The 113,650-nt window shown below is 72.2% G+C and carries 104 protein-coding genes and 5 tRNA genes (2 of these 109 running past the window's edge); 44 read left to right on the plus strand and 65 right to left on the minus strand.

Annotated elements, in window-relative coordinates:
- A protein-coding gene (locus OG410_RS09110) for a hypothetical protein (protein ID WP_329298648.1) crosses the window boundary here: on the minus strand, positions 1-241 show its 5' portion. It extends 206 nt beyond the left edge of the window; the window shows 241 of its 447 coding nt (coding positions 1-241); its start codon is at positions 239-241; the stop codon falls past the left edge of the window.
- Positions 242-412: 171 nt separating this feature from the next.
- On the opposite strand from OG410_RS09110, the gene OG410_RS09115 reads away from it, so the two are divergent.
- Entirely contained in the window at positions 413-946 is a 534-nt protein-coding gene (locus OG410_RS09115; protein WP_329298649.1) for a DsbA family protein, read from the plus strand.
- 81 nt (positions 947-1,027) lie between these two features.
- Here OG410_RS09115 and OG410_RS09120 read toward each other — a convergent pair whose 3' ends face one another.
- The 3 genes from OG410_RS09120 to OG410_RS09130 form a co-directional block, all read right to left on the minus strand.
- Positions 1,028-1,852 carry a GNAT family N-acetyltransferase gene (locus tag OG410_RS09120; RefSeq protein ID WP_329298650.1) on the minus strand — a complete coding sequence of 275 codons (825 nt, stop codon included), beginning with the start codon at positions 1,850-1,852 and terminating at the stop codon, positions 1,028-1,030.
- A gap of 104 nt (positions 1,853-1,956) precedes the next feature.
- Positions 1,957-2,778 carry an aminotransferase class IV gene (locus OG410_RS09125; protein ID WP_329298651.1) on the minus strand — a complete coding sequence of 274 codons (822 nt, stop codon included), beginning with the start codon at positions 2,776-2,778 and terminating at the stop codon, positions 1,957-1,959.
- A gap of 88 nt (positions 2,779-2,866) precedes the next feature.
- Positions 2,867-3,913 carry a chorismate-binding protein gene (locus tag OG410_RS09130; RefSeq protein ID WP_329298652.1) on the minus strand — a complete coding sequence of 349 codons (1,047 nt, stop codon included), beginning with the start codon at positions 3,911-3,913 and terminating at the stop codon, positions 2,867-2,869.
- Positions 3,914-4,069: 156 nt separating this feature from the next.
- On the opposite strand from OG410_RS09130, the gene OG410_RS09135 reads away from it, so the two are divergent.
- The 5 genes from OG410_RS09135 to OG410_RS09155 all read left to right on the plus strand — a co-directional run bounded on the left by OG410_RS09135 (position 4,070) and on the right by OG410_RS09155 (position 4,529).
- Positions 4,070-4,142 (plus strand) — tRNA-Gly (locus OG410_RS09135).
- A gap of 37 nt (positions 4,143-4,179) precedes the next feature.
- Positions 4,180-4,253: transfer RNA gene (locus OG410_RS09140), tRNA-Cys, on the plus strand.
- A gap of 1 nt (position 4,254) precedes the next feature.
- A tRNA-Val gene (locus OG410_RS09145) sits at positions 4,255-4,326 on the plus strand.
- A gap of 19 nt (positions 4,327-4,345) precedes the next feature.
- Positions 4,346-4,417 (plus strand) — tRNA-Val (locus OG410_RS09150).
- Positions 4,418-4,457: 40 nt separating this feature from the next.
- Positions 4,458-4,529, plus strand: a tRNA-Val gene (locus tag OG410_RS09155).
- A 137-nt stretch (positions 4,530-4,666) separates the two neighbouring features.
- On the opposite strand, the gene OG410_RS09160 is transcribed toward OG410_RS09155, so the two are convergent.
- From OG410_RS09160 to OG410_RS09175, 4 genes are all read right to left on the minus strand, one after another.
- Positions 4,667-4,969, minus strand: coding sequence for a TFIIB-type zinc ribbon-containing protein (locus tag OG410_RS09160; protein ID WP_329298653.1), 303 nt, complete (start codon positions 4,967-4,969; stop codon positions 4,667-4,669).
- A 74-nt stretch (positions 4,970-5,043) separates the two neighbouring features.
- Positions 5,044-6,000, minus strand: coding sequence for a phosphotransferase family protein (locus OG410_RS09165; protein ID WP_329298654.1), 957 nt, complete (start codon positions 5,998-6,000; stop codon positions 5,044-5,046).
- Between the two features lie 493 nt (positions 6,001-6,493).
- Positions 6,494-6,700: a hypothetical protein gene (locus OG410_RS09170; protein WP_328454440.1), complete on the minus strand. Its 207-nt coding sequence runs from the start codon at positions 6,698-6,700 to the stop codon at positions 6,494-6,496.
- Between the two features lie 240 nt (positions 6,701-6,940).
- A complete protein-coding gene (locus OG410_RS09175) occupies positions 6,941-7,174 on the minus strand; it encodes a hypothetical protein (RefSeq protein ID WP_326788867.1) in 234 nt (77 codons plus the stop codon).
- Positions 7,175-7,370: 196 nt separating this feature from the next.
- Here OG410_RS09175 and OG410_RS09180 point away from each other — a divergent pair, with 196 nt between their 5' ends.
- Complete coding sequence (locus OG410_RS09180; protein WP_329304064.1) at positions 7,371-8,684, plus strand: serine/threonine-protein kinase; 1,314 nt, start codon at positions 7,371-7,373, stop codon at positions 8,682-8,684.
- Positions 8,685-8,764: 80 nt separating this feature from the next.
- Here the strand turns inward: OG410_RS09180 and OG410_RS09185 are convergent, their stop codons facing one another.
- From OG410_RS09185 to OG410_RS09225, 9 genes are all read right to left on the minus strand, one after another.
- Complete coding sequence (locus OG410_RS09185; protein WP_329298655.1) at positions 8,765-9,583, minus strand: TrmH family RNA methyltransferase; 819 nt, start codon at positions 9,581-9,583, stop codon at positions 8,765-8,767.
- Positions 9,584-9,647: 64 nt separating this feature from the next.
- On the minus strand, positions 9,648-10,880 hold the full coding sequence (cobA, locus tag OG410_RS09190; protein WP_329298656.1) for a uroporphyrinogen-III C-methyltransferase: 1,233 nt from the start codon (positions 10,878-10,880) through the stop codon (positions 9,648-9,650).
- Positions 10,881-11,030: 150 nt separating this feature from the next.
- On the minus strand, positions 11,031-14,786 hold the full coding sequence (gene cobT, locus OG410_RS09195) for a nicotinate-nucleotide--dimethylbenzimidazole phosphoribosyltransferase (RefSeq protein WP_329298657.1): 3,756 nt from the start codon (positions 14,784-14,786) through the stop codon (positions 11,031-11,033).
- 344 nt (positions 14,787-15,130) lie between these two features.
- On the minus strand, positions 15,131-16,342 hold the full coding sequence (cbiE, locus tag OG410_RS09200; protein WP_328667788.1) for a precorrin-6y C5,15-methyltransferase (decarboxylating) subunit CbiE: 1,212 nt from the start codon (positions 16,340-16,342) through the stop codon (positions 15,131-15,133).
- A gap of 301 nt (positions 16,343-16,643) precedes the next feature.
- Positions 16,644-17,285 carry a GNAT family N-acetyltransferase gene (locus tag OG410_RS09205; protein ID WP_329298658.1) on the minus strand — a complete coding sequence of 214 codons (642 nt, stop codon included), beginning with the start codon at positions 17,283-17,285 and terminating at the stop codon, positions 16,644-16,646.
- Between the two features lie 176 nt (positions 17,286-17,461).
- Positions 17,462-18,295, minus strand: coding sequence for a MetQ/NlpA family ABC transporter substrate-binding protein (locus OG410_RS09210; protein ID WP_329298659.1), 834 nt, complete (start codon positions 18,293-18,295; stop codon positions 17,462-17,464).
- A gap of 97 nt (positions 18,296-18,392) precedes the next feature.
- Entirely contained in the window at positions 18,393-19,130 is a 738-nt protein-coding gene (locus tag OG410_RS09215; protein ID WP_329298660.1) for a methionine ABC transporter permease, read from the minus strand.
- Complete coding sequence (locus OG410_RS09220) at positions 19,127-20,161, minus strand: methionine ABC transporter ATP-binding protein (RefSeq protein ID WP_329298661.1); 1,035 nt, start codon at positions 20,159-20,161, stop codon at positions 19,127-19,129. Before OG410_RS09220 ends, OG410_RS09215 begins: the two co-directional genes overlap by 4 nt.
- Positions 20,162-20,539: 378 nt before the next feature.
- Positions 20,540-21,187, minus strand: a complete 648-nt coding sequence (locus tag OG410_RS09225) for an HAD family hydrolase (protein WP_329298662.1) — start codon at positions 21,185-21,187, stop codon at positions 20,540-20,542.
- Positions 21,188-21,256: 69 nt separating this feature from the next.
- Here OG410_RS09225 and OG410_RS09230 point away from each other — a divergent pair, with 69 nt between their 5' ends.
- On the plus strand, positions 21,257-21,616 hold the full coding sequence (locus OG410_RS09230; protein WP_326788857.1) for a hypothetical protein: 360 nt from the start codon (positions 21,257-21,259) through the stop codon (positions 21,614-21,616).
- A gap of 1 nt (position 21,617) precedes the next feature.
- Positions 21,618-22,133 carry a hypothetical protein gene (locus tag OG410_RS09235; protein WP_329298663.1) on the plus strand — a complete coding sequence of 172 codons (516 nt, stop codon included), beginning with the start codon at positions 21,618-21,620 and terminating at the stop codon, positions 22,131-22,133.
- Between the two features lie 24 nt (positions 22,134-22,157).
- Here OG410_RS09235 and OG410_RS09240 read toward each other — a convergent pair whose 3' ends face one another.
- The 3 genes from OG410_RS09240 to OG410_RS09250 form a co-directional block, all read right to left on the minus strand.
- Positions 22,158-22,661: a GNAT family N-acetyltransferase gene (locus OG410_RS09240; protein ID WP_329298664.1), complete on the minus strand. Its 504-nt coding sequence runs from the start codon at positions 22,659-22,661 to the stop codon at positions 22,158-22,160.
- 55 nt (positions 22,662-22,716) lie between these two features.
- On the minus strand, positions 22,717-23,211 hold the full coding sequence (locus OG410_RS09245; protein WP_329298665.1) for an RNA polymerase sigma factor: 495 nt from the start codon (positions 23,209-23,211) through the stop codon (positions 22,717-22,719).
- Positions 23,212-23,357: 146 nt separating this feature from the next.
- Positions 23,358-24,521: a glycerophosphodiester phosphodiesterase gene (locus tag OG410_RS09250; RefSeq protein ID WP_329298666.1), complete on the minus strand. Its 1,164-nt coding sequence runs from the start codon at positions 24,519-24,521 to the stop codon at positions 23,358-23,360.
- A gap of 390 nt (positions 24,522-24,911) precedes the next feature.
- Here OG410_RS09250 and OG410_RS09255 point away from each other — a divergent pair, with 390 nt between their 5' ends.
- A complete protein-coding gene (locus OG410_RS09255; RefSeq protein ID WP_326788852.1) occupies positions 24,912-25,601 on the plus strand; it encodes a lysophospholipid acyltransferase family protein in 690 nt (229 codons plus the stop codon).
- 185 nt (positions 25,602-25,786) lie between these two features.
- Here OG410_RS09255 and OG410_RS09260 read toward each other — a convergent pair whose 3' ends face one another.
- The 5 genes from OG410_RS09260 to OG410_RS09280 form a co-directional block, all read right to left on the minus strand.
- A complete protein-coding gene (locus OG410_RS09260) occupies positions 25,787-27,304 on the minus strand; it encodes an MFS transporter (RefSeq protein WP_329298667.1) in 1,518 nt (505 codons plus the stop codon).
- Complete coding sequence (locus tag OG410_RS09265) at positions 27,301-27,852, minus strand: TetR/AcrR family transcriptional regulator (RefSeq protein WP_326788850.1); 552 nt, start codon at positions 27,850-27,852, stop codon at positions 27,301-27,303. The genes OG410_RS09260 and OG410_RS09265 overlap by 4 nt, the downstream gene beginning before the upstream one ends.
- A 154-nt stretch (positions 27,853-28,006) precedes the next feature.
- Complete coding sequence (locus OG410_RS09270; RefSeq protein ID WP_329298668.1) at positions 28,007-28,978, minus strand: aldo/keto reductase; 972 nt, start codon at positions 28,976-28,978, stop codon at positions 28,007-28,009.
- A 127-nt stretch (positions 28,979-29,105) separates the two neighbouring features.
- Positions 29,106-30,539, minus strand: a complete 1,434-nt coding sequence (argH, locus tag OG410_RS09275; protein WP_329298669.1) for an argininosuccinate lyase — start codon at positions 30,537-30,539, stop codon at positions 29,106-29,108.
- Positions 30,540-30,672: 133 nt separating this feature from the next.
- Positions 30,673-31,866, minus strand: a complete 1,194-nt coding sequence (locus OG410_RS09280) for an argininosuccinate synthase (RefSeq protein ID WP_329298670.1) — start codon at positions 31,864-31,866, stop codon at positions 30,673-30,675.
- 381 nt (positions 31,867-32,247) lie between these two features.
- Between OG410_RS09280 and OG410_RS09285 the strand changes: the two genes are divergently transcribed.
- The 3 genes from OG410_RS09285 to OG410_RS09295 all read left to right on the plus strand — a co-directional run bounded on the left by OG410_RS09285 (position 32,248) and on the right by OG410_RS09295 (position 34,512).
- Complete coding sequence (locus OG410_RS09285; RefSeq protein WP_329298671.1) at positions 32,248-33,087, plus strand: hypothetical protein; 840 nt, start codon at positions 32,248-32,250, stop codon at positions 33,085-33,087.
- A 135-nt stretch (positions 33,088-33,222) separates the two neighbouring features.
- Positions 33,223-33,810 (plus strand): pyridoxamine 5'-phosphate oxidase family protein, encoded by a 588-nt coding sequence (locus OG410_RS09290; RefSeq protein WP_329298673.1) that lies wholly within the window; start codon positions 33,223-33,225, stop codon positions 33,808-33,810.
- A 3-nt stretch (positions 33,811-33,813) separates the two neighbouring features.
- Complete coding sequence (locus OG410_RS09295) at positions 33,814-34,512, plus strand: L,D-transpeptidase family protein (RefSeq protein WP_329298674.1); 699 nt, start codon at positions 33,814-33,816, stop codon at positions 34,510-34,512.
- Between the two features lie 61 nt (positions 34,513-34,573).
- Here the strand turns inward: OG410_RS09295 and OG410_RS09300 are convergent, their stop codons facing one another.
- Positions 34,574-36,013: a sensor histidine kinase gene (locus OG410_RS09300; protein WP_329304065.1), complete on the minus strand. Its 1,440-nt coding sequence runs from the start codon at positions 36,011-36,013 to the stop codon at positions 34,574-34,576.
- An 89-nt stretch (positions 36,014-36,102) separates the two neighbouring features.
- Entirely contained in the window at positions 36,103-36,846 is a 744-nt protein-coding gene (locus OG410_RS09305) for a response regulator transcription factor (RefSeq protein ID WP_329304066.1), read from the minus strand.
- 355 nt (positions 36,847-37,201) lie between these two features.
- On the opposite strand from OG410_RS09305, the gene OG410_RS09310 reads away from it, so the two are divergent.
- The 5 genes from OG410_RS09310 to OG410_RS09330 all read left to right on the plus strand — a co-directional run bounded on the left by OG410_RS09310 (position 37,202) and on the right by OG410_RS09330 (position 42,153).
- The gene (locus OG410_RS09310; RefSeq protein WP_329298675.1) at positions 37,202-38,563 is read left to right on the plus strand and encodes a ferredoxin reductase family protein; all 1,362 of its coding nucleotides are present in this window, start codon (positions 37,202-37,204) and stop codon (positions 38,561-38,563) included.
- 7 nt (positions 38,564-38,570) lie between these two features.
- Positions 38,571-39,083, plus strand: coding sequence for an FMN-binding protein (locus tag OG410_RS09315; protein WP_329298676.1), 513 nt, complete (start codon positions 38,571-38,573; stop codon positions 39,081-39,083).
- Positions 39,084-39,208: 125 nt separating this feature from the next.
- Positions 39,209-40,546, plus strand: a complete 1,338-nt coding sequence (locus tag OG410_RS09320) for a ferredoxin reductase family protein (protein WP_329304067.1) — start codon at positions 39,209-39,211, stop codon at positions 40,544-40,546.
- Positions 40,547-40,565: 19 nt separating this feature from the next.
- The gene (locus OG410_RS09325) at positions 40,566-41,369 is read left to right on the plus strand and encodes an FMN-binding protein (RefSeq protein WP_329298677.1); all 804 of its coding nucleotides are present in this window, start codon (positions 40,566-40,568) and stop codon (positions 41,367-41,369) included.
- Positions 41,362-42,153 (plus strand): FAD:protein FMN transferase, encoded by a 792-nt coding sequence (locus tag OG410_RS09330; RefSeq protein WP_329298678.1) that lies wholly within the window; start codon positions 41,362-41,364, stop codon positions 42,151-42,153. The genes OG410_RS09325 and OG410_RS09330 overlap by 8 nt, the downstream gene beginning before the upstream one ends.
- Positions 42,154-42,255: 102 nt before the next feature.
- On the opposite strand, the gene OG410_RS09335 is transcribed toward OG410_RS09330, so the two are convergent.
- From OG410_RS09335 to argC, 5 genes are read right to left on the minus strand one after another with little or no spacing between them, the layout of a single operon-like run.
- On the minus strand, positions 42,256-42,792 hold the full coding sequence (locus tag OG410_RS09335; RefSeq protein ID WP_329298679.1) for an arginine repressor: 537 nt from the start codon (positions 42,790-42,792) through the stop codon (positions 42,256-42,258).
- Positions 42,793-42,814: 22 nt separating this feature from the next.
- Positions 42,815-44,023 carry an acetylornithine transaminase gene (locus OG410_RS09340; protein ID WP_329298680.1) on the minus strand — a complete coding sequence of 403 codons (1,209 nt, stop codon included), beginning with the start codon at positions 44,021-44,023 and terminating at the stop codon, positions 42,815-42,817.
- On the minus strand, positions 44,020-44,934 hold the full coding sequence (argB, locus tag OG410_RS09345) for an acetylglutamate kinase (protein WP_329298681.1): 915 nt from the start codon (positions 44,932-44,934) through the stop codon (positions 44,020-44,022). Before argB ends, OG410_RS09340 begins: the two co-directional genes overlap by 4 nt.
- Entirely contained in the window at positions 44,931-46,085 is a 1,155-nt protein-coding gene (argJ, locus tag OG410_RS09350) for a bifunctional glutamate N-acetyltransferase/amino-acid acetyltransferase ArgJ (RefSeq protein WP_329298682.1), read from the minus strand. Before argJ ends, argB begins: the two co-directional genes overlap by 4 nt.
- Complete coding sequence (argC, locus tag OG410_RS09355; RefSeq protein ID WP_329298683.1) at positions 46,082-47,110, minus strand: N-acetyl-gamma-glutamyl-phosphate reductase; 1,029 nt, start codon at positions 47,108-47,110, stop codon at positions 46,082-46,084. The genes argJ and argC overlap by 4 nt, the downstream gene beginning before the upstream one ends.
- A 507-nt stretch (positions 47,111-47,617) precedes the next feature.
- On the opposite strand from argC, the gene OG410_RS09360 reads away from it, so the two are divergent.
- Positions 47,618-47,803, plus strand: coding sequence for a SecDF P1 head subdomain-containing protein (locus OG410_RS09360; protein ID WP_329298684.1), 186 nt, complete (start codon positions 47,618-47,620; stop codon positions 47,801-47,803).
- A 59-nt stretch (positions 47,804-47,862) separates the two neighbouring features.
- Positions 47,863-48,090, plus strand: a complete 228-nt coding sequence (locus OG410_RS09365; protein ID WP_329298685.1) for a hypothetical protein — start codon at positions 47,863-47,865, stop codon at positions 48,088-48,090.
- A gap of 176 nt (positions 48,091-48,266) precedes the next feature.
- Here OG410_RS09365 and OG410_RS09370 read toward each other — a convergent pair whose 3' ends face one another.
- The gene (locus OG410_RS09370) at positions 48,267-48,659 is read right to left on the minus strand and encodes a DUF5997 family protein (protein ID WP_329298686.1); all 393 of its coding nucleotides are present in this window, start codon (positions 48,657-48,659) and stop codon (positions 48,267-48,269) included.
- A gap of 80 nt (positions 48,660-48,739) precedes the next feature.
- On the opposite strand from OG410_RS09370, the gene OG410_RS09375 reads away from it, so the two are divergent.
- Positions 48,740-49,567 (plus strand): LysR family transcriptional regulator substrate-binding protein, encoded by an 828-nt coding sequence (locus tag OG410_RS09375; RefSeq protein ID WP_329298688.1) that lies wholly within the window; start codon positions 48,740-48,742, stop codon positions 49,565-49,567.
- Positions 49,568-49,679: 112 nt separating this feature from the next.
- A complete protein-coding gene (locus tag OG410_RS09380) occupies positions 49,680-50,123 on the plus strand; it encodes a DUF6314 family protein (protein ID WP_329298689.1) in 444 nt (147 codons plus the stop codon).
- Here the strand turns inward: OG410_RS09380 and OG410_RS09385 are convergent.
- The gene (locus OG410_RS09385; RefSeq protein WP_329298690.1) at positions 50,105-50,698 is read right to left on the minus strand and encodes a histidine phosphatase family protein; all 594 of its coding nucleotides are present in this window, start codon (positions 50,696-50,698) and stop codon (positions 50,105-50,107) included. The genes OG410_RS09380 and OG410_RS09385 overlap by 19 nt on opposite strands.
- Positions 50,699-50,869: 171 nt before the next feature.
- Complete coding sequence (locus OG410_RS09390; protein WP_329298691.1) at positions 50,870-52,306, minus strand: aminotransferase-like domain-containing protein; 1,437 nt, start codon at positions 52,304-52,306, stop codon at positions 50,870-50,872.
- On the opposite strand from OG410_RS09390, the gene OG410_RS09395 reads away from it, so the two are divergent.
- Positions 52,305-53,261, plus strand: coding sequence for a DMT family transporter (locus OG410_RS09395; RefSeq protein WP_329298692.1), 957 nt, complete (start codon positions 52,305-52,307; stop codon positions 53,259-53,261). The two genes, OG410_RS09390 and OG410_RS09395, sit on opposite strands and share 2 nt — an antisense overlap.
- 92 nt (positions 53,262-53,353) lie before the next feature.
- Positions 53,354-53,551, plus strand: a complete 198-nt coding sequence (locus OG410_RS09400) for a DUF1918 domain-containing protein (protein ID WP_328454365.1) — start codon at positions 53,354-53,356, stop codon at positions 53,549-53,551.
- Between the two features lie 36 nt (positions 53,552-53,587).
- On the opposite strand, the gene OG410_RS09405 is transcribed toward OG410_RS09400, so the two are convergent.
- Positions 53,588-54,835, minus strand: a complete 1,248-nt coding sequence (locus tag OG410_RS09405) for a glycoside hydrolase family 10 protein (protein ID WP_329298693.1) — start codon at positions 54,833-54,835, stop codon at positions 53,588-53,590.
- A gap of 168 nt (positions 54,836-55,003) precedes the next feature.
- On the opposite strand from OG410_RS09405, the gene OG410_RS09410 reads away from it, so the two are divergent.
- Together OG410_RS09410 and OG410_RS09415 are read left to right on the plus strand one after the other, a co-directional pair.
- Positions 55,004-55,864 carry a 3-hydroxybutyryl-CoA dehydrogenase gene (locus OG410_RS09410; protein ID WP_326788824.1) on the plus strand — a complete coding sequence of 287 codons (861 nt, stop codon included), beginning with the start codon at positions 55,004-55,006 and terminating at the stop codon, positions 55,862-55,864.
- Between the two features lie 210 nt (positions 55,865-56,074).
- Entirely contained in the window at positions 56,075-56,332 is a 258-nt protein-coding gene (locus OG410_RS09415; protein ID WP_329298694.1) for a hypothetical protein, read from the plus strand.
- A 28-nt stretch (positions 56,333-56,360) separates the two neighbouring features.
- On the opposite strand, the gene OG410_RS09420 is transcribed toward OG410_RS09415, so the two are convergent.
- The 10 genes from OG410_RS09420 to infC form a co-directional block, all read right to left on the minus strand.
- Entirely contained in the window at positions 56,361-56,906 is a 546-nt protein-coding gene (locus OG410_RS09420; protein ID WP_326788823.1) for an NUDIX hydrolase, read from the minus strand.
- A 189-nt stretch (positions 56,907-57,095) separates the two neighbouring features.
- The gene (locus tag OG410_RS09425) at positions 57,096-58,436 is read right to left on the minus strand and encodes a transcriptional regulator (protein WP_329298695.1); all 1,341 of its coding nucleotides are present in this window, start codon (positions 58,434-58,436) and stop codon (positions 57,096-57,098) included.
- 561 nt (positions 58,437-58,997) lie between these two features.
- Complete coding sequence (locus OG410_RS09430; protein ID WP_329304068.1) at positions 58,998-59,951, minus strand: PP2C family protein-serine/threonine phosphatase; 954 nt, start codon at positions 59,949-59,951, stop codon at positions 58,998-59,000.
- Positions 59,952-60,542: 591 nt separating this feature from the next.
- Positions 60,543-63,047 (minus strand): phenylalanine--tRNA ligase subunit beta, encoded by a 2,505-nt coding sequence (gene pheT, locus OG410_RS09435; protein WP_329298696.1) that lies wholly within the window; start codon positions 63,045-63,047, stop codon positions 60,543-60,545.
- On the minus strand, positions 63,047-64,174 hold the full coding sequence (pheS, locus tag OG410_RS09440) for a phenylalanine--tRNA ligase subunit alpha (RefSeq protein WP_329298697.1): 1,128 nt from the start codon (positions 64,172-64,174) through the stop codon (positions 63,047-63,049). Before pheS ends, pheT begins: the two co-directional genes overlap by 1 nt.
- 182 nt (positions 64,175-64,356) lie before the next feature.
- Positions 64,357-65,532, minus strand: coding sequence for a sensor histidine kinase (locus OG410_RS09445; RefSeq protein ID WP_329298698.1), 1,176 nt, complete (start codon positions 65,530-65,532; stop codon positions 64,357-64,359).
- A 53-nt stretch (positions 65,533-65,585) separates the two neighbouring features.
- Positions 65,586-66,446, minus strand: coding sequence for a TrmH family RNA methyltransferase (locus OG410_RS09450; protein ID WP_329298700.1), 861 nt, complete (start codon positions 66,444-66,446; stop codon positions 65,586-65,588).
- Between the two features lie 243 nt (positions 66,447-66,689).
- Positions 66,690-67,073: a 50S ribosomal protein L20 gene (gene rplT, locus OG410_RS09455; RefSeq protein WP_007457565.1), complete on the minus strand. Its 384-nt coding sequence runs from the start codon at positions 67,071-67,073 to the stop codon at positions 66,690-66,692.
- 94 nt (positions 67,074-67,167) lie between these two features.
- Positions 67,168-67,362, minus strand: a complete 195-nt coding sequence (gene rpmI, locus OG410_RS09460) for a 50S ribosomal protein L35 (RefSeq protein ID WP_006374321.1) — start codon at positions 67,360-67,362, stop codon at positions 67,168-67,170.
- Between the two features lie 106 nt (positions 67,363-67,468).
- Entirely contained in the window at positions 67,469-68,230 is a 762-nt protein-coding gene (gene infC, locus OG410_RS09465) for a translation initiation factor IF-3 (protein WP_329304069.1), read from the minus strand.
- Between the two features lie 402 nt (positions 68,231-68,632).
- Between infC and OG410_RS09470 the strand changes: the two genes are divergently transcribed.
- Positions 68,633-68,989, plus strand: a complete 357-nt coding sequence (locus OG410_RS09470; RefSeq protein WP_266756722.1) for a DUF1844 domain-containing protein — start codon at positions 68,633-68,635, stop codon at positions 68,987-68,989.
- Positions 68,990-69,040: 51 nt separating this feature from the next.
- On the opposite strand, the gene OG410_RS09475 is transcribed toward OG410_RS09470, so the two are convergent.
- Complete coding sequence (locus OG410_RS09475) at positions 69,041-69,772, minus strand: SseB family protein (RefSeq protein WP_329298702.1); 732 nt, start codon at positions 69,770-69,772, stop codon at positions 69,041-69,043.
- Positions 69,773-69,921: 149 nt separating this feature from the next.
- Here OG410_RS09475 and OG410_RS09480 point away from each other — a divergent pair, with 149 nt between their 5' ends.
- Entirely contained in the window at positions 69,922-70,884 is a 963-nt protein-coding gene (locus OG410_RS09480; protein WP_329298704.1) for a serine hydrolase, read from the plus strand.
- Between the two features lie 73 nt (positions 70,885-70,957).
- On the opposite strand, the gene mycP is transcribed toward OG410_RS09480, so the two are convergent.
- Both mycP and OG410_RS09490 read right to left on the minus strand, forming a co-directional pair.
- Entirely contained in the window at positions 70,958-72,271 is a 1,314-nt protein-coding gene (mycP, locus tag OG410_RS09485) for a type VII secretion-associated serine protease mycosin (RefSeq protein ID WP_329298706.1), read from the minus strand.
- Positions 72,268-73,086, minus strand: coding sequence for a hypothetical protein (locus OG410_RS09490; RefSeq protein WP_329298708.1), 819 nt, complete (start codon positions 73,084-73,086; stop codon positions 72,268-72,270). Before OG410_RS09490 ends, mycP begins: the two co-directional genes overlap by 4 nt.
- Before the next feature lie 1,276 nt (positions 73,087-74,362).
- Here OG410_RS09490 and OG410_RS09495 point away from each other — a divergent pair.
- Positions 74,363-74,746, plus strand: coding sequence for a hypothetical protein (locus tag OG410_RS09495; RefSeq protein WP_329298709.1), 384 nt, complete (start codon positions 74,363-74,365; stop codon positions 74,744-74,746).
- 493 nt (positions 74,747-75,239) lie between these two features.
- A complete protein-coding gene (locus OG410_RS09500; protein WP_329298710.1) occupies positions 75,240-76,442 on the plus strand; it encodes an amino acid deaminase/aldolase in 1,203 nt (400 codons plus the stop codon).
- A gap of 58 nt (positions 76,443-76,500) precedes the next feature.
- Here the strand turns inward: OG410_RS09500 and OG410_RS09505 are convergent, their stop codons facing one another.
- The 4 genes from OG410_RS09505 to OG410_RS09520 all read right to left on the minus strand — a co-directional run bounded on the left by OG410_RS09505 (position 76,501) and on the right by OG410_RS09520 (position 81,144).
- Complete coding sequence (locus OG410_RS09505) at positions 76,501-77,415, minus strand: DUF2510 domain-containing protein (protein ID WP_329298711.1); 915 nt, start codon at positions 77,413-77,415, stop codon at positions 76,501-76,503.
- 107 nt (positions 77,416-77,522) lie between these two features.
- Complete coding sequence (locus tag OG410_RS09510) at positions 77,523-78,314, minus strand: 3-oxoacyl-ACP reductase (protein ID WP_329298712.1); 792 nt, start codon at positions 78,312-78,314, stop codon at positions 77,523-77,525.
- Entirely contained in the window at positions 78,311-79,666 is a 1,356-nt protein-coding gene (locus OG410_RS09515) for an aldehyde dehydrogenase family protein (protein WP_329304070.1), read from the minus strand. Before OG410_RS09515 ends, OG410_RS09510 begins: the two co-directional genes overlap by 4 nt.
- 107 nt (positions 79,667-79,773) lie before the next feature.
- On the minus strand, positions 79,774-81,144 hold the full coding sequence (locus tag OG410_RS09520) for a glutamine synthetase family protein (protein WP_329298713.1): 1,371 nt from the start codon (positions 81,142-81,144) through the stop codon (positions 79,774-79,776).
- A 77-nt stretch (positions 81,145-81,221) separates the two neighbouring features.
- On the opposite strand from OG410_RS09520, the gene OG410_RS09525 reads away from it, so the two are divergent.
- A complete protein-coding gene (locus tag OG410_RS09525; RefSeq protein WP_329298714.1) occupies positions 81,222-81,959 on the plus strand; it encodes a FadR/GntR family transcriptional regulator in 738 nt (245 codons plus the stop codon).
- 191 nt (positions 81,960-82,150) lie between these two features.
- Positions 82,151-82,852 (plus strand): gamma-glutamyl-gamma-aminobutyrate hydrolase family protein, encoded by a 702-nt coding sequence (locus OG410_RS09530; RefSeq protein ID WP_329298715.1) that lies wholly within the window; start codon positions 82,151-82,153, stop codon positions 82,850-82,852.
- A gap of 174 nt (positions 82,853-83,026) precedes the next feature.
- On the opposite strand, the gene OG410_RS09535 is transcribed toward OG410_RS09530, so the two are convergent.
- Positions 83,027-83,950: a LysR family transcriptional regulator gene (locus OG410_RS09535; RefSeq protein WP_326788806.1), complete on the minus strand. Its 924-nt coding sequence runs from the start codon at positions 83,948-83,950 to the stop codon at positions 83,027-83,029.
- A 95-nt stretch (positions 83,951-84,045) separates the two neighbouring features.
- On the opposite strand from OG410_RS09535, the gene OG410_RS09540 reads away from it, so the two are divergent.
- From OG410_RS09540 to OG410_RS09555, 4 genes are all read left to right on the plus strand, one after another.
- Positions 84,046-85,200: a TDT family transporter gene (locus OG410_RS09540; protein ID WP_329298716.1), complete on the plus strand. Its 1,155-nt coding sequence runs from the start codon at positions 84,046-84,048 to the stop codon at positions 85,198-85,200.
- A 304-nt stretch (positions 85,201-85,504) separates the two neighbouring features.
- Positions 85,505-86,374, plus strand: coding sequence for a HalD/BesD family halogenase (locus OG410_RS09545; protein WP_329298718.1), 870 nt, complete (start codon positions 85,505-85,507; stop codon positions 86,372-86,374).
- Between the two features lie 117 nt (positions 86,375-86,491).
- Entirely contained in the window at positions 86,492-87,352 is an 861-nt protein-coding gene (locus OG410_RS09550) for a class I SAM-dependent methyltransferase (protein ID WP_329298719.1), read from the plus strand.
- 59 nt (positions 87,353-87,411) lie between these two features.
- Entirely contained in the window at positions 87,412-89,172 is a 1,761-nt protein-coding gene (locus OG410_RS09555; RefSeq protein ID WP_329298720.1) for a choline/carnitine O-acyltransferase, read from the plus strand.
- Positions 89,173-89,290: 118 nt separating this feature from the next.
- On the opposite strand, the gene OG410_RS09560 is transcribed toward OG410_RS09555, so the two are convergent.
- Both OG410_RS09560 and OG410_RS09565 read right to left on the minus strand, forming a co-directional pair.
- The gene (locus OG410_RS09560; RefSeq protein ID WP_329298721.1) at positions 89,291-90,010 is read right to left on the minus strand and encodes a helical backbone metal receptor; all 720 of its coding nucleotides are present in this window, start codon (positions 90,008-90,010) and stop codon (positions 89,291-89,293) included.
- A 102-nt stretch (positions 90,011-90,112) separates the two neighbouring features.
- Positions 90,113-90,694, minus strand: coding sequence for a helix-turn-helix domain-containing protein (locus OG410_RS09565; protein ID WP_329298723.1), 582 nt, complete (start codon positions 90,692-90,694; stop codon positions 90,113-90,115).
- Positions 90,695-91,546: 852 nt separating this feature from the next.
- On the opposite strand from OG410_RS09565, the gene OG410_RS09570 reads away from it, so the two are divergent.
- The 4 genes from OG410_RS09570 (at position 91,547) to OG410_RS09585 (ending at position 96,497) form a co-directional block, all read left to right on the plus strand.
- Positions 91,547-92,485 (plus strand): 5'-3' exonuclease, encoded by a 939-nt coding sequence (locus OG410_RS09570; RefSeq protein WP_329304071.1) that lies wholly within the window; start codon positions 91,547-91,549, stop codon positions 92,483-92,485.
- A 125-nt stretch (positions 92,486-92,610) separates the two neighbouring features.
- Complete coding sequence (locus tag OG410_RS09575; RefSeq protein WP_329298724.1) at positions 92,611-93,447, plus strand: siderophore-interacting protein; 837 nt, start codon at positions 92,611-92,613, stop codon at positions 93,445-93,447.
- A gap of 499 nt (positions 93,448-93,946) precedes the next feature.
- Entirely contained in the window at positions 93,947-95,491 is a 1,545-nt protein-coding gene (locus OG410_RS09580) for an amino acid permease (RefSeq protein ID WP_329298725.1), read from the plus strand.
- A 10-nt stretch (positions 95,492-95,501) separates the two neighbouring features.
- A complete protein-coding gene (locus OG410_RS09585; protein WP_329298726.1) occupies positions 95,502-96,497 on the plus strand; it encodes an RluA family pseudouridine synthase in 996 nt (331 codons plus the stop codon).
- Here the strand turns inward: OG410_RS09585 and OG410_RS09590 are convergent.
- From OG410_RS09590 to OG410_RS09615, 6 genes are all read right to left on the minus strand, one after another.
- Positions 96,491-97,972: a cytochrome P450 gene (locus OG410_RS09590; RefSeq protein ID WP_329298727.1), complete on the minus strand. Its 1,482-nt coding sequence runs from the start codon at positions 97,970-97,972 to the stop codon at positions 96,491-96,493. The two genes, OG410_RS09585 and OG410_RS09590, sit on opposite strands and share 7 nt — an antisense overlap.
- A 76-nt stretch (positions 97,973-98,048) precedes the next feature.
- Positions 98,049-98,669 (minus strand): GTP-binding protein, encoded by a 621-nt coding sequence (locus OG410_RS09595; RefSeq protein ID WP_329298728.1) that lies wholly within the window; start codon positions 98,667-98,669, stop codon positions 98,049-98,051.
- A complete protein-coding gene (locus tag OG410_RS09600) occupies positions 98,650-99,099 on the minus strand; it encodes a DUF742 domain-containing protein (protein ID WP_329298729.1) in 450 nt (149 codons plus the stop codon). The genes OG410_RS09595 and OG410_RS09600 overlap by 20 nt, the downstream gene beginning before the upstream one ends.
- Complete coding sequence (locus tag OG410_RS09605; protein WP_328454286.1) at positions 99,096-99,503, minus strand: roadblock/LC7 domain-containing protein; 408 nt, start codon at positions 99,501-99,503, stop codon at positions 99,096-99,098. Before OG410_RS09605 ends, OG410_RS09600 begins: the two co-directional genes overlap by 4 nt.
- Positions 99,500-101,077 (minus strand): sensor histidine kinase, encoded by a 1,578-nt coding sequence (locus tag OG410_RS09610; RefSeq protein ID WP_329298730.1) that lies wholly within the window; start codon positions 101,075-101,077, stop codon positions 99,500-99,502. Before OG410_RS09610 ends, OG410_RS09605 begins: the two co-directional genes overlap by 4 nt.
- A gap of 304 nt (positions 101,078-101,381) precedes the next feature.
- The gene (locus tag OG410_RS09615) at positions 101,382-102,008 is read right to left on the minus strand and encodes a TetR/AcrR family transcriptional regulator (protein ID WP_326788789.1); all 627 of its coding nucleotides are present in this window, start codon (positions 102,006-102,008) and stop codon (positions 101,382-101,384) included.
- Positions 102,009-102,220: 212 nt separating this feature from the next.
- Between OG410_RS09615 and OG410_RS09620 the strand changes: the two genes are divergently transcribed.
- The 4 genes from OG410_RS09620 to atzF all read left to right on the plus strand — a co-directional run bounded on the left by OG410_RS09620 (position 102,221) and on the right by atzF (position 109,139).
- Positions 102,221-103,045 carry an urea amidolyase associated protein UAAP1 gene (locus OG410_RS09620; RefSeq protein ID WP_329298731.1) on the plus strand — a complete coding sequence of 275 codons (825 nt, stop codon included), beginning with the start codon at positions 102,221-102,223 and terminating at the stop codon, positions 103,043-103,045.
- Entirely contained in the window at positions 103,042-103,641 is a 600-nt protein-coding gene (locus OG410_RS09625) for an urea amidolyase associated protein UAAP2 (protein ID WP_329298732.1), read from the plus strand. Before OG410_RS09620 ends, OG410_RS09625 begins: the two co-directional genes overlap by 4 nt.
- On the plus strand, positions 103,638-107,165 hold the full coding sequence (locus OG410_RS09630) for a 5-oxoprolinase/urea amidolyase family protein (RefSeq protein ID WP_329298733.1): 3,528 nt from the start codon (positions 103,638-103,640) through the stop codon (positions 107,163-107,165). Before OG410_RS09625 ends, OG410_RS09630 begins: the two co-directional genes overlap by 4 nt.
- A 309-nt stretch (positions 107,166-107,474) precedes the next feature.
- Entirely contained in the window at positions 107,475-109,139 is a 1,665-nt protein-coding gene (atzF, locus tag OG410_RS09635) for an allophanate hydrolase (RefSeq protein ID WP_329298734.1), read from the plus strand.
- A 230-nt stretch (positions 109,140-109,369) separates the two neighbouring features.
- Here the strand turns inward: atzF and OG410_RS09640 are convergent, their stop codons facing one another.
- The 3 genes in view from OG410_RS09640 to tatC are tightly spaced (at most 40 nt apart) and all read right to left on the minus strand, a layout consistent with a single transcriptional unit that may run on beyond the window.
- Positions 109,370-112,231: a DEAD/DEAH box helicase gene (locus tag OG410_RS09640; RefSeq protein WP_329298736.1), complete on the minus strand. Its 2,862-nt coding sequence runs from the start codon at positions 112,229-112,231 to the stop codon at positions 109,370-109,372.
- Between the two features lie 40 nt (positions 112,232-112,271).
- The gene (locus OG410_RS09645; protein WP_329298737.1) at positions 112,272-113,162 is read right to left on the minus strand and encodes a diacylglycerol kinase; all 891 of its coding nucleotides are present in this window, start codon (positions 113,160-113,162) and stop codon (positions 112,272-112,274) included.
- Between the two features lie 29 nt (positions 113,163-113,191).
- Positions 113,192-113,650, minus strand: partial view of a twin-arginine translocase subunit TatC gene (gene tatC / locus OG410_RS09650; RefSeq protein WP_329298738.1) — the 3' portion only. 489 nt of this gene lie beyond the right edge of the window; the window shows 459 of its 948 coding nt (coding positions 490-948); the start codon falls outside the window, past its right edge; the stop codon is at positions 113,192-113,194.

Raw genomic sequence — 113,650 nt, forward strand, 5'->3', positions numbered from 1 at the left:
CGGCACGGGTGATCATGAACAGCGCCCAGGCGCCGCCGAGCACCACGAAGCCGGCCCAGGCGGTCGGGCTGAACGCGGTGTCGGCCAGCCAGCCGACCACTCCGGTCATGACCAGGCCGATCGGCACCAGGGAGTAGGCGGCGATCCGGGCGGCCGCCAGGAAACGCTTGCGGTAGGCCGTCACCGCGGCGATGCCCAGGCCGGCGACGGAGACTGCGGAGCAGACGGTCTCTGCGATCATTCCGGTCCTCCAGGCAGGGTTCGGTGCGACATGTTCCCCATCCCTTCCATCCTGCACCGCCCCATGCCCGGTATGCCACGGTCCGGGCAGACCTCAGGGACATCTCGGGGTCACCGTCCCCCTCAGGTCCCGGTGCGGCCTCCCCCTCATGGGACTGGGAGACTGGATCCCATGAACGACTTCTCCGGCTCCTCCGCCACGCACCCGGCCCCCGTCGTCCTGGACGTCTGGTGCGAGCTGCAGTGCCCCGACTGCCGTGACGCTCTCGCCGACCTGCGCGCGCTGCGCGCCCGCTACGGCGACCGCCTGGAGCTGCGGCTGCGGCACTTCCCCCTGGAGAAGCACAAGCACGCCTTCGCCGCGGCGCAGGCCGCCGAGGAGGCCGCCGAGCAGGGGGACGCCTGGCCGTACATCGAGGCCGTGCTCGGTCGCGTCGAGGAGCTGGACCGCAAGGACGGCGAAGCCTTCCTGGTCGAGGTCGCACGGGAACTCGGCCTGGACGCCGAGGAGTTCGACACGGCCCTGATCGACGGCCGGCACATCCTGATCGTCGACGCGGACCAGGCCGAGGGCAAGGCGATCGGCGTCACCGGCACCCCGACGTACGTCATCGGCGGTGAGCGCCTGGACGGCGGCAAGAGCCAGGAGGGACTGCGCGAGCGGATCGAGGAGATCGCCGACCGGCTGCTCGCCGAACAGGCCTGACACCCGGGGAAGAGTCCTGCCCCGCTCGGCCCGGCCGGCAACGCGCCGCGCCGCGGCACCACCTGATCCGAACGACGGACCCTAGAGCAGCGTCTTGTACAGGTGGTACTCCGTCGTCTCGTAGCCGAGCGACTCGTAGAGCCGCTCGGCCGGGGTGTTTCCCGCGAAGACGTTGAGGACGATGCGGTTCAGTCCGGCGCCGGTCGCGCGGGCCTCGGCGAGCCGCATGAGCGTACGGCCGTGTCCGCGGCCGCGCTGGTCGGCGCGTACCAGGACGTCGTAGACGAAGGCGTGTCCGCTCCGGCGCCCCAGCCACAGATCGCCCACCGGGACGCCCTCGTGCTCCAGGACGCTCAGCCACATGTTCGCGGTGTCCGGGCCCTGCGGCAGCGCGCCGCCGAAGTCGCGGTCCGCCTTGGCGAGCGCCTCGGCCTCCGGCACACCGCGCCGGATCCAGTCCTCGGCGTAGTCCCGCCTGCCCGCCCGGTCCCAGATCTCGTACTCGTCCCGCGTCATGGGACGGTCGGCGCTGCCCGGGGGGAGTACGACCGCGGGGCCGTCGAGCGCCTTCGCCATGATGCGGTTGCGCAGGACGTAACCGAGCGCTCTGGTGAGCTCCAGGGCCGCGGCGGCTTCTCCGGGCACGGTCACCGCGATCTGCCGGCAGCCCCACCCCCGGGCGACCTCCTCCGCCGCCAGCGCGGCCACGGTGCCCCGGCCCCGGCCCCGGTCCGGCTCGTCGATGCGAAGCTCGTGGATCCTGGCCGCGGGCGGTCCCGAGCCGGGTTCCGTGGCCAGGTGTACCCGGCCGACGGGACGGCTGTTCACGCACACCCGGTAGCGGCGTGAGAGGGTCCCGTCGGCGGCGCGGTGGAGCGGCTCGGTCGGCCGCAGGGTCGTGGTCATCAGGGGTGTTGTACCCGCTGACGCACGCGTCGTCAGCCGAATTACCGGGCGGTCGTCAGCCGAATTGCCGGGCGGCCTGAGGCCGGTGGCCCCGAAACGGCCGGTCAGGGATCGAGGTCGTCCCCGGCCCGCTCGTCGAAGACGCGCATCGCCTTGGCGGTCACCGGGCCCGGTGCGCCCGGCAGTTCACGGGTGTCGACGCGGTGCACGGCCTGCACATCGCGCAGCGTCGACGTCAGGAAGATCTCGTCGGCGCGCTCCAGGACGTCCAGCGGCAGGTCGGTCTCCTTGGCGCCGGTCCATTCGACCGTGAGGGCACGGGTGATGCCGGCGAGGCAGCCGGAGGCGACCGGCGGGGTGTGGATCTCGCCGTCGAGGACGACGAAGACGTTCGACCCGGTGCCTTCGCAGAGTTGGCCCACCGTGTTGGCGAACAGCGCCTCGGACGCGCCGTGTTCACGCGCGCGGGCCAGGGCGACGACGTTCTCGGCGTACGAGGTGGTCTTGAGGCCGGTCAGGGCACCGCGCTCGTTGCGGGTCCAGGGAACGGTGACGACGGCCGTGGAGTCGGGGCGCGGGGCCGAGCCGCCGAGCGCGACGACGAGGGTCGGACCGTGCTCTCCGCGGTCGGAGCCGAGCGGGCCGTGACCGCCGGTGTAGGTGATGCGGAGCCGGCCGAGCGGCATCGGATTGGCGTCGAGGACCGCGGCGCAGGCGCGGCGCACCTCGTCGGCGTCGGGCTCGGGCAGACCGAGGCCGCGCGCCGAGCGGGCCAGCCGGTCGAGGTGGCGGGTCAGCGCGAAGGGCCGGCCGTCGACGGCCTTCACGGTCTCGAAGATGCCGTCACCCACGGTCAGTCCGTGGTCGAAGACGGAGACGCGGGCGGCCTCGATGTCCTGGAGCCCGCCGTCGAGCCAAAGCTTCACTGGTCTACCTCGCATGTGAATGTGCCGGACGTCTCGTCCGGCACGGCGTTTCCGGCCCCGGTCCCCCGCGCCGCCCCCGAGAACCGGGTCAGTCGGTGAGGGTCCCGTCACCCGCGTCGTACGTTCCCGACGCTACCGCGAGCAGCCGGGACGCCTTCAGCTCGGTCTCCCGCCACTCCCCCTCGGGGTCGGACCCCCAGGTGATGCCGGCCCCCGTGCCGAAGCGCAGGACGCCGTCGGCACGGTCGATCCAGAACGTACGGATGCCCACGGCCAGCTCGCCGGTGCCGCGGTCGGCGTCGACCCAGCCGATACCTCCGCAGTACGGGCCGCGCGGCGCGGTCTCCAGGGCGTCGATGATCCGCAGGGCGCTGGACTTGGGCGCGCCGGTGACGGAACCGGGCGGGAAGGCGGCGGACAGGAGTCCGGGCCAGCCGACGCCCTCGCGCAGTTCGCCGCCGACGGTGGAGACGAGGTGCACGAGCCCCGGGTGCTTCTCGACGACGCACAGGTCGGGCACGGTCACGGTGCCGGTGGCGCAGACCTGGCCGATGTCGTTGCGGACGAGGTCCACGATCATCACGTTCTCGGCGTAGTCCTTGTCCAGGAGATCCGCCTCGGTACGTCCGGTGCCTTTGATGGGGCCCGACTCGACGGAGCGGCCCGCGCGGCGCACGAAGAGTTCCGGGGAGGCGGTGGCTATCTCGACACCGTGGTCCGGCAGCCGAATCGTTCCCGCGTACGGTGCCGGGTTGCCGCGGGCCAGCAGAGCGGTCAGCGCGTCGACGTCGGCGTCGGCCGGGACGGGCGCGGAGAGCACGCGGCAGAGGTTCGCCTGATAGACCTCGCCGGCCGCGATGTGCTCCCGGATCCGCCGGACACCGGCGGTGTACGCGGCGCGGTCGAGGGACGACGTCCAGTCACCGGCCGCCGGGCCGTGCCAACGTCCGGGCACCGGCGCGGGCACCGGCTCCTCTCGTACGTCGCGGAAGCGGGCGCAGGTCAGCCGCCCTTCGAAGTCGGCCGAGACGGCCCAGAAGCCGGACGAGTCCAGGGCCGCGGGATCGCTGGTGACATCGAGGAGACCGGTTGCTACGAGGCCGCCGAAGCGGGCGAGAGGAGGCAGATCGAGCACGCAGACGAGTCTAGGGCGGGTGTCCCGCGGGTGCCCTGACCGTGTCCTCGGGCGGACAGACCGCAGCACGCTGCACAAACGCGTTTTTGTGCTGGCCCGGGAATCCGCTAGAGTTCAACTCGTCGCCGGGACGCGCAAGCGAAACGGAAACGACAAGCGGACGTAGCTCAGTTGGTAGAGCGCAACCTTGCCAAGGTTGAGGTCGCCAGTTCGAACCTGGTCGTCCGCTCGCAGGAAGTGGGGGATCTTCCCGAACCCGCACTCCTGGTGGAGTGGCCGAGAGGCGAGGCAACGGCCTGCAAAGCCGTCTACACGGGTTCAAATCCCGTCTCCACCTCCAAGGACGATTAGCTCAGCGGGAGAGCGCTTCCCTGACACGGAAGAGGTCACTGGTTCAATCCCAGTATCGTCCACTGGTCCGCAAGGATCCCCGCGCGATTAGCTCAGCGGGAGAGCGCTTCCCTGACACGGAAGAGGTCACTGGTTCAATCCCAGTATCGCGCACGCAGCATCAGCAGCAAACGTGGCTCAGGTCGCGTGACCTGCGCGATTAGCTCAGCGGGAGAGCGCTTCCCTGACACGGAAGAGGTCACTGGTTCAATCCCAGTATCGCGCACAAGCAAGCCCCCGGTCGTCTCGACGACCGGGGGCTTCGTCGTTCCCCGGCCTGCCTGCCGGACCTGTGACCCGACCCACGGGGGCCTGGACACGCCGAAGGGGCCCCTCCGTTCGGAAGAGGCCCCTTCGGGTGGCTCAGGACGAGAAGAGCATGTGGCCGAAGCTCTTGTGGCGCTGGTGGCCGCCGTGACCGCCGTAGTGGCCTCCGTGACCGCCGCCGTGCTGCGGGGCGCCCCACGCGGGAGCCGGAGCGGACGGGTACGCCTGCGGGGCGCCCTGGGGCGGCGCCGCGGGCTGGGACCACTGCGACTCCACGCGGGTCAGGGCCTCCAGCTCGCCGTAGTCGAGGAATATCCCTCGGCAGCCGCTGCACTGCTCGATCTGGACGCCATTGCGGTTGTACGTGTGCATCTGCGCATGGCATTTCGGACACTGCATGCTCGGCTCAACTCCTCGCCGGTCGGTACTGCTTCCGCCAGGACAGACACCGCCCGGCTTCGGTCGGTTGCAGCCTACGTCGCGAAACCTCGGGTCAACTCGGGCGGGATGGCACTCATCCGGTCACAGGCGTCGACCACGGCCCGCTGCACCTCGTCCAACGGCCGTTCCGCGGCTGCGGATTTGGCGACCGCGAGGGCCGCGGTCTGCACGGTGAGGGCGCGGGCCGCGACGTCCAGGGCGGGCCACGGATCGCCGTCGGCGGGCACGGCGGGGCCGCCGGCGTCCCGGTAGGCGGCCAGGAAGCGGAACCACTCGTCGGGCGGCAGCAGCCCGCAGGCGTACCAGGCTGCGGGGCGGGCCAGGTCCCAGGCCGGCGTGCCGACGCCCAGGTCGTCGACGTCGATGAGAAGCCAGGGACCGTCCGGCGCGGGGTGGCGTACGAGCTGGCCGAGGTGCAGGTCGCCGTGGCACAGGGTCGTGGCGTCCGGCATCGGGGCCTCGGCCCGCGCCCAGCCGGGCAGGGCGGCCCAGGCCCGCAGGACCGGGGCTGCGGCCGGGTGCGGGCCGGCCGCGCGCATCCGGGCCATCGCGCGGACGGCCTTGACGGGCCCCCGCATGGGCGGCAGCCCGTCCGGGGCGGGAGCCCGGTGCAGCCGGGCCAGCAGGGTCGCCGCCGCCTCCCAGGGGGCCGCCTCCGGGGTGTCGGGATCGACGGGAGCGCCGTACGGCCAGAGGGTCACCCGGCGGCCGAGGAGGCCGGCGGGGACCGGGTCCGACGGCGGCAGGAGGATGCCGGGGAGGCGCGTGGCCGCGGCGACACGGCGGGCGAGCGCGCGGGGTTCCGTGTCCGGGGCGTGGGCCTTGGCGACGATGCCGCCGTGACGGACCACGGTGCCGTCGTCACGGTCCGCGAGGAGTGTGTCCTCGGCGCCGCAGGAGCAGGCTCCGCGGGGGCCGGGCACAGCCGCCGGGTGGGCCGCGCCGCGCGCCGCGGCGGCGAGCGCGGACACCAGGCTGGGTACGGTCACGGATCCCCCTGTGCTGGACGACGTGCCGGTACGACCCTGACGCCGAGGGCGCCCGCCGGTCAGGACGCCTGCCGGCGAGAGTACGCACCCAAGGCCGACGCCCGGCACCCGGCACCCGGCACCCGCGACAGCACGGCCCCCGGTCACCCATCACCGCACCTGTCCCGGATCCCGGGGCGGGGACGGGTGCCGAACCACCCCTGCGCCCAGCCCGCCAGCCGGACACCCCCTCGCCGCACGGCCCGGCACGAAGCGAGTCCAGGAGCGGAGGGTCCGCCGTGAGGCTCCCGGCCTCACGGCGGACCTTTGCCCAGGCCCCGCTGCCCAGCGCCGGGCAGCGGGCACCGGGCAGCAGGCAGCGGGCACAAAGAGATGCCCGCGCAGCTCCCCAGCTGCGCGGGCATCTTCCTGCCGTCCGCCGCACCCCCGTCCCCACGGGGTTTCATGGCCGGATGTCCCCGCCCGGACCGCTCTTCCGGGCCTGGGGCGCCGCTCAGCGCCCCAGCATCACGCCCACGGACGACGCCTGTGTGACCACCGCGTCCCAGCCGCCGAAGACGACCACGAGCAGGGCCGCCAGGGGAAGGACCATCGCTGTCGCCACCAAGGGGTGGCGCTGACCCTGGCGGGTGCCGAACGCGGCGGTGAACGCCTTGCGTCCCTGCGTGCGGAGCTCTGTCCGCGGTGCCATGTGGGCCATGGTCCCTCTCCTGACCGAGATTCTGTTGTGCCTGGCAGCGGCGGGTGTCTGACCTCGGGGGACGAGTGCTGCACCCGCCGCTTGACCTCAAATCTAGGCGCGCGACGACGTCGGGTCGTCATGCCCTCGTACCGATTGCCGGGCCTCCCGGAGGATGAGCCATGACCTGCCGAGTACTACCGTGGGTGGAGACGCGGACCCAGGTCTCAGGGTCTTCCCGGAGGGGACGTCCGATGTGCCCTACTGTTCCGAACTGTCCTCCCGGGGAACCGGCTGCTCCACGAGCGCCAGCACCCGAGTCGCCATGAAGCGGGCGGTCCGTACCACTGTTCCGTTTCGAGTGACTTCGCTCACTTCTACGACACCTCGGCGCACCGCCGTCTCCACCCGGCGACCCGCCCTGCTCGCCACCACCTCGTACGTACGCGTCGTGTCCCCTGCGTCCACGACTATCTCCACGCGGTCACCCCTCACGGGCTCAATCCCCCTTCAGCGATGGATGGTTGGGATCAAGAGCAGGCCAAAGAGGCGCTGTTCGCACGCTCCCTGACCACCTCTCAAGTTTCCCACCCGGCACTGACAATCGATCGGAACGAGAGGGCGCGGCCTCTGCGCGCACCCGGCCGCGAAAACGTAAGCTGTGGCTCGTCAAACGGACCGGGCAGCGGGGATGGACATGGCGATGATGCGCCTGAGGCGCGAGGACCCGCGTGTCGTCGGCTCGTTCAGGCTTCACCGACGGCTCGGCGCGGGGGGTATGGGGGTCGTCTACCTGGGCTCCGACCGGCGCGGCCAGCGGGTCGCACTGAAGGTGATCCGGCCTGATCTGGCGGAGGATCAGGAGTTCCGTTCCCGGTTCGCGCGCGAGGTCTCGGCGGCCCGGCGGATCAGGGGCGGCTGCACGGCACGGCTCGTCGCCGCCGACCTGGAGGCGGACCGGCCGTGGTTCGCCACCCAGTACGTGCCCGGTCCCTCCCTGCACGACAAGGTCGCCGAGGAGGGTCCGCTGTCGGCCGCCGACGTGGCCGCCGTGGGTGCCGCCCTCTCCGAGGGGCTGGTCGCGGTGCACGAGGCCGGGGTCGTCCACCGTGACCTCAAGCCGTCCAACATCCTGCTGTCCCCGAAGGGGCCGCGGATCATCGACTTCGGTATCGCGTGGGCGACCGGGGCGAGCACCCTCACCCACGTCGGCACGGCGGTCGGCTCCCCGGGCTTCCTGGCGCCGGAGCAGGTACGCGGCGTCGCCGTCACCCCGGCCACGGACGTGTTCGCGCTCGGGGCCACGCTCGCGTACGCGGCGACCCAGGACTCACCCTTCGGTCAGGGCAGTTCCGAGGTGATGCTCTACCGGGTGGTGCACGAGGAGCCGCATCTGCACGGGGTCCCGGACGCGCTCGCCCCGCTCGTCCGGGCCTGTCTGGCGAAGGACCCCGAGGAACGGCCCAGCACCCTCCAACTGTCCCTGCGGCTCAAGGAGATCGCCGCCCGCGAGGCCCAGGGCATGGTGGACGCACGGCCGCCCGCGCCACGCTCGGATCCGGACCGGCCGACGGGACGCCTGGCCGAGCAGTACGCCGAGCAGCGCACCCAGCGGCGGCCGGGGACCACTCCCCCACCGCGCGCCGGCGGGACGAACGGCGGATCGCGGTCGGGTTCGCGTCCGGCGCCCGCCCGCAACACCGGCCGCACCGGGAACAGGCCCGCGCCCCGCAGCGGCGCCGGACGGCCCGGTCCGCGCACCACCGGCACCGGCAGGCGGCCCGCCAATCCGCGGCTGCTGCGCCAGCGGCTCTTCGTGTTCGTGGTGGTGACACTGCTGGTCGCGCTCGGTATCGCGGCGGCGCAGGGGTGCCAGGGGCCGTCCCGCGGACTCGACGACGGGCCGCGGGGCGGCGTACACCAGGAACAGTCGGCGTCCGGGCGACTGCCCGCAGGCGACGCGATCACCGATCCGTACGGAAGCGCGCACCGAGCGGAAAGCTAGTGCCGCGGCAGGCAACGTTTGCCCGACGGGGCGAACGTTGCCTGCCGGGGCACTAGCGGCCTGGTACTGCCGCGCGGCCCTCAGCTCGCGGGACGGCCCGTCGCCACCGCGTAGAAGGCGACCGCGGCCGCCGCGCCGACGTTCAGGGAGTCGACGCCGTGCGCCATCGGGATGCGCACCCATTCGTCGGCCGCCATCAGGGCCCGGGTGGACAGCCCGTCGCCCTCCGCGCCCAGCATCAGCGCGACCCGGTCCATCGTGTGCGGGGCGGCCTCGTCGAGGGACCTCGCCTTCTCGTCCGGGGTGAGGGCGAGCAGGTCGAACCCGGCGTCGCGCACCGACTCCAGGCCCTTGGGCCAGGTGTCGAGACGGGCGTACGGGACCGAGAACACCGCGCCCATCGACACCTTCACCGAGCGGCGGTAGAGGGGGTCCGCGCAGTCCGGGGAGAGCAGCACCGCGTCCATGCCGAGGGCGGCGGCGGACCGGAAGATGGCGCCGATGTTGGTGTGGTCGTTGACCGACTCCATGACGACGACCCGGCGCGCGGACCGCAGCAGTTCGTCCGCCGTCGGCAGCGGCTTGCGCTGCATCGAGGCGAGCGCTCCCCGGTGCACGTGATAGCCGGTGACCTGCTCGGCGAGCTCGGGGCTGACCGCGTAGACGGGTGCCGGGAGTTCGTCGATGACGTCGCGCATGACGTCGACCCACTTCGCGGACAGCAGCATCGAGCGCATCTCGTAGCCGGCGTCCTTGGCCCGTCTGATGACCTTCTCGCCCTCGGCGATGAACAGACCCTCGGCGGGTTCGCGCTTGCGGCGCAGTTCCACGTCGGTCAGGCCCGTGTAGTCGCGCAGACGAGGGTCGTCGGGGTTCTCGACGGTGATGAGATCGGCCACAGGGTGATACTGCCTTGTCCTGGGTGCGGTGCCAACGGCTGGGAACGGGTTGGGTTACCCGTGGTTACTCGGGAAGCCCGGAGCCGACGCCCACGACCTCGCCGATGACGATGACCGCGGGCGGCCGCACGTCCTCGGCGCGGACGGTGTCGGCGACGGTGGCCAGGGTGGCGTCGACGCGGCGCTGTGCGGCGGTCGTGCCCTCCTGGACGAGGGCGACGGGGGTGTCGGCCGGCTTGCCGTGCGCCATGAGCGTCTCGGCGATCCTGCCGATCTTGTCGACGCCCATGAGGACGACGAGGGTGCCGCGCAGCTTGGCGAGAGCGGGCCAGTCGACGAGGGAGCGCTCGTCGTCGGGGGCCACATGACCGCTGACCACGGTGAATTCGTGCGCGACGCCCCGGTGGGTGACCGGGATGCCCGCGGCGCCCGGCACCGAGATGGAGCTGGAGATGCCGGGGACGATCGTGCAGGCGATGCCCGCCTCGGCGAGCGCCTGGGCCTCCTCCATGCCACGGCCGAAGACGAACGGGTCGCCGCCCTTCAGCCGGACGACGGCCTTGCCCTGCCTGGCGTGCTCGATGAGCGCGTTGTTGATGGCCTCCTGGGCCATGAACCTGCCGTACGGGATCTTCGCCGCGTCGATCACCTCGACGTGCGGCGGGAGTTCGGCGAGCAGGTCGCGGGGGCCGAGGCGGTCGGCGATGACCACGTCGGCCTCGGCGAGCAGCCGGCGTCCGCGGACCGTGATCAGGTCGGGGTCGCCGGGACCTCCGCCGACCAGGGCCACTCCGGCGGTACGGGTGCGGTGGTGCGGTGCGACGAGTGTGCCGTCCCGCAGCCCCTCGACGACGGCGTCGCGGATCGCGGCGGTGTGGCGGGGGTCGCGGCCCTTGGCGTCGGTGGTGAGGACGGCGACGGTCACGCCCTCGCTGTGACCGGTGGCCGGGGTCCACGCGGTCGCCGCGTCGGCGTCGTCGGAGCGGACGCACCAGACACGGTGGCGCTCCGCCTCGGCCGACGCCTCGGCGGCGGCCCGCGGGTCGCTGGTGGCGATCAGCGCGTACCAGGCGTCGGCGAGGTCGCCCTCCTCGTACGGGCGCCTGGTCCAGGTGATCTCGCCCGCGTCGGCCATGGCCTCGACGGACGGGGTCGCCTGCGGTGACACGAGGTGGATGTCCGCGCCCGCCGCGATGAGCGCGGGAAGCCGGCGCTGGGCCACCTGGCCACCGCCGAGGACGACGACACGACGGCCGGCGAGACGGAGGCCCACGGGGTAGGCGGGGTGTTCGGCCATGGAGGTGCGGCTCCTCGTACGAGCAGGCGGTACGGGCGGGCGCTGCGGCTTTGGAGCGGCCCTGACGTGGGGTTCTTCGGTAGAGGTCCAGAGTACGGCGGGGCCGGGTGGGCAGCTCGGGACGCCTGCCCACCCCACCGGTGCCGGGGGCTACTTCTCGGTCACCCCGGCCGAGTCGAACGTCGCGACCTCGTGCATCGCACGCGCCGCGCTCTGCACGATCGGCAGGGCCAGCAGGGCGCCGGTGCCCTCGCCCAGGCGCAGGTCGAGGTCGATCAGGGGGCGCAGGCCCAGCTTGTTCAGAGCGGCCACGTGACCGGGCTCGGCGCTGCGGTGGCCCGCGATGCAGGCGGCCAGGACCTCGGGGGCGATGGCTCGGGCCACCAGTGCGGCGGCGCCCGCGCTGACGCCGTCCAGGATCACCGGCGTACGCAGGGACGCGCCGCCGAGGAGGAGGCCGACCATGGCGGCGTGTTCCAGGCCGCCGATCGCCGCGAGAACGCCGATCGGGTCCGCCGGGTCCGGCTGATGGAAGTCGATGGCCCGGCGCACGACCTCGGTCTTGCGGGCCAGGGTCTCGTCGTTGATGCCCGTGCCGCGGCCCGTCACCTCGGCGGGGTCGGCCCCCGTGAAGACCGAGATCAGGGCCGCCGACGCGGTCGTGTTGGCGATGCCCATCTCGCCGGTCAGCAGCGCCTTGTTGCCCGCGGCCACCAGGTCGCGGGCCGTCTCGATGCCCACCTCCAGCGCGGCGACGACCTCGTCCCTGGTCATGGCGGGACCCGTGGTCATGTCGGCGGTGCCCGCGCGGACCTTGCGCGGCAGCAGACCCGGCGTGGCCGGCAGGTCGGAGGCGACGCCCACGTCGACGACACAGACCTCGGCGCCCACCTGGTTGGCGAAGGCGTTGCAGACCGCGCCGCCGCCGAGGAAGTTGGCCACCATCTGGCCGGTGACCTCCTGCGGCCAGGGGGTGACGCCCTGCGCGTGGACACCGTGGTCGCCGGCGAAGATCGCGACGGCGGCCGGCTCCGGGATCGGCGGCGGGCACATCCGGGACAGGCCCGACAGCTGCGCGGAGATGATCTCCAGCATGCCGAGGGCGCCCGCGGGCTTGGTCATCCGCTTCTGGCGCTCCCAGGCCTCGCCCAGCGCCTTCGCGTCCAGGGGACGGATGTTGGAGACCGTCTCGGCGAGCAGGTCGTGCGGCTCCTCGCCGGGCAGGGCACGGCGGCCGTACGTCTCCTCGTGCACGACCCACGACAGGGGGCGGCGCTTGGACCAGCCGGCCTGCATCAGCTCGGGCTCGTCGGGGAACTCGTCCACGTATCCGACACAGAGGTAGGCCACCGCTTCGAGGTGCTCGGGAAGGCCCAGCGCGCGGACCATCTCGCGCTCGTCGAAGAAGCTGACCCAGCCGACGCCGAGACCCTCGGCGCGGGCCGCGAGCCACAGGTTTTCGACCGCGAGGGCGGAGGAGTACGGCGCCATCTGCGGCTGGGTGTGCCGGCCCAGGGTGTGGCGGCCGCCCCGGGTCGGGTCGGCGGTGACGAGGATGTTGACCGGGGTGTCGAGGATGGCCTCGATCTTCAGTTCCTTGAACTGCTTGGCACGGCCCTTGGGAAGCGATTTGGCGTAGGCCTCACGCTGGCGCTGGGCGAGTTCGTGCATGCTGCGCCGGGTTTCGGCGGAGCGGATGACGACGAAGTCCCAGGGCTGGGAGTGGCCGACGGACGGAGCGGTGTGCGCGGCCTCCAGGACGCGCAGCAGCACGTCGTGCGGGATCGGGTCGCTGCGGAAGCCGTTGCGGATGTCACGGCGCTCGCGGATCACGCGCAGGACGGCCTCGCGTTCGGCGTCGTTGTAGCCGGGGGCCGCCGGGCCGGTGGACTCGCGTACGTCTTCCACCACGGCCGTGCTCTCTTCCTGGTCGGCGACCTGGGTGTGCAGGTCCTCCGCTTGCTGTGCGGCCACGGGTTCCGGCTCCGCGGGGAGCGGCTGCGGAACGGGGGTGGTGGCCTCGGACTCGGCCTCCGCTTCCCGGGGGGCGGGCACCGACGCCTGCGCGACCGGCTCGGCCTGCGCCACGGCGGTGTCCTCAGCCGGGAGGGGCGCCGGCGCCGGGGCGGCCTGCGCGGGCTCCTGGGCCGGCGGCTGCTCCTCGGCCTCCGGAGCCATGGTCATGCCGTGCGGCGGGGTCGGGGCGAGGTGCGCGGTCGTGGGCACCGTGCCGTCCACGGGCACGAACCCGCCGAGGCTCCGGTCGGCCTGGGGTACGACGGGGGCGCCGGGGAATCCGGGGGCGCCCGTCGCGTCCGGCGCGCTCTCGGAGTACTGGTCGCCGAGGGCCGGGAGGTGCGGGTCGCCGACGGTCTCGTGGGCGGCCTCGGCCTGCGCGGCCACGCCGACCGGTACGGCGTGCGGGGCCTCGGTGGTGCCGGGCGCGGACAGGGCGATGCCTTCGTGGTCGAGGGCGTCGTCGGCGAGGGCGTCGTGGTCGAGGGCGTCGTCCTCGGACAGGACGGTGCCGTTCTCGGCGAAGGCGGGCGGGCCGGTCAGCCGCTGACCCTGGACCTGGACCTGGACCTCGTCGAGAGTGAGGTCCTGTCCGCCCAGCGAGGCTTCCGCCGAGCGCGCGGAGAGCGCCGACAGGGCGGACTCCGGGGTCTCGTAGACGTGCGGGGCCGGTACGTCGGCGGGCTGCTCGGCACCGGACAGGGAGGCTTCGTCCACGAAGAGGACAGCGGGTTCCTGCAGGTGGGCGGCGGGCTCCGCGAACCCGGCCTCCTGGACACCGGGTACGGCCAGGCCGGCTCCGTGGGTGTCCTGGACGGCGAGCTGCGGCGGGACCTGCGCGGCGGCGGGGTCCTCGGCGGGCACGAGACCCTCGGCCGGGGCGAACGGCTGCGCGGGCACGGCAGGTCCGAGGTCCTCGGTGATCTGCGCCGGTACGGCCTCGTGCGCGGAGGTCTCCCCCTCGCTCGGGGCCGGTCCGCCGACGTCGGCAGTGTCCGGCACGCCCAGGGCGTCCGGGACGTCCTGGAACTGCGGGGTTCCGGGGATCTGCGGGGCGGCCGAGCCGTCCGCCGCGGGCACCGCTTCGGAAACCGGGCCGTTCACCGGGTCCTGGAGGTCGAGCGACGTCCCGTCGGCTCCCGGTACCGGCGCCTGGGCGGCGTCGAACGCCGGGGCCGGGTCGTGGACGAAGTGCGCCGCCACGACGCCGGGCGCCTGCTCGGCGTCCGCGGCCTGCGGTGCCTCGGGACCCGGTGCGGGTTCCGTCATCACCGCGGACCCGGGCAGCTGTGCCGCCTCGGGGACGACCGTGTCCGCGGCCGCGGCCTCGCCGCCCGCCGGCACGGTCCCCCACACCGCCGCGCTCTGCGGCAGGGCGTCGCCGGCCCCCGGCACGTCCAGGTACTCGGGGCCGGCGCTCGCCAGGCCCGCCAGGCGCAGCGGAGTGACCGGGGTGGGCATGGAGCTCGGGCGGGCGCCCGCGGGTCCGCGGTCCGCCAGCGAGCGCACCGGGCTGGAGGAACCGTCCGGCGTGGGCGGGCCCAGGTGCAGCGGACGGCGCGGCGTCACGGGCTGCGGAACCGGCTGGGGCACGGGCGCCGGGCTCGGCGCGCGCACGGCGCCGAGGTCGATCGCGCCGGTGTCGCGTCCGTCCGTCTCGTGCGGGCCGGGTTCGTCCGTGAAGGGCATCGGGGCCGGCGGTGGCACCTCGTTGCCCCAGGCACCCTGGGCACCGGGCGCGCCCGGCAGGAGAAGGAGGTCGTCCTCCTCGACAGAGCTCTCGGAGGAGTCGAGGTAGGTGTACGCGCCCGGCGCGGAGACGCCCGGCTGCTCCACCATGCCTGCGTTCTCCGGCAATCCCTCGCCCGGGACCTGGCCGGTGTCGGTCATGCGTACCCCTCGCCCATCGGTTAGTGCTCCAAAGTCCAGCTCGCCGGGAACGGCGCACCGACCGCCCCACAGTGAAGAACGAGCGTGCATGCCCAGCGGCACGTACGACCGGCCAACAAAGGCGACAAAGCCATTAACAGGCATTGTCCCGGTCATCCCGCCCTCGCGACAGCGTGATCCGCGAGTGGCCGCTGTGGACTGCGCCACGTTGCGCGTCCTCCGGTTCTGCCGTACCACACACGCCTCAAAACGGGCGGGTTTTCCGGACATTGACCTACGAAAGGCCGACCCCCGGGAGCGGTACAACGATCGGCCAGCCTACCGCGCGCAGTACGACAACAGGATCACGGGGCGCGATCCGGCAGACGGCCGCTGAGCAGGAACGCGACGCTCCGCTCCTTCTCCGTCCAGGCCCGTGTATCGAGTTCGACGGACTGAATGAGAGCGCACTCGACGTCATAGCCGTGTTCGGTCAGATCGCGGCCGATGAGTTCGGCGGCGTCACGGGTCGCGGCGTCCGCGACGATGCGCTGGGGACGGCGGTCCGCGACCGCGGAGACGACCGCCGCTCCCCCACCTCCGACCCGCACGACATCGGGTTCGGGCAGGTCCTCGAGGACGTGCGGGGCGCTGCCGTGCACGATCTGCATCTGCACGCCGTAGCGGCGGGCCGAGTGCTCGGTGCGGGCACAGGAGCCCGGACTGCGGTCGACCGCGATGACGGCGGCACCGGTGCGGGCCGCCTCGGTGGCGAAGGCGCCGCTGCCGCAGCCGATGTCCCAGACGAGGTCGCCGACACGCGGTCCCAGCCTGGCGAGCTGGGCGGCGCGCAGCAGATCCGTCTCGCCCTCGCCGAGCGCGCCGCCGTACGCGCGCGCGGGCAGCGCCCAGCCGCGCGGCCCGGCGCCGGGTTCCCGTCCGGCGATCCAGCCGCCGCCCTCGGCCGCGGCCACGAAGCCGCCGATGACGATCACGACGTTCGGGTCGCGCCAGGTGTGGTCGGCCGCCTTGTCGGAGGTGAGGATCGTGACCTGTTCCCGGGCGGTGCCGAGTTCCTCGCAGATGACGAAGGAGCGGTGAACTCCTTCGAGCAACAGCCCGAGTTCGGCGGGGCCGGCGCCGGGCGAGGTGAGGACGGCGACCTTGGTATGGGCGCGGCATACATTCACCGCGCGTCGCAGCGTACGACTGTGTGCCACGACCACTTGCGCGTCGTCCCAGGGCATTCCGGCGCGGGCGAAGGCGGCTGCCACCGCGGAGACGGCGGGCACGACTTCGACCTCCAGGCCGAACTCGGGTGCGCGCAGGGTGCGTACGACGCCGAAGAATCCAGGGTCCCCGTCGGCGAGGACGACGGCGGTGCCCCGGTGGCCCGCGATACGGCGGGCGGCGAGGGCGACGCTGCCCAGCCGGACGCGTTCGGCGTTCTCGGGCACTTCGGGGAGTTCGAGATGGTGGGCCGCGCCGGCCACCAGCGTGGCGGCACCGAGGGCGGAGCGCGCCGCGTCGGCCAGCGGCGAGCCGTCCCAGCCGATCACCGTGACCCGGTCGGCCATCGTCGTCAGTCTCCAGAAGGTCTTCGCAGGTCTCGGGTGCAGCCCGGGCGGGCTTCGTGAGGGTACCCCGGTGCGGCCCGGCGGGGGTGTGGCGGCCGGTGTGGCGCGGGGAGCGGTCCCGCCGTGCCGGGTCGACGGGTCCGGGGTCCCCGGGGCCGGAATCCGCTGAGGTGACTCCCGTACACCCATGTGACTCGACCCGACCGTATACGACCCGTCGTGACCGGACGCGACCTGCCGTGACGGTTTCCGCTTGTCGGGGCGGGCCCGCGCACGGGCTGCCGTGCGTCGGCCGGGACCCTCAGTTCCAGTCGTTGAAAGAGGAGTAGCGGCCCGTGTCGGTGAGGTGCTGCCCGTCCATTCCGTCGAGGTCCTCGGGCAGCAGGCTCCACACGATGAAGTCGGTGCGCAGGTCGACCCAGGTGCCCTCCTCGGTCCGGGTGCGCGCTATGCAGGCGTTGCGCAGCACGCCCTCGCTGATGCAGCCGATCTTCTGGGCCACCTGCTGCGAGGCGGTGTTGCCGGCGGCCGTGCGCAGTTCCACGCGCTCGAACTTCTGCTCGCGGAAGAGCCAGCGGGCGGTGGCGAGTGCGGCCTCGGACGCGTATCCCTCGCCGCGCGCCCAGGGGGCGATGATGTACGACAGCTCGGTGGACCTGACCCGCCAGTTGGTCTTGCCGAGCTGGATGACGCCGACCAGGCGCTGGGTGAGGAACTCGGTGACGGCGAGGTCGAGTCCACGCCCGCGGGCGCGTTCGGTGGGCGCGTAGTCGGCGATCCAGTCGCGGGCACCGTCCTCGGTGAACGGCTGCGGAATCGACGTCCAGGCCGCCACCATCTCGTCGTTCATCATCTCGGTCAGCGCGGGCACGTCGTCCTCGTCGAGCGCACGCAGGACCAACCGCTCCGTGCTGATGGAGATGTCGGGGAAGGTGCTCGTCATGCGACGCTCCGTAACCGTCGGGGACTTCGGACCTGATGTACCGTCGGGTCCGCTGAACTGCCCAGCATGCAGCATGAAACCACTGAACGGCACAACGGGGTCCACTCCCGGTAATGGAGCGGACCCCGTGCGGTGACGAGTCGGGCCGGGGACGGCAGATCGGCCCGGGCGGGGGCCTACTTGAACGACGGGATGACGGAGCCGGCGTACTTGTCCTCGATGAACTTCTTGACCTCGGGCGAGGTGAGGAGCTTCGCCAGCTTCTTCACACGCGGGTCGTTCTCGTTGCCCTTCTTGACGGCGAGGAAGTTGCCGTACGGGTTGTTCGTCGCCGACTCCAGGACGAGGGCGTCCTTGGCGGGCTTGAGGCCGGAGGATATGGCGTAGTTGCCGTTGATCACCGCGGCGTCCACGTCGTCCAGGGAGCGCGGGGTCTGAGCCGCCTCGACCTCCTTGAACTTGAGGTTCTTCGGGTTCTTGGAGATGTCCTGCGGGGTCGCCTCGCTGCCGGCGCCGTCCTTGAGGGTGATGAGCCCCTTGGACGCGAGCAGCTTCAGGGCACGCGCCTCGTTCACGGCGTCGTTCGGCACCGCGACGGTCGCGCCGCTCTTCAGGGCGTCGACGCTCTTCACCTTGTGCGAGTAGAGGCCGAGCGGCTCCAGGTGCACCGTGACGACGGGCACGATGTGCGTGCCGCGCTTCTTGTTGAAGTCGTCCAGGTACGGCTGGTTCTGGAAGTAGTTGGCGTCCACCGAGCCGTCCTCGGTCGCCGTGTTCGGCACGATGTAGTCCTGGAACTCCTTGACCTCCAGGTCGAGTCCCGCCTTCTTCGCCAGGTTCTTCTCGATGAAGTTCAGGATCTCGGCGTGGGGGACCGGGCTGGCCGCGACGATGAGCGGGCCGCTGGTGTCGGAGGCGGTGGAGTCCTTGTCCGAGCCGCAGGCGGAAAGCCCGAGGGTGAGGGCTCCGGCGGCGAGGACGGCAGTGGTGATCTTGGCAGTGTTACGCACGAAAAGTGCCTTTCCTGAGGGGTGAAGCGGCCCCGTCATGGGGTGGACGGGGAAATCTGCGGGTGGGGCCGGGGACCACGGGTGGGTCCGCGGTTGTTCAGGCTGCCTCGCCGACGTCCGTGGTCACGGGCCGGCCGGACTTCAGCAGGCGCAGCCTCGGGGCGGGGCCCGAGTGACCGCTCCGGCGGTCCAGGGTGCGGGCCGCGTAGTCGCCGGCGAACTGGATGGCCGAGATGACCACGGCGAGGAGGGCGACGATGATCCACATCAGCTCGGTCTCGAAGCGCTGGTAGCCGTAGCGGATGGCGAGATCGCCCAGTCCGCCCGCGCCGACGGTGCCGGCCATCGCGGAGTAGCCGATGAGGGCCACGACCGTGGTGGTCCCCGAGGAGATCAGCGACGGCAGCGACTCGGGGACGAGAACCTTGCGGACGACGGTCCAGGTGTTGCCGCCCATCGACTGCACGGCCTCGACGAGCCCGCCGTCCACCTCACGGACGGCCGTCTCGACCAGACGCGCGAAGAACGGGATCGCACCGATGGCGAGCGGCACGATGGCGGCCTCGCGGCCGATGGTCGTGCCGGTGATCCACCGGGTGAAGGTCATCAGCGCGACCATCAGGATGATGAACGGCATCGAGCGGGCGATGTTCACGACCTGCCCGACGACCTTGTTGGCGACGACGTTCTGCAACAGGCCCCCGCGGTCCGTCAGCACCAGCAGGACACCGAGCGGCAGGCCGCCGGCGATCGCGATGAGGGTGGACCAGCCGACCATGTAGAGCGTGTTCCAACACTCCTCGGACAGCAGCGGCTGCATCTCGGACCAGCTCACTTGGCACCTTCCTTGACCAGCGTGGGCTGCTGCCCCTGGATGTCGATCTGCAGGCCCTGCTCGCGGAGGAACCCGATCGGCACGACGTTCTCCTCGTAGCGGCCGGGCAGCTCGATGCGCATCCGGCCGACCTGCCTGCCCGCGACGGTGTCCATCGCGGCCCCGAGGATCGAGATGTCGATGTTGTACGTGCGCGAGAGCTGCGAGATGACGGGCTGGGTCGCCGACTCGCCGTGGAAGGTGACGTCGATGACCGTGCGGTCGTCGCCGGAGGCCTCGCCGCTGACGGGGAAGAGCGAGGCGGCCAGCTCGGAGCCCGGGGTCGCGAGCAGTTCGCCGACCGTTCCGGACTCGACGATGCGGCCGTTGTCCATCAGCGCGGCCGAGTCGCAGACGGTCTTGACGACGTCCATCTCGTGGGTGATGAGCAGGACGGTCAGACCCAGCTGCCGGTTCAGGTCGCGCAGGAGCTGGAGGATGGAGCGGGTGGTCTCGGGGTCGAGGGCGCTGGTCGCCTCGTCGGAGAGCAGCACCTTCGGGTCGCCGGCCAGCGCGCGGGCGATGCCGACTCGCTGCTTCTGGCCGCCGGAGAGCTGGGCCGGGTAGGACCCCGCCTTGTCGGACAGGCCGACCAGGTCCAGGAGTTGGCGGGCCTTGTGGCTGCGCTCCCTCCTGGAGAGGCCGAGAATCTCGAGCGGCAGCTCGACGTTGTCCTGGACGGTCCGCGAGGACAGCAGGTTGAAGTGCTGGAAGACCATGCCGATCCGGCTGCGGGCCTGGCGCAGCTCCCGGCCGGCGCGCGGACCGCGCCCGACGAGAGCGGTGAGGTCCCGGCCGTCGACGGTGACCGTGCCGGAGGTCGGACGCTCCAGGAGGTTGACGCAGCGGATGAGCGAGGACTTGCCGGCACCGGACTGGCCGATGACGCCGAACACCTCGCCTTCGCGGACGTGCAGATCGACGCCGTCGAGGGCGGTCACTTCACGGCCGCGCGAGCGGTAGACCTTGGTGAGGCCCGTTGTCGTGATCACAGGGGATTCCGTCACTGTCGAGTGCGGGGCGTGGGTGTGCGCCGGGCACGGGTGCATTCGGTCGCAACGCGGCACGGTTCTCGCGATGGCGATGGAACCGGAAGGAGAACGTGTGCGCGGGGCAGCCCGGTCACGTACGCGGTACGGACACGGGGCGCGGCGGTCCCGCTTCGGGGCGCGGGATCAGGCGGTGGTGCGGGGGGCCCTCTAGCAGGCACACATTCGACACATACAACGAGCACCGGGCGTCATGGTCGCCTCGGTCGCAAGGATGCGGTCGCTCGTCGTGGTCATGGGAGGAAGTAAAGCAGACCGGGGGCCGGGGGCCGCCACCGCTGTCCGAATAGCGGACAGCGGTGGACACCGGCGGACGCCTTCTCAGGCCCGGACGGAGATCTCCATCCCCTTGTCCGTCACCAGTACGGACAAGGCGGAGAGGTCCTCGACCACGAGGTCCGCGTCGAGTTCGCCGGCCTGGTGCGTTGTGGCCAACGCCACGGTGGTCATGCCCGCGGCGCGGCCCGCCCGGAGCCCGGCGGGGGCGTCCTCGAAGACGACGCAGCGGGCCGGGTCGACGCCCAGTTCGCGGGCGGCCAGCAGATAGGGCTCGGGGTCGGGCTTTCCCCGGGTGACGTCGTCGGCGCAGACCATCGTCTTGGGGCGGATCCCCACCTCGTCGAGCCGGGCTTCGGCGAGCCTGCGGGTGGCGGAGGTCACGACGGCCCAGCGCTCGGCGGGCAGTCCGGCGAGCAGCGCGAGGGTGCCGGGCAGCGCCTCGACCCCGCCCGGCACGTCGTCGACCTCCAGCTGCTCGATGCGGGCGAGCGCCTCGGGGACGAGGGCGGCGGGCAGCAGGTCGGCGGCTATCTCGACGGCGGGGCGGCCGTGCAGGCCGATCGCGGCGAAGTCCTCGGCGGTGATCCCGTACTCCTCGGCCCACAGGGTCCAGCAGCGGTTCACCGACTCGAGGGACGAGACGAGGGTGCCGTCGTTGTCGAACAGGAGGGCTTCAGCGTGGATCGTCATGGCTTCGACCCTACGGGGGAGCCCGGGGGCGAGCGCATCAGGTCTTTTGGCCCGTAATAGGGTCACGGCATGTTTGATGCCCTGACGGTCGCGACGGCCGTCGCCGCGCTCGCGCTCGCCGCCTGGTGCGGCTGGGCCGCCCATCGCGATCAGCCCACCAAGGACTGGCACTTCATCGGCATGGCCGTGGTGAGCGTGCTGGTCCTGGTCCAGCTGGTGATCGGCGTCGTCCAGCTGGCGCGCGGCGAGAAGCCGGAACAGGGCACGACGATCTTCGTGGCGTATCTGATCGGCGCCTTCGCCTGCATCCCCGCCGCGGGATTCATGTCGCTGGCGGAGCGCACCCGCTGGGGTTCGGTCACGGTGGCGGCCGGCGGCATCGTACTGGCCGTGCTCGAAGTCCGGCTCTACGACATCTGGGGAGGCTGAGATGACGGCCACGGAGGAGAACACGACCGTGCCTCGGGACGAGCGGAACGCGCAGGGCGTGCAGGGCGTGCAGGGCGTGCAGGACGGAACGACGCCGGAGCCGGCCGCCGGCACGAAGCGCGCGCGGCTGATCGGCGGCCCCGGGATCCTGCTGGTGTGGCTGTACGGAGTGATGGTGGTCGGCGCCGTGTCGCGGTCGGCCGTGCAGATCTCCACGCAGTTCGACAAGGCACCGCTCGCCTACTCGCTGTCCGCGGTCGCCGGTCTCGTGTACGGATTCATCACGTACTCGCTCGTGCGCGGCGGCGAGAGGGCGCGCAGGGCGGCGCTGGTGTGCTGCGCCGCCGAGCTCGCGGGTGTACTGATCGTCGGGACCTGGACGCTGGCCGAGCCCTCCGCCTTCCCCGACGCCACGGTGTGGTCGGACTACGGCATGGGCTATCTCTTCATCCCGGTCCTGCTGCCGCTGTCGGCGATGTACTGGCTGCGCAAGGCGCGTAGGACCGCCGCTGTCTGACGAACCGGCCGAAGCCGGCCGCGCTCAGGCGCTGGTCGCGTACACGCCGGTGTCGGCGCCCTTGGCCAGGGTCACCAGCGTCATGCGCTCGCCCACCCGTTCCTGCGAGACGGGCGCGTAGCCGTGCTTGAGGTACAGGCGCAGGTTGCGCTCGCTGCGGTGGCCCGTGAACAGCTGGAAGGACTTGGCCGTTCCTTCGGCGCCGAGGCGGGTCTCGATCGCGTCGAGCAGACGTCCGCCCAGGCCGTGCCGCTGCATGCGCGGGTGCACGATGAGCTTGTTGATGCGGGCCGTGCCGTCGGTGTCGACGGCGCCGCGCACCGAGGCCACCACCTCGTCGCCGAGCCGGGCCACCAGCACGGTGCCGCCCGCCAGTTCCGCCCTGAGCGAGTCGAGCGGCTGGGTGAGCGGCTCGATGCCGTAGTCGCCGTACAGCTCGGCCTCGCTCTGATAGCAGAGGTACTGCAGCTTCAGGATCGATTCCGCATCCTGCTCGGTCGCCGCCGAGATGGTCACGCTCATGCCCATGTGTGCATGCCTCCCGCTCACCTGTTCCGGTCGTCCCCCACTCCTATCCCCGTCGTCAGCGGGCCGCAACCTCCGCCGTCAGCAATCGACGAAGACATCCAAGACATCTGGAGCGTTCCGGACCAAGACTGCCCTGTGAGATACCCAACTCGCCTGCGATCTCCTGGTAGGTGAGGTCCCTGGGGGAGAGCAGGGCGGCCATCAGGCCCGGACAGCGGCCGGGCAGTCGGCGTACCGCCTCGTGCAGCTCGCGACCGCGGACGGCGGCCATCGCCCGCTGCTCCGGGCCAGAACCGCTGTCGTCCGCGGGCTCGGTGGCGTAGGGCTGCTCGACGCGGGCCGTGCGGCGGCTGCGGCGGGCCTCCGAGCGCACGGCCCGGCGCACCCAGCGCCGCGGGTCGGCGGGCGGTCCCGTCGTGTCCAGGCGTTCCAGCAGCCGCAGCCAGACGGCCTGTTCCAGGTCGCCCGGCTCGGCACCCGAGGCGTGGGCCTCCGCCGACGCCTCGGCGGACAGCAGCGGGCGCAGGGCGGTAACCAGCTCGTGGGTCATGTGCGGCACGACGCGGCCGCCCCGGCACGAGGTTGCCGGGGCGGCCGTTTCTCACCCCATCCGGGGTGAGGGGGTCGTCCGTTGACGGAGGGCGGGCATCCGTCCCGTTCCGTGCCCCGGTCCGTCGGCGGACCGGGGCCGTGGCCTCATCGCCCGAGGAAGTCCGCGCGGGCCAGCACCGCGGTGTCCGCGTTGTCGGAGAACACGCCGTCGATGCCCGTCTCGAAGTAGACCTTGAACGCGCCGAAGGGGTCCCCGTAGGCGTCCGCTGCGGTGCCCTGGCGGAAGTTCGCGGGCAGGAAGGGGTTCTCGTTGCGCATGGTGTACGGGTGCAGGATGAGGCCCGCGCGGTGCGCGTCGGCGACGAGCGTGGTCGGCGTGGTCAGGTTGCCGGCCGCGTCCTTCGGGATGACCAGGTCGAGGGTGGGGCCGATGCCCTGCGCGTACGAGGCGATCCACTGCAGGCCCGCGGGCGTGACGAGGTCGGCGACCGTGCGGGGGTCACCCGCCGCGACGAAGTCCCAGGGGCGGGTGCTCGCGGCCGAGAGCAGGACGACGAGCGGGTTGCCGACGAGCTTGTCCAGCCGCTGGATGCTGCTCGGCTCGAAGGACTGGAGGATGACCGGCGAGTCCTTCTTGTCCTTGCCGTACTTGCGCAGCAGTTTCGCGACCCGCTCCTCCAGGCCGAGGCCGAGGGCCCGGAAGTAGGTGGGGTGCTTGGTCTCGGGGTAGATCCAGACCTGCTTGCCGCGCCTGCGGGTCTGCTCGTCCTGCCAGCGGAGCACCTCTTCGAAGGTGGGGATCTCCCAGCGGCCGTTGTAGAGGGTGTTGTGCGGGCGGTTCGCGGGGATGCGCTCGACGGCGCGCAGGGTCTTCAGCTCGGCGAGGGTGAAGTCCTCGGTGAACCAGCCGGTGGTGGGTACCCCGTCGAGCGTCTTGGTCGTCTTGCGGCCGGCGAACTCGGGGTGCGCCGAGACATCCGTCGTCCCGCCGATTTCCGGCTCGTGACGGCATACGAGATGGCCGTCCCTGGTGGGCACCAGGTCGCCGGCCTCGACGACGTCGGCGCCCAGGTCGAGGGCGAGCTGGTACGAGCCGAAGGTGTGCTCCGGCCGGTAGCCGCTGGCTCCGCGGTGACCGATGACGGTCGGTCTGGGCAGACTCCGGTAGCCGCCGCCTCCGTGGCGTTCGTCCGCGCTCGCGGTGCCGGGCAGGCCGAGGGCCGCTCCGCCCGCCCCGAGCACCGCGGCTCCCAGCAGTGTCCGTCGCGCCGTGCCCCGCTCCTGACCGTTCGACTCCTGCGCCCGCATGAGCGCTCCTCCCGCCGTAGGTGCCTGCCTGTCGAAGCGGGACGATCGTAGGTGTCCTGGCGTGACGGGAGGGAGGCCCGCGGCGGAACAGTGGGTGACCTCGGATCCCCCGCAGGATGCGGAACATGACGGTCCGTCGGCATCGGTCGGGCGGTCGGGGGTAGGCGTGAGGCGGAGGGGGGCGTACGGCCCTCCGCCGGGCGCTCACCCGTTCGCCGGTACCCGCGCGCGATGTCCGTCACACCGGACCGGACCCGTGTCCACCGCCCACAGGCACACAACCGCAGGTAAACATAGGTCAACAGTGCGTATCCGGTCGATGAACCCGATGTGCAATCGACCGGGAACCGCGAGTATCGTCCTCACCTGCACAGACTCCATACCGATCCCTTGACACCGGAGGGCCCGTTGTCCCGCTTCGCGCTCATCAAGGCAGTGCTCGGAACGATCATCCGCCTGATGTTCCGCCTCAGGGTGGAAGGCGTGGAGCACATCCCCGGCAAGGGTCCCGTGATCCTGGCCGGCAACCACCTCACGTTCATCGACTCGATGATCCTTCCGCTGGTCTGCGACCGCCAGGTGTTCTTCATCGGCAAGGACGAGTACGTCACGGGCAAGGGCCTCAAGGGCCGGCTCATGGCGTGGTTCTTCACCGGCACCGGCATGATCCCGGTGGACCGGGACGGCGCCAACGGCGGCGTGGCCGCGCTGATGACCGGCCGCCGCGTCCTGGAGGAGGGCAAGATCTTCGGCATCTACCCCGAGGGCACCCGCTCCCCCGACGGCCGCCTGTACCGCGGCCGCACCGGCATCGCCCGGCTCACCATGATGACCGGCGCCCCTGTCGTCCCGTTCGCGATGGTCGGCACGGACAAGCTCCAGCCGGGCGGCGCGGGCATGCCGCGACCGGGCAAGGTCACCGTCCGCTTCGGGCCGGCCATGGAGTTCTCCCGCTACGAGGGCATGGACCGCGACCGGTACGTGCTGCGCGCCGTCACCGACTCCGTGATGACCGAGGTCATGCGGCTCTCCGGCCAGGAGTACGTCGACATGTACGCCACCAAGGCGAAGGCCGCCTGACACACCGGCCGCGCGAAGGCTCCCTTCTCTTCGCCCCGCGCCACGACATCGCAAAGGACGGGCCCCGGCCGGAAGCTTCCGGCCGGGGCCCGTCCTTTGCGTTCGGGTCGCGGCGTGTGCCCGGACCGTTCAGGACGGGACCGGGCTCCGCCGAGCCGCCCGCGCCCGGAACGTGGACCGTGCTCCTACGCGTCCAGCCTCTGGCCGCGCAGCAGGAACCAGGCCGCCACCGCGGTGGCCAGCAGGACCACCGCTCCCGCGGCCGAGGCCAGCGCCAGGCCGTCCACGAAGGACTCCCTGGCCGCGGTCAGCAGCGCGTCGGCGGTGTGCCCGGGGAGGTTTCCGGCGGCCTCCACCGCTCCGCCGAGCGATTCGTGCGCCGCGGCCGGTGTGCCCGCGGGGCCTGTGAAGCCCGCGTAGACGCCGGTCACGACGGAGCCGAGCAGCGCGATGCCCAGGGCCGCGCCGAGTTCGTACGCCGTCTCGGAGACCGCGGACGCGGCGCCCGCCTGCTCCTTGGGCACGGCGGAGAGGATGACGTCGGCGGTGACGGTGAACGAGAAGCCCGCGCCGACGCCGACGACCAGCAGGGCCGCGCCGAGCAGCGGATAGCCGGTGGACCGGTCCAGCACGGTGAGCGCGCCGAGCGCGAGACCCACGGCGGCGAGTCCGCCGGACACGACGGTGCGCACGGAGAAGCGCCGGGCGAACCGTCCCGCGACCAGACCCGCCGCCACCGCGCCCACCGCGGCGGGGACTTCGGCGAGCCCCGCCTCGAACGGCCCGCGTCCCTGCACGAGTTGCAGGTACTGGGAGAGGAAGAACACGAGCCCGGACATGCCGAGCACCGTGAACAGGTCGGCGAGCACCGCGCCGGAGAATCCCCGGTTGCGGAACAGACGGACGTCCAACAGCGGTGCGGGAAGTGTCAGTTGGCGACGCACGAACCAGACGAGGGCGCCCCCGCCCAGCAGGCCCACGACGAGCGCCCGGCCGCCTGGTCCGTGCGCGGCGAGCTCCTTCACCGCGTACACCACACCGATGACTCCGACGAGCGAGAGCGTCACACTGATCAGGTCCCAGGGCCCGGGGTTCGGGCTCTTCGACTCGGGGAGCAGCCTGCGCCCGACGAGGACGAGGACCACCATCACCGGAAGGTTGATGAGGAAGACCGAACCCCACCAGAAGTGTTCGAGCAGAAGGCCGCCGACGACGGGACCGACCGCCGTGCCCGCGGAGGCCGTCGCGCCCCAGATGCCGATGGCGAGGCTGCGTTCGCGCGAGTCGTGGAAGATGTTGCGGATCAGGGCGAGGGTGGCGGGCATCAGGGTCGCGCCCGCGACGCCGAGCAGCGCCCGCGCCAGGATCATCGTCTCGGGTGTCGTGGCATAGGCGTTGAGCACAGATATCAGGCCGAACGCCGTGGCGCCGGCCAGCAGCAGCCTCTTGCGGCCGATGCGGTCGCCGAGACTGCCCATGGAGACGAGCAGACCGGCGATGACGAAGGAGTAGACGTCACCGATCCACAGAAGCTGGGTGCCCGAGGGTTCGAGGTCCTCGCTGATGTACGGGGTCGCGAGGCCGAGGACGGTCGCGTCGACGGCCACCAGCAGCACGGCGAGGACGAGGACGCAGAGCGCGAGCCAGCGGCCCGGGCGCTTCGGCGTCTCCGTCACAACGGCCGGCCGCAGGGTGCTGGTCATGGTTCCTCTCTCCTGAGCGCGCCGCCGAGCAGCAGCTCGACGATCATGTGGTGGAAGTCGTTGGCGGCGACCCGGCCCTCGGTCACGGCCCAGGCCGCCGAGGCCATCAGCCCGTAGAGCGCCTCGGTGAGCCAGGCCGGGCTGAGGTCGATGCGGAACTCGCCGCTCTGCTGGCCGCGCCGGAACAGCGCGGCCATCCGCGCGTCGAGCCGGGCCCAGCCCTCGTGCTGCCCGTCGCCCTCGAAGAGCTGGTTCTCCGTGTAGAGGAAGGCGAGCAGTCCGGCCACCTTCTCCAGCTCCCGCACCAGACGGCGCACGGCTTCCTGGGCGGTGCCGTCGTCGAGGCGGGCCGCGTCCAGGGCGGCCTCGCACTCCTCGATGCCGAGCGCCTCCAGCGCGCGTACGAGCGCGTCCCGGCCGGCGAACTGGCGGTGCAGCGTGGCCCGGCTGATCCCGGCGGCCTTGGCGACCTCGTCCATGGTCGCGGTGGATTTCCGGGTGAGCAGGGCGGCTGCGCTGCGCAGCACGTGATCACGGTCGACAGCCATGAGACAACGGTACCGCACCTGAGACATCAATGTCTCATGCGGCGCATGTGTGTCTCACACTTGTCTGGTCCAGACGTTGCTCGAAGCCCTTCCGATGCGCCTGCTCCGCGACTCCTCGCACCCAGGCGCTCAGGACACCAGGGACTCAGGGCGCTCAGTGCCAGGGGAGTTGTCCGCGTCGCTCCCAGTACGCCCGCGGTTCCTCCACGAGGGCGGCGAGCCGGGAGAGCTGGCCGTCGTCGAGGTCGACGACCGCGGCGTGCAGGTTGGAGACGAGCTGGTTGGCGGTGGCCGCCCCCGAGAGCACGACACCGGCCCAGGGCTGCCGCAGGATCACCGCGAGGGCGACCGCGTCGCAGCCGAGGGAGGTCTCTGCGGCGACGGCGCGCAGCGCCTCCGGCGCGTGAGGACCGGCGAGCCGGCCATTGCCCATGCCCTCCTTGACGATCACCGTGAGCCCGGCGTCGTGGGCCTCGGCGAGCGCCGGGGCGGCGGAGGTCTCCAGGACGTTGTACGTGGACTGGACGGTACGGAAGAGCGGCTCGCCGTCCACCGTGACGGCGAGCGCGGCACGGATCGCCTCCGCCTGGGCGGGCCCGCTGGTGGAGAAGCCGATCGACAGGCCCTGGGCGGCCGCTTCGGCGAGGGCCGCATGCAGTTCCTTGTCAGTGAGGGCCGGGCTGTCCGGGGTCACCGAGTGGATCTGGTAGAGGTCGAGCCGGTCGCCGAGCAGTTCCGCGGTCTCGGCGCGCTGGCGCTCGTACATGGCGAGGCCGTGGTCCTTGACCTCGTGCGCCTCGGCGTCGGTGCGCCAGTCGGCCGTGTAGGCGTAGCCCCACTTGCTGCCGATGACGACGTCGTCGACGTCCGGGCGGCTGTTCAGCCAGCCGGCGAGGAACTCCTCCGAACGGCCGTAGGAGCGGGCCACGTCGAAATAGCGCACGCCCTGGGCGTAGGCGGCTTCGAGGAGTTCACGGGTGCGCTCGCGCAGGGCGTCGACACTGCGGTCGGCCGGGAGGTCCTCCTCGCGCCCGAGGTTGATGTAGCCGGGGCGGCCCACGGCGGCGAGCCCCAGGCCGAGGTGGGCGGTGGGAGTCGTGGCTGAGGCGAGACGTGCGAAGGGCATCGCGGCTCCGTTCGGTCGGCTCCTTTACGGCTCCCGGCCAACGTAACCCGCGACACCCTCCGTCGTACGCACCCGCCCCGGTCCGCGGACCGTGTCCGCTCCGCGGGTGGGACAGAGTGCCGTCGGTCTACTTCTTCCGCTTGGCCGCCGCCCAGGTCTGCTGCGCGGCGACGTCCGTCTTGATCTCGGCGAGCTGGACGGCGACGGCGCTCGGTGCCGTACCGCCGCGGCCGTCGCGGGAGGCGAGGGCTCCGGAGACGTCGAGGACCGTCCGCACCTCGGGCGTCAGGTGCGCCGAGATCTTCGCGAACTGCTCGTCGGTCAGCTCGTCCAGTTCCTTGCCGTCCGCCTCCGCGACCTTCACGCACTCACCGGCGACCTCGTGCGCGACGCGGAAGGGCACGCCCTGCTTGACCAGCCACTCGGCGATGTCGGTGGCGAGCGAGAAACCGGCCGGGGCCAGCTCCTCCATGCGCTCGCGGTGGACGGTCAGCGTGGCCATCATGCCGGTGAAGGCGGGGAGCAGGACCTCCAGCTGGTCGCAGGAGTCGAAGACCGGTTCCTTGTCCTCCTGGAGGTCGCGGTTGTACGCGAGGGGCAGGGCCTTGAGCGTGGCCATCAGCCCGGTCAGGTTGCCGATCAGCCGGCCCGACTTGCCGCGCGCGAGTTCGGCGATGTCCGGGTTCTTCTTCTGCGGCATGATCGAGGAGCCGGTGGAGAACGCGTCGTGGAGGGTGACGAAGGAGAACTCCTTCGTGTTCCAGATGATGACCTCCTCGGCGATCCGGGAGAGGTTCACGCCGATCATCGCGGTGACGAAGGCGAACTCCGCCACGAAGTCGCGGGAGGCCGTGCCGTCGATGGAGTTGGCGACACTGCCGTGCTCGAATCCGAGGTCCTTCGCCACCGCCTCGGGGTCCAGGCCGAGGGAGGAACCGGCCAGGGCGCCGGAGCCGTACGGCGAGACGGCCGTCCGCTCGTCCCACTGGCGCAGCCGTTCCGCGTCCCGGGACAGGGACTGGACGTGGGCCAGGACGTGATGCGCGAACAGCACCGGCTGGGCGTGCTGGAGGTGGGTGCGCCCCGGCATCGCCACATCCGGGTGGGCCTCCGCCAGACCGATCAGCGCCTCCTGGAGGTCGGCGATCAGACCGCCGATGATCCGGGCGTGGTCGCGCAGGTACATCCGGAAGAGCGTGGCCACCTGGTCGTTGCGGGAGCGGCCGGCGCGGAGCTTGCCGCCGAGGTCGGGGCCGAGGCGTTCGAGGAGGCCGCGCTCGAGAGCCGTGTGCACGTCCTCGTCGGCGATCGTGCCCACGAAGGAGCCGTCGGCGACGTCCGACTCCAGCCGGTCCAGGCCCCCGATCATGCGCGTGAGCTCGTCCTCGGTGAGCAGGCCCGCCTTGTGCAGCACGCGCGCGTGGGCACGCGAACCGGCGATGTCGTACGGCGCGAGGCGCCAGTCGAAGTGGACCGACGCGGACAGCTTGGCCAGGGCCTCGGCGGGACCGTCGGCGAACCGTCCGCCCCAGAGCCGGACGTCACCGCTGTTGCTGCTCACTTGCGTTACTCCTCGAAAGGTGTGGATGTGCCGCCGCCTCCCCACGCGTGCGTGAGGAGGCGGCTGCCAGGCTAGTGCTCGGGAGGCTCAGGGGCGGCGGACACGACACGGTCCGCGCCGAGTCCCTTACGGCTCAGGCCAGGTCCCGCTTCGCAGCGATCTTCGACGACAGGCTGTAGATGTCGATGAAGCCCTTGGCCGCGGCCTGGTCGAAGGTGTCGCCGGTGTCGTACGTGGCGAGGTCGAAGTCGTAGAGCGAGGTGTCGGAGCGCCGGCCCGTGACGACCGCGCGGCCGCCGTGCAGGGTCATCCGGATGTCGCCGTTGACGTGCTGGCTGGCCTCGTCGATGAAGCCGTCCAGGGCGCGCTTGAGCGGGGAGAACCACTGGCCGTCGTAGACCAGTTCGCCCCAGCGCTGCTCGACCTGCCGCTTGTAGCGGGCGAGTTCACGCTCGACCGTGACGTTCTCCAGCTCCTGGTGCGCGGTGATCAGCGCGATCGCGCCCGGAGCCTCGTACACCTCACGGGACTTGATGCCCACGAGCCGGTCCTCGACCATGTCGATCCGGCCGATGCCCTGGGCGCCGGCGCGCTCGTTGAGCTGCTGGATCGCCTGGAGCACGCTGACGGGCTTGCCGTCGATCGCGACCGGGACGCCCTGCTTGAAGGTGATGATCACCTCGTCGGCCTCGCGGTGCTCGGCCGGGTTCGAGGTGTACTCGTAGATGTCCTCGATCGGCGCGTTCCAGATGTCCTCCAGGAAGCCCGTCTCGACCGCGCGCCCGAAGACGTTCTGGTCGATGGAGTACGGGGACTTCTTGGTGGTGGCGATCGGGAGCTGCTTCTCCTCGCAGAAGGCGATCGCCTTGTCCCGGGTCATCGCGTAGTCGCGGACCGGGGCGATGCACTTGAGGTCGGGGGCGAGGGCGACGATGCCGGCCTCGAACCGCACCTGGTCGTTGCCCTTGCCGGTGCAGCCGTGGGCGACCGTGGTGGCACCGTGCTTCTGGGCGGCGGCGACGAGGTGCTTGACGATCGTCGGCCGGGAGAGGGCGGAGACCAGCGGGTAGCGGTCCATGTAGAGGGCGTTGGCCTTGATCGCCGGGAGGCAGTACTCATCGGCGAACTCGTCCTTGGCGTCCGCGACCTCGGCCTCGACGGCACCGCAGGCGAGTGCTCGCTTGCGGATGACGTCCAGGTCCTCGCCGCCCTGGCCGACGTCGACCGCAACGGCGATGACCTCGGCGCCCGTCTCCTCGGCGATCCAGCCGATGGCGACGGAGGTGTCCAGACCGCCCGAGTAGGCGAGTACGACGCGCTCGGTCACGGGATTCTCCTCACAGTGCATTCGCTGACATGCATGAGTATGCAACACTCTGCATGGTTCGTCAATCTCGGCCCGCGGGACTGCGACTTCCTCCGGCGTCCGGGCGCTGGTCCCCATCCGGCGTCCGGGCGCTGGTCCCCATCCGGCGTCCGGACGGTGACCTCCTCCGGTGTCCGGCGGCGGAATCCTCCTGCACCATGGCGGCGCCTTCCCGGCACGCGCAGCCGAGGAATCTTCACGGAGGGTTGAACACCCGAAACCGCTTTCGCGTATCTCCCGCTGAACGCAGGCGCCGCGTTCGCGCACGGCAGGCACACGAACGATGACCGACCGGACGAACACCGGGCGGTCGTCAGCCCCCGACCCGAGTGAGGATTCCGCATGTCCAGGGCTCTTCCGAAGTACAACAAGCGGCGCGTCGTGATGATCGGCGGAGCCTCCGCCGTGGTGCTGTCCGCGGCGGTGATCGCCGGCAGCGCCCTGGCGGGCGAGTCGCACGACACCGCGCAGAACGCCACGACGAAGGCCGCGGCGAACACGGTGAACTGCCCGGCGGTCGCCCCGAGCCTGCCCTCGGTCCCCGCCTCCGCGAAGGCCGAGGTCGACCGCAACCTGGCCCTGCTGAACACCCAGATCGCCGAGGCGAACAAGCGGCTGGTCGACACCGTCGGACAGGGCGGCCCGAACTTCGTCCAGAACGCGATCCTCGGCCCCCTCAAGGACAAGCGGGCCTCCACCATCGACCGCATCGCGATCTCCATCGGCCGCACCGCCGCCAAGCCCACCGGCCTGGACACCCTCGCCGCCTGCACGCTCAACACCGCGGGCGCGGCCGCCGGCGGTGCGGGCGCCGCCTCCACCGCGCCGAGCGCGCCGGCCACGGCGCAGGCGGGCGGTGACGCCTCCGGAGCGGGTGCCGCCACCGCCGCCGGCACCATCACCTGCCCGGACGTCGCCTCGCAGCTGCCCGCCGTGCCGGCCTCCGCCAAGGCCGAGGTCGACCGCAACCTGGCCCTGCTGAACACCCAGATCGCCGAGGCGAACAAGCGGCTGGTCGACACCGTCGGACAGGGCGGCCCGAACTTCGTCCAGAACGCGATCCTCGGCCCCCTCAAGGACAAGCGGGTCTCCACCATCGACCGCATCGCGATCTCCATCGGCCGCACCGCCGCCAAGCCCACCGGCCTGGACACCCTCGCCGCCTGCACGCTCAACAAGTGACCTGACCCGCCATGCGTACCGCCCCGCCGGCAAGGGCCGGGGCGGTACGCGGGTTCCGGCGGTGCCCCTGAACGACGCCGCCGGAACCCGCAACCCCTTAGACAGGCGAAAGGTTTTCCCCGATAATCGTTAGACATGGGAAAGACCTATGAGCGCATCGACGGCCGCCTCCGCACCTTCATCGAGGCACAGCCCCTCTTCTTCACCGCGACCGCGCCCCTGTCCGGGGACGGCACGGTCAACCTCTCCCCCAAAGGGCTCAGCGGCTCGTTCGCCGTTCTCGACGAACTGACCGTGGCCTATCTGGACTTCGCCGGGAGCACCGCGGAGACGATCGCGCATCTGCGCGAGAACGGCCGGATCACCCTGATGTGGTGCGCCTTCCAGGGTCCGCCCAACATCGTCCGGGTGCACGGCCGCGGCGAGCCGGTCTTCCGCGACGACCCGCGCTTCGCGGAACTCCTCACCCACTTCGGCGGTGTCGACCCGACCGCTCACGGGCTGCGCGCGATCATCGTCGTGACGGCCGAGCTCGTCCGCGACTCCTGCGGCTACGCGGTGCCCTACATGTCCTACGACGAGGACCGCGACCTGCACGGCAGGCGCTTCGCGCGCGAGGACGACGCGTCGCTGAACGCGTACTTCACCAAGAAGGAGCACATCGCGACGAGCCTGGACGGACTTCCCGGGCTGCCGCTGCCGTTGCCCCCCAGTACGGTCTGAGCCATGCGCCTCGGAGCCGCCGCCCTCGCGTCCGTGTCCCTGCTCGCCCTGGCCCCGAGCGGACCGCCGCCCGTCGCCGTACTGCCCTCGCGGCTGGCCGGCACCGGCGGCGGGAGCCAGATCCTCACCGCCGAGGCACCACGCGCGAACGCGACCTCGGGGACCCTCACCTGGTGGGACCTGCGGGGCGGGCGCTGGGTGCGGGCCGGCTCCGCGCCCGCGCGGTTCGGGGCGCGAGGACTCGTCGAGGGCGGAGCCCGGCGCCAGGGCACCGACACGACACCCACGGGACTGTACGAGCTGCCGTACGCGTTCGGGACCCGGGCGGCACCGGACGGGACCTCGATGGCGTACCGCCGGGTGAACCAGGACTCCTGGTGGTGCCAGGACAACGCCTCCCGGTCGTACAACCGGTGGACGGAGCCGCGCCCCGCGGACTGCCGGGCCGGGGAGTCCGAGCATCTGATCGCCTACGAGAAGCAGTACGCGTACGCCCTCGTCATCGGGTTCAACTACGCGCGGCCGGTGCGGGGGCGTGGCGCGGGGATCTTCCTGCACGTCGACGGGAGCGGGCCCACGGCCGGTTGCGTGTCCGTGCCGGCGGACGCGATGCGGCGGATCCTCGTGTGGGCCGATCCCGCGCGCAGGCCGCACATCGCCATCGGCACGACGGGCGGGGCGACGGCGATCACCCGGTACTGACGGCTCCGAGGGAGCGGCGGCGACCCGGTACGGGGGTACGGGCCGCGTTTCAGGCCGTGGTTCAGGCCGCCGGGAGTCTGACCGTGAACGTGGTCGCTCCCGGGCCGCTCTCCAGGGTGACCGTGCCGTCGTGTGCCTCGACCACGGCCGCGACGATCGACAGGCCGAGCCCGGCTCCGCCGCCGGAGCCGTCGGCGCGGCGGCGGTCCGCGCGGGTGAAGCGCTCGAAGACGCCGGGCCGGACCTCCTCGGGAACCCCGGGGCCGTCGTCGTGGACCTTCAGCACGGCCTCCTTGCCGGCACGCTCCAGGGACACCGTCACCCGGGTGCCCTCGGGCGTGTGGACCCGCGCGTTGGCCAGCAGATTGGCCGACACCTGCTGGAGCCGGTGCGCGTCGCCCGTCACGATCACCGGCTCCTCCGGCAGTTCCAGGACCCAGCGGTGGCCGGGGCCCGCCGCGCGGGCGTCGGTGACCGCGTCGAGGACGAGGTGGGTGAGGTCGACGGGAAGACGTTCCAGGGGGCGGCCCGCGTCGAGGCGGGCCAGCAGCAGCAGGTCGTCGACCATCTCGCCCATGCGCGCCGACTCCGCGGCGATCCGTTCGAGGGCGCGCGTCACCTTCGGGGGGACCGGGCCGGGGTGCAGCAGCGCCAGCTCGGCGTGGCCGCGGACCGAGGCGACCGGGGTGCGCAGCTCGTGGCTGGCGTCGGCGGCGAAGGTGCGCAGCCGTTCCTCGCTCGCGTGCCGCTTGGTGAGCGCGTCCTCGACATGGCCGAGCATGCGGTCGAAGGCGCCGGCGACGCGGCCCACCTCGCTGCGCGGGTCCGACCCTGGCGCCCGTGGAGGCAGTGCCACCTCGCCACTGGCGAGCGGCAGTTCGCTCACCCGGGTGGCGGTCTCGGCGACCCGGTTCAGCGGTCGGAGCGACCAGCGCACCCACAGGGCTCCGGCGACCCCGGCGACCACGAGGGCCACGCCGAAGACCAGGGCGGCGACGAGTTCCAGACGGTGGACGGCCGCGTCGACCGGCTCCGTGGGCAGCCCGGTGACCAGCACGTCACCGTCCTTGCCGGGTACCGCGAGGACGCGGTAGCCGCCCAGGGCCGAAAGACGGACGGTGTGGGCCCGGCCGTCCACCGGCACCGCGGCCAGGACCGCCTCGTCGTGAGCGGTCGGATCCACGTTCCGCACGGCTGTGCCGGAGCCCGGCGGCACAACGGCGGCGTTGGTGACGTCGTCGCCGAGCAGGCGTGCTCCGAACGTGCCGGTTGCCTGACGCCGGGTGTCGCCGCGTTCGTCTCCGTCGTGGTCGGACGGCTTGCCGGACGGCATCGCCGAACCGTGCTCCAGGCTCGCCGGGAACCGCGGCCCGGCTTCCTGGAGCTGCTGGTCGAGGCGGCCGGTCAGGAAGCCGTCCAGTTCGTAGACCGCGGCCACGCCGACGGCCGCGCAGCTCACGGCCAGGAGCACCACGAGGCCGGCGGTGAGGCGGGCGCGCATCGTGCGGGGCCGCGGCAGCGCGCGCAGGGCCGCCCCCGGCCGGGCACACCAGCGGCGGCCGGCCCCGGCCCGGTCCCGCGTGTCCGGGTTCACCGGCCCACCACGGGCTTGATGACGTACCCGGCGCCCCGGACCGTGTGGATCATCGGGTCCCGGCCCGCGTCGACCTTCTTGCGCAGGTAGGAGATGTACAGCTCGACGACATGGGCCTGGCCCCCGAAGTCGTACGACCAGACGCGGTCGAGGATCTGTGCCTTGCTGAGCACGCGGCGCGGGTTGCGCATGAGGAAGCGCAGCAGCTCGAACTCGGTCGGCGACAGCTCGATCAGGTCGCCGCCCCGGGTCACCTCCCGGGCCTCCTCGTCCATCGCCAGGTCCCCGACGACGAGCCGCGGGCCCTCGTCGGCGCGGCGGGCCATACCGGCACGGCGCAGCAGTCCGCGCAGCCGGGCGACGACCTCTTCCAGACTGAACGGCTTGGTGACGTAGTCGTCGCCGCCCGCCGTGATGCCGGCGATGCGGTCCTCCACCGCGTCCCGGGCGGTGAGGAAGAGGACGCAGACGTCCGGCAGCACGGTGTGCAGGTCGCGCAGCACGGCGAAGCCGTCGGTGTCCGGGAGCATCACGTCGAGGACGACGGCGTCGGGCAGCAGCTCGCGCGCCCTCGCGGCGGCCGAGGTGCCGTCGCAGGCGGTGCGGACCTCCCAGCCCTCGTAGCGCAGCGCGCCGGACAGGACCTCGGCCAGGTCCGGATCGTCGTCGACGACCAGGACACGCACGGAGGTGCCGTCGGGCCGGGTGAGCGAGGGCGGCCTGCCGGTCCCGCGGGACAGGACAGCACCGGCGCCAGGGTCACCGACGGCACCGGACACCGGGTGCCGGGGAGTGCCGGGTGCCGGGTCACGGAGAGCGCCGGAGTCCGGGTCCCGAGGAGTGCCGGAGTCCGGGTCCCGGGGAGTACCAGGGGCCGGGTCCCGGGAGAGGCCGGGGTCCGGGGCGCGGGAGAGGCCGGGGTCCGGGGCGGGAGTCTTCATGTCGCCTTCCAGCATCGCCCCTCCCGGCGGCCGCTCCACGCCGCGCGACCTCTGAGTTCCCTGTGAGTCGGCGCGGAAGGGGCCGGTTCAGAGCCTGCTCAGAGGTTCACCACGCACAGTTCTCTTCCGGATGGCGCGAAAGAAGGGCGGACAGATGACCACGGTGTACCAGCGGGCGGCTCACCCGCGCACGACGCGGGGAGGCGGGCGGCCCCGTCCCTCGCCCGCCGGGCCGCTGCTGGCCCTGCTGTGGGCGGGAGCGGCTGCGGTCCTCGCCCTGTGGTGGACCGACACACGGTCGGTGGTGGGCCTGGCCGGCTGGCTGACGGACGCCGGGCGGATCGCCGGGCTGCTGTGCGGCTACGGCTGCGCCGTTCTGGTGGCGCTCATGGCGCGGGTCCCGCTCCTGGAGCGGCGCGTCGGCTCCGACCGCGTGGCCCGCTGGCACGCCATGGCCGGCCGGTACACGATCTGCCTGCTGGTCGCGCACGTGACACTGATCCTCTTCGGCTACGCGGCCCAGGACGGGACCGGCATCGTCCACGAGACGCTCAGCGTGGTGTTCGACTACCCGGACATGCTCAAGGCGACGACCGGCACGGTCATCCTGTTCGCCGTCGGGATCACCTCGGCACGCCTGGCCCGCCGCCGGATCAGTCACGAGTTCTGGTACTACGTGCACCTGCTGACGTACGCGGCGGTCTTCCTGGCCTTCTTCCACCAGCTCGCGCTCGGCTCCGACTTCGTCGGCGACGCGGCGGCGCGGGCCGCCTGGTACGCCCTCTACCTCGGTACGGCCGGGCTCGTCGTGTGGTTCCGGCTGCTCGCCCCCGTACGGCTCAACCGGCGCCACCGGCTGCGCGTGGAGTCCGTGCACCGGGAGTCCCCCGGGGTCTTCTCCATCGTGATCCGCGGGGAGCACCTGGACGAACTGGACGCGCGGGCCGGCCAGTTCTTCCGCTGGCGCTTCCTCGCCGACGGGATGCGGTGGACCTCGACGCCGTACTCCCTGTCGGCACCGCCCCGTCCCGACCGGATGCGGATCACGGTGAAGGCACTCGGGGACCACAGCGCGGCCGTGGGCATGCTGCGCCCCGGCACCCGGGTGTGGGCGGAGGGGCCCTACGGCTCGCTGACGGCGGACCGGAGCACGGCGTCGAAGGCGCTGCTGATAGCGGGCGGCGTCGGCATCACACCGCTGCGCGCCCTGTTCGAGACCCTGCCCGGCCGGGTCACGCTGCTCTACCGGGCGCGCACGGCCGAGGACTTGGCGCTGGGCGGCGAGCTGGAGGACATCGCACGCTGGCGCGGGGCCCGTGTCCTGTACGCCCTCAACGCCGCCGACGGCACCCGACCGCGGCTCACCGCCGAGTCGCTGCGCGCGACCGTGCCCGACATCGCCGAGCACGACGTCTATCTCTGCGGACCTCCCGCGATGGCGCGGGATCTGTACGGGGAGCTGCGCGCCGCGGGAGTCCCCGACCGCCGTATCCACCACGAGTCGTTCGAGCTGTGAGGCCGCCGTGCACGCCCTGAAGAAGAACCGTCCGCTGCGCCGGGTGACGCTGGCGGCCGCCGCCACGGTCACCGGTTTCGTCCTGCTGCTGTCGCTGAAGCCGCACACAGCGCCGACAGCGGCCGACGCCGCGTCGTCCGCGGGCCGTTCCCCGTCCTCGTCCTCGTCCTCGTCGTCCTCGTCCTCGTCGGGAAGCTCGTCCGGGGACTCCTCGGGAGCGTCCGGGGGCTCCAAGAGCACGGGGACGGGGACCGTCACCGGCGACTCGGTGCAGACCCGTTGGGGGCCGGTCCAGGTGCGGATCACGCTGAAGGACGGCAAGATCACCGAATCCACGGCAGTCGTCTATCCTTCGGACAATCCCAGGGACCAGGAGATCAACGGTTACGCGCTTCCCGAGCTCAGGCGCGAGACGCTGGCCGCACAGAGCGCCCAGATCGACTCGGTGTCCGGAGCCACGTACACCAGTGACGGATACAGGCAGTCGCTGCAGTCCGCACTGGACTCGGCGGGCTTCTGAACGCACGGGCGTCGCGGACCGTATCTCTGGGCCAGGGGGCCACTCCCCTCACCCCGTCTCTCCAGGACGAACACGGAGGAACCGTGTCCACGATCGCCGGTGGTCGCGCCGCGCGGCGCCAGACCATGCGCCGAATCCGCCCTCGCCGCTCGCCCGCCGTCCCGCTGTTGATCGCCGTCTGGGCCGGCGCCGCCGCGGTCCTGTGGCTGTGGTGGCACAACACCCCGTCCATCGCGGACAACAACAGCAGGATCCTCAACGCCGGCCGCATCACCGGGCTGCTCGCCGGATATCTGATGGCCCTCGTGGTGCTGCAGATGGCCCGCGTCCCCGCCCTCGAACGCCGGGTGGGATCCGACCGGGTGGCGCGCTGGCACGCGATGACCGGCCGTTACACCATCTGTCTGGTCCTCGCCCATCTCTTCCTGACGATGTGGGGCTATGCCCTGCAGTCCGGCAAAGGGCTCGGCGGGATCGTGCAGCAGACCGTCGACTCGGTCAACCAGCTGCCCGACATGGGCAAGGCCGCGATCGGCACGGGTCTGCTCGTGCTCATCGGGTTCATATCCGTCGGCTGGCTCCGCAAGCTGATCCCGTACGACACCTGGTACCACGTCCACCTGCTGACGTACGCCGCGGTGTTCCTGACGTTCTGGCACCAGCTCTCCACCGGCAACGACTTCGCGGTGGAACCGGTCGCCAAGACCGTCTGGTACGGGCTCTACGGATCGGTGACCGCGCTGGTCATCTGGTACCGAATCCTTTCTCCGATCCGGCTGAACCTGAAGCACCGGATGCGGGTCCAGGCCGTCATCGAGGAGACGCCCGGCATCGTGTCGGTGCTGATCAGCGGACGCAAGCTGCACCGGATGGGCGCCGAGGCCGGGCAGTTCTTCCGCTGGCGCTTCCTGGCTCCCGGGATGCGGTTCAGCTCCCACCCGTACTCGCTCTCGGCGGCACCCCGCCCCAACATGCTGCGCATCACCGTGAAGGCGATCGGCGACCACAGTTCCGCCCTGCGCGATCTGGAGCCGGGCACCCGGGTCTGGGCCGAGGGCCCGTACGGCGCGCTGACCGCCGGAAAGCGCAGCCGCGGCAAGGTGCTCCTGGTGGCGGGCGGCGTCGGCATCACCCCGATGCGGGCCCTGTTCGAGACCCTTCCCGGCGCGTCCGGCGACCTCACGCTGCTCTACCGGGCCAACACCACCCAGGACCTGGCCCTGTGGGACGAGCTGGCCGCCATCTCCAAGGAGCGCGGGGCACGTCTGATGTACGCGGTGAACAGCCCCGAGGGTGAGCGGCCCGACATCTCGGCGGAATCCCTGCGCCGCAAACTGCCCGACATCGACCACCACGACGTCTTCATGTGCGGGCCGCCCGGCTTCGCCCAGGAGGTGTACGCGGCACTGCGCGGCGCGGGTGTCCCCGCCCGCCGCATCCATCACGAGTCGTTCGAGATGTGAGCGACGGGAGTCAGGAACGATGAAGACAAATCACCCCATCCGGCGGTTCGTACTGGCGAGCGCCGCCACCGTGTCCGGGATCGTGCTGCTGCTGGCGCTCAAGCCGGCGACCGACCCGGCCGCCGCGTCGGCGCAGGCGGGCGCGGCGCCCCAGCAGAGCGCCACCGGGCAGGGAACGCCGCAGGGCGGCACCGCTCAGCAGTCGGGTACCGCCACCGTCCTCGGTGACGTGGTGCAGACGCAGTACGGGCCGGTCCAGGTGCAGCTCACCATGAGCGGCGGCAAGATCACCAAGGCGGACGCGGTCCAGGCACCCTCGGGCGGGACCAGCTCCCAGAAGACCGAACTCGCCGTGCCCAAGCTCAACCAGGAGGCCGTCGCCGCGGGCAGCGCCGACGTCGACACCGTCTCCGGCGCGACCTACACGAGCGAGGGCTACAAGAAGTCCCTCCAGTCGGCCCTGGACAAGGCGAAGGCCGCCGGCGGCGCATCGGGGTCCTCCGGGTCCTCGGGCAAGGCCGGGGCGTCCCCGGCGGCACCGGCCGCGCAGGCGCGCGTCGTCACCGGGACCGTGTCCGACACCCAGTACGGCCCCGTCCAGGTCCGGCTCACCCTCGACGGCAAGAAGATCACCAAGGCCGAGGCGGTCCAGGCACCCTCGGGCGGGACCAGCTCCCAGAAGACCGAACTCGCCGTGCCCAAGCTCAACCAGGAGGCCGTCGCCGCGGGCAGTGCCCAGATCGACACCGTCTCCGGCGCGACCTACACGAGCGAGGGCTACAAGAAGTCCCTGCAGTCGGCGCTGGACAAGGCCGGTGTCTGAGCCCGCGCAGGACGCACCGCAGGAGCTGCGCCACGCCGAGGAGGTGATGGGCACGGTCTTCTCCTTCGACGTGCGCGGCGGCGAACCCGATTCCGTGCGGACGGCGCTGGAGGAGGCGGTCACCCAACTGCACCGCGTGGACGCGGTGTTCAGCACCTACCGCGAGGACAGCCAGATCTCGCGGCTGGTGCGCGGAGAGCTGACCGTCGAGGAGTGCGACCCGGAGGTCGCCGAGGTGCTCGACCTGGGCGCCGAGGCGGAACGGGTCAGTGACGGCTGGTTCAGCACACGCTACGAGGGACAGCTCGACCCCACGGGGATCGTCAAGGGCTGGGCGGTGGAGCGCGCGGCCCTGAGTCTCGCCGCGGCCGGGGCGAGCGGAGTGAGCGTCAACGGCGGCGGCGACGTCCAGCTCTGCGGCGTCCCCGGGCCGCACCGCCCCTGGCGGGTGGGCGTGTCCGACCCGCTCCGCCCGGGCTCGCTCGCCGCGGTGGTCTCCGCGGCCGGCGTCGACCGGCTGGCCGTCGCGACCTCGGGCACCGCCGAACGCGGTGCTCATATCGTCGACCCGCGCACCGGGAAGTCGGCGGTCACCGACCTGGTGGCCGTGACCGTGGTGGGCCCGAATCTGATCTGGGCGGACGCCTGGGCGACCGCGGCCTTCGCGATGGGCTCGCGAGCGGGCCTCGACTGGCTGGAGTCGCTTCCCGACGTGGAGGCGCTGCTCATCACGGCCGGCAACGAGGTCCGGTGCACGGGAGGCCTCGCCCAGCGCCTGGGGTGACCGGCACCCGTTCACGGGCACGGTCCCCCGGCGCACCCGCGTCGGGGCGTACGACGGTGGAGGCGCACCCCGGAGCGGGGTGCGCCTCCACCGTCGTACGTGTCAGTGATCGTTCTGGGCCAGCCGCAGCATATGGTCGGCCAGCGCCTGGCCGCCCGTCGGATCGCGGCTGATCAGCATCAGGGTGTCGTCCCCCGCGATCGTGCCCAGGACGTCGTGCAGCTCCGCCTGGTCGATCGCCGAGGCGAGGAACTGCGCGGCGCCCGGCGGGGTGCGCAGGACCACGAGATTGGCCGAGGCCTCCGCGGAGATCAGCAGCTCCGAGGAGAGCCGGCGCATCCGCTCCTCCTTCGCCGACTCCCCCAGCGGTGCGCGCGGAGTGCGGAAACCGCCCTCGCTCGGCACCGCGTAGATGAGGTCGCCGTCGTTGTTGCGGATCTTCACCGCGTTCAGCTCGTCGAGGTCCCGGGAGAGCGTCGCCTGAGTGACGTTCAGCCCGTCGTCGGCCAGAAGTTTCGCCAACTGGCTCTGCGAGCGCACCGGTTGCCGGTTGAGGATGTCCACGATCCGGCGGTGGCGTGCGGTGCGGGTCTGCGGCACGGCAGGCCCTGCGTGCTCGTGGTCCTGCGCCTGAGTCATCGTCGTCGTCCCATTCCCGTGATCACCCGTCCCCGTTGGCTGCGTCGAGGATGCCGGGAAGGGCCCGGAGGAACGTGTCCACCTCGTCGTCGCCGAGGTTCAGCGGCGGCATCAGCCGTACGACATCGGGGGCGGGCGCGTTCACCAGGAGACCGGCGTCCTGAGCCGCCTGCTGCACCTGGGGCGCGAGCGGCTCGGTGAGCACGATACCCAGGAGCAGGCCGGCGCCTCTGACGTGGTCGATCAACGGATGGCCGGAACCGTCCCCGAGCCCCTCGATCCCGTCCCACAGCTTCTCGCCGGCGCGCTTGACGTTCTCCAGGAGTCCCTCGGACCCGATCGTGTCGAGCACGGCGAGTCCCGCCGCGCAGACGACCGGGTTGCCGCCGAAGGTCGTGCCGTGGTGGCCGGGCTTCAGCAGCCCGGCGGCGCGGCCGAAGGCGACCGTGGCACCGAGCGGCAGTCCGCCGCCGAGCCCCTTGGCGAGCGTGACGATGTCGGGCAGGACGCCTTCGTGGGCCTGGTACTCGAACCAGTGGCCGGTGCGGCCGATACCGGTCTGCACCTCGTCCAGGACGAGCAGGGCACCACGGGCCGCGGTGATGGCGCGGGCCGCCTTCAGGTAGCCGGGGGGCGGGACGACGACGCCGTTCTCACCCTGGATCGGCTCGATGATCACCAGCGCGGTGTCGTCGGTGACCGCCTGGGCGAGTGCCTGCGCGTCGCCGTACGGGACGTGCGTGACGTCGCCGGGCAGCGGCAGGAAGGGCTCCTGCTTGGCGGGCTGGCCGGTGAGCGCGAGGGCGCCCATGGTCCGCCCGTGGAAGCCGCCCGTGGTGGCGACCATGTGGGTCCGGCCGGTCAGCCGGCCGATCTTGAACGCGCCCTCGTTGGCCTCGGCGCCCGAGTTGCAGAAGTACACCCGGCCCTCGCGGCCGAAGAGCTGGAGCAGCCGTTCGGCGAGCGCGACGGGCGGTTCGGCGACGAAGAGGTTCGAGACATGGCCGAGGGAGCCGATCTGGCGGGTCACGGCCTCGACGATCGCGGGGTGGCCGTGTCCGAGGGCGTTGACCGCGATGCCGCCGACGAAGTCGAGGTACTCGTTGCCGTCGGCGTCCCACAGCTTGGTTCCGGCACCGCGGACGAGGGGCAGCCGCGGGGTGCCGTAGTTGTCCATGAGCGCGCCCTGCCACCGCTCGGTGAGCTCCGCGTTGCTCGCGCTGCCGGTCATTCGGCGTCCCCCGCTTCCTCGTCGTCCGGCACGACCATCGTGCCGATGCCTTCGTCGGTGAAGATCTCCAGCAGGATCGAGTGCTGGACCCGGCCGTCGATGACACGGGCGGTGGTGACGCCGTTGCGTACGGCGTGCAGACAGCCCTCCATCTTCGGCACCATGCCGCTGGCCAGCTCGGGAAGGAGCTTCTCCAGCTGGGTGGCGGTGAGGCGGCTGATCACCTCGTCGCTGTTCGGCCAGTCCTCGTAGAGTCCCTCGACGTCCGTGAGGACCATGAGGGTTTCGGCATCCAGTGCGGCAGCGAGTGCCGCAGCCGCCGTATCAGCATTGACGTTGTAGACATGTCCGTCGTCCTGGCTCCGGGCGATCGAGGAGACGACCGGGATGCGGCCGTCGGCGAGCAGTGCCTCGATCGCGCCCGTGTCGATCGCGGTGATCTCGCCGACCCGCCCGATGTCGACCAACTGGCCGTCGATCGTGGGCCGGTGCTTGGTCGCGGTGATGGTGTGCGCGTCCTCGCCGGTGAGGCCGACGGCGAGGGGTCCGTGCTGGTTGAGGAGTCCGACCAGTTCGCGCTGGACCTGTCCCGCCAGCACCATGCGGACGACGTCCATCGCGTCCTCGGTGGTGACGCGCAGGCCCGCCTTGAACTCGCTGACGATGCCGTGCCGGTCGAGGGCGGCGCTGATCTGCGGGCCGCCGCCGTGCACGACGACGGGCTTGAGGCCCGCGTGGTGCAGGAACACGATGTCCTGGGCGAAGGCGGCCTTCAGCTCGGCGTCGATCATGGCATTGCCGCCGAACTTGACGACGACGGTCTTGCCACGGTGCCGGGTCAGCCAGGGCAGCGCCTCGATGAGGATCTGCGCCTTGGGGAGCGCGGTGTGCTTGCGGGTCACATTGCTCATGATGAGTACGCGCTGTTCTCGTGGACGTAGTCGGCGGTGAGGTCGTTGGTCCAGATCGTGGCGGTCGCGTCGCCCGCGGCGAGGTCCGCGACGATGTGGACCTCGCGGTAGCGCATGTCGACCTTGTCGCGGTCCTCGCCGACGCCGCCGTTCTTGCAGACCCACACGCCGTTGATGGCGACGTTCAGCCGGTCCGGCTCGAAGGCGGCCCGGGTGGTGCCGATCGCGGACAGCACGCGGCCCCAGTTGGGGTCCTCGCCGTGGATGGCGCACTTGAGGAGGTTGTTGCGGGCGATGGAGCGGCCCACCTCGACGGCGTCGTCCTCGGTCGCGGCGTTGATCACCTCGACCTTGATGTCCTTGCTGGCGCCCTCGGCGTCGCGGATCAGCTGCTGACCGAGGTCGTCGCAGACCGTGCGTACGGCCTCGGCGAACTCCGCGTACTCCGGGGCGACTTCACTGGCTCCGGAGGCGAGCAGCAGCACGGTGTCGTTGGTGGACATGCAGCCGTCGGAGTCGACGCGGTCGAAGGTGGTGCGGGTGGCGTCGCGCAGCGCCCGGTCGAGGTTCTCGCTGTCCACGTCCGCGTCGGTGGTGAGCACGACGAGCATGGTGGCGAGGCCGGGGGCGAGCATGCCGGCGCCCTTGGCCATGCCGCCGACGGTCCAGCCTCCCCGCGTCACGACCGACGTCTTGTGCACGGTGTCGGTCGTCTTGATGGCGATGGCGGCCTTCTCGCCGCCGTGCGGGCCGAGTCCGGCGACGGCCAGGTCGATTCCCGGAATCAGCTTGTCCATCGGCAGCAGGACGCCGATGAGGCCCGTCGAGCACACGGCGACGCTGCCCGCGCCGGTGTCACCGAGCGCCTCGGCGACCTTCTCGGCGGTGGCGTGGGTGTCCTGGAAGCCCTTGGGTCCCGTACAGGCGTTGGCACCGCCCGAGTTGAGGACGACCGCGGTCAGCTCGCCGCTCTTGAGGACCTGTTCCGACCACAGGACCGGCGCGGCCTTCACGCGGTTGGAGGTGAAGACGCCCGCGGCGGCGCGGCGGGGCCCGTTGTTGACCACGAGGGCCAGGTCCGGGTTGCCGTTCTGCTTGATTCCCGCGGCGACTCCGGCCGCGGTGAATCCCTGTGCTGCCGTGACGCTCACGGTGCGACTCCGATCGTGGAAAGTCCCAGCTCCTCGGGGAGGCCGAGGGCGAGGTTCATGCTCTGGACGGCACCGCCCGCGGTGCCCTTGGTCAGGTTGTCGATGGCGCTGATCGCGATGATGCGGTGTGCGGCGGCGTCGTACGCGACCTGGACCTGAACGGCGTTGGAACCGTAGACGGACGCCGTGGCGGGCCACTGCCCCTCGGGGAGAAGGTGGACGAAGGGCTCGTCGGCGAAGGCCTTCTCGTAGGTTGCCCGGACTGACTCGGCGGTGACCCCCGGCTTCGCCTTGGCGCTGCACGTGGCGAGGATGCCGCGGGGCATGGGCGCGAGGGTGGGGGTGAAGGAGACGGTGACGGGCTCACCGGCGGCGGCGGTGAGGTTCTGGATCATCTCGGGGGTGTGCCGGTGGACGCCGCCGACGCCGTACGGGCTCATCGATCCCATGACCTCGCTGCCGAGCAGGTGCGCCTTGGGTGCCTTGCCGGCCCCCGAGGTGCCTGAGGCGGCGACGATCACGGCCTCGGTCTCCGCCAGCCCGGCCGCGTAGGCGGGGAAGAGGGCCAGCGAGACGGCCGTCGGATAGCAGCCGGGTACCGCGATGCGCTTGGACCCCTCCAGCGCGGCGCGGGCACCCGGCAGTTCGGGGAGGCCGTACGGCCAGGTCCCGGCGTGGGCGGAGCCGTAGAACCGCTCCCAGTCGGCCGGGTCCTTCAGCCGGAAGTCGGCGCCCATGTCGACCACGAGGACCTCGGGACCGAGCTGTTCGGCGACCTCGGCGGACTGGCCGTGGGGCAGCGCGAGGAACACCACGTCGTGGCCGCTCAGCGCCTCGGCGGTGGTCGCGGCGAGGACACGGTCGGCGAGCGGCAGCAGATGGGGCTGGATCCCGCCGAGCCGCCGGCCCGCGTTGGAGTTGCCGGTCAGGGTGCCGATCTCGATCTCGGGGTGTGCCAGGAGCAGGCGCAGCAGTTCCCCGCCCGCGTATCCACTCGCTCCCGCCACCGCCGCACGCATCGCCATGGAACCCTCCTCTTGGATGGCATGACTATACGTTTCCATGCACGTTTATGCAATCCTCCCCGGACTGCCACCGAGGGCACGCGCGACTCCGCGACGCCCCCGTCCGTCGGCACGGTGGGAATCATGCCCAGAGTCGCTGTCCCTCCACTCGGACACCACACGATCGGATCCGGTGGAACAGCACACACACTCCGGATTGATTCCTGTCAAAGCCCGGCATCACCTTCGCCGGAGGGCACCGGATGGGAACCATCCCCGCACGCGTCTCCCCCTGGGCCCCGCAGAGCTCTCCTCCTCTGGGGCACCCTCCGCCGCGGCGGACGCGCGGCGGTCCGTGGTGACGCGGCGCTCCAGGCGCGCTTCGCGACGCTGGACCGCACGGCACGGGAGAGGCCCGCGACGGAGCGGGAGGGCGCCGCGCGGGGCTCGGTCGTCGCCTGCGGGACCGCCGGTGGCGGATCCGCCGCCCGCGCCACGTTCGCGCTGGGGCCGACGGTGGTGGACGGGATGGCCGTCGTCCTGGACGGCGCCGCGATCTCGGCCCCGTCCATGAACCAGCGGCTCGGCGACGGCACCGCCGACATCTACGGAAGCTTCACCCGGGAGTCGGCCGAGCGGCTCGCCGTCGCCCTCGGCTCGGGCGCTCTCCCGGCCCCTGTGACCGTCACCGGCGTGACCCGGCTCCCGCGCTGAAGGGGTGCCGTACGAGCCGTGCGGTGAGTCCCGCCCCGAAAACCTCTGGAGGACCGCCCGTGTCATCGTCGTCGTCCGCGCACCGGAGCGCGTACGAGGTCTTCGCCGTCCTGTCGGGAATCATCCCGATCGGAGCGGCGTTCGTCCCCGGAAACTCGTTCAAGAACCGTGTCCGGGCCGCTCCGGGCGGGATCTTCCTCACCTGTTACGGGCGGTATGTCGCCCATCGGACGACGGGCACGTTCCGGTTCCCCGTCGTCATCTTCCTGATCCGTCGGCCGCGGTGATCCACCTGCTCGTCAAGGCGTTCGGGCACACGGGCGGCCAGGGCTCCCCGCCCGGCGCGAACGGCCCCTGAACGCCCGGTGCCGGCGGGCCCGGCACCCCGGGACCGGCGGCTGAGATCCCGGCGCGGGGCGGCTCGGGTGCCCCCGGCCGGCGGCCGCGGCGGGGGCGCCTCGGGTCAGGAGCGCTTGGCGTCCCGCTCCGCGTTCTTCTCCTTGATGCGTACCGTCTCCTTGCGGACGTCCGCCTGGGTGGCGCGCTCGCGCCGCAGCCACTCGGGGTCCTCCGTCTTCAGCGCCTCGATCTGCTCGGTCGTGAGGGCGTCGCTGACGCCGCCGCGGGCGAGTCCCGCGATGGAGACACCGAGCTTGGCCGCGACGACCGGCCGCGGGTGCGGGCCGGTGCGGCGCAGTTCCTGGAGCCACGCGGGCGGGTCGGTCTGCAAGGCGTTCAGCTCGGCACGAGAGACGACACCCTCCTGGAACTCGGCGGGGGTGGCCTCGAGGTACACACCCAGCTTCTTCGCCGCTGTGGCGGGCTTCATCGTCTGGGCGGTCTGGTGCGAACTCATGGGTCAAGGGTATCGAGCGCGCGGACCCCCGCCGACCATCGCCGGTACGGTGCCGCGGCCACGCCGGGTAATCTGACGTGGTGACCGGCTCCGAAGCATCCCCCTCGTTCAGGCTCGCCTACGTTCCGGGGGTGACGCCCTCGAAGTGGGTGCGGATCTGGAACGAGCGGATGCCCGGCGTGCCTCTGGCTCTCGTCCCGGTGTCCGCCGGCGAGGTGTACGACGTCCTGCGGCGCGGCGACGCCGACGCGGGCTTCGTCCGGCTGCCGGTCGACGGGACCGACCTCAGCGCGATCCCCCTCTACACCGAGACGACGGTCGTCGTGGTCCCGAAGGATCACATCGTGGCGGCGGTCGAGCAGGTCAGTGGCGAGGACCTCGCCGACGACATCGTGCTGCACCCCCTCGACGACCCGCTGGACTGGGAGCGTCTGCCGGGCAGGCCCGCGCTGGAGCGCCCCGCGGCCACCGAGGACGCCGTGGAACTCGTCGCGGCGGGCATCGGGGTCGTGGTCGTGCCGCAGTCCCTCGCCCGTCTGCACCACCGCAAGGACCTCACGTACCGGACGGTCACGGACGCCCCCGAGTCACGGGTCGCGCTGGCCTGGCCCGAGGAGCGGACCACCGATCTGGTGGAGGACTTCATCGGCATCGTGCGCGGACGCACGGCCAACAGCACCCGAGGGCGTTCCCAGACCCCGCCCGCGGCGGCGCAGAAGGACCGGGGCGCGGCGAAGTCCGCCCCCCGGAAGTCGGACTCGGGCGGCGGCGCCCGGCGCAAGCCCGCGCCCGGCAAGACCGGCGGCAAGGGCGGCGGCGGCAGGGCCGCGGCCAAGAACACCCGGGGCGGCGGCACCGGCGGCCCGAAGGGCGGCGCGAAGCGCGGCAAGCCCCGCCGCAGTTCCTGACCGGGCTCCGGCCCGGCCCTGCCCCGGAAGGCGACCGGGACGGCAGGACAGAGGGAGGCCGGCGCGCGTCGACGGGGCGCGCCGCATCGGACGGGACGGAGAGCGGGACGGCATGGGCGAGTTCTGGCCGGTCGAGGACGTGCTGACGTACCTGGGCGGAAACTGGCGGGTCGAGCGCACCGTACGGGACCTCGCGAGCGACGCCGAAGGGCGCTTCACCGGCACGACGGTGTTCGAGCCGCTGGAGGAGGGCGGGCTGCTGCACCGGGAGTCGGGCACGTTCGTGTGGCAGGGCGTCGCGCGGCCCGCCGAACGGACACTGCGGTTCCTGCCGGGCCAGGGCCCCGGGAGCGCGCTCGTACGGTTCTCCGACGGCCGCCCGTTCCACGACCTGGACCTGACGACCGGGCGGTACGTCGCCGACCACCCCTGCGCCGCGGATCTCTACCGGGGCGAGTTCACCGTCCGGGACGAGCACCACTGGCGGTCCGTCTGGCGGGTCCGGGGACCCGCGAAGGACCTCGTGCTCACCACCGGTTACGCGCGCCCGATCTGAGCGGGCGCCCCGTCGACGCGCAGGTTCCAGCGGCCCGCCCGGCCCGTCACGGTGATCGCCGACAGCGGACGGACGTCGATGTTCCAGTACGTCGACGGCGGCGCCTTCAGCGCGTAGACCAGCGCGGCCCGTACCACCGACGGCTCGGCCACCGCGACGATGCTGCCGCCGTCCTCCCCCGGCCGGGTGTCGAGCCAGGCACCGACCCGGGCGATGAAGGTCAGCAGGCTCTCACCGCCGTGGGGCGTGGAGCGCGGATCGGACAGCCAGGAGTCCACGGCCTCGGGCTCGCGGGCCATGGCCTCGCCGAGGGTGAAGCCTCGCCAGCGGCCCATGTCGCAGTCACGCAGCGCGAGCTGAACCAGTGGCGCGTAGCCGAGGACGTCACCGGTGGCCCGGCTGCGGGGTGTCGGCGCGCAGTAGCGCAGCTCGGCCGCCGCCAGTGGCAGCAGCCCCGCGGCGGCGCGCTGGGCTTCCTCCCATCCCGCCTGGTCCAGCGGCCGGTCGTCCTCGAAGCGCTCCGCCAGCAGCGCGGAGCTGCGCGCGGCGGCGACGAACGTGACCCGAAGATGCATGCGCAGATCGTGGAGCGCCGGACTCCGCAGGTCAAGGGTGTCACGCAGAGTATCCGAATATTCACGGAACATCGGCTTCTGGCCTGTGCACCGACAGTGCCGACGCTCTGTACCCACTCCCGCCGTTGCGCCCCCGCGGCTCCCCGTGGCGCGACGTCCCGCCGCCTCCGCTCAGGCCCGCACCTCGTCGTACGCCGCCGTCAGTCGTCGTACGCCCTCCGTGATCTCCTCCGTCCCCGCCACCGCCGCGAAGCTCAACCGGATCTGGGCGGCCGGGGGTTCGGCGCTGTAGTAGGGGCGGCCGGGAGTCACGGCCACCCCCGCGCGCAGGGCGGCGGCGACGAGCGCGGACTCGTCGGTGCCGTCGGGCAGCCGCGCCCACAGGTGGTAGCCGCCGAACGGGATGTGGGGCAGGGCGAGTTCGGGGAGCCGCAGCCGCAGTGCGGCGGTCATGGTGTCCCGCCGGACCTTCAACTCGGCCGACACGGTGCGCAGATGACGCGGCCAGGCCGGCGAGCCGACGAGTTCGAGCGCGGCCTCCTGGAGCGGGCGCGGCACGAAGAAGGTGTCGACGACCTGGATGGCGCGCAGTCGCTCCAGTACCGGACCGCGTGCGGCCAGGGCGCTCACCCGGAAGCTCGGCGAGGTCGCCTTGGTCAGGGAACCGACGTGCACCACGACTCCGTCGGGGTCCTCGGCGGCCAGCGGCCGCGGCAGCGGGCCCGCGTCCTCGTGCACCAGGCGGCGTACGAAGTCGTCCTCGACGACGAAGGCTCCGGCGTCCCGCGCGATGCGCAGCACCTCGCCGCGCCGCTCGGGCGCGAGCACGGCGCCGGTCGGATTCTGGAACAGCGGCTGGCAGACGAAGACCCGGGAGCCGGTCGCCCTGAAGGCGTCGGCCAGGAGCCCGGGTTTCACGCCGTCGGGGTCCACCGGGACCGGAACGGGGCGAAGACCGGCGGCGCGGGCGATGGCCAGCATGCCCGGATACGTGGGCGACTCGACCAGAACCGGGGCGCCGGGCGGCGCGAGCGCGCGCAGGGCGGTCGTCAGGGCGGTCTGGCCGCCGGCCGCGACCAGCACCTCGGCGGCGCCGATCGCCCCGCCGATACCGCGCGCGAACCACTCGCGCAGTTCGGGCAGTCCCTCCATGGGCGGCCGTGACCAGGCCCCGGGGCGACGGCCGGCCCGGGAGAGGGCCGCGCCCATCGCCCGCTCCGGCTGGAGCGAGGGGTGCAGATAGCCGCCGTTGAACTCGACGACGCCGGGGGGCGGCGCGGCGAGCGAGGCGAGGACGCCGGAGGCGTCAACGGTGCGCGGGACGGCCTCCGTCGCGGCGTCCGCGCTGAGCGCGACCTCCTGCCAGGAGGTGTCCCCGGTGGAGGTGACGGCGGGCCGGGGCCTCGCCCGGAAGGCGCCCGCGCCGGGCCGGGTGATCACGAGCCCCTCGGCGGCCAGTTGCGCCAGCGCCCGTGACACGGTCACCGGGCTCACGCGGAACCGTTCGACGAGCGCCCGGCTGGACGGCAGCTTTCCACCTGGAGAGTAGCGATTCAGCTCCTGTCGCAGCTGATCCGCCAGATCGCCCACACTGCTACGCTCTTGCATGAGAGCAGAGAGTAGCGCTATCGACCGGACCGGGATAGCGGTCAGCACCGGCATCGAGCCCCCGGCCTCCGCCCCGCCCCGGAGCCCCGCTCCGGCGGACCGCCGTTCGGGCACCCTTCAGGCGGCCCTGGGGGTCACCGCCTTCTCCCTCACCTTCCCCGCGACAGCCTGGGGCCTGGAGGGCTTCGGCCCCTGGTCGCTGGTGACCGTGCGCTGTGTCCTGGCGGCGCTCCTCGCGGGCGGCTGCCTCCTCGCGCTGCGGGTCCCCCGGCCCGCCCGGCGGCATCTGGCGGGCCTCGCCGTCGTCGCCGCCGGTGTCGTCCTCGGCTTCCCGCTCCTGACGACACTCGCCCTGGGGACGTCGACCACCGCCCACGCGGCCGTCGTCGTCGGGCTGCTGCCGCTGACGACGGCGCTGTTCTCGGCGCTGCGCACCGGCGCGCGGCCGTCGCGGACGTTCTGGGTGGCGGCCTGCGCGGGCGCCGCGGCCGTGATCGCGTTCACCGTGCAGCAGAGCGGCGGTGCCCTGACCGGTGCGGACGCCTATCTCTTCGGGGCCCTGCTGATCTGCGCGGCGGGCTACACCGAGGGCGGCCGGCTGGCCCGGGTGATGCCGGGCTGGCAGGTCATCGGCTGGGCCCTGGTCCTGTGTCTGCCGCTCAGCGTTCCGGGCGCGCTGCTGGCGCTGTCGTACGAACCGGTGGAGCTGACGGCGCACAGCCTGACCGGGCTGCTCTGGGTCGCGGTCGGTTCGCAGTTCCTCGGCCTGGTCGTCTGGTACCGGGGGATGGCGTCGATCGGGATTCCCAAGGCCAGCCAGTTGCAGCTGGCTCAGCCGCTGCTCACACTGGTGTGGTCGGTACTGCTCCTGGGCGAGCGGCTCACCCCGGCGGCACCCCTGACAGCGGCCGCCGTCCTCGTCTGCATCGCCCTGACCCAGCGGGCACGGGGCTGACCCGCACGAACAGGCCGCACCGACCCGCGCCCCGGGCCTTTCGACCCAGGGCCACGAACCGTTGCTCCCGTACAGGCGAGGAGACCGTTCAGATGCACGCAACCAAAGGCGACCAGCTGGTGCAGCACGGCAGGACCGTCGGCCAGCACGACAAGGTCGCGGAGATCACCGAGGTCATGGGAGCCGAAGGCTCTCCCCCCTACCGCGTGCGGTTCGAGGACGGTCACGAGGCCGTGTGCTCGCCGGGCCCGGACTCCGAGATCCGCCACCGGGACATGCCGCCGCGGTAGAACGGCGGGAGCGGACGCCGGGATGCCGGCGTCCGCTCAGCGCGGGGGCTTCGCCGGCTGCCGGTAGTGGTCTGCGACGACCCGTGCCATCGCGCCGGTCCGGTCGACGCCCGCCTCCGAGGCCGCGAAGAAGACATGCCCGCGCACTTCGGCGTGGCCGCGGGCGAGGGTGAGATGCCGGGAGAGTTCGGCCGGGTCCCGCCAGGCGGCCGGCTGCGCCGGGTCGCCCGCCTTGTAGAGCGCCTCGCCCGCGTACAGGTGTACGCCCGTACCCCGGGTGACCCGCGCCCACCAGGGCAGCAGCTTCGCGTAGTCGGCGGCGGCGAAGCCGATGTTCCAGTAGAGCTGGGGGCAGATGTAGTCCACCCAGCGCCGCCCGACCCATTTCCTGGTGTCGGCGTACAGGTCGTCGTAGGTCTCGACGCCGGCCCGGGTCGGCGAGCCGAGCGGGTCGGTCGACGCGTTGCGCCAGACGCCGAAGGGGCTGATCCCGAAGCGGACCCCGGGGCGGGCCTTCTTGACGCCCTCCGCCATCTCCTGCACCAGCCGGTCGATGTTGTGGCGCCGCCAGGCCGCCCGGTCCGGGAAGCCCGCGCCGTGTTCGGCGTACGCCGCGTCGTCGTCGAAGCGCTCGCCGGGCACCGGGTAGGGGTAGAAGTAGTCGTCCCAGTGCACGCCGTCGACGGGGTACCGGCGCACCGCGTCGAGCATCGCGGCCCGGACGAACGTACGGACCGGGGGCAGTCCGGGGTTGTAGTAGAGCTTCCCGCCGTACCGCACGGTCCAGTCCGGGTGGAGACGCGCGGGGTGCGAGGGGGCGAGCCTGCCGGGGTCCGGCTGTCCGGACACGCGGTACGGGTTGAACCAGGCGTGCAGTTCCAGACCGCGCGCGTGGGCCTCGCGCACGGCGGTGCCCAGCGGGTCCCAGCCGGGATCCTTGCCCTGGACGCCGGTCAGGTAGCGGGACCACGGCTCGTACGGCGAGGGCCACAGCGCGTCGGCGGCGGGACGGACCTGGAGGAACACGGTGTTGAGGCGCAGGCGTACCGCCGTGTCCAGATGGCCGACGAGTTCGGCGCGCTGGCGTGCGGGGCTCAGGCCGGTGCGGGAGGGCCAGTCGCGGTTCGAGGCGGTCGCGAGCCACATGCCGCGCATGGCGCGCGGGGCCGCCGACCGGTGCGGTGGGGCCGCGTCCCGGGCGGCCGCGGCGTCCCCCGCCGTGCCGAACCCCGACAGCGTCGCGAGCGCGGCCGCCGCGAACGTCCGGCGTGGCAGTCGCCCCATACCCCTACCCCCTACGCTGCGAATCCGTCCGGTCACACGCCGTACCGGAACCCAGCATGCACCACCCCGACGATCGATCATCGATACTTGGGAGTAACGTGCACGTTCGGAGCAGGGCCCGAACAACGGACTACCTGCCGGGCCGTACGGATCAGCGAAGGGGACGATGTGACCGACATCGAACGCGTCGGAGTGGTGGGCTGCGGCCAGATGGGAGCGGGCATTGCCGAGGTGTGCGCCCGCGCCGGACTGGACGTCAAGGTCGCCGAGACCACCGGCGAAGCCCTGGAGATCGGCCGGACCCGGCTCTTCTCCTCCCTGTCCAAGGCGGCCGGGCGCGGAAAGATCTCCGAGGAAGAGCTCAAGGCCACCCAGGACCGGCTGAGCTTCACCACGGACCTCGGCGAGTTCGCCGACCGTGACCTGGTGATCGAGGCCGTCGTCGAGAACGAGCAGGTGAAGACCGAGATCTTCCAGGTGCTCGACCAGGTGATGACCAGGCCGGACGCGATCCTGGCCTCCAACACCTCCTCGATCCCGCTGGTGAAGCTGGCCGTCGCGACCTCGCGTCCCGACCAGGTCATCGGCATCCACTTCTTCAACCCGGCCCCGGTGCAGCAGCTCGTGGAGCTGATCCCGGCGCTGACCACCTCCGAGGGCACCATCAGCCGCGCCCAGCTGTTCGCCGAGAAGGCGCTCGGCAAGCACGCGATCCGCGCCCAGGACCGCTCGGGCTTCGTCGTCAACGCGCTGCTGATCCCCTATCTCCTGTCCGCGATCCGGATGTTCGAGTCGGGCATGGCGAGCCGCGAGGACATCGACAACGGCATGGAGATGGGCTGCGCCCACCCGATGGGCCCGCTCAAGCTGTCCGACCTGATCGGCCTCGACACCGTGGCCTCGGTCGCGTACTCGATGTACGAGGAGTACAAGGAGCCGCTGTACGCCGCTCCCCCGCTGCTCCAGCGCATGGTCGACGCCGGCCGCCTCGGCCGCAAGTCCGGCTCGGGGTTCTACACCTACGGCTGACCAGGCCGAACATCGACGGAACACCCGCTCCGCTCACCGGAGTTCGCACGGGCCCGGCACCTTCTGTGGTGCCGGGCCCGCGGCGTTCACACGCCGTGTGCGTGCCGGGCCCGCATATGCCTGGCGCACACTCTCCCCACGTGCCCACCAGGCGAGTTGACTTTCCGTGCACAGACAAGGGATGTGCCGACCACGGAAAGGAGCGGACTCGTGACCGCCGACCCCGAGCATCCCGCGGCACCGAAGGAACTCGCGGAGTTACGCCGGTCTCTCGAAGTGGGGTTCACCCGCATCGAGGGAGGACTGGCGCTGCTCACCCAGCGCGACGACCAGACGGCCAAGGACCTCGATGACCTCAGCACCCGGATCGTCGCGCTCGAACACACCCGCTGGCCACTGCCCACCGTCGCCGTCGTCGCGGCCGTGGGCGCGCTGGCCGTGGCGGTCTGGCAGGCTCTGGGGCACTAGGCCCAGGGGGCTGTGAGGGGGGACCGGATCAGGGCAACGCGTCCTGCCCGAGCCTGAGATGGTGCAGGAGGAGCAGTGCGGCCGCCATGTTGGCGGCCGGGACCTCACCGCGGGCGACCATGTCGGGAACGAGCTTCAGGGGAACCCACTCCCGGCGGTCCGACTCGAAGTCGTCCACGGGGTGTCCGATGTACGCGCCCTCGTCGGCCCAGTAGATGTGATGCCGGGCGTCGGTGAGCCCGTTGGAGGGCTCGACACTCATCAGATGCCTCAGGGGTCCCGGCCGCCACCCGGTCTCCTCCTCCAGTTCGCGGGCCGCCGCCACGGCGATGTCCTCGCCGTCCTCCACGACGCCCGCCGGGAGCTCCCATCCCCAGCTGTCGGTGATGAAGCGATGCCGCCACAGGAGCAGCACCTCGTTGGCGTCGTTCACCACCGTGGCCACGGCGACGGGCCGCAGCCGTATCAGGAAGTGATCGAGATGCCGCCCGTCCGGCAGCTCCACATCCGCGAGATTGACGCTGAACCAGCGATTTTCATACACAGTTTGTTCGTTCTGTTTCGTCCACTGCACGGTTCTGCCACCTTCCGCCGAGTGATGGCAATATCGCAGCAGCCGCGTTCCGACAGCAGGGCTCACTGGGGTCGGGGCGCAGCACAGCGGCGCCTGAACACGGCCGGACGAAACGGTGGCCCGCGTTCAGGCGCCGCTCGTGCCTCGGCGCTCCGGCGCGGCCGGTGAAACGGCTTGCCGGACTGCTCCCTACAGCGGTACGCGCAGTGCGCCGTCGATGAGTTCGGCTGCCTCGGTCGTGCCCGAACAGCCGCTGCGCACCAGGTGTTCGCGTACCGCGCGCAGTCTGTCGCGCAGCCGCTGGGACTCCATCCCCCGTGCCTGCTCCGCCATCCGGACGGCCGTCGCCACCGCTTTGTCGGCGTTGCCCTGGCGCAGTTCGATCTGGCTGAGCATGGCGAGCCGGTGCACACGCCCCCGGTCGTGCGCCGGAGTGTCGACCGCGGCCGCCGCGTGCTCCGCGGCGGCCACCAGGTCGCCGAGGCTGAGCAGGGCCTCCGCCACCTGTACGTTGACCAGTCCCGGCTGGACATAGCCGGTCTCGTCGGGCTCGTAACCGCGCCGGATACGCTCGGCGGCCTGCTCGGCACGCCGTATGCAGGACAGCGCGCTGCTGCCGTCGCCGAGGTGTGCGTACGCCTTGGCCTGCATGGCGTAGAGGTCGGAGGCGAGGGCCGGGGTGATGTGGCGCCCCGCCGCTCGCAGCGCGGCCTCGGCGAAGGCGACCGCCTGCCGGTACTCGCGCATGAACAGCGACTGGTTGACCAGCAGCGCTATCACGTACGCTCCAAGTCCCCTGTCCCCACTGGCTTTCGCCAGACGCAGTGCCTGGTGGAAGTAGCGCTGCGCGAGTCCGTGCGCGTCGGAGTCGTAGGCGCAGATGCCCGCGATGGCCACCAGACCGCCCGTCGCACGGTGGAGTTGGCGCCCGGTGGCATCGGTGTAGCTGCCGCGCAGCAGGGGGGCGGTCTCGGAGTTGAGGAAGCCGACGATCCGGGTGCGGGTCGCTATGCCGCCGGCCTTGCGGTACATCTGCTCGTAGTGGGCCCGCGCCGCGCGCAGCATCTCGATGTCGGCCATGCTGACCTGATGGCGCCCGCCGCGGGAGACGTCCACGTCCTCGGGCGGGTTCTCCCACTCCCACACGGGCATCACGGCCGGGGTTCCGGTGACGGCCGGGGCGCCGAGTATGTGCGGGCGCTGCTGTTCGTCGGAGCGCCACAGAGCGGTGGCGCGTTCGACGAAACCCGAGAGCGAGCCGGCGTGCGGGGTGGAGGGCTCGCCGGGGACCCCGAGGCCGATGTCGTCGAGCGTGACCGGCCGGTGCAGGCGTCCCGCGAGCACCTCGCAGATCAGGTCGGGCACCTGACCACGCGGTCGCTGGCCCTTCAGCCACCGTGCCACGGCGGTGTGTTCGTAGCGCAGGGCCAGACCGCGGGCCCGGCCCGCCTGGTTGACGTGGGCGGCGAGTCCCGCGTGCGATATGCCCGCCTCGTCGAGGATCGAGTCGAGCAGAGTGTTGGGCTGCATGGGAGGCCCCCCAGTGGCTCGTTGCCGACGGCGCCGGTCAGGCCCGACCGCGCCCGGCCGCATCAGAGAGAGTAGTGCGTCCCCTTTCACACGGGGTGTGATGGGAATGCCCGTATCCGCGCTGTGCGCGCGCTGTCGCGGAGAGTTTCGCCCCGGTTGACTGAAATGCCTCGCAAGAGGCCGGCCGGGCCGCCGGGCTCCCCCTCGTACAGTACGGCGGCCCGCTCCGCGCCGTCCGCCCGGCCGCCTGCCCGACACTCCGTGGCCGGGCGGACGGCAGAGCCGGTTCGGCCGGGGCGACCGCGGGACTCCGGTCGTCCGGGTGCGGGTCCCGTGGCCGGTCGCCCCGGCCGGGACGGCGAAGCGCGACCGGTGGCCGCCCGTGCTCGCCGCGCGCTAGTGCCGCGTCAGTCAAGGTTTGCCCTTTGAGGAGCGGCGTCCGGTGCGTGCTCTCGGCGTGCCGGCCGAAAGTCCTCGTACTGGACGTACTTGGGCTTTCGGCCGGTGCGGCGAGAGGGCGTGCCGGGCGTCGCGACGGGGCGAACCTTGGCTGACGCGGCACTAGCGAGGCACGTACTGGGACACACGGCCCGGCTTCAGGGCGAGGGGACGGCGGTCGTTGTGGAGCACCAGGAGGGCCACGTCGTCGGCGGGCCGGCCGCCGGTGTGGCTCAGCAGGCCGGTGAGCACCGAGCGCAGCACGGCCTGCGGTACGACGGGTCCGTCGCGGACGGCCGCGGTGAGCGCCGGCAGCAGCGGAAAGAACCGCCCCCGGGTGTCCCGCGCGTCCTCGGCACCGTCGGTGTGCAGGAAGAGACCCTCGCCGGGCCGGAGCCGGCCGCAGGATTCGGCCGGGAGACGGGCCGGCAGCGGGAACGGCCCGAGCGGGGGCAGTGGTTCGGCGCGGACGAGTGGCTGCACGCGGCCCCTGGTGAGCAGATACGGCCACGGGTGGCCGCAGTTGAGGGCGTGCACCTCGCCGTCCCCGCGGATCTCCAGGAGCAGGACGGTGACGAACTCCTCGGCGGTGTCGCTGTCGGAGCCGGGCCCGGAGGAGGGGTGTCCGGCCCGGTCCCGCTCGCACAGGTGCCGGGCCAGCGCCCGCTCCAGTCTTCTGAGGACGTCGCCGAGTTCGTCTTCGTCGTGCGCGGCCTCGCGGAAACTGCCGAGGACGGCGGCGACGGTCCCGATGGCCCCCAGTCCGTGCCCGCGCACGTCCCCCATCACGACCCTCACACCGTGCTCGGTGGCGATCGCCTCGTACAGATCGCCGCCGATGCTGGCGCCCTGGTCCGCGGAGAGCTGGGCCGCCGCGATGTCCAGCCCGTCGATACGCGGTGGCAGCGGGCGCAGCAGGACGCTCTGAGCGGCTCCCGCGACCTTGCGGATCTGCCGGAGCTCACGCAGCAGCACTCTTCTGACGTGGAGTATCAGACCGGCTCCGACCGCGAAGAAGACGGCGCTGGTGACGACGCGGGCGCCGAGCCCGTTCTCCTGAGCGAGCGGACAGGCCATCGTGTACGAGATCGCCAGCGCGCCCCAGACCGCGGGCAGCCCCAGGTTCACCGCCCGGCGCAGCGGTGGCCGGTCGGCGGTGCGCAGGACCCGGTGGCCGGGCGCGCCACGTCCGCACACCGCGCGGGTGAAGCCGAGGCAGGACCGGCGACCGCGCACCGCCCGGTCGAATCCGGCTCTCAGCCGGTCACGTCGGCGACGCGGGCCGGGGACCGCCCGGGCCGGGTTCCGCGAATGCGTGTGGAGCGTCGCCCTGCGGGGAGCCCCAGCCTTGATACGGATCATGCCGATTGGCCCCCCAATAGGCACCTGACAGCGCAGACGGCCTCGGAGAGACCGCTCCGATTCTGTCGACCGCCCGGCCCGCCCGGGCCCGATCTCCCGGGCATGTCACCCGAATGAGTGAGGTGTCTTCGGAGACCCGCATTTATGCAGGCAGGGGCCACGGAACGGCCGGGCAGGAGCCACGGAACCCCCGTACAGGAGGTGGTGGAACCCGCTGAAACAGGTGCGGGGAACCGTGCGCCAGGCCGCGAAACGATCCGCGGCCCCTTCACGGCGCACAGTTCCCCGGCACACCCGGTGGAGCGGTCAGGCTCCGCGCAGCACCGCCCCCGTGCGCTCTGCGGCGAGCGCCACCGCCGCGTCGCGGGCCGCGGAGGCCTCGTCGACGGTCAGCGTGCGGTCGGCGGCACGGAACCGCAGCGCGTAGGCGAGGGACTTCTTGTCCGCGCCGAGCTGCTCGCTCTCGTACTCGTCGAACAGCCGGATGGACTCCAGGAGTTCACCCGCGCCCTCGTGCAGGGCCGCCTCGACGTCCGTGTGCGGGACGCTCTTGTCGACGACAAGGGCGACGTCCTGCGTGGCGACCGGGAAGGTCGAGATCTTCGGGCCCTTGGGGTGGCCCGAGCTCGCCCGCTCCAGCGCGTCCAGGTCCAGCTCCATCGCGCAGGTGCGCGCGGGCAGGCCCAGCGTCTTCAGGACACCGGGGTGCAGCTCACCGGCGTACCCGATGACCTGTTCCGCGCCGTCCACGACGACCGCGAGCTCGGCACAGCGGCCCGGGTGCCACGGCCCGTACTGACCGGAGCGGACGAGGAGTTCGGTCCCCGACTCGCGGGCCAGGGTGCGCGCGGCCTCGATCGCGTCGGCCCAGTCGGCCGGGCGCCCCTTGCCCCACCAGCCGGCCTGCTCACGGGCGCCCGCGAGGACGACGGCGGCGTGCCGGGGCTGGGCGGGAAGCGCGGCGGTCAGGGCCGCGACGTCCTCGTCGGTGGGACGGTGGTCGACGGGCAGCCGCCCGGCGACACGCAGTTCCTCCCGGGGGTGGAAGACCAGGCCGGTCTCGAAGAGCGCCAGGTCGTGGCTGCCGCGTCCGTCGTTGCGGCGCAGGGCGTGCAGCAGGCCCGGCAGCAGCGTCGTACGGAGCGCGGGCTCCTCGTCGGAGAGCGGGTTGACCAGCTTGACGACCTTGCGCTTCGGGTCGTCCTCGGCGAGGCCGAACTGGTCGAAGACGTGCTCGCCGATGAACGGGTAGTTCAGCGCCTCGACGTATCCGGCGCCGGCCAGCGCGCGGCCGGCCCGGCGGTGCAGCCGCTGCCGGTCCGTGAGGCCGAGGCCCGCCGGGGGCTTGGGCAGGGTGGAGGGCAGGTTCTCGTAGCCCTCGAGCCGGATGACCTCTTCCGCGAGGTCGTTCGGGTCGGTCAGGTCGGGCCGCCAGGACGGCACGGTGACGATCAGCTCGTCCTGCCCGTAGACGTCGCAGCCGACCTCCTGGAGGCGGCGTACGACGGTCTCGCGTCCGTACGCGACACCGGCCACCTTGTCCGGGTGGTCGGCCGGGATGGTGATGGTGTGCGGCGCGGACGGCGCGATCACCTCGGTGACCCCGGCGTCGGCGGTGCCGCCCGCGAGGAGCACGAGGAGGTCGACGGTCCGCTGGGCCGCGGCCGAGGTGGCCTCGGGGTCGGCGCCGCGCTCGAAGCGCTTGGACGCCTCGGAGGCCAGCTTGTGACGGCGGGCCGTGCGCGCGATGGTGATCGGGTCGAAGTGCGCGGCCTCGATGACGACCTCGGTGGTGGTGCCCTCGGTGTCGTCGATCTCGGTGTGGGCGCCGCCCATGACGCCCGCGAGGCCGATGGGGCCGCGGTCGTCGGTGATCACCAGGTCGCCGGCGTCCAGCGTGCGCTTGACTCCGTCGAGGGTGGTGAGCTTCTCGCCCTGCTCGGCCCGGCGCACGCCGATGGTGCCCTGGACCCGGCTGCGGTCGTAGGCGTGCAGGGGCTGGCCGAGCTCCAGCATCACGTAGTTGGTGATGTCGACGGCGAGCGAGACCGGGCGCATGCCGGCCTTCTGGAGCCGGCGGCGCAGCCAGATCGGGGACTGCGCGTCGGGGTCCAGGCCGGTCACCGTGCGCGCGGTGAAGCGGTCGCAGCCCATCGGGTCGGAGATCTGCACCGGGTGGCCGAACGCGTTCGGGGCCGGTACGTCGAGCAGCGCGGGGTCGCGCAGCGACAGGCCGTAGGCGGTGGCGGCCTCGCGGGCCACACCGCGCAGCGACAGGGCGTAGCCGCGGTCGGGCGTGACGGCGATGTCGAGGACCTCGTCGACGAGCTGGAGCAGCTCGATCGCGTCGGTGCCGGGCTCCATCTCCGGCGGCAGCACGATGATGCCGCCGCTGCCGTCGTCGCCCATGCCCAGCTCGTCGCCGGAGCAGATCATGCCGTGCGAGGTCTTGCCGTACGTCTTGCGCGCGGCGATCGCGAAGTCGCCGGGCAGGACGGCGCCGGGCAGGACCACGACGACCTTGTCGCCGACGGCGAAGTTGCGCGCGCCGCAGACGATCTCCTGGGGCTCACCGGTGCCGTTGGCGGTGCCGACGTCGACGGTGCAGAAGCGGATGGGCTTCTTGAACTCCGTCAGTTCCTCGATCGTGAGCACCTGGCCGACGACCAGGGGGCCCTTGAGGCCGGCGCCGAGCTGCTCGACCGTCTCGACCTCGAGGCCTGCCGAAATGAGCTTGGCCTGGACGTCACGCCCGGTCTCCGTCGCCGGCAGGTCGACGTACTCCCGCAGCCAAGAAAGCGGGACCCGCATCAGATCTCCATCCCGAACGGCCGGGTGAACCGGACGTCACCCTCGACCATGTCTCGCATGTCTTCAACGTTGTGACGGAACATCAGCATCCGCTCGATGCCGAACCCGAAGGCGAATCCGCTGTACTTCTCCGGGTCGACGCCACAGGCGACCAGCACCCGCGGGTTGACCATGCCGCAGCCGCCGAGCTCGATCCAGCCCTCGGAGGAGCAGGTCCGGCAGGGGCGGTCGGGGTTGCCGACGGACTCGCCCTTGCAGACGTAGCAGAGCATGTCCATCTCGGCGGACGGCTCGGTGAAGGGGAAGTAGTTCGGGCGCAGCCGGGTCTTCATGTCCGAGCCGAAGAGCGACTGGACCATGTGGTCCATGGTGCCCTTGAGGTCGGCCATGGTCAGGCCCTCGTCGACGGCCAGCAGCTCGATCTGGTGGAAGACCGGGGTGTGCGTGGCGTCGAGCTCGTCCGTGCGGTAGACGCGGCCGGGGCACACGACGTAGACGGGCGGCTCCCGGTCGAGCAGGGCGCGGGCCTGCACCGGCGAGGTGTGGGTGCGCAGCACGACACCGGACTCGTCGCCGTGGGTGCCCTCGGGGCCCTGGACGAAGAAGGTGTCCTGCATCTGCCGGGCCGGGTGGTCGGGCGTGAAGTTGAGGGCGTCGAAGTTGAACCACTCCGCCTCGACCTCGGGGCCCTCGGCGACCTCGTATCCCATGGACACGAAGACGTCCGCGACCCGCTCCATCATGGTGGTGAGCGGGTGCCGTGCGCCGGACGGTACGCGGTCGTACGGCAGGGTGACGTCCACCGCCTCCTCGACCAGTACGCGCGCGTCGCGCTCGGCCTCCAGTTCGGCCTGGCGGGCGGCGAGGGCCTTGTTCACGGCGCCGCGGGCCTGGCCGACGAGCTTGCCGGCCGCGGCCTTGGCCTGCGGGGGCAGTGCGCCGATCTCGCGGTTGGCGAGGGCCAGCGGAGAGGTGCCGCCGGTGTGGGCGACCTTGGCCTCCTGGAGCGCGTCGAGGTCGCCGGCGGCGGCGAAGGCGGCGAGCGCCTCGTCCCGCATGCGCTCGATCTCTTCCGGTTTCAAGGCCTCGACCTCTACAGGGTCGTACGACTTATTAGGTGCCGACATCTCTTCCCGTGCTTCCGGTTGGCTGGCTGAGGGTCCCCGTCATCGACTCGGAGACGAATCGTCCGCAGATGAGAGGACGCAAAGGTGCCAAAGGCCGAGTCTAACGGGGGTGGGGGCCTGCCCAGGACTGGGCGTCCTCGCGGTGCTCCCGTGCGGATGCGCCCGTGGGGGCCGCTGTGGCGTTACAGAAGGTACGCCGGGGTGCCCACGGGCAACGTAAATCGGAACTCCGCTCCCCCGCCGGGGGCGCGGCCGACCGTGATGGTGCCGCCGTGGGCTTCGACGATGCCCTTGACGATGTAGAGCCCGAGGCCGGTGCCGCCGCGCTTGCTGCCCCGCCAGAAGCGGGTGAAGACGCGGTTCATGGACTCCTCCGGGATTCCGGTGCCCTCGTCGCTCACGGTGACCGACGTGACGGCGTTCGCCGTGCCCTCCTCGTCCGGCCGCTCGCGCGGGGAGGTGGAGGGTGCCACGTCAATGGTGACGGTTCCCTCGCCGTGGCGCACCGCATTTTCGATCAGGTTGCTGAGCACCTGGTCGACCTTGTCGGGGTCGGCCCAGAGGGCGGGCAGGGGCTGCTCGATGCGCAGCAGGAAGCGGTCGGCGGGCTGGCCCGAGGCGACGTACGCCTGGATGTGCCGGCCCACGGCGGCGCCGATGTCGACGGGCTGGCGGCGCAGTTCGAGGCGACCGGAGTCGATGCGGGAGATGTCGAGGAGCTCGGCGATGAGCCGGGTGACGCGGTTCGCGTCGGCGTCGACGGTCTCCAGCATCAGTTTCTTCTGGTCGTCGGTGAAGCGTTCCCATTTGGCGAGCAGGGTCGCGGTGAAGCCCTTGACGGAGGTGAGCGGCGAGCGCAGTTCGTGGGCGACCGTGGCGATCAGCTCGGCGTGGCTGCGCTCGGTGCGGCGGCGGGCCTCGGTGTCGCGCAGGCAGACGACGACCCGGCGGACCGGTCCGGTGGGGTGGGTGCGCACATAGCGGGCGGAGACGAGGATCTCGCGGCCGCCGGGGAGCAGCAGGTTCCGTTCGGGCTGGCCGTTGCGGATGGCGAGTCCGCCGTAGGGGTCCGTGAGCTGCCACCAGCGCCGGCCCTCGAGGTCTTCCAGCGGGAGGGCCGCTTCGAGGCGGCGGCCGAGGGCCTCGGCGGCGGGGACCGCCGTGATCCGGGCGGCGGCGACGTTGAAGCAGACGACACGGCCGTGTTCGTCGGCGACGACGATCCCGTCGGGCAGGTCGTCGGGGTCTATGCCGAGACCGGGACCGGCTTCGGCGGTGTCATCGTGCAGGGGCGCGGATGTGCCGCGCGCGTCCCGTGCTCGCAGCGCGCTGTGGGCACCGCCCGTGCCGACACTCATCCCCGTACCCCACCTCTCGTCTGGCGCAGAGGGCCCCCGGGCCCGTCACCCTACTAGCTGCCGGTGACGGAACGGCACCCTGTGGAGGCGCGCTGTGCACGGGCTGACGCGTAGAGACATACGGCCGCGGCCGTGGCCAGGTTCAGGCTCTCGGCCTTTCCGTGGATCGGAACGCGCACGACGGCGTCGGCCAGCGCGCGGGTCTCCTCCGGAAGCCCCCAGGCCTCGTTGCCGAAGACCCAGGCGGTGGGGCCGCCCATGGTCCCCTTGTCGAGTTCGTCGTCGAGGTCGTCCTCACCGGCGCCGTCGGCGGCGAGGATGCGGACGCCGGCGGCCTTGAGTCCGGCCACGGCCTGCTCGACGGGCACGCCGACGGCGACGGGCAGGTGGAACAGGGAGCCGACGGAGGCGCGTACGGCCTTGGGGTTGTAGAGGTCGACGGACGCGTCGGTGAGGACGACGGCGTCGGCGCCCGCGGCGTCGGCGCAGCGCAGCACGGTCCCGGCGTTCCCGGGGTCGCGGACGTGGGCGAGCACGGCGACGAGACGGGGCCGGGCCTTGAGGATGTCCTCGAAGGGGGTGTCGAGGAAGCGGCAGACGCCGACGAGGCCCTGCGGGGTGACGGTGGTGGAGATGTCGGCGATGACCTGCTCGTCGGCGAGGTGCACCCGGGCGTCGACCCGGCGGGCGCCGTCGATGATGTCGGCGTAGCGCTCCGCGGCCTCGACGGTGGCGAACAGTTCCACCAGGGTCGCGGTGCCGTCGGCGCGGTGCGCGGCGGCCTCCCGGACGGCCTGCGGCCCCTCGGCGAGGAACAGCCGCTCCTTGCCCCGGAAGTTCCGCCTGGCGAGCCGCCGGGCGGCCAGGACACGCGGCGAGCGCGGGGAGATCAGCTCGGGGGCGGCGGGGGGCATGTTCTGGTTCACCTTCGGTATCTGGGGACAACTGCAACCCACTGGGGGCGCGGGCCCGTGCCGGTCTGCGGCTCCGCCGCGATGGGGGTCCCCCTGTTCGAGCGGAGCCGAGAACTCGGGGGAGCGATCAGCCCCCCGACGGCCGGCACCCGAAGAAACAGCGTCCGCGGGCGTCAGCAGCAAAGGACCCGCAGGCCGAAACCTGCGGGTCCTTCAGTCACGTCGGCTGGAGCCGGCGCAGCGTCACGCAGCCTTCGGCGCGTTGACGTCCGACGGCAGGGCCTTCTGCGCGACCTCGACCAGCGCGGCGAACGCGTTGGCGTCGTTGACGGCCAGCTCCGCGAGGATCTTGCGGTCCACCTCGATGTTGGCGGCCTTCAGACCCTGGATGAGGCGGTTGTACGTCATGCCGTTCTGGCGGGCCGCAGCGTTGATGCGCTGGATCCACAGCTGACGGAAGTCGCCCTTGCGCTTCTTGCGGTCGTTGTAGTTGTAGACCAGGGAGTGGGTGACCTGCTCCTTGGCCTTGCGGTACAGGCGCGAACGCTGGCCGCGGTAGCCCTTGGCCGCCTCGAGGATCGCCCGGCGCTTCTTGTGTGCGTTTACTGCCCGCTTGACGCGTGCCACTTTTAACTCCTTGTAGCGGGGCCGTGGTTGGACTCACACGGCCCGAAATCGATGGGGTCCCGGATCAGACGTGCGGCGCCTGGGCGCCGGTACGTCACTTGCCGAGAAGCTTCTTGATCTTCGCGGCGTCGCCCGGGGCCATCTCGGCGGTGCCGGTGAGACGACGGGTCACGCGGGACGACTTGTGCTCGAGCAGGTGGCGCTTGCCGGCGCGCTCACGGAGCACCTTGCCGGAGCCGGTGATCTTGAAGCGCTTGCTGGCACCGCTGTGCGACTTGTTCTTCGGCATAGCGCCGTTCTCTCCTCGTCAGTGGCGTTCCGGTGCCCGGTCGCAAGACCGGGCACGGTGGAACGTCATATGTATGGATTGGCGTCCCGGGGCGTCAGCCCTGGGATCAGGCCTCGGCTGATGCCTCGGCCGGAGCCTCGGCGGACTCGGCCTCGGTGGTCTCACCCTCGGTGGTCTCACCCTCGACGGCTTCACCCTCGACGGCTTCACCCTCGACGGCTTCACCCTCGGCGATGTCGTCATCGGCGGCGTTCTGCGAGCGACCCGGGTTGGCCTTCGCTTCCGCCTTGCGAGCCGCCTGAGCCTCACGGGCCTCGGCCATCGCCTCGGTCTTCTTCTTGTGCGGACCGAGAACCATGATCATGTTTCGGCCGTCCTGCTTCGGGTTCGACTCGATGAACCCGAGATCCTCGACGTCCGTCGCGAGACGCTGCAGCAGTCGGTAGCCGAGTTCCGGCCGGGACTGCTCGCGACCACGGAACATGATCGTGATCTTGACCTTGTCGCCCTGCTTGAGGAACCGGACGACGTGACCCTTTTTGGTGTCGTAGTCGTGCGGGTCGATCTTCGGCCGGAGCTTCATTTCCTTGATGACCGTGTGCGCCTGGTTCTTGCGCGCCTCACGGGCCTTCATGGCCGACTCGTACTTGAACTTCCCGTAGTCCATGAGCTTGCAGACGGGCGGGCGAGCGCTCGCCGCCACCTCGACCAGGTCGAGGTCGTACTCCTGAGCAAGCTCCAGGGCCTTGGCAAGCGGAACAATCCCGACCTGCTCGCCGCTGGGACCGACAAGTCGCACTTCGGGAACGCGAATCCGGTCGTTGATGCGGGGCTCGGTGCTGATGGATCCTCCTCGGTAGCACCACACGACGGTCTGGCGGACCGCCGCGTATGTCTCTGATGACAGTGGACCAACCATCGCGGCACATGAAAAATGCCCCGGACGGGACACAGGCGGGGCTCCATGGCTAACCGGAGCACCGCCGCGGTCAACCGCGGGGCGCGCATTCGGGCGACTCCACCGTCCGTACGGAACGGTGGTGGCCACCTGACCGGATGACCCGCCGTCCCGGAGGACAGTCGGGTGGGAGATCGGAGCCTCCACTTGTGGGCTGAGCACATACGTGAGCACATACGTGTCCAGCCGGTCGTTACACAAGGTTAGCAGTTCCGCCGGGTACGCGCTAACCGGAGGCCGCATCACCGCCGCTCACCGGGCGGAAGGCTCCCGTGGACGGGGTCACGCGCGCCGGGGCCTATCGTGTGAGGCATGAGTGACACCCCTCCCCAGAACCCCGACTACGACACCATGACCCGCGACATCGCCGAGGTCCCCGCGGTCGAGGTCATCGTGACGGTCGCCGTGAACCTGATGAGCGCCGCCGCCGTGAAGCTCGGTCTCACCGAGGAGGGCGACGAGCACAAGGACCTGGACGAGGCGCGCAAGCTGGTCACCGCGCTCGCCGGACTGCTCGACGCGAGCACGACCGAGATCAGCTCCTTCCACGCGGCGCCGCTGCGCGACGGCCTGAAGTCCCTCCAGCTGGCCTTCCGCGAGGCGTCCCTCGTCCCGGACGAGCCGGGCCAGGGCCCCGGCGAGAAGTACACGGGACCCGTCTACGGCTGACAACGGCCGGCCCGTGTCCGTCCGTCGTACGGACACGGGCCACCCGCGTACCTATGCGCGTACGTACAGGGGCTCGCCCGGAGGCGTGACCTCGGCCGGCAGCAGTGCCAGGTCGAGGCCGCGCACCAGGCGGGCCCTCAGCGTTTCGTCGGCCGCGAGCCGCTCGGCCACCGCGCGGGCCGCCTCGGCGGGGGCGGCCGACGGGTCGAGCACGAGCGCCAGGGTGCCGTCCGCCGGACCGGGGCCGAGATGGGCGCGGACCACCAGGGGCTCCGCGGCGACCACGGCGCGTACCGCCTCGACCACGGCGGGATCGGCGAGCGGATCGGCGGTCGTACGTCCCTCGGCGAGCGCCAGCAGGGCGGAACCGGTCAGCTCGTAGGACACGGGCCCGGCCAGGTCCAGCACGATCGTGTCGGCCTTCTCGTGCGCCGCGGCCTCCAGGACCTGGTTCAGGCGTACGGCGACGGGGCGGGCCTCGGGATCCCAGCGGGCCAGCGCGTCCGTGGACGTGAAGGCGGGCAGGGCCGTACGGTTCCCCGCCTTGAGCGTGGGCACCGCCATGTCGCTGGTCTTCTCGCGGCGCAGCCCGTTCTCGTCCTCCTCGACCTCGCCGAGGATCGCCACGACGGGCACGAGCAGCCGGGCACCCGTGAGCGCCTCCAGGACCGGCGGTACGGCGGCGCGGTCGGCGGACCAGGCCGTGAGGGCCGCGCTCAGCCGGGGGTCGGCGGAGCCGTCGTCGTCGGGGAAGCCGGGGTCGGGAATGTTCTTGTTCGCCACGGTCCCCGACCCTATAGGGGGGATGCTGCTGGGCTTGTGCGGCCCCTGAAACCCCGGGTTGACGGGATTAACGAGTTTCTCAGTCTTCCCTGACACACCTCTAACACCCGTCTAACCGCAGGCACAGCCCGGCCGTCCAGCATCAGCGGATGGACCGTCACAGAGCACGCGGGCGCCGAGCCCGGCCCTCCCGACGCAAGCCACTTCTGTACACCGCGGTGGCCTCGGCCGTCCTCGTGGGCGCCACGGCGGCCGGGACGGTGTACATGAAGGCACAGGCGCACGACGGTCCCGCCGTCGTATCGTCGGCCGCGTCGGCGTCACCCTCGCCGTCGCCGTCCGTGAGCGAGGAGACATCGGTGGAACCCGTGGCGGAGCCCTCCGTGGACCGGGACGCGCTGCTCGCGAAGGCGCTGAAGTCGGTGACGGTGGCGGCCGGAGCGAAGACGTCGGTGGCCGTCCTCGACGTGGACTCCGGTGAGAGCGCCGCCTACGGTGACGCGGCCTTCGACACCGCGAGCATCGTCAAGGTGAACATCCTGGCCGCGCTGCTGCTCCAGGCGCAGGACGCGGACCGGCATCTGACGGCGCGGGAGAAGACGAACGCCACCGCGATGATCGAGAACAGCGACAACGTGTCGGCGACCGCCCTGTGGGCCTCCATCGGGCGGGCCGACGGTCTGGACGCGGCGAACAAGCGCTTCGGCCTGAAGGACACGCAGGGCGGCGACGGCGAGCTGTGGGGGCTGACCCAGACCACCGCGAGCGACCAGCTCACGCTGCTGCGCCAGGTGTTCGGGGACGACTCCGAACTCAGCGCGGCCTCGCGGTCCTATCTCCAGGGACTCATGGGCGAGATCGAGACCGACCAGCAGTGGGGAGTGTCCGCCGCTGCCGACGGTTCTCGATGGGCGCTGAAGAACGGGTGGTTGGCGCGCAGCACGACCGGGCTGTGGGACGTCAACAGCATCGGGCGGATCTCGGCCGACGGCCACGACTATCTGGTGGCGACGCTGTCGAACGGGAACTCCACGCAGGCGAAGGGTATTTCGCTGGTGGAAGCGGTGTCGAAGGCCGCGGTGTCCGCGTTCCAGGACACGGCCGAGGACTGAGGCCCGCCACCACAGGGCCGGCCGGCGGGAGTCGGTGGGCAGGGAGTGCGGGGTTCTCCGACGACCCGCACGTTCAAGGCTGTTGGAAGGGATTCGTGTCTCTGCGGCCGCGCCACAGGAACACCGCGGCGGTCAGCAGGGCGAGGCCCAGGGCGCCCGCGAGGGGGGCCGCCCATACGGCCGGACCGCCGTCGTCGTCGGGGGCGGCGGGGCCTGTGCCGAAGTACTTGTGGCCGTACTCGGCCGACGTGAGACCGCTTTCCGGCTCGATCCGGCCGGCTGCCTTGATGGCGGCGGCCGGGTCGACGAAGCCGTAGCCGCGGGAGTCGTCGCGGCCCCCGGAGGGAACGTTGCGGGCGGTGTCCTCCAGCAGCCGTTTGATCTGCGCGGGCGACAGACCCGGGTGGGCGGCCTTGACGAGCGCGACCGCTCCGGAGACGAACGCGGACGCCGCGCTGGTGCCCCAGCCCTCGTAGTACCGGTCGTCCGGGTCGGCGATGACCACGTCGACGCCCGGGGCGCTGACGGTGGCGTACCAGCGGCGGGTGGAGAAGGACGCGTGGGTTCCGTAGCGGTCCACGGCCGTCGCCGCGATGACGCCCGGGTAGGCGGCGGGGTACGAGATGTGGTCGCCCTTCTCCCCTCCGTTGCCGGCGGAGGCGACGACGGCGACACCCTTCTTCAGCGCGTACTGGACGGCTTCGTCCTCGGCGGGTTCGGGGTGGGCGGACCGGGAGTCGTCGCCGAGGGAGAGGTTGATGACGTCGGCGCCGTGGTCGGTGGCCCAGCGGATGCCGTCCGCGAGGGCGTTGCCACGGGTGTTGCGGGCCTTGGAGCGGGCCGGGTCCTTGTCCTCGAGGATGACGCGGACGGGCAGGATCTTCGCCTCCGGGGCGATTCCCATGACGCCGTCGGCGTCGCCCGGTCCGTGGCCGTGCCCGGCGATGATGCCCGCCATGGCGGTGCCGTGCCGGGCCCAGGTCACGTCGCCGCGGCTCGCGCCGAAACCGACCAGGTCCTTGTCCCCGAGCACATTGCCCTTGAGATCCGGGTGCAGGGCGTCGACGCCGGTGTCGAGGACGGCGACGGTGATGCCCTTGCCCTTGGTCGTGCGCCACGCCTGCTGCGTGTGCATCGCGTCGAGGCCCCACTGCTGGGCGCGTATGCCGTCGGCGTGCGCGACGGCCGAGGGCACCAGCGTGAGGGAGGCGGCGAGCAGGGCGGCGAGGGTGCCGGCTCTGCGGGAGATCCGGGGCCTACGGGCCTCCGGGGCCGGGCGCGGGCGCCGGGCCCGGCCGACGGGGGGCGCCGTCCCTGTGGTCGTATCGGCAGGACCGGTCGTGCGGGACTGCCGGATGCGGCCGTAGGGGCCGTCGTCGCGGTTCATGACGGCTTCTCCGTGGACGAGGTGACGGTCTTGCGAAGGCCTCGCTCGACCCGGTCTGCGAGGCCCTGCGCCTCATGGCCGAGGCCCGCCTGGGCCGCGGCCGTGGTCGAGTCCGGCTTCATCGCGTCGGCGGCGGGCTGCGGGGCGGCGACCGTACGCCTGTCCGCGAACCCGGAGACCGCGTACACGACGACGGGGGCGTCCGTGAGGACCGACTCGGTCCAGGAGGCGCGCTGGGCCTTGCCGAAACCCTCGGCCGCGGTGCCCTTGACCGCGTAGGGCAGGGGCAGCAGGTCGGTGCGCCGGTCCAGGCCCTCCTTGCGGAAACGGGCCTTCAGGGAGGTCATGCCCGCCGCGTCCGCCTTGGTGAACAGCAGGCCGACGGTGGTGACATGGCTGCGGGTCGCGTCCACGTAGGTGGCACGCAGCAGGCGCAGGCAGCCGACGGGGGCGAGGGCCTGGCGCAGCAGCGGGTCGAAGGCGTCCTTGCAGCCGGTGTCGGGGGCGACGGCGATCCGCGTCCAGGTGCGGTCGGAACCGCCGGGGCCCGCGCCGTCCCCGCGCACGGTCGGCGGGAAGAGCCGGTCCACGGGCACGCTGTGCCAGAGCTCTCCGGCCGACGTGAAGGCGCCGGGCGAACCAGGTGCGTCCGTGTTGTCGCCGGTGAGCCAACTGCCGGTCACCGCGCCGCCGATGAGCCCGAGTCCGAGCACGACACAGGTCGCGGCGGTGACGACGCCGGGCCGGGCCCGCCGACGGAACGGACGCACACGCGCGGTGCCGCCGCCGTACGTCTCGGGCTCCGCGAACGACACGACGGGGCGCTGTACGTGGGGGGTCGCCTGGGTCGCTTCGGCGGGCGCCGCCGACGGGGCCGACGGGGCCGGAACGAACGGCCGTGCGGCCGCGGAGGCCGGGAATGCCTGATCGTTCCGCCCGGGCCGCGGCTCCGGCGTCTCCCAGGTCGCCTCCGCGACCCGCTCCCCGGAACCGGGGCCCCGCCCTGCCGCCCCGGCCCGCTCGGACGCCCCGGACTCGGAGGATCGCGGGGGTTCGAAGGCGCGCGGGGGCTCGGAGGGGCGCTGAGGCGCCGCCGGGTGCGACAGCCGGGCCGGGCGCGGCGCGGGACGCTGTGTCCCGCCGGGTCGCGACGGCCCCGCGGTGTGCGGCGCCTCGTCGGGACGTGCCGGGCCGCCGGACACGGGGGGCGCGTCCGGGAAGCGTGCGGAGGCCGCGGGGGGCGGCGGGGCCGACGGCCCCGTCCGGCCCTCGGGGCGCAGGTGGGGGTAGCGCCGGGCCTCCGGCCTCGACGCGGATCCGGGACCCTGCGGAGCCGCGTCCGACGCGAAGTGCCGCGAGGCCGCCGACGGTGGGGCGGGGCTCGCCGACGGGGAGGTCGCGGAGCCGTACGGGGTGGCTCGCGACACGGGGCGCGGCGCGTCGGACGGCGTCGCCGGGCGTGGCACGGCGGACGACGCCGAACCGGTCGGGGCGGACCGTCGCGGGTCGCGCTCCGGCGTTCCGGACGAGTCGGAGCCTGCCGCGTCGGACCCCTGCATGCCGGTTGCGGCGTCCCCTCGGCGGTCGGCCCCCGGCGTCCCCGTCGGAGTGGACCGCGGCACGTCGGACCCTGGTGTACCGGACGAGGCCGGCCATGGCCTGCCTGGCGGGACGGACTCCGGTGCGGCAGGTGAGGCGGACCCCCGTGCGCCGGGTGAGGCGAACCCCGGCGCACGGGACGAGCCCGGCTCCGAGGAGTCCCCCGCGCGGGTCGAGGCGGATGCCGGCCCGCCGGACGAAGCAGTCCCAGGGGTACCGGACGCACCGGCCGAAGCAGCCCTCGGCCGGGCGAGCGAGTCGGGCCTCGGGGCACTGGGAGCGGCTGAATCCGGCACACCGGACGTCGCAGCACCCTGCCGGCCGGACGCACCCCCCGAAGCCGCCCTCGGGCGAGCGAGAGAATCCGGCCTCGGGGCACTGGGAGCGGCTGAATCCGGCACACCGGACGCGGCAGCACCCTGCCTGCCGGACGCACCGGACGTGGCAGCACCCTGCCTGCCTGCCGAAACGGCAGCGGTCCCGTGGGGCCCGGTGGACGCCCGCGTACCCGACGAGGCCGGCCGCGGCTCGGACGGCGGAGCAGGCCTCGGGGCGTTCGTCGTACCGGACGGCGCCTCGGGCTCCGTGGACATGTCGAAGAAGTCGAAGGACGGCGGCGGCGCGGGCACCCGAGGGGCGTGTCCGGGCCTCGGCTCGGCGGATGAAGCCGGGGCGGAACCCGGCGCGGAGGCATCGCCGGAGGAGCGGAAGGCACCACCGCCCGCGGATCGTCCACCCGGCGCACCGGACCGCGTCGGCGCGGACGGCGGCCCTGCGGGCTGGGGCGGCACCGACGGGGCCGCGCCACGGGGCGGGCTCGCGGGGCGCGGCGGGACCGCCGCGGCGCGGTCGGACGCCGCCTGCCCGGATCCGTAGGGGGACCCCTGGGCGCTCGGCGTGGGGCCCTCGGCGGACCAGTCCTCCCCGCCCGACAGATCCGGCCCGGGCGAGCGGACCGGCTTCGGCGGAACCGGCGGGTGAGCGGGAGCCGGACCGCCCGGTGGGTTCGCGGGGGGCGGCGGAGTCCTGGGGGCCGGCGGCGCCGAGGCGGGCGGGACGGAGGGACGCTGGGGATGCGAGGCGCGCCGCGCTTCCGTACCCATACACCCCCCGTTTCCTCGTACCGGGCTGTCGGACGCCCCGTAACCCGGCGAGCCGTTCGTGTGCGCTGAAGGTTCGCCACGGGCACGCATACCCGCACCGGTGGACCGTCACCCGGGCAGGGTCCGCCGGGGCAAGGTCGTTCCTCCCTGCGTCCGCGTCACTCTACGGGTTGACGCGCCTCGGGCGGGAACCAGTACGAGGCCCCGGGGCATCTGCCCGGAACGTCCCCCTACCCTGCGGTAATGGAGTCTGGCAGTCTTCGTCCATGACTGCCCGTGCCGCCGACAGGGCCCGCTACGACCGGGCCACCGCTCACCTCGACGCCCCCGTCGCCATCGTCGACCTGGAGGCCTTCGACGCGAACGCGGACGACCTGGTTCGCAGGGCCGGCGGGAAGCCGGTCCGTGTCGCCAGCAAGTCCGTCCGCTGCCGCGCTCTCCTGGAACGCGTCCTGGACCGGGACGGCTTCGCGGGGATCATGTCGTTCACCCTCGCCGAGTCTCTGTGGCTGGCCAGGTCCGGTTTCGACGACGTCCTGCTCGCCTATCCGTCGGCCGACCGCAAGGGCTACGCCGAGCTGACCGCCGACCCCAAGCTCGCCGCCTCGGTGACCGTCATGGTCGACGATCCGGCGCAGCTCCGCCTCATCGACGAGGCACGCGAGGGCGGCACCGAGGTCGTGCGGGTCTGCCTGGAGCTGGACACCTCGCTCAAGCTGTTCGGCGGCCGGGTCCGGGTCGGAGCGCTGCGTTCGCCGCTGCACTCCCCCGCCCAGGTGGCCGAGATGGCCCGTGCCATCGGACGCGCCCCCGGGTTCAAGCTGGTGGGGATCATGGCGTACGAGGGCCACATAGCGGGCGTCGGCGACGCGGTCTCGGGACGGCCGCTGCGCTCGCGTGCCGTGCGGCTGATGCAGGCCACGGCGCGCAAGGAGCTCGCCGAGCGGCGCGCTGAGGTCGTCCGGGCCGTACGGGCCGTCGAACCGGACCTCGAATTCGTCAACGGTGGCGGCACCGGCAGCGTCCAGCACACGGCGGCCGAGGACGCGGTCACGGAGATCGCGGCCGGGTCGGGACTGTACGTGCCGAGGCTCTTCGACAACTACACGTCCTTCAGCGGACGCCCGGCGGCGCTGTTCGCCCAGCCCGTGGTGCGCCGGCCCGGTGTGGGTGTGGTGACCGTGCTGGGCGGCGGATATCCCGCGTCCGGGGCCGCGGGCGCGGACCGGCTGCCCGTCCCGTATCTGCCGGAGGGACTGTCGTACGACCCCCAGGAGGGTCCCGGCGAGGTGCAGACCCCGCTGCTCGGCTCCCCGGCGGACGATCTGCTCATCGGCGACAAGGTGTGGTTCCGGCACGCGAAGGCCGGTGAGCTGTGCGAGCGGTTCGACACCCTGCACCTCGTGGAGGGCGACACCGTCACGGCCTCCGTCCCGACGTATCGCGGCGAGGGCCACACCTTCCTCTGATCCGCGGGATCACGCCCGCCGGACCGGGGACGCCTGTCCCCGGCCCGGCGGGCGTCGTTCACTCGGACGGGCCGATGCTGCTGCCCACACCGCCGCCGGTGTCCTTGTCGCCCACCGAGCGGATGCCTGCGGTGATCCGGTCCATGTCGGACAGCGGCGGCCCGTCGGCACCGGCGTCGAAGGCGAACCGGACGATGACCAGGGACTGCGAGCCCACGCTGGACGGGAAGGCCAACGACTCGACGTAACCCCCGGGCCCCACACCGGTCTTGACCTTCCAGCGGACGAGATACCCGGCGCGCCCGGCGACGGCGACCGAGCCGGACTTCACCAGCCGGTGGGAGGTGATGCCCCGGAAGGGGCGGCTGCCGACGAGGTCGTGGCCGTACGCGCTGTCGGCGGCGTCCTCGATGTCCCCCTCGGCGAGGGCCTTCGGCGACGTCTCGTCGGTGGCCGTCGCGGTACGCGCCTCGACCCGTCCGTGCCGGCACAGGCCGGGGTCGCCCGGGCAGTCGTAGGTTCGCGGGGTCGTCAGCACCATGTCGTGGTCGGCGACGTACTGCGGTTTCGCCCAGCCGTCGAGGACCGGGAAGGTGATGCCGTCGAGTTCGTCCACGACGACGGACGGGTCACCGGCCGACGGCGAGGGGCCGGACGGTGACGGTGAGGGGTCGTCGCTCCGGGTGGGGGAGGTGGCCGCGGGCGTGGTCCGCGCCGCGGCCTCGTCGCCGCCGTCGTCGTGGCGCAGCAGTACGGCGCCGGTGACGATCGCGGCCACGAGGACGACGGCGGCCGTCACGAGGGCGACGGCCTTGGCGCGTCCGGAGCCGCCGGGCGGCGGGGTCTGTATCAGGGGCTGTTGGGGGGTCTCGGGCTGACGCCGGTGGTCGGTCCACGTGGTCCCGTCCCACCAGCGCTCGACGAGCGGGTACGAAGGGTCGCGGTACCAGCCGGGTGGAGGCGTCATGCTCATCCCGGCACTCTAGGACGTGCCGGGACGAGCGGTACAACGGGTCCGCGGGATCGGGCACGGGGCCGTCCCCCAGAGCCTGGCGCCCGCGGACCGCTCACGCGTGCGGGCTACAGCGGTGTGACGTAGGCGCCTGAAATGCCCCCGTCCACAAGGAAGTCGGTGGCGTTCACGAAGGAGGAGTCGTCGCTGGCGAGGAACGCGACGGCCGCCGCGATCTCGTCCGCCTCGGCGAAGCGCCCGACCGGGATGTGCACCAGCCGGCGCGCGGCCCGCTCGGGGTCCTTGGCGAACAGCTCCTGGAGCAGTGGGGTGTTGACCGGTCCGGGGCACAGGGCGTTGACCCGGATGCCCTCCCGGGCGAACTGGACGCCCAGTTCACGGGACATGGCCAGGACACCGCCCTTGGAGGCCGTGTACGAGATCTGGGAGGTCGCCGCGCCCATGCGGGCCACGAAGGAGGCGGTGTTGATGATGGAGCCCCTGCCCTGGCGGCGCATGTAGGGGATGGCGGCCTTGCAGCACAGGTAGACGGAGGTGAGGTTGACCTCCTGGACGCGCTTCCAGGCCTCCAGTCCCGTGTCCAGGATGGAGTCGTCGTCGGGCGGCGAGATACCCGCGTTGTTGAAGGCGATGTCGACCGAGCCGTAGGTGTCGTACGCCGTCCTGAACAGGGTCTCGACCTGCTCGGGGTCGGTCACGTCGACCTTGACGAAGGTACCGCCGACCTCCGCGGCCACGGCCTTCCCGTGCTGTTCGTCGATGTCGCCGCAGACGACGTGGGCTCCCTCGGAGGCGAGCCTGCGCGCGGTGGCGAGGCCGATGCCGCTGGCGGCGCCGGTGATGACGGCGGTGCGGCCCACCAGGCGGCGGCAGATGATCTCGGGGGTGTCTGAAGTCACTGTGCGGGACCCTCCGTGCTGATGAAGACGTTCTTGGTCTCGGTGAAGGCGGTGAGGGCGTCCGGGCCGAGTTCGCGGCCGATTCCCGACTGCTTGAAGCCGCCGAAGGGGGTCCAGTAGCGGACGCTGGAGTGGGAGTTGACGGACAGGTTGCCGGCCCGGACGGCCTGGGAGACGCGCAGGGCGCGGCCGACGTCGCGGGTCCAGATGGAGCCGGACAGGCCGTAGTCGGTGGCGTTGGCGAGCCGGATCGCGTCGGCCTCGTCCTCGAAGGGCAGCACGACGGCGACGGGGCCGAAGACCTCCTCGACCGCCACGGGCGCGCCGGGGTCGACGCCGGTGAGGACGGTGGGCGCGAACCAGAAGCCGGGGCCCTCGGGGGCCTTGCCCCGGATACCGGGGGCGTCGGTGTCGACGTAGGACCGTACGCGTTCCAGCTGGGCCCTGGAGATGAGCGGGCCCATCTGGGTCCGCTCGTCGGAGGGGTCGCCGACGACGACGGACTCGACGGCCGGGGCGAGGAGTCCGAGGAAGCGGTCGTGGACGGAGCGCTGGACGAGGATGCGGGTGCGGGCGCAGCAGTCCTGGCCGGAGTTGTCGAGGAAGGACATGGGGGCGGCGGCCGCGGCGGCCTCGATGTCGGCGTCGGCGAAGACGATGTTGGGGCTCTTGCCGCCGAGTTCGAGGGTGACGCGCTTGAGGAGGGCGGAGCCCTTCGCCAGCACCTGCTTGCCGACGGCGGTCGACCCGGTGAAGACGATCTTCGCGACGCCGGGGTGGTCGACGAGCGCGGCGCCCGCGACGGGCCCCGCGCCGGGCAGCACCTGGAAGAGGTGGTCGGGCAGGCCGGCCTCCAGGGCGAGTTCGGCCAGCCGCAGTGCCGTGAGCGGGGTCGTCTCGGCGGGCTTGAGGATGACGGCGTTGCCCGCGGCGAGGGCCGGTGCGGTGCCCCAGGCGGCGATGGGCATCGGGAAGTTCCAGGGCGCGATGACGCCGACGACGCCGAGCGGTTCGAGAAGGGTGATGTCGAGGCCGCCGGGGACGGGGATCTGACGGCCGGTCAGCCGCTCCACTCCCCCGGCGGCGTAGTCGAGCAGATCGCGGACGTTGCCCGCCTCCCAGCGGGCGTTGCCGAGGGTGTGGCCGGCCTCGCGGACCTCCAGGCGGGCCAGTTCTTCGATGTGACCGTCGACGACGGCCGCGAAGCGGCGCAGCAGCCTGGCCCGGTCGGCGGGCGCGAGGGCGGCCCAGCGGACCTGCGCCTTCGCGGCCCGTACGACGGCGTCCCCGACGTCCTGGGCGGTGGCGGCCGGGACGGTGGCGACGACCTCTTCGGTGGCCGGGTCGAGCACCTGGAGTTCGTGGTCGTACGGGGGCGAGGTGTACGGGTACGACGGGCGCGGCGCGTCCGGGTGCGATGCGTGCGGCTGCGATGCGTGCGGGTGCGGCAAGGGGGTCCTCACATGCGTTCGAAGGAGCGGCGCAGCTCCCAGTCGGTCACCGCGGCGTCGAAGGCCTCCAGTTCGACGCGCGCCATGTTGCGGTAGTGCTCGACCACCTCGTCACCGAAGGCGGCCCGGGCGATCGGGCTGTTCTCCCAGAGCTCGGCGGCCTCGCGCAGGGTGGTGGGCACGTGCGCGTACTCGGCGGTGTAGGCGTTGCCCGAGCACGCCTCGGGCAGCTCCAGCTTCCGCTCGATGCCGTACAGGCCGGCCGCCACGAGTCCGGCGACGGCCAGATGCGGGTTGACGTCGCCGCCGGGCAGCCGGTTCTCGAAGCGCATCGAGCGGCCGTGGCCGACGACGCGGAGCGAGCAGGTGCGGTTGTCGTGGCCCCAGGCGACGGCGGTCGGCGCGAAGGAGCCGGGCTGGAACCGCTTGTACGAGTTGATGTTGGGCGCGTACAGGAGGGAGAAGTCGCGCAGGGCGGCCAGTTGTCCGGCGAGGAAGTGGCGCATGACCTCCGACATGCCACCCGGGTCCTGCGCGGAGCCGGCCATCACGTTGGTTCCGTCGGCGTCGGCGAGCGAGAGGTGGATGTGGCAGGAGTTGCCCTCGCGCTCGTTGTACTTCGCCATGAAGGTGAGAGAGACGCCCTCCTGGGAGGCGATCTCCTTGGCGCCGGTCTTGTAGACGGCGTGCTGGTCGCAGGTGACGAGTGCCTCGTCGTACTTGAAGGCGATCTCGTGCTGGCCGGGGTTGCACTCCCCCTTGGCGGACTCGACGGTGAGGCCCGCGGCCTGCATCTCGTTGCGGATGCGGCGCAGCAGGGGCTCGATGCGTCCGGTCCCGAGGACCGAGTAGTCGATGTTGTACTGGTTGGCCGGGGTGAGTCCGCGGTAACCGGTGTCCCATGCCTGCTCGTAGGTGTCCTTGAAGACGATGAACTCCAGCTCGGTGCCGACCTGGGCGGTGTAGCCGAGTTCGGCGAGGCGTTCGAGCTGGCGGCGCAGGATCTGGCGGGGCGCGGCGACCACCGGGGATCCGTCGTTCCAGGCGAGGTCGGCGATGAGCAGGGCGGTGCCCTCGTTCCAGGGGACGCGCCGCAGGGTGGCGAGATCGGGGTGCATGGCGAAGTCGCCGTAGCCGCGGTCCCAGGAGGACATGGCGTATCCGTCGACGGTGTTCATGTCGGTGTCGACGGCGAGGAGGTAGTTGCAGCCCTCCGTGCCGTGTTCCAGGACCTCGTCGAGGAAGAAGGCCGCGGCGAACCGCTTGCCCTGGAGCCGCCCCTGCATGTCGGGGAAGGCCAGGACGACCGTGTCGATGTCCCCTGCCTCGACGAGACGGCGCAGTTCTTCGACGGAGAGCGGGGGTGTGCGGTCTGCCACCGGAAAAGCCTCCTTGGGTCAGCCGAGGGCCATAAGGTATTGCGGAGAACCATTGCTTGGGAAGGGGGCGCGACCTGATGACGCGGGCGCAACCCGACCGCGGTACGGACGACCGGCTGACGCCGGTCCTGCGGCCGGTGCGGGCGGGCAACGGCTTCGAGGAGGCGCTGGAGCAGATCCTCCAGATCGTCCGGCTCGGCCTGGTGCCGGGCGGTGGACGGCTGCCCTCGGAGCGGGAGTTGGCCGAGCGGCTCGGCATCAGCCGGGTGACGCTGCGCGAGGTCCTGAAGGTGCTCCAGGACCAGGGTCTGGTCGAGTCGCGGCGCGGCCGGTACGGCGGCACCTTCGTACTGGCGCGCACCGACACACCGGGCGAGCACGAGCTGCGCCGCCGGGTGGCCGCCGTCGACATCGAGGACGTGCTGCGTTTCCGCGAGGTCCTGGAGGTGGGCGCGGCCGGGCTGTGCGCGGCACACGGGCTCGACGCGGAGCGGGCCGGGCGCCTGCGCGAGGCGCTGGAGCGCACGAACGACGCCCCACTGGCCGACTACCGGCGCCTGGACACCAGGCTCCACCTCACCCTCGCGGAGCTGTGCGGCTCCCCTTCCCTCACGGAGCGGTACGCGGCCGTCCGCGCCGGGGTCAACGACCTGCTCGACTGCATCCCGCTGCTCGTCCGCAACCTGGAGCACTCGCAGCGCCAGCACACCGCGATCGTCGAGGCGGTGCTCGACGGGGACGCGGACGGGGCGCGGGAGATGATGCGGGAGCACTGCGCGGGCACGGCGGCGCTGCTGCGGGGGTTCCTGGCGTGAGCGGGGGCGCGGGTCCCGGCGTGAGCGGAAAACGCGTTCCCGGTGTGGGCGGGCGGCGCGGGTCCCGGCGTGAGCGGGAGGCGCCGCGTGGAGTCCCGCGTTGCGCCCCTCGCTCCGTAAAGGTATGAGATCTTTCCATTGGTGTCGCCGTTCATGGGCGCCGTGGCGACCCGGATCCGAGGGAGTAGCGCGTGGGCAGGCCGCTGATCGGTGTGAGTACGTATCTGGAGGCCGGGGCGCGCTGGGGCGTGTGGGAGCTGGAGGCCGCGCTGCTGCCGGCCGGCTATCCGCGGCTCGTGCAGCGGGCGGGCGGACTCGCCGTGATGCTGCCGCCGGACGATCCGGCGCTGGCGCGCGAGACCGTCGCCCGGCTCGACGCGGTGGTCGTCGCGGGCGGCCCCGATGTCGATCCCGCCCGGTACGGTGCCGAGCGCTCACGGCGTACGGGCCCGCCCGCCCACGTGCGCGACGCCTGGGAACTCGCCCTGATCCGGGCCGCGCTGGACTCCGGCACCCCGCTGCTCGGCATCTGCCGGGGCCACCAGCTCCTGAACGTGTCCCTCGGCGGCACGCTCGTCCAGCACCTCGACGGGCATGTGAAGGCCACGGGCGTCGTCGGGCACCACGAGGTGACCCCTGTTCCGGGGACGCGGTACGCCGGTCTCGTCCCGGAGCCGTGCGCCGTGCCGACGTACCACCATCAGGCGGTGGAACGTCTCGGGGACGGTCTCACGTTCTGCGCGCACGCGGCCGACGGCACCGTGGAGGCGATCGAGCTCCCGGGCCCCGCCTGGGCGCTGGGGGTCCAGTGGCACCCGGAGATGGGAGACGACCTGCGGGTGATGCGGGGCCTGGTCGCGGCGGCGTCGACGTTCGGCCCCTCCGGCGCTTGAGGTGCGGGGCGCCGGAAAGTTTCGGCCCGTCCGGCGCTTGAGGACGAGGCCGTTCAGGCCGAAGCGGGGGTCCGGGGGCGGCAGCCTCCAGGGACGATGGGGGTCCCCCTGGTCGAGCGAAGCCGAGACCTTGGGGGAGGGTAGGGGCGGAGGGGGCGAAAAAAGCCTGTGCCGCTACGCCCCCCGCGTCAGCGAGAGCAGATCGCGGGCCGGGCCCGTGGGCCGGTGCCCCGTCGGCCAGACGGCCCGCAGGGCGCGGGTGAGCTGCACGTCGGCGAGCGGGATGCCCACCAGGCGGTGGGCGGACAGCTCCTCCCCCAGGGCGAGCTCGCTGAGCACGGCGGGTCCCGCGCCGCTGACGGCGGAGGCCTTGACCGCCGTCGTCGACGACAGCTCGATCAGCGGGCGCGCGAGCCCTCCGAGCGCGGAGTCGAGGACCTGACGCGTGCCCGACCCCTCCTCGCGCAGGATGAGCGGCGTGGCCGCCAGCTCCGCCGCCGCCAGCGGCGCCCGGCGACGCGCCCAGGGATGTCCGGGCGCCGTCACCACGATCAGCCGGTCGTGCGCGATGACGGTGGCGTCGAGACCGGACGGCACCGAGAGCCCCTCGACGAACCCGAGGTCCGCCTCACCCGTCAGCAGCCGCTCGGCGACGCCTGCGGAGTTCCCGGCGAGCAGGGACACGGCCGTGTCGGGACGCTGGGCGCGCAGGGCGATCAGCCAGCCGGGCAGCAGATACTCGGCGATGGTCATGCTCGCGGCCACCCGCAGCCGGGAGTCGCGCCGGTCGCGCAGGGCCTGTGCCCCCGCGTCGAACGCCTCGGCCGCGTCCACCACCCGCCGGGCCCAGTCCGTGACGAGCGCCCCCTCACGGGTGAGCCGGGACCCGCGCGGCGAACGGTCGACGAGCGCCACCCCGAGCAGCCGCTCCATGGAACGGATGCGGCTGCTGGCCGCCGGCTGGGTGATCCCCACCTCACGGGCGGCGCGTCCGAGACTGCCGAGGCGCGCCACCGCCAGCAGCAGTTCCAGCGCGCCCAGATCGGGTACCCGGTGCGCGATCCCGACGCCGGGCCGATCCTCAGCACCGCTACTCATGGCGATCCTCAGCGCTGCTGCTCATAAAGCCAGCTTATGCCGTCATAGGCGCGCACTCCCTGGTGGGGAACCCGCGGCGGCGCGACCGTGGGGTCATGGTCACCGCAGCCCAGCCCCTGTCCGCCCATCAGGCGGAAACCGTCCTCGGCACGAAAACCCCCCGTGTCCCGGGAAACCGCGCCATCGCCGCTGTCCGGCAGCTCGGCCCGAACTGGTACGCCTCCGTGATGGGCACCGCCATCGTGGCCACGGCGGGGGCCGGGCTCCCCTTCGACGTGCCGGGCCTGCGCACCGCCTGCACCGTCGTGTGGGCCCTCTCGCTCACGCTGCTGGTGTCGCTGCTCGCCGCCCGCGCCCTGCACTGGACGTACCACCGCGACCAGGCCCGCGCCCACCTCCTCGACCCGGCCATGGCCCCCTTCTACGGCTGCCTCTCGATGGCCCTGCTCGCCGTGGGCGGCGGCACCATGCTCGTCGGCCGGGACTGGATCGGGACCCCGGCGGCGGTCGCCGTGGACGCCGTCCTGTTCACCGCCGGGACGCTGATCGGACTCGTCGCCGCCGTGGCCGTCCCGTACCTCATGGTCGTACGGCATCGCATAGAGCCCGGACAGGCGTCCCCCGTGTGGCTGCTGCCGATCGTCGCCCCCATGGTGTCGGCCGCCGTCGGCCCCCTCCTCGTTCCCCATCTGCCGGCCGGACAGCCCCGGGAGACCCTGCTCCTCGCCTGCGTCGCGATGTTCGGGATCAGCCTGCTGGCCACCTTCGTGATGCTGCCGGTCATCTTCGCCCGGCTCGTCACGGGGGGTCCGCTGCCGCTCGCGCTCACCCCGACCCTGTTCCTCGTGCTCGGCCCGCTGGGCCAGTCGACGACCGCGGTGGGCAAGTTCGCGGACGCGGCGCCCGGTGTGGTGCCCGCCCCCTACGACCAGGGCTTCGCGCTCCTGGCCGTGCTCTACGGCGTCCCCGTGCTGGGCTTCGCGCTGCTGTGGCTCGCGCTGGCCGTCGCGATGGTCGTACGGGCCCGCCGCGAGGGCATGGGTTTCGCGATGACCTGGTGGGCGTTCACCTTCCCGGTGGGCACCTGTGTGACCGGCGCGGAGGGCCTGGCCCGGCACACCGGACTGGCCGCCTTCGAGGTGCTCGCCGTCGCCCTGTACGTCCTGCTGGTGACCGCCTGGTCGGTGGCCGCCGTCCGCACGGCCCACGGCCTGATCAGCGGCAAGCTGCTCGCGGCGCCGCGGACGTAGCCTCCTGCGGCCGACTTGCCCGCCTTGGACGACGCCCTGCCCTTCGGACGACGAGAATCCGGAGGGCAGGGCTTCCCGTTGGGGCATCGGCATACTCGTCCGAGTTCCGGGCGGATGCCGTCGCGCCGTACCACGCCGGTCCGGGTGGAACGTATACGTCGGTGGCCAGAATCTGCTCACAGTGCGGCAGTGTGACGCGTCACAGACAACACCTCGCTGCTGTGGGAACTTCAAGTGCCCTTCCCACCAGTCGAGTTGCTGACATCTCGAGCGCGAGGGGCGGCCCGCACGTGGAGAGGATCGAATGCGTTCTTCGGAATCCCTGACGCTTGATCAGCTGGTGGACACGGCCCGCTATCCCCTGTCGGAACTCGCGAGCCCCCGGGGACAGGCCGTGGTCTCCCGTGCCCGGCACGACCTGTCGGCTCTCGGCTGCACCGTGCTGCCGGACTTCGTCCGCCCGTCGCTGCGCGATGCGCTGCGGCAGGAATGCTCGGACATCGCCCCCCGGGCGTACCACGACGTCGAGACGGTGAACGTCTACAACATCGCGGTGGACTCGGCGCTGCCGGAGGACCATCCCGGCCGGAAGACCTTCGAGCGGGGTAACGCGTTCGTCGCGCGGGACCGCATCCCCGCGGACTCCCTCATCAGCCGGCTCTACTCCGACCTGGTGTTCCGGCACTTCATCGCCCGCTGCTTCGAACTGCCGGAACTGCACGAGCTGGCGGACCCGCTCTCCGGGCTGGTGCTCAACGTCGTCGCGCCGGGCATGGAGCACCCCTGGCACTTCGACACCAACGAGTTCACCGTGAGCATGCTCACCCAGCAGGCGCAGGACGGCGGCGTCTTCGAGTACTGCCCGAACATCCGGACCGCGCAGGACGAGAATTTCGACGACGTCCGGGACGTGGTGGACGGCCGGGGCGAGCGGTTGACCCGGCGTCTCCCCCTCCAACCGGGTGACCTGCAGTTGTTCAAAGGGCGCTACTCGCTGCACCGGGTGAGCCCGGTGCGCGGCGAGGTCGCGCGCCACTCCGCGATATTCGCCTACAGCGAGCGCCCCGGCGTCATCGGGAGCGTGGAACGGACCCGGCAGCTCTTCGGCCGGGTGCTGCCCGAGCACCTGGCGGCCGAGGGCCGGGCGGTCCGCGGCGACCGGCTCCTGGACTAGCGGACGGCGAGAACGCGCAGCCGCCGCAGTCCGTCTCCCCTCCTTCCCCTCCCCCTCCTTCCCTTCCCCCTCCTTCCCTCTGCTTCCCCCTGCGCGATCCACAGAGGAGTAAGCCCTGTGCGTTTCGACGTGACCGGAAAAGTCTCACTCGACCACATCTACGACCAGCCCGATCCGCGAACCTACTTCAGGGCGCTGCGCCCGCTCGACTACGGCGTTCCGCAGCAGGCCAAGCCCTACTTCGCCAAGTTCATCACGGAGTACCGGGAGTCCCGGCACGTCGCGGTACCGAAGGTGCTGGACATCGGCTGCTCGTACGGGATCAACGCCGCCCTGCTGAAGTACGACGCGACCATGGACGAGCTGTACGCGCGCTACGGCGACGACGAGCCTGCGGGTGAGAGCCGCGAGACTCTGCTGGCCCGCGACCGGGAGCTGGCCCGGTCACGCCAACCCCCGCAGGCCATCCGCTTCGTCGGCCTCGACACCTCCGGCAGCGCTCTGTCCTACGCGCTCGAGGCCGGGTTCCTCGACGCCGTGGTGCACGCCGACCTGGAGCGGCACGAGCCCACACCGCGACAGCGCGCCGAGCTCTCGGGTACGGACCTGGTGATCTCGACGGGCTGCGTCGGCTATGTCACCGAGCGGACGCTCACGCGAGTCGTCCGGGCGCAGGGCAGCCGCCGGCCCTGGATGGCGCACTTCGTGCTGCGGATGTTCCCGTTCGACCCCGTCGAGCGCGCTTTGGCGAGTCTGGGCTACCGGACCGTCCGCGTCGACGAGGTGTTCAGACAGCGACGGTTCGCCTCCCCGCAGGAGCAGACGCTCGTGCTCGACAGCATGTCGGCCGCGGGGGTGGATCCACGGGGCCTGGAGGCGGAAGGCTGGCTGTACGCACAGCTCTACCTTTCCCGGCCGCACAACGACATCACAGGTCCGCGCACAGGTACCGACGATCCGAATCGAGAACAGAGTTGAAGACCAGTCAGGACGCGTCAGACAACCCGACCTTCGCCCAGGAGGACAGCCTCCCGCGCGTGCCGCTGCCTACGCTGGACGCGAGCTGCGAGAGGTTTCTCGCCTGGTGTACGCCGCTGCTGACCGCCGACGAGCGGTCGGCGACCGAGGCGGAGGTCGCCGCCTTCCTCCGGCCCGGTGGCCCCGGCCGGGTACTGCATGCCGCGCTGCAGGAGTACGACGCCACGGAGGGCGTGCACAGCTGGCTCGACACCTTCTGGCCGTACCGGTACCTGGGCCGCCGGGACCGGATCGCCCTCAACGCCAACTTCTTCTTCCTGTTCAAGGACTCCGGCCAGGCGCAGGTGGAGCGGGCGGCAGGGCTCGTCGCCGGGGCCCTCAACTACAAGCGGCAGCTCGATCAGGGGCTGATTCCGCCGGTGGTGCAGCGCGGAGCACCTCAGTCGATGGTGCAGAACAAGTTCCTGTTCTCCAGCACGCGTATCCCCGGCGCGCAGCAGGACACCGTCCGCGCCCCCCACACCGAGGAGTGGCCGGGCCCGTCCGAGGCGCGGCACGTCGTGGTGTTCTTCCGGGGCGGCATGTTCCGGCTGGACGTGCTGGGTCCGGACGGCGTCCCGCACAGCCTGGACGACATCGAGGCGGGGCTGCGCGCCGTGATGAAGGCCGACCCGGCCGGCGCGGACACCTCGGTGGGCCACCTCACCACCATGGCCCGCGCGGAGTGGGCGGCCGCCCGGGAGTCCCTTCTCTCCTGCCACCCCCGCAACGCCGAAGCCCTGGACGATGTCGAGACCGCGCTGTTCTGCGTCGCCCTGGAGGACTTCGCCCCCGCGGACGTCCAGGACGCCTGTGACCAGCTGCTGTACGGCGACCGCGGCAACCGCTGGTTCGACAAGGCCGTGTCGTTCGTCGTCTTCGCCGACGGACGGGCGGGCATCAACGTCGAGCACTGCGAGCTGGACGGGACCACGATCCTCACCTTCACCGACGCCCTGCTCGACACCCCGGCCGAGGAGCAGTCCCGGCAGTCCGGAGCCCGCTCCCAGGGGCTGCCGGCAATGGAGCCGATCGTGTTCGCACTGGACGACGCGCTGCGGGACCAGGCGCGCTCCGCCGCCGACGCGTTCGCGGCGTACGGGGAGAACACCGCGACCAGCACGCTGTCGTTCGCGGACTTCGGCAGCGGCGCGGCCAAGGCGTTGGGGGTCTCGCCGGACGCGTTCGTCCAGGCCGCCTACCAGCTCGCCCACCAGCGCGCCAAGGGGCACCTGGGCGCCACGTACGAATCGATCGCCACCCGGCAGTACCGGCACGGGCGGACCGAGGCGATGCGTGTCGTCACCACCGAGATGGTGGCTTTCGTGGCGGCGATGGAGGACCCGGCGGCGGACGCGGACGCCCGGCGCACCGCGTTCCGGGCAGCCACGGAGGCCCACGTGTCGCGCGCGAAGGCGTGCCAGGCCGGGCAGGTGCCGGAGCAGCACCTGTGGGAGCTGGAGCTGATCCAGCGCCGTCGGGGGGCCGAGCTCGGGGTGACCGAGCAGCCCGCGCTGTACCGGACGCCGGGCTGGCTGACCATGCGGGACGACTACCTGAGCACGAGTTCCGCGCCGTCCGTCAACATCCAGTACTTCGGCTTCGGGTCGACCAGCAGCCAGTGCATCGGTGTGGCCTACGTGCTGCTTCCCGACCGGTTCAACCTCTACCTGAGCACGCCGTCGGCGGTCGCCGCGCAGATGCGGACGTTCGCCGACCGGCTCCGGGAGGCGCTGGACGAACTCCGGGAACTGCTGGCGACCGAGGGGCCCAAGGACTGAACGGACCCCGCCGCCGGACCGGAACTCCCCGCCGGGAACCCCGGCCCGGCGGCCCGGACGGCTCCAGCGGCTCCAGCGGCTCCAGCGGCTCCAGCGGCTCCAGCGGCTGAGCCTGTGGTCACGACACTGCTGCCCGCAATGCTTCCCCGAGCCGCGCCGGCGCCTCGACCAGTGACGGTCCGTACCAGGTCAGCAGGCGGCCGTCGACCAGGGCGCAGGGAATCCCCGTGAAGGATTCCGGACCGTCGTCGGCGGTGAAGCGGTACGGCTCGTCGGGCAGCACGACGAGATCGGGGGCCGCCGCGGTCAGCTCGGTGAGCGGGACGCGGGGATAGCGCTCCTCGTGGCGCGCGTAGACGTTGTCGACGCCCAGCCGGGCGAGCACGTCTCCGGCGAAGGTGTCCCGGCCCAGCACCATCCAGGGCCGGCGCCACACCGGCACGATCGCGGTCCTGCGGCGGGCCGGGGCGGGCGGCTCGGCCCAGGCGGCCTCCGCCGCGTCCAGCCAGCGCGGACGGCCGTGCGCGCCGCAGGCGGCGAGCACCCGGTCCAGCTCGCGAAAGGCCCCCGGCACGTCCCGCACCTCGGTGACCAGCACCTCGATCCCCGCCTCCCGCAGGGCGGCGAGATCGGGTTCCCGGTTCTCCTCCTCGTTGGCGACGACGAGATCGGGCCCCAGCCGCAGGACGGCATCGACGTCGGGGTTCTTGGTTCCCCCGATCCGGACGACGTCCAGGTCCGCCGGGTGGCTGCACCAGTCGGTCGCGCCGACCAGGACGGCGGGCACGGACACGGCCACGGCCTCCGTCAGCGAGGGCACGAGGGACACCACCCGCATGACCGTCCGCCTCTCCCGCGCCGTCCTGTCTCCCGCCATCCTCTCCCGAGCCGCCCGCGCCCGCCCGGCCCCGCCCAGGCCGGACCCCGTCGTCCGCGCCGCTCAGCGCTTGCCGAAGGTGTGCCGGTCCTCCACCGCGTCGATGTGGTCGGCGACCTCCACGACGACGACCCGGGTGTCCGGCACGGTGGCGCGCCAGCGGTGCCGCACACCGCCCGTGAGGTAGAGCGTGTCACCCCGCCCCAGCCGATGGGCACGCCCCTCCGCCTCGACCTCGACACCGCCGTCGGCGACGTACATCAACTTGTCGTTGCGGTGCTGGAGTTCGCGGGCTTCCTCGTGGTCGCCGGTGAACTCGGTTGCGTGCAGCTGGTGGTGACCGCGCACCAGGGGGCGCGTGCGGGCTCCGGGAGTGAACTCGGCCCCTGCGTCGGCGCGCACGACGTCGACACTGCACGCCGGGTCGGCGGCGGCGAGCAGGTCGACGGCCGTGGTGCCGAGGGCGTCGGCGACCCGCTCCAGCGAACTTCGGCTGGGCCGGGCCCGCTCGTTCTCCACCTGGCTGAGAAAGGGCACCGACAGGCCGCTGCGTTCGGCCACGACGGCGAGGGTGAGCCGCAGTGCCCGGCGCCGTCGCCGTACGGCCGCACCCACCCGAAGGGGCTGTTCTTTGTGGTCGCCCATCGCTCCGGCTCCCTCCCTCGCGTCGTCGGTCCGCGAACCGTGCGGATTTCCGGCCCGCCGCTTCTGTTGAGTTGTCTGCACCCTACGCATGTTCGCCAAACCGTTTCATGGACCCGTCACATCGCTGTCACTTCGAGGGAGTGTGAGGGTTACACTTCGCGCCACCGCGCGAGCCGTCGCGCGCCTGGCGCCGCCGCCCCTTCGCACGGGGCGAAAGGGCCGATCACGGGGGCGGGACACCCCGCCTGGACCTTCGACGGCACGATCGGACCCTGAAGTGCCGTGCCCCGGCGCGCAGTTGCCTGTCGGGGCGCGGACCGTGGACGCATGGTGGCGGTCGGGTTCGGCCGGGCCCGCGCGCACGGAGCTGATGTGCGGCGAGCCCTCGGAACGGCATAGGGGAACGGCGGGTTCGGCGGACGCGCGGGCGGCGCCGTGGCCCGGATCGCGTCGGCGGGGTGCGGTCTCGGACCGCGGCACGGTTGTCCGGATCCTTGCCGTACGCCAGTACGCGACCACCGGCGGCTCCGCCCGCGCGTGCGGACCGGCGGCCGCCCTCGGGAGGAGTCCGCGGGCCCCGGGAGCACGACGGGGGGTGGTCCTCGTCGTACGGGTCAAGAGAACCCTGACGACGAGGACCACCCCTCGGAATGAAACCGCGCAGCGCGCCCCGGCGTGGACGGCTCGTCCGCTACCGCGGAGTCATCCGCTGCACCAGGTCCGGGTGCTCCCCGAGCCACGCGGCGACGGCTTCCGAATACACAACCGCGTTCGTGCAGTGGCCGCGCCTGCCCCGCCCACCCGGAGCGAACACGGGAGAGGTCCAGGTCACTGTCAGTGGCGTACGGCATGATGCGGAACGTGACACTTCCGACGCGACGACTCATGCTCCTCGACACCGCCTCGCTGTATTTCCGCGCCTATTTCGGCATGCCGGAATCCGTGAAGGCCCCGGACGGCACACCGGTGAACGCCGTGCGCGGACTGCTGGAGTTCATCGACCGCCTGGTCAAGGACCACCGTCCGGACGATCTGGTGGCCTGTATGGACGCGGACTGGCGTCCGCAGTGGCGGGTCGACCTGATCCCGTCGTACAAGGCGCACCGGGTCGCGGTGGAGACGGAGACCGGCCCGGACCAGGAGGAGGTGCCGGACACGCTCTCCCCGCAGGTGCCCGTCATCGAGGAGGTCCTGGACGCGCTGGGCATCGCGCGCGTGGGCGTCGAGGGGTACGAGGCGGACGACGTGATCGGCACGTTCACCGGTCGCGCCACCGGTCCGGTCGACATCGTCACCGGCGACCGCGACCTGTATCAACTCGTCGACGACACACGGGGGGTGCGCGTGCTGTATCCGCTCAAGGGTGTCGGCACGCTCCAGCTCACCGACGAGGCCTGGCTGCGCGAGAAGTACGGCGTCGACGGTCCGGGGTACGCGGATCTGGCGCTGCTGCGCGGCGACCCGAGCGACGGACTGCCCGGAGTGCCCGGCATCGGTGAGAAGACGGCGGCCAAACTGCTCGCCGAGTTCGGCGACCTGGCCGGCATCATGGCCGCGGTCGACGACCCGAAGGCCAGGCTGACGCCCTCGCAGCGCAAGCGGCTCGACGAGTCACGGCCGTACATCGCCGTGGCGCCGACCGTCGTCAAGGTCGCCGGGGACGTGCCGCTTCCCGAGGTGGACACGGCGCTGCCGCACGCGCCGCGCCGTCCGGAAGCGCTGGACGAACTGGCCGCGCGCTGGGGACTGGGCGGCTCGCTGCACCGTCTGCTCACGACACTGCGGGCATAGCCGATCACGGCACTGCAGGTACAGCTGAACCGTTCTGGCATGACTGCTGCCGGTTCATCCGTGGATATTGCACAGGGAGAGATGCTAACTTAGGTAAGCCTAACCATGTGAATCAGGAGGCAGTCATGGCAGAGCGCCCGGAACGCAAGCCCCGGAAGCCCCACTCCGCGAAGGTCGTGCGGACCGAGCGGCTGACCCCTCACATGCAGCGGGTGGTGCTGGGCGGTGACACCCTCGCCGACTTCGCCACGGGCGGCAGAACCGACCACTACGTGAAGCTGCTGTTCGGCCCCGCGGGCGTCACCTACCCCGAGCCCTTCGACCTGGAGCGCATCCGCGAGGAGTTCCCGCGCGAGCAGTGGCCGGTGACACGCACGTACACGGTGCGCGCCTGGGATCCCGAGACGCGCGAGCTGACCCTGGACTTCGTGGTGCACGGGGACGAGGGACTCGCCGGACCGTGGGCCCTGCGGGCGCAGCCGGGCGACGTCGTCCGGTTCATGGGCCCCGGTGGCGCGTACGCACCCGACACGAGCGCCGACTGGCACCTGCTCGCCGGTGACGAGAGCGCGCTGCCCGCGATCGCCGCCGCGCTGGAGTCACTGCCGGACGGCGCCACGGTCCGCGCCTTCGTCGAGGTCTCCGGGCCCGAGGAGGAGCAGAAGATCGACTCCGACGCGGAGGTCGTCTGGCTGCACCGCGGCGACCGGCCTGTCGGCACGGCCCTGGTGGAGGCCGTACGGGCCCTGGAGTTCCCGGAGGGCCGGCTGCACGCGTTCGTGCACGGCGAGGCGGGCTTCGTGAAGGAGCTGCGGGCGCTGCTGCGGGTCGAGCTGCAGATCCCGCGCGAGGACCTGTCCATCTCCGGCTACTGGCGCCTCGGCCACAACGAGGACGGCTGGCAGGCCGCGAAGCGTGACTGGAACGCCCGGGTGGAGGCGGAGCAGGAGGTACCGGCCTGACACCGGACACTTCCCGTACCTGGTCAGGAGGCTGACCCGGTTCGCCACCCCCGGCCGCACCGAACGTCAGGAGGCGGACCCGCATCTCGCGGGTCCGCCTCCTGACGTTTCGTGCGGGTGCCGTTCGTCCGGCGGTCCGGACCGGGCCCCGGTACGACCGGAACGTACGGATCGACAGCCGGACCGCCGCCACCGTGAGCAGGAGGGCAAGCACGAGCACGAGCACAAGCCCGAACGGCGCACCCGTCCGGCTGAGCACCTCACCTCGGTCGGGGGTGTTCGGACATCGCCGAACGGCCCGCGACCACAGCCCGGTTGAGCCGGTCGAAGCCGGCGACGTGCCGGATCCGGCCCGGCTCCCGGGACAACGGTGTGCAGGGCGTGAGGAATTGGGCCCGCCGCCGACACGGCCGCGTCACGCGGGTGAAACAGGGTCTCCCTAATTTCTGTCACCCGACAGGAATCCCGCTCATCCTTCGCGCCGAAGGCAGGTGCCACCGTGACCACCACCGCTCCCTCCGACGTACGCCCCGATCCGCCCGACTCCCCGGACGACCGCTCCCTGACCGAGTTCGGCTACCGCCAGGAGCTGCACCGCAGCCTCGGCCGGTACGCCTCGTTCGCCGCCGGGTTCTCCTTCATCTCCGTCCTCACCACGGTCTTCCAGTTCTTCGCCTTCGGGTACGCCTTCGGCGGCCCGGTCTTCTTCTGGACCTGGCCGATCGTGTTCGCGGGCCAGCTCGCCGTCGCCGCCTGTTTCGCCGAACTCGCCGCGCGCTACCCGATCTCCGGCGCGATCTACCAGTGGTCCTCGCGCCTGTCGAACCCCTCCTTCGGCTGGTTCGCCGGCTGGATCATGGTGATCGGGCAGATCGTGGTGGTCGCGGCGGCGGCGCTGGCCCTTCAGATGGTCCTGCCCGCGATCTGGTCGGGCTTCCAGCTCATCGGCGACGATCCGGCCCCGACCAGCCCCGACGGCGCCGCCAACGCGGCCGTCCTGGGCGTCGTCCTGCTCGTCCTGACGACGCTGGTGAACGTCCTCGACAACCGTGTGATGTCGGCGGTCAACCGGATCGGCGTCACCGCCGAGATCATCGGCGCCGTCCTGATCATCGTGCTGCTGTTCACCCACTCCGAGCGCTCCCCCGGCATCACCTTCCACACCGGCGGGGGCGGCACCGGACTGTTCGGGGCGCTGATGGTGGGCTCGTTCATGGCCGCGTACGTCATGATCGGCTTCGACAGCGCCGGAGAGATGAGCGAGGAGACCCATCACCCGAAGCGGACCGCGCCCCGCACGATCCTCACCGCGCTCGGCGCGGCGGGCCTGCTCGGCGGACTGATCGTGCTCGGTGGACTGCTCGCCGCCCCGAGCCTGACCGACGGCAGGCTCGGCGTCGACGGACTCAGCTACGTCCTGACCAGCAGCCTCGGCGACGGGGTCGGCCGGGCCCTGCTCGCCGATGTGGTGGTCGCCATCGCGGTGGCCACCCTGGCGATCCAGACGGCCGCCTGCCGCATGCTCTTCTCGATGGCCCGCGACAAGCAGCTCCCCTTCTCCGGCCGTCTCGCGAAGGTCGACCCGCGCACCGGCATGCCGAGCGCCCCCGCCCTGGTCGTCGGCGTCCTCGCCGCCGCCCTGCTGCTCCTGAACTTCGCCTCCCCGGACGCGTTCCTCGCGATCGGCACCACCTGCATCGTGATGCTGTACCTCGCGTACGCGATGGTCACCGGGCCGCTGCTGGTGCGCCGTCTGCGCGGGCAGCTCACCGCGGAAGGCGCCGACGAGACGGGGGCCCCGCTCTTCTCCCTCGGCCGCTGGGGCGTCCCCGTCAACGCCCTCGCCCTGGTCTACGGCCTCTTCATGACGGTCAACCTGGCCTGGCCGCGTGCCGCGGTGTACGACCCGGCGGGCGGGCACTGGTACTTCCAGTGGTTCACCGTGCTGTTCCTCGCCGTGACCCTGGTCGCGGGAGCGGGGTACCGGACGTACCGGGCGCGGGCGACGGCGGCGGGGTCTCCCCAGATGGTTCCCGCCTCGTAGGCTTGACCGGGTGAGACGCAAGCCCAGGATCCCGCCCTCTCCCCTCCCGCAGCGCCACGGGGTCGACCCCGTGCGGATCAGACTGCCGCGGGAGGGGAGCTGGGCCACGGCGCGGGCGTACCTGGTGGAGCGGCTCGCGGCGGGCGACGGAGTCATCGACACGATGATCGGCGAGGGCCTGATCGTCCACGCGGACGGACGGCCGCTGACCGCCGAAGCCGCCTACGCGCCGGGGATGTTCCTGTGGTTCCACCGGGAGCTGCCCCACGAGGAGCCGGTGCCGTTCCCGCTCGACGTGGTGTACCGGGACGAGCACATCGTCGTCGCCGACAAGCCGCACTTCCTGGCGACGACGCCGCGCGGCAGCCACGTCGCCCAGACGGCTCTGGCCCGGCTGCGACGGGAGCTGGACCTGCCGGAGCTGGGCGCGGCGCACCGCCTCGACCGGCTGACGGCGGGGCTCGTGCTGTTCACCGTACGGCCCGGGGAGCGCGGCGCGTACCAGTCGCTGTTCCGCGACCGGCTGATCGGCAAGGAGTACGAGGCCGTGGCGCCGTACGACTCCGGTCTCGCTCTGCCGCGCACGGTCAGCAGCCGCATCCTGAAGGAACGCGGGGTGATGGCCGCCCGGGAGGTGGCGGGCGAGCCGAACGCCGTCAGCGGGATCGACCTGGTCGAGCGCCGGGACGGGCTGGGGCGCTACCGGCTGACTCCTCGTACCGGGCAGACCCATCAGCTCCGGGTCCACATGAGCGCGTTGGGCGTGCCGATCCTCGGCGACCCGCTGTACCCGGTGGTGACCGGACCCGTGCCGGCCGGTGACTTCCGGCGTCCGCTGCAACTGCTCGCGCGGACGCTGGAGTTCACCGATCCGGTCACCGGCCGGGCCCACCGGTTCGCCAGCGGACGGACGCTGGAGGCGTGGACCTCGTACGACACCTGGTCGGCCCGGGGCACCGGGGTTCGGCAGCCCGTGCCGCGGGCGCCGGGCGCCGGGGATCAGTAGCCGCGCCACCAGCGCAGGAGGCGCTGCCAGGCGCCGAGCCGGCCGGCGGGCGGCGTGGCCGGGACGGGCTCGGGGGCCGTCGGCTGCGGTGCGGGTGCGGCCGGTGCCGTGCTGTCGGTGGTGACCTGCCAGTGGGACCGCTGGGGAGGCAGCGCGCGCACGGACGGCCGCTGCGTGACCTCCTGCGTCGGCTTGGGCTCGAAGCGTACGGGCAGATCGACGAGGTGGCGCGAGGACATGGTGCTCCGCCAGCGCAGGTCGCTCTCGTCGCAGTCGAGTTCGACATCGGGCAGCCGCAACAGCAGGGCGTCGACGCCGACATCGGCGATGGCACGGCCGATGTCCTGTCCCGGGCACTCGTGGGGACCGCCGCCGAAGGCGAGGTGGGAGCGGTTGCCCTGCATGCTCGCGGCCAGGTCGGGACGGATCCGGGGGTCGACGTTGCCGGGCGCGATCCCGAACAGCAGTCCGTCGCCCTTGCGGATGCGCTGACCGCCCAGCTCCGTCTCCTGCTTGGCGAAGTAGCCGAGGACGGCGCTGAACGGCGGCTCGTTCCACAGGGACTGCTCGACCGCCTCGGGCACGGTCATCTGGCCGCCGTTGAGCTGGGCACGGAATCGCGGGTCGGTGAGCAGCATGCGCAGCACGTTGGCGATGAGGTTGGCGGTGGCTTCGTAGGCGGCGAGCAGGACGAGCCGCAGGTGCTGGGCGACCTCGTCGTCGGTGAGCCGGGCCGGGTGGTTGATGAGGTGGCTGGTGAAGTCGTCATCGGGCTCGGCGCGGCGCCGCAGGGTGTGCTGGGTCAGCAGGCTCATGACGTACTCGTTGCTGGCGATGGCGGTGTCGGTGCCCTTGAGCAGGTCACGGGTGGCGTGCACCATGCGGTCGTTGTAGTCCTCGGGCATGCCGATGATCTCGCAGAGCACGGACATCGGCAGGTGCTCGGCGAACTGTCCGACCAGATCGGCCTTGCCGAGCGGGCAGAACGCGTTGACCAGGCGCTGTGTGGCGCGGTTGATGTAGCGCCGCAGGCTGCGGAAGTCGATGGTCGTCATGGCGCCGGTGACGGCGCCGCGCAGTCTGAGGTGCTCGTCGCCCTCGGCGTGGGAGCAGATGGGCTGCCAGGCGATATGGGGGGCGAGCGGATGGTCGGCTCCCGCCGTGCCGTCCCGGACGGCGGTCCACAGCCGGCTGTCGCGGGCGTAGTGCGCGGGGGTGCTGACCATGTGCAGGTTCTCGGCATGGCCGAGGACCACCCAAATGGGTACGTCGTTGTGCAGCAACACGGGTGCGACGGCGCCGTGTTCGGCTCGCAGCTTCTCGTACAGCGCGCCCAGGTCCTCGGCCTCGGGCCCGTACAGGCGACGCAGTCCGCCCGGAGGGTCGCCGGGGCCGATGCCGTGGGCCGGGCAGCCCGGCGGGGGGCCGAACGCGGGTTCTTCCGTACCGGCGGGGGAATGGGATTCGGTCGTCACAGTGATCGCTCCGAAGCTCAAATACGTTCTGTGGATGGGCAGTTGGCGTACGGATGCCGTCCTCACGGTACGGCGTTCAGCTGCGCGCCGAGGTCATCGCCAGGGAATGCAGGAACCGCATGAGGATCATCAAGGTGTCCCGGCTCGACGCCCTGCGGCGGGCGTCGCACTGCACGATCGGAATCTCCTCGGCGAGGTCGAGCGCGGCCCGCAGATCCTCGACCGGGTACCGGGGCGCGTCGGGGAAGTCGTTGACCGCGACGACGAACGGAACACCGCGCTCCTCCAGGCGTCCGATCACATCGAAGCTGACTTCCAGACGGCGGGTGTCGATCAGGACGACCGCGCCGAGCGCTCCCTCGAACAGACCGTTCCACAGGAACCAGAAGCGCTCCTGGCCCGGTGTGCCGAACAGATAGAGCACCAGCTGGTCGGTGATCGAGATCCGGCCGAAGTCCATGGCCACCGTGGTGGCGGTCTTGGTCTCGGACCCGTAGTTGTCGTCGACTCCGACGCCGGCCTGCGTCATGGTCTCCTCGGTCGTCAGCGGCTTGATCTCGCTGACGGAGCCCACCATGGTCGTCTTGCCGACTCCGAAGCCGCCCACGATCACGATCTTCACCGCGGCCTGTGCCGTGTGCGGGAGGTGGTCCTCGGCGCGAGGGCCCGTGATGGTGTCAGAGCTTTTGAAGTCCATGCATCACCGCTTCGAGGAGGGAACGGTCGGGGAGCGCCTGACGGACGATCGGCGCGCGCGCCTGGACCAGTTCGGCCGCCAGCAGCTCGGTGAGCAGGACGGTCACCACGCTGAACGGCAGATTGAGATAGGCCGAGATCTCAGCCACGGACAGGGGTGTCCTGCACAGCCGCAGCAGTGCCGACTGCTCCGGCTGGGTGGCGGGCGGCGGCGGGACGGCACGGGCGACGACCAGGGTGACCAGGTCGACCTCGGCCCGGTCGCCGCCCTCACCGCCGCCCGTGAGCACGTACAGGCGTTCCGGGTTCTTCGGTTTGTCCTGGCCCTGCTCCCCCTCGGGGCCGCGCGGGCCCTCGAGAGGAGCGGGCGGTGCGGGGGGTTCCGGGGGCCGCTCCCTGGGTTGGCGCCGACGGCGTTGCGGAGGAGTCATACGGTCTGCCCGTTGTGGCGCGGCGGACTCGTGAGATGGGCGCCGATCCGCACGACGAGGTCGCGCATGCGGTTGCTCATCAGGCCGGGTTCCGCGGTCTGGTTGGCGAGCACGGCGAGGTAGGCGTTGGGCCCCGCCGACATCAGGTAGAAGTAGCCGCCGTTGATCTCGATGATGACCATCCGCATCCGGCCGTCGCTCTTGGGGATCTCGCCCGCGACGGCTCCCGCCAGGCTCTGCAGGCCCGCGCAGGCCGCCGCGACCCGGTCGGCCGCGTCCGGGTCGCCGCCGTAGCGGGCGATGCGCAGTCCGTCGGCGGAGAGCACCACGATCTGCTGGATGCCCGGCACTCCGTCGGCGAGTTCCTTGAGCATCCAGTCGAAGTTGGCTCGCTGCTGGATCACTTGCGGTCCCCTTCGTCGTCGGCCTCGGCAGGGGCCGGCTGGTTGTCCGTGCTGAACGCGGTCGGGTCCGGGTCGCCTTTGAGCCCGTTCATGAACGCCTCGACCCACAGCCCGGGTTCGGGCTCCTTCTCCTGCGGACCGGGGTCGGGTGTCCACGAGGCGGCGGCCTCGGCGGCCTCCTGCTCGGCGCGCGCCTCGGCGTACCGCCGGCTGAGCGGGACCTTCATCCGGCTGCGGCGCTGCGGGAGGCCTCCGGGCGTCCATTCCGTGACGACCGGGACGTCGTCCTCGCGGGGGTCGCCGCTCGACGAGGGGATGCGGGGACCGGTGGTGGGCTTGCGCTTCTTGGGCTTGCGCGCGGGGCCCTCGACCCCGCCGTTGTCGATGCCGGCCACGGAGGTGGCCCCGATGCCGTGCGCGAGACCGGGCGCGAAGTCGGTGGTGAGCATGCCACGCGGCGCTACGAGGACGGCGCGGACGCCGCCGTACGCGGACTGCCGCAGCGAGATCTGCATGCTGTACATCTGCGCGAGTCGTCCGACGACCGCCATGCCGAGCCGGGGCGCCTGGCCCATGATGTTCGGGTCGACGCCCGCCGCGGCCAGCCGGAGCAGCTCCTCGATCTTGCCGCGGGCCTCGTCGCTGAGGCTGACGCCGCCGTCCTCGATCTCGATGGCGATGCCCGTCTGCACCTCGATCGCGGTGACGTGCACCTTGGTGTGGGGCGGTGAGTACCGGGTGGCGTTGTCCAGGAGCTCGGCGAGGGCGTGGATGAGCGGTTCGACGGAGACGCCGTTGACGGCGATGTCGACGATGTTGTGCAGCTCGATGCGCCGGTACTCCAGGATGCGGGACATCGCTCCGCGCAGGACGCTGAACAGCGGTACGGGTTCGGGCCATTGGCGTCCGGGGCGGCCGCCGCCGAGCACGGCGATGGAGTCGGCGAGCCGGCCGATCAGCGCGGTTCCGTGGTCGATGCGCAGCAGGTCGTCGAAGACCTCGGGATTGCGCCCGTGGTCCTCCTCCATCTCACGCAGTTCGTTGTTCTGCTGGTGGACGATGGCCTGGACGCGCCGGGCGATGTTGACGAAGGAGCGCTGTGCCGCGTCGCGCATCGACTCCTCGGCGTCGATGATCTTGAGCAGCTGCTTCAGCAGGTCCTTCTGGGACTTGGCGATCTCATGGAAGTCCGGGTTGTCGCGGCCCAGGGTACGGACGACCTCCGAGGGGGAGTCGCCGTCGTGCAGCCGGTCGATCGCGTACGGCAGGACCTCCCGGGTGAAGCGCACGATCTCCTGATCGTGCGCGGCGACGCGCTGTTCCAGGGAGGCGGCGCGGTGCGCGAAGTCGGCCCGCAGTTCACGGGCCACGCGACCGCGGCGGACGGCTTCGCCGCCGATCGCGATGACCAGCAGCGTGGCGAAGCCGCCGCACAGGGCCACCGCGCCCTTGGCCGGCTCCGTCACGGCGGCGACGGCGGCGCCGGTCACCACCGCCATGAGTACGGCCGGCAGCAACAGCACGCGCGCGTAGGGAAGTTCACTGCCACCGGGAGGCGATTGAACACTCACCATGTAGGCCCTCTGAGACAAGTCGGCTGGGGGTGGGGGAGGTTTCCGGGGGAAACGGAACAGATCGGTACGGGTCAAACCCGATCTTCGGAACTTTGGGGAACAAGCGCACGAATACATCCCAACTCGGTGCGCTGCGGGCGAGCTTAGTCCGACCGGATCAACGCTGTGTCATATTCAGCAAGCACCTGAAACCGCCCATAAGACTGGAGTACCCTCAGCCCCATTTGCACGCTGCGCCCCCATCCGCACACGCTGCGTGATGACGTACGGGCATGCGAACAGCGTGGTGAAGCGGTGCGGAGGCTCAGACCCCGGCGATGCGCAGCGCCGCGTCCGCCGTGGCCTCGGCGAACGCCGACACCGGGCGCTGCGGATCGGAGCGGTGCACGAGGATGACACCCTCGATCAGCCCGAACAGCAGATCCGTCCGCAGATCGAGCTCACTCTTGGCGAGCGCGCCGCCGGCCGCCGTGGCGGCCAGCAACTGACGGTAGGTGTCCTTGAGTTCGGCCCGCACGGCATGGAAGCCGGCGAAGCGTTCGGTGCGCACCTCGGGCAGCAGATAGAGACCGCCGAGGTTGTGCGGCCCGCCGCACAGCACTTCCACGTCGGTGCGGCACAGCTCCCACAGCCGGCCCTCCGCGGGCGCCGCGTCGTCGGCGAGGAGTTCACGGGCGTACGCAAGTGAGGGGGTGACCGTGGACTCCAGGAGCTCGGCGAGCAACTCCTCCTTGCCGGTGACGTAGTGGTACATGGACGCCTGACGCATGCCCGCCCGCTCGGCGACGGCACGGGTGGTGGTGGCCGCGTATCCCCGCGTCGTGAACAACTCGGCTGCGGCGTCCAGCAGTTCGGCGCGCGGCGTCAGCCCGCTGTCCGGCCGCTGCGCGGCCCGAGGCCTGCCGACCCGCCGTCCGCCACCCGTTCCCATGCGTTCGATCCTCGCACACCCGGCAGGCCCCGACAGGGCGCCCCGGCGCGCTCCGCGGACACCGGTCCGCGGCGCGCAGGGCCCCTCACCGGCGGCGCGCCCCACGTGAGGGACCGGTAACCGCGCGGCAACACGCGGGACACGGTCGCGACCCACCCCGCCCCTAATTTCTGTCGCGCGACAGAAATGACCGAGGAGCCGGAGGACCCGCGATGGCGACAGCGACCACCCACGGAGCACGCGACCACGCCCGCGCCCAGCAGGGAACCCGTGCGGAGGCCATGCCCGTGGTCCCCGCGGGCGACTGGCCGGCGCCGCCCTGCGAGGCGGGCCATCTGGTGTGGGCGGAGACCGTGGCGGGCGGCAACTACACGCACAAGGTGCTGGCCCGCGGCACCGAACTGCGCCTGACCGACCTCACCGGCGACGCCTGCGCCCACCTCCTGCTGTACGTCGCCGACCGGCCGTGGGAACGCCTGAACGTCGCCGACACCGTCAAGGTCCAGTGGAACGCCTATCTGAGCCAGGGGCGGCTGCTCCTGTCCGACCAGGGCCGGGTGCTCGCCTCGGTGGTCTCCGACACCTCCGGCCGGCACGACGCCCTGTGCGGCACCTCCACGCTCGTACGCAACACCGGACGCTACGGGGACGGAACCCCGCAGTCCGCGTCCCCGGCCGGCCGCGAGCTGTTCAAACTGGCCGCCGCGAAGAACGGGCTCGGTCCTCGCGATCTGCCGCCCTCGCTCTCCTTCTTCCAGGGCGTGGAGATACGCGACGACGGGTCACCGGCCTTCACCGGCTCGGCCGGCCCCGGCGCCGCCGTCACCCTGCGCGCCGAACAGGACGTCACCGTGCTGATCGCGAACGTGCCGCACCCGGCCGACCCGCGCCCCGACTACACGAGCACCCCGCTGGAGGTGCTGGCCTGGCGCGCACGGGCGACCGCGGCGGGCGACCCGCTGTGGGAGGCCACACCCGAGGGCTGCCGCGCCTTCCTCAACACCGCCGAATTCCTTGCCACGAGGGGGCTCGCATGACGCACGTCACCGTCCCGGCCCGGGCTGCCTGGTCCGCCGTCGTCCGCGCCGGCCAGACGCTCACCGTCACCGACCTGCACGGCAACCAGGCCGTCGACTTCCTGGTGTACGACGCCGCGGACACCGCCGTCCGCTACAGCGCCCCCGACACGATCCAGGCCCAGGGCAACATCTTCCTGACCACGGGCAGCGTGCTGATGTCGAACGAGCACACACCGCTGATGACCGTCGTCGAGGACGAGGTCGGCCGGCACGACACGGTCGGCGGCGCCTGCTCCAAGGAGTCGAACACCCTGCGCTACGGGCACCACACATGGTCCCAGCACGCCTGCGTCGACAACTTCCTCGCCGAGGGCGCCCGTCACGGCCTCGGCAAGCGCGATCTCGTGTCCAACATCAACTGGTACATGAACGTGCCCGTCGAGAAGGACGGCACCCTCGGCATCGTCGACGGCATCTCCGCCCCCGGACTGCGGCTGGCCCTGCGCGCCGAACGCGATGTGATCGTGCTGGTCTCCAACTGCCCCCAGATCAACAACCCGTGCAACGGCTTCGAGCCGACCGCGGTCGCGATGACGATCGGGGCCTCCGCATGAGCTTCGACACCCTGCTGATCGCCAACCGCGGCGAGATCGCCGTCCGGATCATCCGCACGGCCCGTGAACTGGGCCTGCGCACCGTCGCCGTGTACTCCGACGCCGACCGCGCGGCACCCCACGTCCGCCTCGCCGACGAGGCCGTACGGCTCGGCCCCGCCCCCGCGAAGGAGTCCTACCTCGACGGCGACCTGGTCCTGAAGGCCGCCAAGGACACCGGGGCCGGGGCCATCCACCCCGGATACGGCTTCCTGTCCGAGGACGCGGCGTTCGCGCGGCGCTGCGAGGACGCCGGGATCGTGTTCGTCGGACCGACACCGGAGCAGCTGGAGCTGTTCGGCGCCAAGCACACCGCGCGGGCGGCGGCCGAGGCGGCCGGGGTGCCGCTGGCGCCGGGCACGGGACTGCTCTCCGGTCTCCCCGAGGCGCTGGACGCGGCCGGCCGCATCGGCTACCCCGTCATGCTCAAGGCCACCGGCGGTGGCGGCGGCATCGGCATGTCGGCATGTCGATCCGCCGATGAACTGACCGAGGCCTGGGACCGGGTGCAGCGCGTCGCGGCGGCCTCCTTCTCCTCGGCCGGGGTCTTCCTGGAGCGACTGGTCGAACACGCCCGCCATGTCGAGGTGCAGGTCTTCGGCGACGGCCGGGGCCGTGTCGTCACCTTCGGCGACCGCGACTGCTCGCTCCAGCGCCGCAACCAGAAGGTCCTGGAGGAGGCGCCCGCCCCCGGCCTGCCCTCCCGCATACGCGCCGAACTAGCCTCCGCAGCACGCGAGTTGTGCGCCTCGGTCGGCTACCGCTCGGCCGGGACCGTCGAGTTCGTCTACGACGCCGCCCGCGAGGAGGCGTACTTCCTGGAGGTCAACACCCGCCTCCAGGTGGAACACCCGGTCACCGAGGAGATCTACGGCGTCGACCTCGTCGCCTGGATGCTGCGCCTGGCCCGGGGCGAGTCCGATGTCGTACGGGACCCGGGGGCACCGCGGGGTCACGCCGTCGAGGCGCGGGTCTACGCCGAGGACCCCTCGCGCGAACACCGGCCCAGCGCGGGCCTGTTGACGCGGGTCGAGTTCCCCGCCGGGGTCCGCGTGGACGGCTGGGTCGAGACCGGCACCGAGGTGACCACTTCCTACGACCCGATGCTCGCGAAGGTCGTCGCGTACGGGACGGACCGGGCCGAGGCCCTGGAACGCCTCGACGAGGCACTGGCCGGGACCCGGGTGGACGGGATCGAGACGAACCTCGGTCTGGTGCGGGCCGCGCTCGCCGAACCGTCCTTCCGGCGGGCGGCGCACTCCACGGCCACGCTGGCCGGCGTGAACGATCCCACCCCACGCGTCGAGGTCGTGTCCGGCGGCACGCTCACCACCGTGCAGGACTGGCCCGGACGCACCGGCCACTGGCAGGTCGGGGTACCGCCGTGCGGCCCCATGGACGACCTCTCCTTCCGGCTCGGCAACCGCGCGCTCGGCAACCCCGAGGGCGCACCGGGCCTCGAATGCACCCTGCAAGGACCGGCGTTGAGGTTCACCCACGCCACGACGGTGTGCGTCACGGGCGCACCCGCGCCGGTCACCGTGGACGGGGCCGCCGTCGCCCAGTGGGAGCCGGTGACCGTACCGGCCGGAGCCGTGCTGGAGGTCGCGGCGCCCGCCGGGCACGGCCTGCGCACCTATGTGCTGTTCGCGGGCGGCGGCCTTGACGTGCCCGCCTTCCTCGGCAGCGCCTCCACCTTCACGCTCGGCCGGTTCGGCGGCCACGGGGGCCGGACCCTGCGGACCGGTGACGTCCTGCACGGCGGAACGGTCACCGAAGCCGGGGCACCCGTGCCACCCGCCGAACGGCCCGGCCTCACCGCCGAGTGGCGGATCGGCGCCCTCGAAGGACCGCACGCCGCACCGGAGTTCTTCACCGAGGACGACATCCACGACTTCTACGCCGCCGACTGGAAGGTCCACTTCAACTCGGCCCGCACCGGCGTACGGCTCATCGGTCCCAAGCCCCGCTGGGCCCGCACCGACGGCGGCGAGGCCGGACTGCACCCGTCCAACATCCACGACACCCCCTATTCGGTCGGGGCCGTCGACTACACCGGTGACATGCCGGTGCTCCTCGGTCCGGACGGCCCCTCCCTCGGCGGCTTCGTCTGCCCGGCGACCGTCGTCAGCACGGAACGCTGGAAGCTCGGCCAGCTCCGCCCCGGCGACACCGTGCGCTTCGCACCGCTCGCCGACGACGGTTCGGCGCGGCCGGCGATCGTCGACGGCGGGGTGCTCGCCCGGGACGGCGACGTGACGTACCGCCGCAGCGGCGACGACAACCTGCTGGTCGAGTTCGGTCCCATGCAACTGGACCTCGCCCTGCGGATGCGGGTCCACGCGCTGATGGAGGCGGTGGCGGCCGCGGATCTCGACGGCGTCACGGACCTGACACCGGGCATCCGCTCGCTCCAGATCCAGGCGGACCCGCGCCGGCTCCCCCAGCGTGAACTCCTGGACACCGTACGGCGCACCGTCCGGGCCCTGCCCCCGAGCGATCAGCTCGTCGTCCCCTCCCGCACCGTCCATCTCCCGCTGTCCTGGGACGACCCGGCCACCCGCGAGGCCATCGCCCGCTACATGGCCGGCGTCCGCGACGACGCTCCCTGGTGCCCCTGGAACATCGAGTTCATCCGCCGGGTCAACGGCCTGGACTCGGTGGACGACGTCTACCGCACCGTCTTCGACGCCGAGTACCTGGTCCTCGGCCTGGGCGACGTCTACCTGGGCGCGCCGGTCGCCACCCCGCTCGACCCGCGCCACCGGCTGGTCACCACCAAGTACAACCCCGCCCGCACCTGGACCGCCGAGAACTCGGTCGGGATCGGCGGCGCCTACCTCTGCGTCTACGGCATGGAGGGCCCCGGCGGCTACCAGTTCGTCGGCCGTACGACCCAGGTGTGGTCCGGGTGGCAGCAGCGCGGCGCGTTCGAGCCGGGCTCGCCCTGGCTGCTGCGCTTCTTCGACCGGATCAAGTGGTACCCGGTGGAGGCGGACGAACTCCTGGAGCTGCGGGCCGACATCATCTCCGGCCGCTTCGTCCCGCGCGTCGAGGAGGGCACCTTCTCGCTCGCCGCGTACGAGACCTTCCTCGCCGAGAACGCCGAGTCGATCGCGGAGTTCCGGGGCCGGCAGGGCGGCGCGTTCTCCGCCGAACGGGACGCCTGGGAGGCGGCGGGCGAGTTCACCCGCGCGGAGGCGGCCGCGGCCCCACCGGCTCCGGCCGCCGCGGTGAGCGTCCCGGAGGGCGGCTGGCTGATCGAGGCCGAGTTCGCCGCGTCGGTGTGGCAGCTGAACGTGGCTCCGGGCGAACAGGTCACGGCGGGGCAGCCGTTGCTCGCCCTCGAAGCGATGAAGATGGAGTCACGTGTCCCCGCCCCGGCCGACGGCGTGGTCCGGCAGATCCTCGCCCGGCCGGGTGACCAGGTGGAGGCGGGCACGCCACTGCTGGTACTCGCCCCTCTGGAACCGCCGGCGTCCTGACGCCCCACCACCCGCCCGGCCCCGTATCCGCCGGCCCGGCCCCGTCCCCACCCGCGCACGAGCCCCGTCCCGGACCGCCCGCACCCGCCGCTCCGCCGGTCGACACCGTCCGCCACGGGCCGGACCGCCCCTCCGCGCCCTGCCCCGCAGCCGTCCGCCCGGTCCGAACCCGCCCCCTCCGTCGTCCGCACCTCTCAGGTCCGCCGTCGAACCCCGGTCCGCCGGGGCAGAAATCCGAAAGCGGCCCGGGGTGCGCGCCACGACCGCCGGACCGTCGGCGGGGGCGTCCTCCCAGCACAAGGAGTTCCGATGTCCGCCCTCACCCGAGTCCGCCTGGCGTACGCCCGTATCGAGGCCGTGGACCGCCCCGAGATCTGGATCGACCTGCGCCCCCGGGCGGAGGCCGAGCGCGAGGCCCGTGCCGTGGACGAGCGGGTCGCCGCCGGAGAGCGCCTCCCGCTCGCCGGCAGGCTCCTGGCCGTGAAGGGCAACATCGACGTGGCGGGCCTGCCCACCACCGCCGGCTGCCCGGCCTACGCCTACGCACCGGAGGCCGACGCCCCCGCGGTCGCCCGCCTCCGCGCGGCCGGAGCCGTCGTGCTCGGCACCACCAACCTGGACCAGTTCGCCACCGGCCTGGTCGGCACCCGCTCACCGCACGGCGCCGTCCGGGGCGCCCTGGACCCGGAAAGGATCAGCGGCGGCTCCAGCTCGGGATCGGCCGTGGCGGTGGCCCTGGGCATCGTCGACCTGGCGCTCGGCACGGACACCGCCGGCTCCGGCCGCGTGCCCGCCGCGTTCAACGGCATCGTCGGCCTGAAACCGACCCCCGGCCTGGTGCCGACGACCGGCGTCGTCCCGGCCTGCGCCTCCCTGGACTGCGTGACCGTGTTCGCCCGCACCCTCCCGGAGGCCGAACAGGCCCTCGCCCATCTGACGTCCCCCTCCGGGCGCGAGCTGCCGCCCCTGGCACAACGCGCGCCCGGCCCCTGGCGCGTCGCCGTCCCACCGACAGCGCAGCTCGGCGAACTCGACGAGGGCTGGGCGCAGGCCTACGAGGCGGCGGTGAACCGGCTCGTCACCGCCGGGGCACAGGTGCGCACCCTCGACCTCACCCCGTTCACCGAGGCCGCCGCGATGCTCTACGAGGGCGCCTTCGTCGCCGAGCGCTACACCGCGGTGGGGAACTTTGTCGACAAGCTGACCTCCGAGGGGGGCGCCGGGCTCGACCCGACCGTCGCGGGAATCATCACCCGCGCGCGGGACATCCCGGCCCACCAGCTCTACGCGGACCAGGAGCGCCTGGCCTCCCTGCGCACCCGGGCCCTCGCGGAACTGGCCGACGCCGACGCGCTGCTCCTGCCCACCGCGCCCGGCCATCCCACGCTCGCCGAGGTCGCCGCCGACCCGCTGGGCGCCAACGCCCGCCTGGGCCGCTTCACCAACTCCACGAACCTGTTCGACCTGGCGGCGGTCGCCGTTCCGGCCGGGCGGACACCCGCGGGAGGTCCTTTCGGCGTGATGCTCATCGGACGTGCGTTCACCGATGAGCGGCTCGCACGGATCGCCCGTCTCCTGGAACCGGAGACCCGCCTCGCCGTGGTGGGGGCGCATCTGTCCGGCCAGCCGCTCAACGCCCAGCTGCTCTCCCTGGGCGCCCGCCTCGAACGTACGACGACCACCGCCGCCGTCTACAGGCTGCACGCCCTGGCGACCAGTCCGCCGAAACCGGGGCTCGTCCATGTCGGCGCGGGCGGCGCCGCTGTCGAGGCCGAGGTGTGGAGCCTGCCCGCGGACGGCCTGGGCCGGCTGCTGGCGGCACTCCCCCGCCCGATGACGCTGGGCAGCGTCGAACTGGCCGACGGCACCCATGTGCCCGGCTTCCTGTGCGAACCCGGCGCACTGGCCGAAGCGCCCGACATCACGTCCTACGGCGGCTGGCGCGGGTATCTCGGCCGCGAACGGGACCGGTGACCCGCCCGGGCCACGCGATCCGCATGAGCCGCTCACGGCACCCGGCCGAGAGCGGACCGGCAGGAGGACGGCCTGCCCCGCCCTGGCCGGGCGGGCGCCGGGCCGCCTGCCGGAGCTCCTGAGACAGGCGCGGCCGGTGACGTGCCCCTCCCCCGACGGGAAGACGGCACACCACCGGCCAGGCCGGCTCCGGCGCCCGGATCGCTCCGCGAGCGCCGGACCGCGGTTCGTCAGCCCACCGACGAGTAGGCCACCACTCCGCGCAGCAGGGCTTCGACCGCCTTGCGGGCGTTCTTGGCGACCGTCGACCTCTCGCCGCCCGAGACGGGCGCGGCGGCCGCGATCTGGCCGAGGACGTCGATGACCTGCTTGCACCAGCGCACGAAGTCACCGGCGGGCATCTCGGCCTCGCGCAGCACCTCGTCCAGGCCCTTGCCGGACGCCCACTCGTGGGCGGCCCAGGCGAAGCCGAGGTCCGGCTCGCGCTGGCCGACCCCCTCGGTCTGGCTGATCCCGAAGTCCTCCTCCAGCGCGTCAAGACGGCCCCAGATGCGCACCATCTCGCCGAGCGCGGCCTTGGCCTTGCCGGACGGCACCTTCGGCGCCATCGCGTCGTCGGCGGCCCGGGACTCGTACACCAACGCCGAGACGCAGGCGGCCAGTTCGGCCGGGGAGAGTCCGTCCCAGACTCCGGCGCGCAGACATTCGCTGGCCAGCAGGTCGAGTTCGCCGTACAGGCGGGCGAGCCGCTTGCCGTGCTCGGTGACCTCGTCGGCACGCAGATAGTCCAGCTCGGTGAGCAGGGCGACGATCCGGTCGAAGGTGCGGGCGATGGTGTTCGTCCGGCCTTCTATCCGGCGCTCCAACTGCGAGGTGTCACGCTGCAGGCGGTGGTAGCGCTCGGCCCAACGGGCGTGGTCCTCGCGGTCGTTGCACCCGTGGCAGGGGTGCGCGCGGATCGCCGTGCGCAGCCGGGCGATCTCACGGTCGTCGGCGGCGTCGGCGCGCTTCTTGCGGTGCCGGTCCGGGACGATGTGCCCGGCCTTGGTGCGCAGGGCGGACGCCAGGTCGCGCCGGGACTGCGGCGAGCGCGGGTTGAAGGACTTGGGGATCCGCATCCGGTCGAGCGCCTCGACCGGTACGGGGAAGTCCATCGAGGCCAGCCGCTTCACCTGGCGCTCGGCGGTGAGCACCAGCGGGCGCGGGCCGTCGTGCTGCTCGAAGCCCCGGTGGCCGTTCGACCGGCCGGCGGGCAGCCCGGGTTCCAGCACCAGCGCAAGCCCTGCGTACTTGCCGGTCGGCACATGGATCACGTCACCCGGCTTCAGCCTCTCCAGGGCGACGGCCGCCTCGGCACGGCGCTGCGACATCCCCTGCTTGGCCAACTCGGTCTCGCGGTCCTTCAGTTCGCGCCGCAGCCCCATGTAGGCGTCGAAGTCCCCGAGATGGCAGGTCATCGACTCCTTGTAGCCCTCGAGACCCTCCTCGTTGCGCTGCACCTGCCGGGAGATCCCGACGACCGACTTGTCGGCCTGGAACTGCGCGAACGACGTCTCCAGCAGCTCGCGCGAGCGGTGCCGGCCGAACTGCTCGACCAGGTTCACCGCCATGTTGTACGACGGCTTGAAGCTGGAGCGCAGCGGATAGGTGCGGGTGCCCGCGAGTCCCGCGAGATGCTCGGGACTGAAGCCGCGCTGCCACAGCACGACCGCGTGGCCCTCGATGTCGATGCCGCGACGGCCGGCACGGCCGGTCAGCTGGGTGTACTCGCCGGGCGTGATGTCGGCGTGCTGCTCGCCGTTCCACTTGACGAGCTTCTCCAGCACCACCGAGCGGGCAGGCATGTTGATGCCCAGCGCGAGGGTCTCCGTCGCGAAGACGGCCTTGACGAGGCCGCGGACGAAGAGCTCCTCGACGACCTCCTTGAACGTGGGCAGCATGCCCGCGTGGTGGGCCGCGATGCCGCGCTCCAGGCCCTCCAGCCATTCGAAGTAGCCGAGGACGTGCAGATCCTCGTCCGGGATGGAGGCGGTGCGCTCCTCGACGAGCTCACGCACGCGCGCCCGGGCCGCGTCGTCGTTCAGCCGCAGGCCGGCGTGCAGGCACTGCTGCACGGCGGCCTCGCAGGCCGCCCGGCTGAAGATGAACGTGATGGCGGGCAGCAGCCCTTCGGAGTCGAGCCGCTCGATGACCTCGGGCCGGCCCGGCGTCCAGATCCGCGAGCGCTGTCTGCGCTCCCGCTCCCGGTCGGCCTCGCGCATCGCGCGGCCCCGTCTGCGGTCCTGGTACGACGGACGGCTCGCCTCCATGCGCGCCATGCGCGTGAGGTCGGGGTTGACGGCCTTGCGCTGGCCCTCGCCCTCCTCGAAGAGGTCGTACATCCGCCGTCCGGCCAGCACATGCTGGAACAGCGGGACGGGCCGGTGCTCGGAGACGATCACCTGGGTGTCGCCGCGCACGGTGTCCAGCCAGTCGCCGAACTCCTCCGCGTTCGACACGGTCGCCGACAGCGACACCAGGGTCACCGACTCGGGGAGATGGATGATCACTTCCTCCCAGACGGCGCCGCGGAAGCGGTCGGAGAGGTAGTGCACCTCGTCCATCACCACATAGCCGAGACCGAGCAGGGTCTGCGAGCCCGCGTACAGCATGTTCCGCAGGACCTCGGTGGTCATGACGACCACCGGAGCCTCGGAGTTGACGCTGTTGTCGCCGGTGAGCAGACCGACCTTGTCCGCGCCGTACCGTCGGCACAGGTCGGCGTACTTCTGGTTGGAGAGCGCCTTGATCGGCGTGGTGTAGAAGCACTTCTTGCCCTGCTGGAGGGCGAGATGGACGGCGAACTCGCCGACGATCGTCTTGCCCGAACCGGTGGGCGCCGCCACCAGCACACCCTTGCCCGCTTCGAGCGCCTGGCAGGCCTCGATCTGGAAGGGGTCGAGGCCGAAGTCGTACATCTCGCGGAAGGAGGCGAGCGCGGTGGCCTGCTCGGCAGCGCGCCTGCGTGCTGCCGCGTACCGCTCGGCCGGTGAGAGGTCCTCTGTCATCGTGCTTTCGAGACTACCGGGAGGCACTGACACAAGGACGATCATTATCCGTATCAGCGGCTGTGAAACCCCGGATCCCCGCAGCTCAGGGAAGTGCGACGCGCACAGCGGCCCGTATGCACTCCGCGGTGAGCGGCAGCGGGCCCAGCGGCTCGCCGTCCGCGTACCCGGTGACGCCCTCGGCAAGGAGCTCGACGCGGGCCGCCCGGTGCACGCTCACCACGGGATGGCCGACGTGGGTGCCCCGGTAGACCCGCGGGAAGATCTTGAGCAGGGTCGAGCGGGAGCAGTCCCCGACCACCGTGATGTCGAACAGCCCGTCGCCGAGGCTCGCACCGGGACAGATCCTCATGCCGCCGCCGTACGACGAGCCGTTGCCGACGGCGACCAGCGTCGCCTCGGTCTCCAGCGTCTCGCCGCCGTCCAGCGTGATGCGGTACCCGACGGGCCGGAAGGCGGCCAGCTCGGCGACCATGGCGACGTCGTACTTGAAACGGCCGACGGGCAGGCGCATCCGGTTCCCGCGGTCGTTGACGCGGGAGTCGAACCCGGAGGCGAGGACGGTGCCGAACCAGGTGCCGTTCACCCGGCCCAGGTCGACCTCGCGCAGCCTCTCGCCCCGCAGCGCCTCGGCGATCATCCGTCCGGCCGCCGCGGGGTCGCCCACGGGCAGGCCGAGGGCGCGCGCGAAGTCGTTGCCCGTCCCGGCGGCCACCAGACCGAAGGGGGTACGGGTCCCGGCGACGGCCTGGAGGGCCAGGTTCGCCATGCCGTCACCGCCGACCGCGACCAGGGCACCGGTGCCGGAAGCGACCGCCTCGCGCGCCCGCGCGAGGGCGTCCACCGGGTCCTCGCCCTGGACCGTCTCGACGGAGAATCCCGCGGCACGCAAAGCGGAAGCGGCCGGCAGCGCCGCTCGGGCGCCCCGGCCGCGGCCCGCGGTGGGGTTGACGAAGAGGGTGATCTCGCTGGTCACAGGCTGACCCTACGAGGTCACGGACTCCGTCAGGTCACGTCGTCATAACCGTTGACCCGGTCCGTGGTGGCCTGCTCCGGAAGAGTCGGTGCGGTCGTCACGCTCTCGACGCCGCCGATGTCCTCAGGGGTGAGGTCGAGGTCGGACGCCTCGTCGTCGGCGGGACCGGACTCGTCGCGCCGGCGCCTGCGCCGGTCGTTGAGCAGGGAGAACAGGACCGCGCCGAAGTACAGGATCCAGATCGGCCCGGCGAGCGCGAGCATCGTCAGCGGGTCGGTGCTGGGAGTGGCGACGGCGGCGAAGACCGTGATGCCGATGATCATGCCGCGCCACCAGCCGAGCATGCGCTTGCCGGTGATGATGCCCGTGAGGTTGAGCATCACCAGCAGCAGGGGCAGCTCGAAGGAGAGACCGAAGACCACCACCATGCGCGTGACCAGGTCGAGCAGGTCGTCCAGCGGCAGGAGGTTGTTCACGCCGTCCGGCGT

The sequence above is a fragment of the Streptomyces sp. NBC_00659 genome (assembly GCF_036226925.1).
In the GTDB taxonomy this organism is placed as follows: Bacteria; Actinomycetota; Actinomycetes; order Streptomycetales; family Streptomycetaceae; genus Streptomyces.

Coding starts and splice junctions, on each gene's coding strand:
- OG410_RS09295 (WP_329298674.1), top strand. CDS start 33,814: ATGCGCCTCGGAGCCGCCGCCCTCGCGTCCGTGTCCCTGCTCGCCCTG.
- OG410_RS09525 (WP_329298714.1), top strand. CDS start 81,222: ATGACGCGGGCGCAACCCGACCGCGGTACGGACGACCGGCTGACGCCG.
- OG410_RS09450 (WP_329298700.1), bottom strand. CDS start 66,446: ATGCCCCCCGCCGCCCCCGAGCTGATCTCCCCGCGCTCGCCGCGTGTC.
- argB (WP_329298681.1), bottom strand. CDS start 44,934: ATGAGCAATGTGACCCGCAAGCACACCGCGCTCCCCAAGGCGCAGATC.
- OG410_RS09235 (WP_329298663.1), top strand. CDS start 21,618: ATGACGGCCACGGAGGAGAACACGACCGTGCCTCGGGACGAGCGGAAC.
- pheT (WP_329298696.1), bottom strand. CDS start 63,047: ATGCGGGTCCCGCTTTCTTGGCTGCGGGAGTACGTCGACCTGCCGGCG.
- OG410_RS09505 (WP_329298711.1), bottom strand. CDS start 77,415: ATGAGCATGACGCCTCCACCCGGCTGGTACCGCGACCCTTCGTACCCG.
- OG410_RS09540 (WP_329298716.1), top strand. CDS start 84,046: ATGGTCACCGCAGCCCAGCCCCTGTCCGCCCATCAGGCGGAAACCGTC.
- OG410_RS09545 (WP_329298718.1), top strand. CDS start 85,505: ATGCGTTCTTCGGAATCCCTGACGCTTGATCAGCTGGTGGACACGGCC.
- OG410_RS09265 (WP_326788850.1), bottom strand. CDS start 27,852: ATGGCTGTCGACCGTGATCACGTGCTGCGCAGCGCAGCCGCCCTGCTC.
- OG410_RS09240 (WP_329298664.1), bottom strand. CDS start 22,661: ATGGGCATGAGCGTGACCATCTCGGCGGCGACCGAGCAGGATGCGGAA.
- OG410_RS09640 (WP_329298736.1), bottom strand. CDS start 112,231: ATGATCGTCCTTGTGTCAGTGCCTCCCGGTAGTCTCGAAAGCACGATG.
- cbiE (WP_328667788.1), bottom strand. CDS start 16,342: ATGGCCGACCGGGTCACGGTGATCGGCTGGGACGGCTCGCCGCTGGCC.
- OG410_RS09480 (WP_329298704.1), top strand. CDS start 69,922: ATGGACCGTCACAGAGCACGCGGGCGCCGAGCCCGGCCCTCCCGACGC.
- atzF (WP_329298734.1), top strand. CDS start 107,475: ATGTCCGCCCTCACCCGAGTCCGCCTGGCGTACGCCCGTATCGAGGCC.
- OG410_RS09395 (WP_329298692.1), top strand. CDS start 52,305: ATGAGAGCAGAGAGTAGCGCTATCGACCGGACCGGGATAGCGGTCAGC.
- OG410_RS09370 (WP_329298686.1), bottom strand. CDS start 48,659: ATGAGTTCGCACCAGACCGCCCAGACGATGAAGCCCGCCACAGCGGCG.
- OG410_RS09380 (WP_329298689.1), top strand. CDS start 49,680: ATGGGCGAGTTCTGGCCGGTCGAGGACGTGCTGACGTACCTGGGCGGA.
- OG410_RS09405 (WP_329298693.1), bottom strand. CDS start 54,835: ATGGGGCGACTGCCACGCCGGACGTTCGCGGCGGCCGCGCTCGCGACG.
- OG410_RS09260 (WP_329298667.1), bottom strand. CDS start 27,304: ATGACCAGCACCCTGCGGCCGGCCGTTGTGACGGAGACGCCGAAGCGC.
- OG410_RS09335 (WP_329298679.1), bottom strand. CDS start 42,792: ATGACTCAGGCGCAGGACCACGAGCACGCAGGGCCTGCCGTGCCGCAG.
- OG410_RS09270 (WP_329298668.1), bottom strand. CDS start 28,978: ATGCCCTTCGCACGTCTCGCCTCAGCCACGACTCCCACCGCCCACCTC.
- OG410_RS09620 (WP_329298731.1), top strand. CDS start 102,221: ATGGCGACAGCGACCACCCACGGAGCACGCGACCACGCCCGCGCCCAG.
- OG410_RS09250 (WP_329298666.1), bottom strand. CDS start 24,521: ATGCGGGCGCAGGAGTCGAACGGTCAGGAGCGGGGCACGGCGCGACGG.
- OG410_RS09245 (WP_329298665.1), bottom strand. CDS start 23,211: ATGACCCACGAGCTGGTTACCGCCCTGCGCCCGCTGCTGTCCGCCGAG.
- OG410_RS09230 (WP_326788857.1), top strand. CDS start 21,257: ATGTTTGATGCCCTGACGGTCGCGACGGCCGTCGCCGCGCTCGCGCTC.
- OG410_RS09615 (WP_326788789.1), bottom strand. CDS start 102,008: ATGGGAACGGGTGGCGGACGGCGGGTCGGCAGGCCTCGGGCCGCGCAG.
- OG410_RS09115 (WP_329298649.1), top strand. CDS start 413: ATGAACGACTTCTCCGGCTCCTCCGCCACGCACCCGGCCCCCGTCGTC.
- cobA (WP_329298656.1), bottom strand. CDS start 10,880: ATGGCCGAACACCCCGCCTACCCCGTGGGCCTCCGTCTCGCCGGCCGT.
- OG410_RS09470 (WP_266756722.1), top strand. CDS start 68,633: ATGAGTGACACCCCTCCCCAGAACCCCGACTACGACACCATGACCCGC.
- cobT (WP_329298657.1), bottom strand. CDS start 14,786: ATGACCGACACCGGCCAGGTCCCGGGCGAGGGATTGCCGGAGAACGCA.
- OG410_RS09425 (WP_329298695.1), bottom strand. CDS start 58,436: ATGCAGCCCAACACTCTGCTCGACTCGATCCTCGACGAGGCGGGCATA.
- OG410_RS09575 (WP_329298724.1), top strand. CDS start 92,611: ATGGCAGAGCGCCCGGAACGCAAGCCCCGGAAGCCCCACTCCGCGAAG.
- OG410_RS09120 (WP_329298650.1), bottom strand. CDS start 1,852: ATGACCACGACCCTGCGGCCGACCGAGCCGCTCCACCGCGCCGCCGAC.
- OG410_RS09205 (WP_329298658.1), bottom strand. CDS start 17,285: ATGACGAGCACCTTCCCCGACATCTCCATCAGCACGGAGCGGTTGGTC.
- OG410_RS09360 (WP_329298684.1), top strand. CDS start 47,618: ATGGCCGTCGTCCTGGACGGCGCCGCGATCTCGGCCCCGTCCATGAAC.
- OG410_RS09610 (WP_329298730.1), bottom strand. CDS start 101,077: ATGGTGAGTGTTCAATCGCCTCCCGGTGGCAGTGAACTTCCCTACGCG.
- OG410_RS09310 (WP_329298675.1), top strand. CDS start 37,202: ATGACCACGGTGTACCAGCGGGCGGCTCACCCGCGCACGACGCGGGGA.
- OG410_RS09400 (WP_328454365.1), top strand. CDS start 53,354: ATGCACGCAACCAAAGGCGACCAGCTGGTGCAGCACGGCAGGACCGTC.
- OG410_RS09600 (WP_329298729.1), bottom strand. CDS start 99,099: ATGACTCCTCCGCAACGCCGTCGGCGCCAACCCAGGGAGCGGCCCCCG.
- OG410_RS09225 (WP_329298662.1), bottom strand. CDS start 21,187: ATGACGATCCACGCTGAAGCCCTCCTGTTCGACAACGACGGCACCCTC.
- OG410_RS09570 (WP_329304071.1), top strand. CDS start 91,547: ATGCGGAACGTGACACTTCCGACGCGACGACTCATGCTCCTCGACACC.
- OG410_RS09390 (WP_329298691.1), bottom strand. CDS start 52,306: ATGCAAGAGCGTAGCAGTGTGGGCGATCTGGCGGATCAGCTGCGACAG.
- OG410_RS09565 (WP_329298723.1), bottom strand. CDS start 90,694: ATGGGCGACCACAAAGAACAGCCCCTTCGGGTGGGTGCGGCCGTACGG.
- OG410_RS09560 (WP_329298721.1), bottom strand. CDS start 90,010: ATGCGGGTGGTGTCCCTCGTGCCCTCGCTGACGGAGGCCGTGGCCGTG.
- rpmI (WP_006374321.1), bottom strand. CDS start 67,362: ATGCCGAAGAACAAGTCGCACAGCGGTGCCAGCAAGCGCTTCAAGATC.
- OG410_RS09160 (WP_329298653.1), bottom strand. CDS start 4,969: ATGCAGTGTCCGAAATGCCATGCGCAGATGCACACGTACAACCGCAAT.
- OG410_RS09290 (WP_329298673.1), top strand. CDS start 33,223: ATGGGAAAGACCTATGAGCGCATCGACGGCCGCCTCCGCACCTTCATC.
- OG410_RS09500 (WP_329298710.1), top strand. CDS start 75,240: ATGACTGCCCGTGCCGCCGACAGGGCCCGCTACGACCGGGCCACCGCT.
- OG410_RS09340 (WP_329298680.1), bottom strand. CDS start 44,023: ATGACCGGCAGCGCGAGCAACGCGGAGCTCACCGAGCGGTGGCAGGGC.
- OG410_RS09325 (WP_329298677.1), top strand. CDS start 40,566: ATGAAGACAAATCACCCCATCCGGCGGTTCGTACTGGCGAGCGCCGCC.
- OG410_RS09630 (WP_329298733.1), top strand. CDS start 103,638: ATGAGCTTCGACACCCTGCTGATCGCCAACCGCGGCGAGATCGCCGTC.
- mycP (WP_329298706.1), bottom strand. CDS start 72,271: ATGAACCGCGACGACGGCCCCTACGGCCGCATCCGGCAGTCCCGCACG.
- pheS (WP_329298697.1), bottom strand. CDS start 64,174: ATGTCGGCACCTAATAAGTCGTACGACCCTGTAGAGGTCGAGGCCTTG.
- OG410_RS09625 (WP_329298732.1), top strand. CDS start 103,042: ATGACGCACGTCACCGTCCCGGCCCGGGCTGCCTGGTCCGCCGTCGTC.
- OG410_RS09430 (WP_329304068.1), bottom strand. CDS start 59,951: ATGGCCTGTCCGCTCGCTCAGGAGAACGGGCTCGGCGCCCGCGTCGTC.
- OG410_RS09300 (WP_329304065.1), bottom strand. CDS start 36,013: ATGCGCGCCCGCCTCACCGCCGGCCTCGTGGTGCTCCTGGCCGTGAGC.
- OG410_RS09170 (WP_328454440.1), bottom strand. CDS start 6,700: ATGGCCCACATGGCACCGCGGACAGAGCTCCGCACGCAGGGACGCAAG.
- OG410_RS09385 (WP_329298690.1), bottom strand. CDS start 50,698: ATGCATCTTCGGGTCACGTTCGTCGCCGCCGCGCGCAGCTCCGCGCTG.
- OG410_RS09320 (WP_329304067.1), top strand. CDS start 39,209: ATGCGCCGAATCCGCCCTCGCCGCTCGCCCGCCGTCCCGCTGTTGATC.
- OG410_RS09595 (WP_329298728.1), bottom strand. CDS start 98,669: ATGGACTTCAAAAGCTCTGACACCATCACGGGCCCTCGCGCCGAGGAC.
- OG410_RS09445 (WP_329298698.1), bottom strand. CDS start 65,532: ATGAGTGTCGGCACGGGCGGTGCCCACAGCGCGCTGCGAGCACGGGAC.
- OG410_RS09180 (WP_329304064.1), top strand. CDS start 7,371: ATGGACATGGCGATGATGCGCCTGAGGCGCGAGGACCCGCGTGTCGTC.
- OG410_RS09285 (WP_329298671.1), top strand. CDS start 32,248: ATGTCCAGGGCTCTTCCGAAGTACAACAAGCGGCGCGTCGTGATGATC.
- OG410_RS09535 (WP_326788806.1), bottom strand. CDS start 83,950: ATGAGTAGCGGTGCTGAGGATCGGCCCGGCGTCGGGATCGCGCACCGG.
- argC (WP_329298683.1), bottom strand. CDS start 47,110: ATGGCGATGCGTGCGGCGGTGGCGGGAGCGAGTGGATACGCGGGCGGG.